Raw genomic sequence first — 112,705 nt, 5'->3', positions numbered from 1 at the left:
CCGAGCAGATGATCGCCGCCGCCCCGGACGCCTTCTTCGGGCACTTCCTCGACGCGTGGAACCGTTCCCCGGAGACCTTCCCGCCCGCCGTGCGCGCCGCCTACCTCGACGCGTGCCGCGCGGCCGTCCCCTCGATCGTGGCCGACTACCGCGCCTCGGCGACCGTCGACGCCGACCACGACCGCGCCGACCGGGCCGCGGGCCGGCGGCTCCGGATGCCGGTCGCGGTCCTCCAGCAGGACTGGGGCGCCGCCCTCGGCTACGACGCCCGCGCCCTCTGGCAGGCCTGGGCCCCCGACCTGACGCACACCACCGTCGGCTGCGGCCACTTCATGGCGGAGGAGGACCCGGGACTCGTCGCGTCGGCCCTGCGCGCACTCGTCGCCTCCTGAGCCCCCGGAAACGTTCGAGGCCCGGGGGCGGGAAGAACCTCGGAAGTGAGTTGCGTTACAGATATCAGTGGTAACGAATCTCGCGAACCCGTGAGGAGCACCAGATGATCGTCACCTCCGCCCCCGGGACCTGCTCGCCGCCGCACACGGCGACCGCCGAGCACTGGTTCGACTTCATCTGCCCCTACTGCTACGTGGCCCAGGACCGCACCCGGATCCTCCGCGAGCACGGCATCCGCGTGGTCGGGCACGCGCTGCGGATCCACCCCTGGACGGGGCCGGGCGGCAGCCCTCTCGGCCGGCGCGCGGACCCCGCGTACGCGCTCCTCGCCCACGAGGCCGAGGCGGCGGGCCTGCCCCTGCGCCGGACGGACCGCGTCACCCACTCGCGCCCCGCACTGGAGGCCCACGAATGGCTCGCCGCGAGCGACCCCGAGGCCGCCGGCCGCTTCGCCGCCGCGGTGTTCACGGCCAACTTCGCCGACGGCCTCGACATCGGGTCCCGGGAGCTGCTGGTCTCCCTCACCGAGGAGGCCGGGGGCGACGCGAAGGGGCTGCGCGAGGCTTGGGGTTCCGCGGCGATGACCGACGCACTGGCCGCCTCGGAGTTGCTCGCCTGGCGGTACGGCGTCCACGCCACACCCGCCTGGGTCTCCCGACGCCACGGGATCGCCGGGCTGCAGCCCCCGCAGCGGTTCCGCGACTGGGCCGCGGCGCTCACCGGCTGAGGAGCGGCCGACGACGCGGCCAAGGCCGTGTCGTCAGCTCCCCCAGCTCCGCTGGGAGGTGCCCCCAGGTGCGGTGCATCGCACGGCGGAGATTCGTCCTCGTAGTGGGCTACTCGGACGATTCGACAACTCCCCCGGGCCGAAGGCTGGGGGAGCGCCGTGCCTGGGGGCACCTGCCAGCGCCAGCTGGGGGAGCGCCGCGGGGTGGGGGCACCCCCGGCCGAAGGTTGGGGGCGGGCATGTGACGACGCGGCCTAGCCCAGCAGCGCCTGCATGTGGGCCGCGGCCTCACGGGCGGCCTCGTCGGGGGTACGGCCCTGCTCACGGGCGAACAGGTAGGCGGCGTACCAGTCCCACCAGTGGTGCTCCGGAGCGATCGCCTCGTACGCGCCGTGGCGCTCCTCGGTCTCGTGCAGGAGCCCGGCCAGGGTCGGGACGTCCATGGCGGCACCTCCTCCTCGGTCGTGCGGCCCGGAATCCCACCGTCCGCGAGGACCGTGGGATTCCGCAACCCGGGCGCGGTCGGCGCATCGGGCGGAAGCCCGCGCGGACCTCGTTCACGAACAGCTCCGGCTGCTCCCAGGCGGCGAAGTGACCGCCCTCGGGGAGCCGGTTGCGGTGGACGAGGTCTCGGCGTCTCCGCCGGGCGGCGGCCGCTCCGCACGGCGCTGTCCCCCGTGGGGACGGCGACCCGGCAACGGGCCTGAGGTGCGGGCGCGTCAGCCCCGGTCCACCGTACGGTCGGGCCTGCCGTCGGCCGGGGAGAGCCGGATCACGTGGACCTCGTCGCCCTCGCCGGCGTCCAGGGTCACGCGGACGCGGTCCGGCCCGTCCCACTCCACCGCGACCAGGTCACAGCTGTCGCCGTTGACGAAGCCGACGCGCCAGCGGCGTGCCGTGAGCCACGACCCCTCGTCGACGTAGACCCACCACAGCGGGTCGATCATGGCGGCCCCCTCCACGACCACGAGCTCCCGGTCGGGGTGGCCGGGCGCCGCCTTGCTCATCGTCTCCTCCCCGCCATGGCTGAACAGGGAGATCGCCGCACCGAGCGCCAGCGTGCCGAAGACGCCGGCCACCAGGATCAGGGAGCGCAGGACGGGGCCGCGCACCGCGAGGATCAGCGCCGCTGTCAGCACCACGCCCGTCGCGATGCCGAACACCAAGGGATGGTCCAGGAGCCGGACCGCGACCAGCAGGCCGCCCGAGCGGAGCCTCTCCCGACGCCCCGCCCAGGCGCCGAGGACGAGCACCACGGCGACCCCCGCCAACACCGCCGCCGCTCCACGTCTGCGACGCTCCGTCATCTCGACCACGACCAGCTCCCCACCCCGGCGTCCGGACGCGCACACACTAGCCTCGGTCGATCAAGGACCGGCCATGTGCCGGGGGGCACAGGCCGTTGACGACCAGGTCGGTGACGCGGTGGCCCCGGTCCCGGCCGCGGGTGTCGGCGCCGACGCGCCAGAGGAAGCCCATCAGCAGCAGCACGTCCTGCGGGGCGAGCCCGGGGCGAACGCTGCCGTCCGCCGCGCAGGCGCGCAGGCACGTGCCGACGGCCCTCACCACGGGGGCGTACGCCCTGTGGTCGGCGAGGGCCGATGAACCAGGTCCGGAGGGGTCCGCGCCGTCCGGGTGTCAGTCGCGGTCGGTCAGGCGGCGCAGCAGACGGCCCGCCTCGAGGACCTTGCGCACGTCCTCCGGCGGCAGGGTGCCCAGGCGCACGGCGAGGGCCTCGGCCTCGCCGCGGGCCATCCGCACGAGTTCCCGCCGGCCCGGCGCGGTCATGACCACCCGTGTGGCACGGCCGTCGGCCGGGTCGGGTTCGCGGCGGACCAGCCCGGCCGCCTCCAGTTGCGTCACCGCGGCGGTGATCGTGGGCTGGGTGCAGGCGGCCCGCTCGGCGAGGACGCCGACGCGCGAGGGACCGTACTGGTTCAGCAGGGCGAGGACGATGAGCGGGGTCGGCTGGAGCTTCGGCTCGGGGCGGGCGCGGCGCAGCAGCCGCACCAGGCGGTGCAGGGACACCACGAAGTCCAGGGCGTCTTCCTCACCGACTGCCGCCATCGTCCGCCCCCTCGCGTGGTCTCCGTCGGGTCAGGGGATCCCGATCGTGGGCGAGTACAGGTCCATCCACAGCGCCAGGTCGAGGGCGCGTTCCAGGCCGTGCCGGGCGGCGTGCGTGCTGACCGGGGTGTCGGTCCTGACCGCGTCCTCCAGCCAGGTCCGGCTGACCAGGTCGAACACCGGGTGCGTGGGCTTGGCCAGCAGGTCCTTGGCGTTCTCCTGGAGCGCGACGAAGTACTTGGGGTCCTGGGTGGAGGGGTACGGGCTCTTCACCCGGTTGTAGACCGAGCGGGGCAGCACGTCCGCGGTGGCCTCGCGCAGCAGGCTCTTCTCCCTGCCGTCGAAGGACTTCAGCGACCAGGGCGCGTTGTAGACGTACTGGACCAGGCGGTGGTCGCAGAACGGGACCCTGACCTCCAGCCCGTTGGCCATGCTCGCCCGGTCCTTGCGGTCGAGGAGGATGCGCACGAAGCGGGTGAGGTGGAGGTGGCTGATGACGCGCATCCGGTACTCGAAGTCGCTCTCGCCGTCGAGGCGTTCGACGCCGGCGACCGCGCGGCGGTAGCCGTCGTGGACGTAGCCCTCCAGGTCCAGTGACTTGGCCACCTGGTCGGTGAGGATGTTGCCGTCGTCGCCGAACTCCGTCGTGAACCGCACCAGCCAGGGGAAGGTGTCGGCCCTGCGGGCCTCCTCGTCGAAGAACTGGCGGTAGCCGCCGAAGACCTCGTCGGCCGACTCTCCGGAAAGCGCGACGGTCGAGTGCTGCCGGATGGCCTTGAACAGCAGGTAGAGGGAGGAGTCCATGTCGCCGAGCCCGGCCGGGATGTCACGGGCGCGGATCACCCTGGCCCGCACGTCCGGATCGGCGAGCTGGTCGGAGTCGAGGACGATGTCCTGGTGCTCGGTCCCGCAGAGTTCGGCGACGTCGTGGACGAACGGGGTGTCGGGCGTCCCGCGCAGGCTGTCGGGGACGAAGTGCTCGGTCTGGCCGACGAAGTCGACCGCGAAGCTGCGCACCTTCTCGCCCTGGTCGGCGAGTTGCCGCGCCGCGATCGCCGTCATCGCCGAGGAGTCCAGACCGCCGGAGAGCAGGGTGCAGCGCGGCACGTCTGAGACGAGCTGGCGCCGCACGATGTCCTCGAGCAGCTCGCGCACGCGCGCGATCGAGGTCTCCTTGTCGTCGGTGTGCGGCTCGGTCCGCAGCGCCCAGTAGACGTGGGTGCGGATGCCACCCCGTCCGACGGTGACGACGGTGCCGGGCTCGACCTCGCGCATGCCGTCCCAGATCGCGTGACCGGGCGTCTTGACGAAGGCGAAGAGCTCCCGCAGCCCGTCCAGGGTGACGCGGCGGGGGACGAGCGGGTTGGCCAGGATCGCCTTGGGCTCGGACCCGAAGAGCACGCCGTCGTCGGTCGGGTAGTAGTAGAACGGCTTGATCCCCATCCGGTCGCGGATCATGACGAGCTTCTGCTCGCGGCTGTCCCAGATGGCGAAGGCGTACATGCCGTTGAGCCGTTCCGCGACGCCCTCCCCCCACTCCAGGTAGCCGCGCAGCACCACTTCGGTGTCGGAGGTGGTGGTGAAGCGGTGGCCGCGCACGGTCAGTTCCTTGCGCAGTTCGGTGAAGTTGTAGGCCTCACCCGAGTACACCATCGCCACCGCGCCGCCCTCGGGTGCCTCGGCGCTCATCGGCTGCCGGCCGCCCGGCAGGTCGATGATCGCGAGCCTGCGGTGTCCGAGCGCGGCGGGTCCGTCGACCCACGTGCCGCGGTCGTCAGGCCCACGGCAGGCCATCGTCTCGGTCATCGCGTCGACTGTTTCCTGCTCGTTCCCCAGGTCCCTGCGGAACGAGATCCATCCGGCGATTCCGCACATGCGTATGCCTCCGGGCTATCGCTGTGCCCGTCCGTCGTTCGCGACGTCACGGATCGGGTTGGCCCTGGCCGGCTCCGCGGCGCGGTTGTCACTCTCGGTGATATGTATCGGGCACCTATCAATCGAGTGTCCGTCGGCTCCGGTCGACCGTCAAACGCCCGCGCCGACGCCGTGCTCCACGAGGGGCCCGACCGTCAGACCGGCGTCCCGGCACGTCGTGACCAGGGCGGGAAGCGCCGCGAGGGTGGCGCGCCAGGAACCCGGGGCGGAGGCGTGGTCGCTGTCGTGGAGCAGGACGGTGGCGCCCGCGCGCAGGTCGGGCCGGAGGGTCGCCAGTACGGACTCCCCGGTGGCGCCGGTGCTCCAGTCGCGGCCCCAGGCGCTCCACAGGACCGGGGTCAGGCCGGTGCACGCGGCCGCCGCCCAGCGTCCTCCGGTGAGGATGCCGTACGGAGGGCGGTACCAGACCGGCGCGGCGCCGCAGGCGTCGTGGACCGCCCGGACGGCGCGGGCCAGATCGGCCCGGTCGCGGGCGGGACCGGGCAGCCACGGGCGGTCGTGGGTCCAGCCGTGGACGGCGATCTCGTGGCCGCGCCGGACGGCCTCGCGCACGATCCGGGGGTGGCCGCCCACCCGCGCGCCCAGGACGAAGAAGGTGGCCCGGACCGAGAGTTCGTCGAGGGCGTCCAGGAAGCGCGGGGTGGAGACCGGATCGGGCCCGTCGTCGAAGGTGAGGGCCACGTGGTCGGGGCGTCCGAGGCCGGCCAGGGCGGGGAAGGCCCGGCGGCGCAGCCCGGGCAGCCAGGTGGCGGCCGGGACGATGTGGCCGGCCACCAGGACGCCCCCCGCCAGCGCCGCCCGCCGGACGTCGCCGCCGCGCCTCATCCCGGCCCCCCGTGGACGGTACGGTGACGGCCCTCCGGGGCGCCCGGACGCTTCCCGCGCGGCACGTCCCAGCCGCCGGCCACGGCGGGCGAGCGCGACAGGCCGACGGCTCCGGCGGCCATCAGGACGACGCCGGCCGCCTCGGGCACGACGTGCGCCCCGAGCGCGATCCGTTCCCCGAAGAGCACCCAGCCCAGCGCCACGCTCACCACCGCGTCCCCGATGGTGAGCGCCGGCTGGGACGCCGCGAGGCTGCCGGCCCGCAGGGTGACCTGGAGCAGCAGCAGGCTGAGCAGGCCGACCGCGCCCACCGCGTACAGCTGCCAGGAGGCGAACACCCGCGGCAGGCCCTCGGGGATGCGACCCGTGACGTCCTTGATCAGCGCTGCCGTGCAGGCGAAGCAGGCCGCCGTGGCGCACCCCAGGACGCAGGCCCGTGCACCGCCGCTCAGCGCCCGCCCGACGAGCCACAGGACGAGCACCAGCACCGCCAGCGGCACACCGGCGCGCGGCCAGGTGCCGGGCAGGGCCTGCGCCTGCCCGCCGGACGGCGTCGCGGCACCGAGGAACAGGGCCAGTCCGCCGGCCAGCGCCAGGAACCACACCCAGGTCCCGGCGTCGGGCCGCCGGGAGAACGCCAGGCTCCCCGCCATCAGGGTGAACAGCAGCTCGGTGGCCATGAGCGGCTGCACCACCGACAGTTGCCCCACCGCCAGGGCGCTGGCCTGCAGGACCCCGGAGACCACGAGCGCCGCCATCCCGGCCGCCCAGAACGGGCGCCGGACCAGTCGCAGCAGGTGCCGCAGCCGCCCGCGCAGACCGTGCCCCGCGCCCTCTTCCTCCTGCTGCTGCAGGGCGGCGCGCCGCTGCAGAGCGGAGGCCGCGCCGTTGGCGAGGGCCGCCAGCAGTGCCAGCACGACGGTCAGGGCGGGCACCGCGTCATCCGTACTTGCCCGCGAGACGCCGGTAGACCCAGGGCAGGACGCCGCGCACGGCGACCGGGATCCGCAGCCAGCGGGGGACGTACACCTCGTCCCGTCCCTTGCGGATCGCGTCGGTCACCACCCGGGCGACCCGCTCGGCAGGCATCGGTCGGGGCCGGGAACGGGTGTACGCCACCCCCCGCGTCGCGAAGAACGGGGTGTCGACGACGCCCGGGATAACATGGGTGATGCGCACCCCGCTGCCGGCCAGCTCGTAGCGGAGCGAGTCGGCGAAGGCGCCGAGCGCCGCCTTGGCCGCGGAGTACACGGCCTCGTCGCGGACACCGACGCTGCCCGCGAAGGAGCCGATCAGCACGATGTGGCCGCTGCGCCGGGCCAGCATGCCCGGGAGCACCCGGCGGACCAGCTCCATCGCCGCGACGACGTCCACCATGAAGATCCGCTCGATGACCCCCTGCGGCATCGAGGCGAAGGGACCGGCCCAGCCGATGCCCGCCCCGGCCACCAGCAGGTCGACCCGGCCGCCCGTCACGAGCGCGGCGTCGCGCACCAGCCGCCCGGTCCCCTGCGGGTCCTCCAGGTCGGCGGGGAGCGCGGTCCCGGAGGTCCGCTCCGCGACCGCCCGCAGACGCTGGTGGTCGCGGCCGCTGACCAGCAACCGCCATCCCTCGGCGGCGAGGCGGTCGGCGACCGCGGCGCCGATGCCCGAGGACGCCCCGGTCACCAGCGCGACCGGGGCCGGTCCGCCGCCCGGGTCCGCCGGACCGCGCACGGGCTTGCCGCGTACCGCCTTGCCGCCGGAGACCGCCTGGGGAGGGTGAGAGGTCATGGCATCGCTTTCTGTCCCTGCCGCTGCTTTCCGTCCCTGCCGCTGCAGCTACCGCCCGGGATGGCCGGTGCGGCTCCCCCCGGGGCACGTCCCCCTCCGGTCTCAGTAAACCGCCCGATCGCCGGACCGGCTCTGTGGGCGACCCGGCCGGGAGGCAGGGGGCGGGGGTCGCCCCGTGATGCGGGGCGGTTCGTTTCAAGACGGGGCAAATCGGTTAGACCCGAGTAGTCCGCAACTGGTGTACGAGGTGATCACGTGCCGGATGTGCCCGCAGCAGCGCCGCCCGTTCCCTCCCGGCGGGACGTGGTGCCGCGGTGACGCACACCGGGCGGACGGACCGTACGCCCCGGCGCTTCCTCGTGCTCAGCGCCGCCATGGGCGCGGGTCACGACGCCGTCGCCGACGAGCTCGTCGCACGGCTCACCGCGCGCGGCGGGCAGGCCCGCAGGGCCGACGTGCTGGAACTCCTTCCCGCGCACGCCGGCGCGGCGCTGCGCGCCTTCTACCGCGCCACGGTCCTGCACCTCCCGGTGCTCTACGCGGGCATCTACGCGACGTTCCTGCGCCCCGGCGGGTCACGCCGCACGCCCGGCCCGGCCGGGCTGGCCGGACTCGCCGAGCGCGGGCTCGCCGAACTCGTCCGGCGCGAGCGGCCCGGGCTGGTCGTCCCGGTGTTCCACCTGGCGGCGCAGCTCACCGGCGGGATGCGGGCCCGCGGAACGCTCGCGGTGCCCAGCGCGGTGGTGGTCACGGACTTCGACGTGCACAGCCAGTGGCTCCACCCCGGCAACGACCTGTACTGCTGCCTCACCGAAAGCGCCGCCCGCCGGGTGCGGGAGGCCACCGGCCGCCCGGCCGCCGCGACCGGTCCCCTGGTCGCGTCCCGCTTCCTGGCGCCCGCCCCGGACGCCGGGCCCTGGCACCGGGTGTTCCGTTCCCGGGCGCCGGACCGGCCGGTCGTCCTGCTCTCCGCGGGCGCCTGGGGCGCCGGCACGCACCTGGCGGACACGGCCGCCCTGCTCGCGCGGGCCGGTTTCCTGCCGGTGGCGCTGTGCGGCGAGAACCGGCGGCTGCGGGCCCGGCTCTCCCGCGTCCCCGGGACGCTCGCGCTGGGCTGGGAGCGGGACATGCCCGCGCTGATGAGCGCGGCGGACGCGCTGGTGGACAACGCCGCGGGGCAGACCGCGCTCGAAGCACTGGCCATGGGACTGCCCGTCGTCGGCTACCGCCCCATCCCGGGCCACGGCAAGGCCGGGGCGCACCAGATGGCGGCGCTCGGTCTGACCCGCTTCGCCACCGACCCCTGGACGCTGATCGACGTCCTGGACGGCCTCACCCGTCCGCGCCGCCTGCGCCGCACCCCCTCCCCGGCCGCCGCCGCGCTCTTCGCCCCGGACACCGCGGCGCACCTGATGGAGCGTTGCGAACCGGCCCCGGTCGCGGTCTGACCGCATGGACGCCGTCCTCCACGCCCTGTCCATCACGTTCGCCATGACCTGGGACATCACCTGGGCTCTGATCCTCGGTTTCGCGCTGTCCGCGGTCGTCCAGGCCGTGGCCCGCAAGCAGGGCGTCGTCGGCCTGCTCGGTGACGACCGGCCCCGGACGCTGGTGATCGCCGCGGGCCTGGGCGCGGCGTCCTCGTCCTGCTCCTACGCCGCCGTCGCCCTCGCCCGCTCGCTCTTCCGCAAGGGGGCGAGCTTCACGGCGGCGATGGCCTTCGAGATCGCCTCCACCAACCTCGTGGTCGAACTCGGCGTCCTGCTGGCCCTGCTCCTGGGCTGGCAGTTCACGGTGGCGGAGTTCGTCGGCGGGCCGGTCATGATCGTCGTCCTCGCGCTGTTCTTCCGGCGCCTGCTCCGGCCGGACCTGCTGCGGGAGGCCCGCGCCCAGGCCGACCGCGGGCTCGCCGGGTCCATGGAGGGGCACGCGGCGATGGACATGTCCGTGCGCCACGAGGGCCCGTTCCTGCGACGCCTGCTGTCCCCCGAGGGCTTCACCGCCACGTCGCACGTCTTCGTGATGGAGTGGGCGGCGATCCTGCGCGACCTCGTGCTCGGCCTGCTCATCGCCGGCGCCGTCGCCGCCTGGGTGCCGGACTCCTTCTGGCAGGCCTTCTTCTTCGAGGGGCATCCGCTCGCCGCGAAGCTGTGGGGCCCGCTGATCGGGCCGCTCGTCGCCATGGCCTCGTTCGTCTGCTCGGTCGGCAACGTGCCCCTCGCGGTGGTCCTGTGGACCGGGGGCATCAGTTTCGGCGGCGTGGTGTCGTTCATCTTCGCCGACCTGCTGATCCTGCCGATCCTGAACATCTACCGGAAGTACTACGGCCGCCGCACGGCCCTGCTGGTCCTGTGGACCTTCTACGTCGCCATGGCCGTCGCCGGCTACGTCGTCGAGGTGCTCTTCGGCGCGCTCGGTCTGATCCCCGACCGGTCGAGCGCCCACGTCCCCGGCGGCGGCGTCCACTGGGACTACACCACCTGGCTCAACATCGCCTTCCTCGCGCTCGCCGCCGTGCTGCTGGCCCGCTTCCTCGGCACGGGCGGCCGGCGGATGCTGCGGATGATGGGCGGCGCACCGGCGGGCGGGCACTGAGGCGTCCGCACGGGTCCCTGGACGACCCGCCCGCCGTCCCGGAGCGGCGGCTTATCACGGCCGCGTACAACGGGAACGACAACTGCTTCGCCTCGCACGGCATGGCGACGGTCACGGTGATCCCTGCCGAGGACTGCGCCTGGGGGACGGACCCGTGCCGGGACGGCCAAGGTCGTCCGCCCGGCTCCCCGCACTGCCCGACCCGTACCTCGGCCCTGGGGCTCGACCGGGCCGCCCGGCCGCCCGGCCGTCCGAGTCGCCCGAGTCACCCGAGTCGCCCGATCGGTGCCGGTCCTGGTGATCCGGTCTGACGGTGGGCGTTCCGCACACCCCCGGCGCCCCGGTCCGGGGCGCCGGGGGTGTGTGGTCTCATGGGCTCCGTGAGCCGCGCCGCAGAAGAGACCAACCGCCGGATGCTCCGGGCACGGGACGCGATGGACCGTGCGTACGCGCAGCCGCTGGACGTGCCGGCGCTGGCCCGGATCGCCCATGTGTCGCAGGCGCACTTCACCCGCACCTTCCGGGCCACCTTCGGGGAGACGCCGCACCGCTACCTGCAGCGCCGCCGCGTGGAGCGGGCGATGTTCCTGCTGCGGGAGAGCGACCGCAGCGTGACGGACATCTGCTTCGAGGTCGGCTTCGGCAGCCCGGGGACCTTCAGCCGCACCTTCCGCGACATCGTGGGCACGTCGCCGCGGGCGTACCGCAAGCAGGCGACCGCCATGGACGTGCCGACGTGCTTCGCGAAGGCGTGGATGCGGCCGCGTGCCTGATCGCGGGCGGAGCGGGCCGGGCAGGCCGAGCAGTTTTGGATAAGTTTTCGCCCGGCCCGGCCAGTAGCGTGATGCACATGTTCAACGCCATCACGCACTCGCAGATCTACGTCCTGGACCAGGACGAGGCCCTCGACTTCTACGTCGGCAAGCTCGGCCTGGAGGTGAACGCGGACGTCGACCTGGGCTTCATGCGCTGGCTCACGGTGAACGTCCCCGGCCACCCGGAGCGCCAGATCCTGCTGGAGAAGCCGGGCCCGCCGGCGATGTCCGAGGAGACCGCGCAGCAGGTCCGCGAGCTGGTCGCCAAGGGCGCCACGGGCGGCCACCTGATCTTCAGCACCGACGACTGCCGCAAGACGTACGAGACGCTCCGGGACCTGGGCGTGGAGTTCACCGAGGAGCCGACCGAGCGCCCGTACGGGATCGACTGCGGCCTGCGCGACCCCTTCGGCAACAGCATCCGCTTCACCCAGCCGAAGGCCTGAGCCGCGGCCGCCGGCAGGCGCTGGCGACCGGTCCCAACCGACTGCCCCTCCCGGACGTCTGTATCGCACGTCCTTCTGCCCGCAGGCGCGTGTCACCGGCACGCGGCCTGCGGGGCAGTGCGATCGACGTCCCGAGGAGCAGCATGCCGTCACGTCAGGTACCCCCTTCCGCGCACCTCCACCGGCCGCTCCTGGCGGCCGCCCTCGTCGCCGCGGCCGTGCTCGTCACGGCCCCGGAGGCGTCGGCCGCCGGCGCCGTCCAGCCGTCCACGACCGCCGTGGCCGTCCACGACCAGGCGGTCACCCGGGCCGAGCGGCAGGCGGTCCTCGGCTACTGGACGCCGGAGCGGATCGCGGCGCTGACCCAGCCCTCGTCGGGCAACCCGCCCAAGAGCGGTCCCGACGGCGCCCCGTGGACGGGGCCGAGCGCCCTCGGCCGTACGGTGGGCCGGCTGTTCTTCACCGACCACGGCGAGGACTCCAGTTGCACCGCCACCGTCGTCGACAGCGCCAACGGCAGCACCGTGGTCACCGCGGGGCACTGCGTGAACAACACCGACCTCATCGGTGAGGACAACCAGTGGACGCGGAACGTGCTGTTCGTGCCCGGCTACCGCGACGGACGGGCGCCCTACGGGAAGTTCACCGGCCGGCTGGGGGTCGTCGCCCCGACCTGGCTGGAGAACGACCAGCAGCACGGTGAGGTCTACGGCGCCTACGACCAGGCGTTCGTGGTCCTCAACACGGACGCGCGGGGCCGGACCGTCCAGGCCGCGGCCGGCGCGGCGCAGAGGATCGGCTTCGACCGGCCCGGCGACCGGCTGGTCCACCAGTTCGGTTACCCCCGCGCGGCCTCGGACCCGGAGCGCGAGGGCCTTCCCGAGTACACCGGCGAGCGGCTCGCCTACTGCACCGGACGGGCCGAGCAGGTCGTCGGCACCCCCGAGTACCCCGCGGCGAAGGGGCTGTGGGGGACCGAGTGCATCATGGGCGGCGGCTCCAGCGGGGGCCCGCGGATAGCCGGTCTCGACCCGGAGTCCGGTCTGGGCACCGTCGTCGGCGACAACTCCGAGGGCAGCCGGATCGACGTCGCGGGCAACGCCTGCGACCCCTGGGATCCGGCCCCGGGCTGCACACGGCACCTGGTGGGCCCGCAGTTCACCTCGGCCGTCACCGGGCCGCTCTACCAGCGCGCCCAGCACAGCGCCCGCTGAGCGACGCCGACCACGGCGCCTCCCGGCCGCGGCCGGGAGGCGCCGTCTCATCTGCCTCATCAACGGCGATCGGAGTCAGGTGTGTTGGGGCCGGAACCGGTGACGGCCGGGCCCTTAGCCCCGGGGCCGGGTGGGCGTAGTCTGTGCCAATCTCATTGCACGGGCCATCGAGAACGGGGGGCATGGTGCCGGGGTTCGTGTTCCTGCGTCTGCGCGCACACCGTCTGCTGCTCGCCGCCGCCCTGCTCTCCGTGCTCCTCACCACCTGCGCGGTCGCCGCGCTCGCCGCGTTCAGCTCGGCCGTGGGGGACGCCGGTCTGCGGCGCGCGCTGCAGGAGCAGTCGGCGGCACGGACACTGGTCGGGATCACCGCCGACGTCGACGGCAAGGACCCGGGCGCGGCCGACGGGGCCGTGCGTGCCACGGTCGTCGGCGCCTACGACGGCCTGCCGGTGTCCGTCACCGGGGTCACCCGTTCCGGCCCGTACGGACTGCCGATGACCCTGCGGCCGCGCGGAGCCCCGCGCACCGGGGACCCGGACCTGACGGTGCTGTCGACGCTGGACCGGGCGCGGGTGACCATGGCCGAGGGCACCTTCCCCGGTGCCCCGGCGGCCGGCGGACCGGTCCCGGTGGCGCTGCCCGAGGCGGCCGCGGAAGCGCTGAAGGTGCGCACCGGGCAGGTGCTCACCCTGACCGACCGGCTGCGCCACGGCACGCTGCGGGTCCGCGTGACGGGGACATACCGGCCGGTCGACCGATATGCCCTGTACTGGCGGCTCGACCCGCTGGGCGGCCGCGGCGTGCGGACGCTCTCCTTCACCACGTACGGGCCGATGGTCACCTCCCCGGGGGCCTTCGGCCCCGGCGGGGTCCCCGCCGTGGAGATGGCCTGGCAGGCGCAGGGGGACTTCGCCGCGATGACCACGGCCCGCGCCGACGGCGTCAGCGGGAGCGTCCAGCGGACGGTGCAGCGCCTGGGCACCCTGCAGGCCGCGAACTCCGTCGTGGCGAGCAGTGAACTCCCCGATCTGCTGGTGGAGTTGCGCGGAACCTTGCTGGTGAGCCGGTCGACCCTGCTGATCAGCGTTCTGCAGCTGATGTTGCTGGCCGCTCTCTCCCTGCTCCTGGTCGCCGGACTGCTCGCGGAGGAACGCTCCGCCGAGACCGCGCAGTTGCGGGCCCGCGGCGGCTCGCGCGCCCAGATGACCGGTTTCGCCACGGCCGAGGCCCTGCTGCTGACCGTACCGGCCGTGGTGCTGGCCCCGCTGCTCTCCGGCCGGCTGGTGCGGCTGCTCGCCGGTCACGGGGCGCTGGCGCGGGCGGGGGTACGGCTGGAGCCCTCGCCGCTGACGGCCTGGTGGGTGGCCGCGCTCACCGCGCTGGCCTGCGGTCTCGCCGTCGTCGGGCCCGTACTGCGGCGCACGGGGACGTACACGCAGGAGTACACGGCGCGGCGGCGCCGGCGGGCGTTGCCCGCCGGCGTGCAGGCGGGTGCGGACGCGGGCCTGGTCCTCGTGGCCGGCCTGGCGTTCTGGCAGTTGTCCCGCCGCGAGGCGGGCAGTGGGACGCTCAGCACGGACACCTCCGGACGGCTGGGTCTGGATCCGGTCCTGGTGGGGGCGCCCGCGCTGTGCCTGCTGGCGGGTGCGGTGCTGGCGCTGCGGCTGCTGCCGCTGGCGGCCCGGCTCGGCGAGCGCCGCGCGGCGAAGGCCCGCGGGCTGCCGGTGTCCCTGGTGGGCTGGCAGCTGGCACGCCGCCCGGGCCGCGGGGCGGGGCCCGCCCTGCTGCTGGTCTTCGCCGTGTCGATCAGCATGTTCGCGATCGGCGAGAACAGCACCTGGACCCGGTCCCAGGACGACCAGGCGGACTTCGCGGTCGGCGCCGACCTGCGCGTGTCCGGTTCCGCCACGCCCGCGTTCGGGCAGGGCGGCGTCTACGACGACGTACCCGGCATCGCGGCCGTCACCCCCGCCGGCCGCGCCACCGTGTCCCTGCCCCGCGACCGCGACGCCACCGTCCTGGCCGTGGACAGCACCTCGGCCGCCCGTGTCCTGCGATTGCGTGACGACCTGTCCGCCGAGCCCCTCGCGGACCTCGTGCGACCCCTGCGTGCGGACGGCGGCCCCGCCGCCCGCAGCGCCGGATTCGTCCTGCCCGTCGGCACGGACCGGCTCCGCCTGACGGTCCTTCTCCGGTCACTGGGGGCCGGGGACCGCACCGTCGCCGGCACGGTGACCGACCAGCTGTTCGTGACGCTGACCGACCGGTACGGCGTCCCGTACACGCTCTCCCTCGGCGAGGTCCGGGCCGACGGCGAACGGCACGTGCTGGAGGCCGACTTCGCGGCCGTCACGGGCCGGGTGCGTGGCGCGGGCCCGGCCGGGCCGCTGCGTCTGACCGGGTTCCGGGCCGAGTACCTGGTGCCCCGGCGGAACGAGCGGCACAGCCTGACGGTCACCGACGTCCACGCGGTGACCACCGGCGACGGCACACGCGAGGTGCCCTCCCCCACCACGACGGCCTGGTCCGCCCGCACGCAGATCGACAACCCCGACTTCCCCGAGGCCCCCGGCCTCGGCTACCGCCCCTCACGCACCGGCGAACCGCGCTCCGCCGCGGACACCCCGCTGACCGTCCGCTACGACACCGGCGAGGAACCCTTCCAGCGGGGCGTCCCCAACGGCGCCGACGGAGCCGCCCTCACCCTGCGGGCGGGGCCGCGGCCGCCCACGGTGCTGCCCGCGGTCGTCACCGACGCCTTCCTGAGCGCCGTCGACGCGAAGCCCGGCAGTACCGTCCCGGTCGAACTCGACGGCACACGGCTGTCCCTGCGCATCACGGGGTCGCTCCACGCACTGCCCACCACCGGGCGGGACGGCTCCACGGGCACCGGCGGCGGCGCCGTCCTGCTGGACCTGGCGAGCCTGAACCGCGCCCTGGTCTTCCAGGACCAGCGCGGGCTGGAACCCACCGAGTGGTGGCTCGCCGCCGGCCCGGCCGGAGCGCCCCGTGTGGCCTCGGCGCTGCGCGCCCGGGGGGACGCCGCCACGATCGTGGTCCGTGACGAGGCACGGGCGGAGTTGCGGCGCGACCCGCTGGGCGCGGGTCCGTTGTCGGCCCTGCCGGCGGCGGTGGTGGCCGCCGCGGTGCTGGCGGCGGTGGGTTTCGCGGTCGCGGCGGCGGGAGCGGTACGGGAACGCTCGGAGGAGTTCGCACTGCTGCGGGCGCTGGGCACGCCGCGGAAGTCGCTGGCCCGGGTGGTCGCGGCGGAGCAGGGGCTGCTGGTGCTGACGGCGGTGGGGGTCGGGGCGCTGCTGGGCGGGGCGCTGACCCGGTCGATCGTGCCGTTGATCGTGCTGACGGCACGCGCGGACAGCCCGGTGCCCGAGGTGCGGGTGGAGTTGCCCGCCGTGCCGTTGCTGGAACTGCTGGCCGCGGTGGCGGTGCTGCCGCTGCTGGCGGTGGCGGTGGCGGCGTTGCGTACGGCCGATCCGGTCCGCGCGCTGCGCCGGCAGGGAGGGGAGTGACGTGACCGATGTACGTACCGCCCGGCCGGCGTCGTGGACCGGTTCCCGCCTGCGCGCCGCCCCCGGTGGGGCGCTGGCGCTGGCCGCCCTGGTACTGGTGACCGCGTTCCTCGCGGCGGCGCTGCCCCGCACCGTCGAGGCGTACGAGGACGCCGCGCTGCGGGACACCCTCCGGCGGGCCTCCCTGACCGACCGCAGCGTCACGGCCACCTTGGACCTGTCGTTCTCCGGGGTGCGGGGCGGTGGCGGTTCGCCGTTCCAGGCGAGGGAACTCGCCAGGACCGAGGACATGTTCCGGAGTGTGGTGCGGCCGCCGCTGGCCCTGGACACCGCGCAGACGGTGTACGGGGTGCGCAACGCCGAGGCCGCGGCGGCGACCGATCCCGGCCTGCCCCGGCCGACCAGGGACCGCGATCCGCGGGCGACGCTCATCTCCCAGCCGGCCCTCGCCGCCCGCTCCCGGCTCGTCGCCGGGCGCATGCCGGCGTCCACCGCCGGGGAACGCGAGGTGGAGGCGGTGGTCACCGCGCGGACCGCGAAGGTGATGGGCCTGCGCGCGGGTTCCGCGGTCCACCTGATGGACACGACCGGGGCCGGGCTGACCGTGCGGATCACCGGGATCGTCGAGCCCCACTCGCCCGGCGAGGCCTTCTGGAACGCCGAACAGGACCTGCTCGCCCCGACCCTGGTGAGCGTCCCCGGCCCGCCGGGTGAGGACCCGGAGCACTACTGGCACTTCACCGCGCTCATCGGCCAGGACGCCGGAGGCGTGGTGCTCGACCTGCCGGAGGGCGCCCGCCTGTACTGGCACCACCCCGCCGACGTCGGCGCGTTGAGCGCCCACGACGTGCCCGCGCTGCGCGACCGGCTGGCGTCGCTGTCGGGCGGACCGGACTCCACCCAGCTGCGCATACTGACCGGAAGCCAGGCGGTCACCGTGGGTCAGGACGGACTCGCCGCGCTGCTGGGGCCGTTCGTACGGGAGCGGGAGGCCGCCGCGCCACTGGTGCTGATCGCGACGGTGGGCGTGGGCGCCGTGGCAGGAATCGTGCTGCTGATGGCGGGCGGCCTGTCGGCGACCCGTCGCCGGACCGAGCTGCGGCTGCTGCGGGCGCGCGGGAGCAGCCTGAGGGGTCTGTGCGCGCGGCTGCTGACGGAGAGCGCTGTCGTGGTCGTCCCGTGCACGGCGGCCGGGGTGCTGCTCGCGCTGCTGCTGGTGCCGGCCGAGCGCTCCGCCACCTCCCTGCTCGCCGGGGTGCTGGTGGCGGCGGTCGCCGTTCCGGCGCTGCCGCTGCGGGCGGTGGCGCTCGTCCGCCGGGTGGGCCCGGAGCGGCGCGACGACCTCGTGCACGCCCGGCCCTCACGCCGCCGGGCGGTGGCGGAGCTGACGGTGGCGGTCGTCGTGACCGGTGCGGTCGTGGCGCTGCGGCGCAGGGGCACGGCGGACGGCGGAGCGGACGTGCTGACCGCCGCGGCACCGGTGCTGGTCGCGGTGATCGGGGCGCTGGTCCTGCTCCGGCTGTACCCGCTTCCGTTGCGGCTGCTGTCCCGGCCCGCGGCCCGGATGCGGGGCACGGTGCTGTACCTGGGGCTGGCCCGGGCCGGCCGTACGCCCTCCGCCACGGCGCTGCCGCTGGTGGCCGTGCTGGTGGCGCTGGCCGTGACGTCGTTCGGCGGCTCGGTCCTCACCGGCGTCGAGAGCGGCCGCGACCGCGCCGCCACGCGCGCGGTCGGCGGCGACGCCCGGATCGAGTCCCTCACCACGCTCCCTGAGGGGCTGGACGCGCGGGTCCGGCGGGTGCCCGGCGTGCTCGGCACCTCGCCCGTGAGGATCGAGACGGGTCTGTCGACGGCGCCGGCCGGTACCTCCTACGACCTGGTCGTCGTCGATCCGGCACGCTACGCCGCCCTGGTGGCGGCCACGGGCGTCGGCACCCCCTTCCCCGCCGCGACACTGGAGGGCGACGGCAGCGGGCCTCTCCCCGCGATCGTCTCCCCCGCGCTGGCACGGGAGTTCGGCAGGACGACCGTGTCCGTGCAGGCCTTCGCCGGGGCGACCCCGGTGCGCACGGCCGCGGTGCGCGACGTGACGCCCGCCGTCCTGGGCGGCGAGTTCGTCGTCGTCTCCGCGGCCGGCCTGGCCCGTACGCACCCCGAGACCGCCCGCTCCCCCGTCCAGGCCGCGACCGCGCTCTACGTGACGGGGCCGCGGCTGGACGGACGGGCGCTGAACGCCGCCGCGCGCGCCGCCTCGGCCGACCTGACGGTGGCCCTCCGCTCCGAGGAACGTGCGTCGTTCACCTCCTCGGCACTCCAGACCGGCGCCCGGCGGGTCTACCTGGCGGCGGTGGCGGCGGGCGCGGGCTACAGCGCGCTGGCCCTGTTGCTCTCCCTGATGGTGCACACGCCGCAGCGCAAGGCGTTGCTGGCGCGGCTGCGGACGATGGGCATGACGGGCCCTCAGCGGCAGTGGCTGGCCGTGCTGGAGATGCTGCCGCAGGTCCTGCTGGGAGCCCTGGGCGGCATCCTGGTCAGCCTGGCCACGGTCCCATTGCTGCGTCAGGGGGTGGATCTGACCGCGCTCGCCTTCTCCGCGGCCGCGCCGGTGACCGGGGTGTCCGGGACGGTGCTGCGTACGGACCCGCTGTCGCTGCTGCTGCCGTCGGCCGCGCTGGTGGTGCTGGCTTGCGTGGTGCTGGCGGGGCAGGCGTGGCTGACCGGGCGACGGGGAGAGGGAACGGAACTGCGGATGGGGGAACGGGAATGAGCCAGGACACACCGGGGACGGCGGCACGGAGCGGTGCGACGCTGGCGGACCTGGAGCGACGCGTCGCCGAGAGCCGGGAGCGGCCCGTCTACGGGCATGACGCGCTGATCGTCTGCGACCGGCTGGTGCGGATCTTCACCGCCCAGGGCGTGGAGGTCCAGGCCCTGCAGGGACTGGACCTGCTGGTGCAGCAGGGCGAACTGATGGCCCTGGTCGGCGCCTCGGGCAGCGGCAAGTCCACCCTGCTGAACATCCTGGCCGGGCTGGACACCCCCACCGCGGGCGCCGCCTCGGTCGCCGGCTTCGACCTGCTCGCCCTCGACGCCGGCGACCGCCTGCGCTACCAGCGCGAGGTCGTCGGCTTTGTCTGGCAGCAGACCTCACGCAACCTCCTGCCCTACCTGACCGCCCTGCAAAACGTCGTCCTGCCCATGCGGCTGTCCGGCCGCGTCAAAGGCCGCAAAGCGCGCACCGACCGCGCCACCGAACTGCTGGACCTGATGGGCGTCGGCTACTGCGCCGACCGCCGGCCCCAGCAGATGTCCGGCGGCGAACAGCAGCGCACCGCGATCGCCGTCGCCCTGGCCAACCACCCCTCCCTGGTGCTCGCCGACGAACCCACCGGGCAACTGGACTCCGCCACCGGCGAACAGGTCTTCGGCGCGTTCCGCACGGCGAACAAGGAACTCGGCACGACCATCGTCGTCGTCACCCACGACCAGGCCGTGGCCACCGCCGTCGACCGCACCGTCGCCATCCGCGACGGCCGCACCGCCTCCGAAGTCGTCCGCCGCACCAGCGTCGACGACGAAGGCCGCACCACCGTCCACGCCAGCGAATACGCCACCGTCGACCGCTCCGGCCGCCTCCAACTCCCCCGCGACTACACCCACGCCCTCGACATCCGCAACCGCGTCATGCTCGAACTCGAACCCGACCACATCGCCATCCGCCCCGACCACCCCGAAGAGGAAACCGGCAACCCACCCGGTTCCTGACCGGACCTCACATCAGCAGGCGTGCGGGCAGTCCCGTCTCACGCACCGCTCCACCGCTCCCGGGCTCCAGGCGGTGCAGGGTCGGGCCCGGTCGTTCCGCGACGACCTCCGTGAGCTCGCCGTCGGTGAACAGGGCCGCGGTGTTGCCGCCGCAGGGTGGACGACGTCCTGGGAGAGGACGAAGGAACGCAGGTCCCGGTGGTCACGGCGGAAGAGCGGCAGGTGGGCTGGTTCGCAGTCGCGCGCGGCGAACGCCGCGTGGAAGTCCTCGACGTACGACTGCGCGTCACCACTGGCGGTGGGCACGAAGCAGACCTTCGGGCGGCGCCGCCCGGCGGTGCGCAGCACGTATGCGTCGAGCGGCGACCCGGGCGCCCAGGAGAAGCCGCCGCCCAGCAGCACGATCCTTCTCTTCGCAGTCATGCGGGCATCCTTGACGGCCACTCGGCGGGCGACACCTCCTGCCCCGGACCAGCGCCGGAACGGCCCCCGGCGTGGGCGGACCAACGACTCTGACGCGAAGCCCGACTCATGTCAATATGTATTCCTAATTTAGGAGAATCCCGGAACGCGGCGTGCCCAAAACCTTGACAGGCCCTTCCCGGCGGGTGCATGTTCGGCAACGTTGTCATCGCGATGGCAACGTTGTCATCGCCTCGATGATGCCAGGCCGCCTCCTCATTGAACATCCCTGAACGGAGCCGTTGTTCATGCCGGACCAGTCCTCCCTGCCCTCCCGACGCGCCGTACTCTCCACCGGCTCCACCCTCCTCGCGGGGTTCGGGCTCGGCATGGCCTTCCCCGCCGCCGCCACGGCACAGACGCGCTCCTCGAACCCGGCCGGTGCGCGGAGCGAACTCGCCGCGTACCGCCCGGTCACGGTGTCCTCCACCGACTACGCCCCCACACCGGCCGAGTTCGCCGTCGACGGCCTCGACCGGGTCGGCGTGCGGGGCTCCGGATGGCGGGCCGCCGCCGGCGACCCCCAGTGGATTGCCGTCGACCTCGAGGCCCTGTGCGAGGTCGGGTCGGTCCGCCTCACCTTCGAGGCGACGGTCGACGACCCGCCGTTCACGCCCGGGACCGGTGGCAACCCCCGCGACAACACCACCGGCCAGGAGGTCCTGTCGAGTTGCGCGGTCGCCTTCGTGATCGAGACCTCGCGCGACGGGAAGTCGTGGACCGTCGCGCACCGCACCGAGGACGGCAAGGGCGGGGTCGTCGAGATCGCCCTGCCCCAGCCCGTCACCGCCCGCTGGGTGCGGATGACGGTCACCAAGCGCTCCAACGCCAACCCGCTGGGCCTCAACGGCTTCCAGGTGTACGGCACCCCGCGCGGCCACCGCCCCGAGGCCACCGGCTGGACCGACTGGGGCACCCACCACCGCACGCCCCCGGCCCTGGAGGTCGCCGACGACGGCACCGTGCCGCTGGAGTCCGGCTGGGACCTGACCATGGACGACTGGGCGGGCGGCAGCGCCGCGGAACTGTCCGCGCCGTCCGTGGACACCAGCGCCTGGCTGCCGGCCACCGTGCCCGGGACCGTCCTGTCCTCGCTCGTGGCCGAGGGCCACCTGCCCGACCCGGTCGCCGGCTTCGCCAACCTGCACATCCCCGAGGCCCTCTCCCGCCACTCCTGGTGGTACCGGCGCGAGTTCCGCCTGCCCAAGGGCCTGCGCACCGGGGCCGGGCGCCGCGTCTGGCTGGAGTTCGACGGGGTCAACCACGAGGCGGACGTCTGGCTCAACGGCAAGCAGGCCGGCACCCTCACCTTCCCCTTCGCCCGGGCCGCCTACGACGTGACCGGGCTGCTGGCGGCGCAGGGCCCGCAGGCCCTCGCGGTCAAGATCAGCCCCATGCCGTTCCCGGGCAGCCCCGGCGACAAGGGCGCGGCCGGCCTCGCCTTCGTCGACGCCGGCGCGAACATGATGAACCGCAACTCGCCGACCTACCTGGCCTCCTCCGGCTGGGACTGGATGCCCGCGGTGCGCGACCGGGCCGCCGGCATCTGGAACCACGTACGGCTGCGCTCCACCGGCGACGCCGTCCTCGGCGACCCCCGCGTCGACACCGTCCTGCCGGACCTGCCCGACACCCGCACGGCCGAGGTGACCATCGTCGTACCGCTCCGCAACGCCGCAGCGGAGGCCAGGTCGGTCACCGTCACCGCCGCCTTCGACGGCGTGCGTGTGCAGCGGACGGTCACCGTGCCCGGGGGCGGCAGCACCGACGTCGTCTTCGACCCGGCCTCGGACCCGAAGCTGCGCCTGCGGAACCCGAAGCTGTGGTGGCCCAACGGCTACGGTGAGCCGGAGCTGCACCGGCTCACCCTCACCGCCTCCGTGGCCGGGCAGGAGAGCGACCGGCGCACCACGCGCTTCGGCCTGCGCCAGTTCGGCTACGAGTACGACACCCCGCTCACCTTCCAGTCCGGCTCCGACGCCTACGCGCAGACGGTGACGTTCACCCGGCGGACCGCCCGCTACGTGCGGATCCTGTGCCGCACCCGGGCCACCGGCTGGGGCTCGTCGATGTGGGCCCTGTCGGTCGCCGACAGCACCGTGCCCGACCTCGACCTCGCGCTGCACAAGGAGGCCACCTCCTCCTCCACCGACGACCCGTCCAACCGGCCCGGCAACGTCACGGACGGGGACCCGCACACCCGCTGGTCGTCGGCGTTCGAGGACGACCAGTGGGTCCAGGTCGACCTGGGCTCCGCGGTCCCCTTCGACCGCGTCGTCGTCACCTGGGAGCAGGCCTACGCCGAGACGTACACCGTCCAGGTCTCCGACGACGGCGACGACTGGACCGACGCCGCGTCCGTCGACAACGCCGCTGTCCCGCTGCCCTTCCAGACCTCGGGCGCGGCGAGCCTGCAGGACGTGGAGATCGCCGCGACCACGGCCCGCTACCTCCGGATCCTCTGCCACACGCGCGCCACCAGCTGGGGCTCGTCCATGTGGGGCCTGTCGGTGGTCGACAGCGGTACGCCCGGCACCGACCTGGCGCTGCGCAAGGAGGCCACCGCCTCGTCCTCCGAGGGCGACGGCAGCGGTCCGGGCAACGCGGTGGACGGCAAGCCCGGCACCCGCTGGTCCTCGGCGTACGAGGACGAGCAGTGGATCCAGGTCGACCTCGGCTCCGCGGTGCGGTTCGACCGCGTCGTCATCACCTGGGAGCAGGCGTACGCCAGGACCTACACCGTCCAGGTCTCGGACGACGGCGACGAGTGGACCGACGTGAAGTCCGTCGACAACTCCACCGTCCCGCTCAAGATCAGCGTCAACGGCGTCCGGGTCTTCGCCCGCGGCGGCAACTGGGGCTGGGACGAACTGCTGCGCCGCATGCCCGCGGACCGCATGGACGCGGCCGTGCGCATGCACCGCGACATGAACTTCACGATGATCCGCAACTGGGTGGGAAGCAGCAACCGCGAGGAGTTCTACGCCAGTTGCGACGAGCACGGCCTGCTGGTGTGGAACGACTTCCCCAACGCCTGGGCGATGGACCCGCCGAACCGCCAGGCCTTCCTCGACCTGGCGCAGGACACCGTGCGGCGCTACCGCATCCACCCCAGCGTCGTGGTGTGGTGCGGCGCCAACGAGGGCAACCCCCCGGGCCCGGTCGACGACGGGATGCGCTCCGCGGTGCGCGCGGAGGCGCCCGGGCTGCTCTACCAGAACAACTCGGCGGGCGGCATCGTCTCCGGCGGCGGGCCCTACGGCTGGGTCGAGCCCGAGCGGTACTACTCCGCGTCCACCTACGGCAGCGGCAGCTTCGGGTTCCACACCGAGATCGGCATGCCCGTCGTGTCGACCGCCGAGACCATGCGGCGCATGGCCGGCGACGAGCCCGAGTGGCCGGTCGGCGGCGTCTGGTACCACCACGACTGGAGCACCCGCGGCAACCAGGCCCCGCAGAACTACCGCGCGGCCATCGAGGGCCGGCTGGGCACGGCCGAGGACCTCGACGACTTCTGCCGCAAGGCGCAGTTCGTCAACTACGAGAACTTCCGCGCCATGTTCGAGGCCTGGAACGGCCGGCTGTGGGACGACGCCGGCGGCCTGATGCTGTGGATGTCGCACCCCGCCTGGTACAGCACGGTGTGGCAGACGTACGACTACGACTTCGACGTCAACGGCGCCTACTACGGGGTCCGCAAGGCCGCCGAGCCCGTCCACGTGCAGGCCGATCCCGTGACCGGGAAGGTCGTGGCGGTCAACCACACGCCCGCGGCCCTCAAGGGTGCGACGGTGTCCGCGCGGCTGCTCGACCTGTCGGGTCATCCGCTGTCCGCGGAACGTCGCGGCACGGTGGACGTGGCGGCGTCCGCGAAGGCGGAGGCGTTCACCGTGGCGTGGACGGACGGCCTGCCGGACTTCCACCTGCTGAAGCTGAGGCTGACGGACCGTCACGGCGACGTGCTGTCCGAGAACGTCTACTGGCGCTACCGCAAGCCCGAGCACATGCAGGCGCTCAACAAGGCCGCACGGACCCGGGTCCTGGCCGACGTCACGGACACGGACCTCTCGGGCGACCGCCACGGGCTGACCGCGCGGCTGAGCAACCGGGGATCCACGGTCGCCGCCCTGGTCCGGCTCTCCCTGCTGGACTCCCGTACCGGCGACCGGGTGCTGCCCACCCTGTACAGCGACAACTACCTGTGGCTGCTCCCCGGTGAGAGCCGCACGGTGACGCTGTCCTGGCCCGCCGGGGCGCTGCCGTCGAAGCGGCCGAAGCTGCGGGTCGACGGCTACAACGTGTCGCCGGTCACCGCGCAGCCGTAGGCCCTGCCGCCGCCGTGGCGGTCACCTGCCGGGTGACCGCCACGGCGATGCGGCGCGCCGGGAACCCGTCCCACATCGCGGACGTCTGACAGGAGGTGACGACTTCTCCAGCCCTGATGCGCCCGGCGCGGTTCGGCGACCTGGCGGCCATCGTGGACGTGCACACGCAGGCGCGTGCCGCGTACTACCAGGCGGGCGGCCTGCCCGGTTCCGAGATCGACAGCCCCGACGGGTGGGCGCGCCGCCGCGCGTCCTGGGCGCACGCCATCCAGTCGAGCGCGACGACGGTGCTGTGCGCCGTCGAGGACACCGAGGTGGTCGGCGTGGTGGCCATGGGGCCGCCCAAGGAGGGCGCGCAGGCCCCGCCGGCGTGCGGTGAGCTGCACTGGATCCACGTACGCCCCGACCGCTGGGGCCGCGGCGTCGGGGGACGGTTGCACGCCGAGTTCGTGCGCTTCCTGCGGGACTCCCACCTGGAGACGGGGCTGCTGGACGCCTGGGAGCGCAACAGCCGCGCCCTCGCCTTCTACACCCGTCACGGCTGGGTACCGCAGGGCGGTCGCCGCCCCGGCCCCGGCGGCGCCGACTTCGTGCGTCTCCGTCTCGACCTGCGTGCCGGCGTGTCCGCCGCCGCGTCCGCGGCCGGTACCGTGCCGCTGGCCTGACCGGCGGCGCCTGGCATCCTGTCCGGTGTGCTGATCAAGGGGTACGACCACGGGCCGCTGACGGCCGGTGAGCCGCTGACGGACCGGCCCGGCTTCTGGGCGAACCACCTCCTGGGGTGGTGCGAGGCCGGGCCGGACGGCGAGCGTCCCGAGCCGGAGTGGTTCGGGGACGACGGGGCCGACACCGATGCCCTGGCCGAGGTGCTGGACGACGAGCGGGCCTGGCCGGTCCTCAGGGTGCCCTTCGGGGACGGCCACTGCGTCGTCCTGGTCCACCGGAACCTCGACGGCGACGCCGGGCTGGACTACCTGCTCACCCACCCCGGCTGGGTCCGCGCGGAGACCCTGTTCTCGTACGCCGGCGACGCGTACGGACCCGGTCTGCGGTGGCGCCAACTGGTGCACGTCGCCGACGCGGTACCGGGTTCCGGCCCGGACGAGGGCCTGTCCGATCCCGCCGCCCGGCTGCTGCTCCTGCTGCCCGTGCTCACGGACGGCCGGCGGCACGCCGCGGAGGCCCTGGCGCGGATCGCCGCAGCGCTCACGGCGGTCGGCGCGCCGCAGGAGACGGCGGCGCTCGCGGCCCGGTGCCTCATCGGCGGGCCGGGGGACGGGATCTGGCACGACCCGGCGTGGGGTTCGCCGCTCAGCGGTGGCGGTTCCCGTACCGGGGAGGGCGAGGGGCGGCCGGGCCCGGAACCGTTGCCGGGCCTCGGCGTGACCGCCGCCCAGGGGGAACGGCTCGCCCGCGCCCTCGGGGTCAGTGGGCCATGGACTTGACCCATTCCTCCACGGTGACGACGTCGGCCTGCCGCGGGAACACCTTCTCCGTGAGCACGCGGTGCACCTCCGGGTCGGCGTCCAGGCATCCGTCGGACAGGACGGTGAGGCCGTAGTCGAGGTCGGCCGCCTGGCGCAGCGTGGACAGCACCACGCCTGAGGTGGCGATGCCGGTCAGGACGAGGCTGTCGATGCCGCGCGCCCTCAGGACGACGTCCAGGTCACTGCCCGCGAAGGCGCTGACGCGCTTCTTGGTGACGACGACGCCGCCGGGGGCGGGCGCGACGTCGGGGTGGATCTCGGCGCCCGGGTCGCCCGCGGCGAAGCCGCCCGCCTGCGCGAGCGCACCGAAGGTCTTGTTGCGGGGGCTGATCTCCGGGTGCCCGGCGCGGAAGCCGATGACGACGTGGATGACGGGGACGTCCGCGGCACGCGCGGCGTCGATCGCGTCACGCACCCGGGGCAGGTAGCCGGCGTCCCCGGTGAAGCGGTCGGTGATGGCTCGCTGGACGTCCATCACGAGGAGTGCGCTGTGCGCCATTCTTGCTGTCCTTTGTCCGTGCCGTTCATGCCGTTCGGGTCTTTCGGGTCGTTCGGGTCGTTCGCGTCGCCGCCGGGACGGCTCGCCGCGGGGGTGTCGCGGCGGCCGCGCAGCGCCGAGGCGAGCGCGGCGATCAGGGCCATGACGGTGGCCGCGCCGAAGACGGTGACGAGTCCGTGGTGGAAGGGACCGGAGACGAGCGTGGGGAAGAAGGCCGTGCCGGTCAGGACGTGCACCTGGTGCTCGGGCAGGGTGCCGAGGACCCCGCTGGGCCCGAGCAGGTGGCCGATCGGGTTGTCGCCGAGGAAGGTGGCGAACAGGGTGCTCACCGGCGGCAGTCCGGCGACCTGCTCGGCGGTGCCGGCGGGCACGCCGTTCGCCCGCAGTCCGTCCGCGAGCGTCTGCGGCAGCGAGCCGGCCAGTCCGGCGATCATCAGCGAGAAGCACAGGCCGATGGAGAGCGCCGTACCGGAGTTCTGGAAGGTGGAGCGCATGCCGGAGGCGACGCCGCGCTGATCCGGCGCGACGCTGCCCATGATGGCCGAGGTGTTGGGGGCCGAGAACATGCCCTGCCCGATGCCGCTCACCAGCAGCAGTGCCGCGAAGGCGGGGTAGGGGAAGTCGACCGGGAGCGCGAGCAGGCCGACGAACGCGGCCGCCACGAGGACCAGTCCTGTGGTGGAGAACAACCGGGCGCCGAAACGGTCCGACAGGTATCCGGACACCGGCCCCGCCACGAGGAAGCCGACGGTCAGCGGCAGCATGAACAGGCCCGCCCACAGGGGCGTCTGCTCGAAGTCGTAACCGCGCAGCGGCAGCCAGATGCCCTGCAGCCAGATGATGAGGGTGAACTGCAGGCCGCCGCGGGCGATCGCGGTCAGCAGCACCGCCACGTTGCCGGCGGCGAACGCCCTGATGCGGAACAGGCCGAGCTGGAACATCGGTTCCGCGACCCGGGTCTCCGCGACGCAGAACGCCACGAGCAGCAGCACGCCCGCCGCGAGGCCGCCGAGCACCCAGGGGTTGGTCCAGCCCGTGGGGTGGCCGCCGTAGGGCTGGATGCCGTACGTGATGGCGGCGAGCAGCCCCCCGGCGCCGGCGGTGAAGGTGAGGTTGCCGATCCAGTCGACGCGCCCCGGCTTCCGCGCGCCGGTCTCCCGCAGGCTGCGGTACGACCAGACGGTGCCGACGATGCCGATGGGCACGCTCACCCAGAACACCGCGCGCCAGTCGATGGTGGCCAGCAGCCCGCCGGCGATCAGCCCGAGGAACTGGCCCGCGAGCGCGGTGATCTGGTTGATGCCCAGCGCCATGCCGCGCTGCCGGGTGGGGAAGGCGTCGGTGAGGATGGCCGCAGAGTTCGCGGTCAGCATCGACCCGCCGACGGCCTGCACGATCCGGAAGCCGATCAGCCACAGGGCGCCGCCCCCGCCCCTGAGCGGGTCGAGGGACAGGGCGAGCGAGGCGCAGGCGAAGATCGCGAACCCCATGTTGTACATCCGGACCCGGCCGAACATGTCGCCGAGGCGGCCGAGCACGACCACGAGCACGGCGGAGACCAGCAGGTAGCCCAGGATCATCCAGAGCAGGTAGCCGATGTTGCCGGGGGCGAGCGGGTCGAGGCCGATCCCGCGGAAGATGGCCGGCAGGGAGATGATCACGATCGACGCGTCGATCGTCGCGATCAGCACGCCGAGCGTGGTGTTCGACAGCGCCACCCACTTGTAGCGGCCGCCGTCGACGTCCGCGCTGGTCACAGCTGCTCCGCCAGCCGGTCCAGCAGGGGCAGCGCGTCGACCAGCTGCCGCCGCTCCTGCGCGGTGAACTGCCCGCCCAGCACGGCGGCCAGGCGCAGCACCGACTCCGACCGGCGGTCCGCGAGCACCTTGAGCCCCGCCTCCGTCACCGTCATCACGACGCGCCGCTTGTCCTTCGCGTCCGGCCTGCGGCTCACCAGCCCGCGTTCCTCCAGCCCGGCCAGCGTCGTCGCCATCGCCTGCGGGCGCACCCGCTCCAACTCGGCCAGCGACCCCGGCGAATCCGGGCCGTCCCGGTCCAGCCGGGCGATCACCGACACCTCCGACAGCGTCACGTCCCCCACGGCGTGCGCCTGGCGCAACCGCCGCGCGATCCGGCCCACGCTCAGCCGCAACGCGGCCCCGACCTCGGTCGGATCACCGGCTTCGAGTGCCTTCGCATCCATGAGTAGTAACAATAGATTAATCAATCTGATGTAACTATCTGGTTCCGGTCAAGACCGGACCAAGAGGTGGCGGCCTCCAGGCGCCCGGGACCGGGCGGGGCGCCGGGGGACCCCCGCTTGCGGAGGGCACACAGGCAGCGCATAAGGTTAGGCTCGCCTAATACTTCAAAGGCGAACCACGTACAGGAGTCTCCACATGTCTCTTCGGCGCCGCGGCACAGCCGCCGTCGCTGTCGCCATCGCCGCCGCGCTCTCCCTCGCGGCCTGCGGTGGATCCAGCAGCAACGGGAAGGAGGGCAGCGCAGCCGCCTCCGCGACCGCCGGGTCCAAGGACTCCAAGTCCGTCGCGCAGGGCGGCGAGGACTTCGGGGACGCCGCGGAGAAGACCGCGGCCATGGGCACCACCGCCAAGCCGGGCGAGTGGCCGCGCACCATCACGCACGCCATGGGCAGCACCGTCGTCAAGGCGCAGCCGAAGCGCGTCGTCGTCCTGGACGTGGGCGAGCTCGATAACGTTGTCTCGCTCGGCATCAAGCCGGTCGGCCTCGCGCCCACCGAGGGCTCGCCTGAGCTCCCGTCCTACCTCAAGGGCGCCGCGGGCAAGCCCGCGAACATCGGCACCATCAACAGCCTCAACCTCGAGGCGATCGCCGCGCTCAAGCCGGACCTGATCCTGGGCAGCCAGCTGCGCGCCGCCGACTCCTACGACGAGCTGTCGCAGATCGCGCCGACCGTCTTCTCCATCCGCCCCGGCTTCACGTGGAAGGAGAACTACCTCCTCAACGCCGCCGCGCTGGACAAGACCGCGCAGGCCAAGGCGAACCTCGACGCGTACGCGAAGAAGGCGGAGGCACTCGGCACGAAGCTGGGCGCCGACAAGCCGACCGTGTCGATGGTGCGTTACATGCCCGAGGGCAAGATCCGCCTCTACGCGAACGACTCCTTCATCGGCACCATCCTCAAGGACGTCGGCATCCCGCGGCCGAAGAACCAGGACATCGAGGACCTGGCCGCCGAGATCAGCGCCGAGAACATCGACCAGGCCGACGCCGACTACATCTTCACCGGCGTCTACGGCGACCCCAAGGCCACCGAGAAGTCCAAGGCCCAGGGCAACCCGCTGTGGAAGAACCTGAACGCGGTCAAGGACGGCCACGCCTTCGACGTCCCGGACGAGACCTGGTACCTCGGGCTCGGGGTCACCGCGGCCAACGCGGTCCTCGACGACCTGGAGCAGCGCCTCACGGCGTGAGCCCGCGAGGCCACCGAGAGCCGTACGCCGGGCGCCCGTACGACCCGCAATCCGCAACGCGGAACCCGGAAAGAGAGAGTGAGCGCGGCGCATGGCGCGACCGACCCGTCGCCGTATCGCCTGGCTGGTGGGGTGCGCGGTGATGCTGCTGATCGCCGTCCTGCTGAGCCTGGCCGTCGGCAGCCGACAGATCGCCCCCGGCGAGGTCATCCAGGCCCTGCTGCACGGTGGCACCAGTGACGACGCCCAAGTGGTGCGGGCGTTGCGCGTGCCGCGCACCGTCATCGGGGTGCTGGCCGGCGCCGCCCTCGCCGTCGCCGGGACCGTGATGCAGGGCGTCACCCGCAACCCGATCGCCGAACCCGGCATCCTGGGCGTCAGCCAGGGCGCGTCCGTCGGGGTGGTGTGCGCGATCGCGTTCCTCGGCGTGCACACCCTCACCGGGTACGTCTGGTTCGCCTTCGTGGGCGCGGCGGTCGCGGCGGTCGGCGTGTACGCCGTCGCCGCGGGCGGTTACCGCGGCGCCTCCCCCGTGAAGCTCGCGCTGGCGGGCGCCGCGATGAACGCCTTCCTCGCCTCCGTGGTCGCCGGGATCGTCACCACCGACGCCCACGCACTGGACGAGTTCCGGTTCTGGCAGGTCGGCTCGATCAGCGGCCGCGGCAGCGACGTCATCGGCCAGATCTGGCCGTTCGTGGCGGCCGGACTGCTGCTGGTCGCGACGATGGCCCGGGGCCTGGACGCGCTCGCGCTCGGCGACGACGCCGCCAAGGGCCTCGGCCACAACGTGGCGCTGCTGCGCGTCCTGGGCGCGGTGGGGGCGACCGTGCTGACCGGCGCGGCCGTGGCCGCCGTGGGGCCGATCGCCTTCACCGGCCTGGCCGTTCCGCACATCGCCCGGGCCCTGGTCGGTGCGGCACACCGCTGGGTGCTGCCGGTGGCCGCCCTCCTCGGGCCGGTGATGATCCTCGCCTCCGACGTGCTCGGCCGTATCGTCTTCCCGCCCTCGGAGGTACCGGTGGCCGTCATGACCGCCCTGCTCGGCGTGCCGTTCCTCATCGCGCTGGTGCGGCGCCGGACGGTGGTGGCCGCATGAGCCGCGCGACCGCGCCCACGGCCTCGCCGACGCCCACGCCCACGCCCGCCCGGCTCTCCGTACGCCCGGCCGGGCACGCCCTGTTCCGTCCCGGACGGGGCAGTTTCCTGGTCCACCGCCGGGCGGTCCTCGCCGCCGTCGTGCTCGCCGTGCTGCTGCTCGCGGCCGTCGTGCTCTACCTCTGCGTCGGCGAGTCCTTCGTCTCCCCGGTGGAGGTCGTCAACGTCCTCCTCGGCCGTCCCAGCCCCGACCAGCTCGTCGTCGGCACGCTGCGACTGCCCCGCCTGGTCGTGGGCCTGCTCGCCGGGGTCGCCTTCGGCGTCGCCGGGGCGCTGGTCCAGGCCGTCGCGCGCAACCCGCTGGCCAGCCCCGACGTCATCGGCGTGACCCACGGCGCGGGCGCCGCGACGGTCGCCGCGATGAGCTTCGGGCTCGCCTCGCACACCGCGCTCCCGTACGTGTCGATCGCGGGCGGGCTGGCGGCCGCGCTGCTCGTCTACGTCTTCGCCTGGCGCCGCGGGCTCCACGCGTCGCGCTTCGTCCTCGTCGGGATCGGCGTCTCGGTCGCCCTGGGCTCGCTCACGCAACTCTTCCTCACCAAGGGCGACTTCCTCGTCGCGCAGCAGGCCAAGGTCTGGCTGACGGGCTCGCTCAACAGCCGCGGCTACGACCAGGCCGCTCCCCTGGCGACGGTGCTGCTCCTGGCGATCCCCGCGGCGCTCTGGGCGGCCAGGGCCCAGCGCGGCGCCTCCTTCGACGACGACACCGCCTTGGCCCTCGGCATCCGGCTGGACCGGGTACGGCTCGGCCTGACCGCGCTCGGCATCGTCCTGGCCTCGGTGGCGACGGGGGCCACGGGACCGGTCGACTTCGTCGCCCTCCTCGCCCCGCAGATCGCCCGGCGGCTGACCCGTACGGCGCAGATCCCGCTGCTTCCCTCGGCGCTGACCGGCGCGCTCGTGGTCGTCGTCGCCGACCTGCTGGCCCGGCGCCTGTTCTCCCCCGTCGAACTCCCCGTCGGCGTCCTCACCGCAGCGGTGGGCGCCCCCTACCTGATGTGGCTGATCGCCCGCACCCGCAGCCGTTCCGGAGGCACCACCTCATGAGCCGTACCAGCCGACTCACCGCCCGGGAGCTGACCCTGGCGTACGAGGACCGCACCGTCGTCGACGGCCTGGACCTGGAGGTCCCCGACGGGCGGGTCACCGTCATCGTCGGCCCCAACGCCTGCGGCAAGTCCACGCTGCTGCGCGCGCTGGGCCGGCTGCTCAAGCCGCGCTCCGGCACGGTCCTGCTGGACGGCACCGAACTCGCCCGCATCCCCGGGCGGCAGATCGCCCGGGCCATCGGCGTCCTGCCGCAGAGCCCCACGCCGCCGGACGGCATCACCGTCGCCGACCTCGTGGCGCGCGGACGCCAGCCGCACCAGAAGTGGTGGCAGCAGTGGTCCGAGGCCGACGAACGCGCCGTAGCGGAGGCGCTGGAGCACACCGGCACCGCCGACCTCGCGGACCGGCCGGTGGACGAGCTGTCGGGCGGGCAGCGCCAGCGGGTGTGGATCGCCATGGCCCTCGCCCAGGAGACCGACCTGCTCCTGCTGGACGAGCCGACCACGTACCTCGACATCGCCCACCAGGTGGAGGTGCTGGACCTGGTCCGCCGCCTCAACCACGGGCGCGGGCGCACGGTCGTCGCCGTGCTCCACGACCTCAACCAGGCCGCCCGCTACGCCGACCACCTCATCGCCATGAAGGCCGGCCGGATCGTCGCCCAGGGCCCGCCCCGCGACATCGTCACGGCGGACCTCGTCCACGAGGTCTTCGGCCTCACGTCGGTCATCGTCCCCGACCCGGTCACGGGAAGCCCCCTCGTCGTCCCCGGAGTCCCCTGGCAGCCCGCCGCGGCGGACTGACCCCTCCCCCCCCGTCGCACGCCACGGCGGAGGCCGACGGCCTCCGCCATACTGCCCGGATGACCGCACCGACCGGCCCCGTGATCCTCTTCGACGACGACTTCCACATGTACGTCCTCAGGGACGTCGCCCACGCGGATGCCTACTGGGAGATGCCGGACGAGTACGCCTGCGGATTCGACGCGCAGGCACGCCCTCTGAGCATGACGGGCGAACCCCATCGGGTCAGCCTCCGACTCACCGGCGCCGCACCGGCCGAGACGACGCTGCGCCGCCTGGTCGCCGACCACTACCGGCGCTTCCTCCCCCGCGAGGCCCCGCCACAGGCGGCGGACCTGGCGGAGTTCGTGGCGGCAATGCCCCGCGACGGCGGCTGAAGCGGCACCGGCCAGGCAGACGTCAGCGCGGCGGCTGCGCTGCGCCCGGGTCGGCCCGGTTCGGACAGCGCCGTCTGGGAGCATCGGATCATGAACGGAACCCACCTGAGCGTCAAGGACGTCGTCGTCGACTGTGCGGATCCGGAGCGGCTGGCCGCGTTCTGGGGCGAGTTGCTGGGGCGGGCGGTCGTGGCGCGGATCGGCCCGTACGTGTGGCTCGCGCGGGACGAGGGGCCGGGCCTGGGCTTCCAGCGGACCGAGGAGCCCAGGTCCGGGAAGAACCGGGTCCACTTCGACGTGGCCTCGCCCGATCCCGGGGCGGAGCGGGCGCGGATCGAGGCGCTGGGCGGGCGGGTGCTCGAGGAGTACGCCGAGGGCGGGTTCCTGGTCATGGCCGACCCCGAGGGGAACGAGTTCTGCGTCGTCCCCGAGGGGCCGTTCGAGCTCGACGACGAGGGACGCGCGGGCTACCTCCGCGACGGCGGCTGACCAGGGGCGAGGCCCCGCACCATGTGCCGCATGACCTCCGGGGGCAGCGCCGGATGCCCCGCGGCCACTTCCGGCGGCGGTGGACCGGGCCGCGCTCTCAGCACGAGCCGGGCGGCGCGGCGGCGAGGAGGTCCCGCAGCGGCCCGCGCTCCGTGGGGAGTCCCGCGGCCCGCAGCCAGGAGACGCGGTTGGCTATGGTGCCCCAGCAGGCGTCCTGGCCGACCAGGGCCTCCAGGAAGGCACGCTGGGCCTGCGTCAGCGGCCGGCCGGGAGCGTACGGGGTCGGGAAGGCGCAGGCGAGGAGCGGGCCCCACTCACTGTCGACGGTGTGCTGGTGGTACTTCGGCACCAGAGCGAGGGCGGCCGGGAGGACCTCGTCGAAGTGCCGGGCGCGGTCGAGCAGTCCGCGCAGCAGGGTGAAGCGGAACCAGCCGTCGAACTGGGGCAGCGGCTCGTCGAACCACGCGTCGGCGGCCGCGGGGTCCGCGAGCGCGTCGAGCAGCGCCGGCACGGCCGCGGAGTCGGAGGTGCCCAGGGCGGCGCAGGCGCGCACCGCCGGGTCGGGGTCCGTCAGGAAGCCGCCGGTGTCATGACCCCAGGCGCGCAGCGACAGGAGGGCACCCGCCCGCTCGCGGCGGTCTCCGTCGGCCCGGGCGATCCGCTCCAGGCGTTCGGCCGCTGCCGGTACGCGGTCGGCGAGTTCGGGCGCCCGCAGCAGATGCGTCACCGCGCCGAGGGCCGCCTCCCTGACGGTGGCGTCCGCGTCGTCCAGCCAGGGCACGACCGCGCCGAACAGTTGCGGCCGGACGGCACGGCACGCCTCGGTCGCCGCGATCTCCTCGGCCCAGTCCTCGTCGCCGTCCTCCTCCGCCTCCTCGTCGCCGTCCTCCTCGTCCTCCTCGTACGCCGCGGAGTCGGCGAGTTCGCCCAACCATTCCAGGAGCGCGGCACGCAGCGGCCGGACCCGGTCGTCCCAGGAGAAGTAGCTCTCGTGAACGGCGAGCGTGCGGGGGTCGCCCAGGATGCCCGCGACGAACAGCGCGGCGGGCGCGGTGGCGGAGTACAACGACCCCTGGTGCAGGACGGACATCTCCAGCCGGCCGAGCGACTCCGCCTGTACCTCCGGGTCGTCGTGCAGGAGCCCGAGCAGGTCGTCCGGGGTGCCGTCCGCGGGCCCGTAGGCGTGGGCGAGGGCCGCCCAGTCGGTCGCCGGCAACAGGGCGGCGGGTTCGGGCAGGGCGGTGGCGGCGTCTTCGTTCGCGGACATGGCGGCAGTCTGCCGCAGAGGTCCGACAACGGCCGCGCACATCAGGCGAATCCGGCCCTTTCACCCGTGTTCCCGCGTTAACTGTGGGGCGGCAGTGAGCGATGTGGGGAGGGGGGAGTACATTGCGGCTGCCATTGGCATCGGAATTCACCACAGCCTGGAGAACTTGTGACCGCATCCCCCCGCCGTGCCTGGTACCGCCCCGGCACCCTGATAGCAGCCGCCGCGACCGGTGTCATCGGTCTCGGCCTGTGCGCCACCCCGGCGTCCGCCCACACGCCCAACTGGAGGGCGGACTGCCACAAGGTGGAGGTCCACCTGAAGGCGTACAACGGCGGCGTCAAGAACACCGTGAAGATCACCGCGGACGGCAAGGACCTGCTGCCGACCACGGAGTTCGGTTCGTCGTTCGACCAGACCCTCGACGTGCCGCCGCACACCGCCGACGTGCACCTGCACCTCAGCGTGGTGGCCGGCGACGGCGAGCGGTTCTCGAAGGAGGACGACCTCACCGTTCCGGCGTGCCAGGACCAGAGCACGCCCACGCCCACCCCGACGGAGACGAAGACCACCGAGTCTCCCAAGCCCAGCGAGACGCCCAGCGAGTCGGCCAGCACGGCCCCCTCCGCTGCGCCCTCCACCCCGTCCACCGACGAGTCCCCGGCCGGCGACCTCGCCGAGACCGGTGCCTCCAGCTCCACCCCGCTGATCGCGGGCGGTGCGGCCGTCGCGCTGCTCGCCGGCGGCGGTCTGCTCTTCGCGAACCGCAAGCGTCGCGCCGCAGCCCGTCACTGACCTCCGGTCGCTGACGGCGGCGCGGTGACGCGCCGTGCATGACACAAGGGTGCCGGACCGTGCTCCGTACGGTCCGGCACCCGTCTTTTCGCGCCCCGTGGCGGGCGCCCCGCGTCAGGCCACGGGCCCCGGCGCGGCGGAGGCCTCGAACTCCCCCTTGCGCAGCCGGTACACCTGCAGCCGCAGGTCGTAGTACTTCTCGGTCTCCCCGACCCATTCCATGCCGACGCTGCGGGCCGTGGCGGCGCCGCGGTCGTTCCGCGGGCGGACCACGGCGAAGAGTTCGTCGACGCCCGACGCGAAGGCGTACCCCGCCAGGGCGCGCCCGGCCTCCGTGGCCAGGCCCCTGCCCCAGTAGGGGTGAGCGAGCTGCCAGCCGATCTCCAGGTCGACGCCGTAGGGCGGGAGCGGCAGGACGGCGGCTCCGCCGACGAGTTCGCCGCTCTCGCGCAGTTCGATCGCCCAGCGCCCGGCCGGCCGTTCGAGGGCGGCACCGCCCTCCTCCCAGGAGCGCAGCAGTTCCCGCATGGACGCGACGTCGGGCTGCCGGGTCATCGCCGGGGCCAGCCAGCGCGTCACGTCGTCCGACCCGTAGACGGCCAGCGCCGCTTCGGCGTCGTCGCCGCGCCATGGCCTCAGGACGAGCCGGGGGGTGACGATCCGGGTTTCCTCGTTGCCCTTCGCGCGCTGCGCCGTGGCCGTACCAGTCATCTGCGTCTTCCGTCCCTGTCGCGGGCTCCGCCGGCCGTACGTCCGGCGGGCGCCCGAAGTCCCCTGTGCCCTCACACAACACCGGGAGGCCGCCGTCACTTCCCACCCCGCCCTCACCTAACCCTCATCACTCGCTTGACAGGTTACCTCGATCCTGTTTCGATGTAACCATCGAAGTGAATCGAAGGGGTTAGACATGGTCACCGTGCACCACCGCTACGCCGAGGTCCAGGGGCACCGGCTCTTCTACCGGGAGGCGGGCCCCGCCGACGCCCCCGTCGTCGTGCTCCTCCACGGCTTCCCGACCAGCTCGTTCATGTTCCGCGAGCTGATCCCGCGGCTCGCCGGCCGCTACCGCGTCATCGCGCCCGACCACCTCGGCTTCGGATTCTCCGACGCCCCCGCCGCCGACGCGTTCGCGTACTCCTTCGACGCCCTCGCCGGACTCACCAAGGGCCTGCTCGACCGGCTGGGCGTCACGCGCTACGCGCTCTACGTCCAGGACTACGGAGCGCCGATCGGCTGGCGCCTCGCGCTGGGCGACCCCGGGGCAGTCACCGCGATCGTCACCCAGAACGGCAACGGTTACGAGGCGGGGTTCGTCGAGGAGTTCTGGAAGGACGTCCATGCCTACCAGCGCGAGCAGACCCCCGAGACCGAGGCGGGTGTCCGCGTGGCGCTGAGCCTCGAGGGCATCAAGTGGCAGTACGTCACAGGAGTGGCGGACGGGACCACCGTCAGTCCGGACGCCTGGCACCACGACTTCCAGCTGGTCTCCCGGCCCGGGAACGACCTCGTGCAGCTCACGCTCTTCCGTGACTACGCGTCGAACCTCCCGCTCTACCCGCGCCTGCACGAGTACCTGCGCACCCACCCCGTGCCCGTGCTCGCGGTCTGGGGCGAGAACGACCCCATCTTCGGGCCCGACGGCGCCCGGGCCTTCGCCAAGGACGCGCAGCGGGCGGAGGTGCACCTTCTCGACGGCGGCCACTTCCTCCTGGAGACCCACGTCGAGCCCGTCGCGGAGCTGATCCTCGGCTTCCTCGACAAGGCCGGGCTGCCCCGCTGAGTTCCCGCATCCCCCACCGCCGTACGACGATTGCGAGGGCCATGACCCGCCACACCGGCTTCCACGAGGGCGAACTCGCCGTCCAGCGACGTGCCGGCGTCGCCCACGAGGCCGCGCGCCTGCGCGGCATGCTCGACCCGCCGCACCTCGGCGGCGGCGTTGCCCACTTCCTCGCCGACCGGGACCTGGCCGTGCTCGGCGCGCACGACGAGGACGGACGCCTGTGGGTCTCCCCGCTGACGGGGACCCCGGGCTTCCTCTCCACCAGGGGCGACGCCGTACGGGTCGCAGCCCGTCCGCGTACGGGCGACCCCCTCGCCGTGCTCCCCGTCGGCGGGGCCGCGGCCCTGATCGTGATCGACTTCGCGATCCGCCGCCGACTCCGTCTCAACGGCACCCTCGCGGCGGCCGACGACGCCGGCTTTGAGCTCGCCGTCGACCAGGCGTACGGGAACTGCCCCCAGTACATCCAGCAGCGCCTGCTCGGCCCGGCGCCGGCGGACGCCCCCGACGGCGAGGACACGCCCACGGCCGGGGCGCGGCCCGCCGACCGGCTCGACGCGGCACAGGCGGCCCTGGTGGGCCGGGCCGACACCTTCTTCCTGGGCACCGCCCACCCCGACCACGGCGCCGACGTCTCCCACCGGGGCGGCCCGCCCGGATTCGTCCGGACGGCGCCCGACGGCAGCCTGTGGTGGCCGGACTACCCCGGCAACAACATGTTCAACAGCCTCGGCAACCTGGCCGGTGACCCCGCCGCGGCCCTGCTCTTCGTCGACTTCGCCGCCGGGACGACGTTGCAGCTGTCCGGCACCGCGGTCGTCGACTGGACCACGCCCGGGGCCGCCGGCGACGACGGGGGCACCGGCCGCCGGGTCCGCTTCACCCCGCGGCACGTCGCCACCGGGCGGGTCCCGGTCCGGGCGGACGCCGTCCTGCCCTACCGGCTCAACCCGCCGCTCACCGCCTGAGCGGGATCAGCCGCCCGTCACCGCGGCCAGCAGCCCGCGGAAGTCCTCCTCGCAGGACGGGCAGCCGCGCAGGTGCACCGCGACACCGGGGTAGTGCCGCTCCGGTGCCGCGTCCGCCAGGAACAGCTCCAGGTAGACGTCCATCAGGTCCAGCGCCGCGTCGCAGCCGGGGTCCAGGGGGTCGGTCCGCAGGAGGTCGTCAAGGCCCTGCCAGTCGTTCATGAGCGCCTCGCTGTCGTCAGGGGCAGATGTCCATTGGCTGCGAGCCGGGCACGGAGCTTACGCCGCGCGTCGAACATCGTCTTGTAGAGCGCGTTGCGGTTCGTCCCGAGTTCCGCGGCGAGCGTGTCGGCGTCCACGCCGTTGACCGCGAGCGCGGTGAACACCGTGCGCTGGCGCTCGGTGAGCTCCTCGTCGACGGCCTCACGCAGGGCCTCCACGAGTTCACGGGCCTCGCTCTGCCGGACGGGGTCGATGCCGAGCCGGTCGGGCAGCCGCTCCCACGCCTCGGGGTCGAGCTGCACGCCGGCCGTCCGCCAGAAATGACGGCCGAGCTTGCTGGACACCTCGTTCATGACGAACTTGTACGCCCACGTCGTGAAGCGGCTGTCACCGCGGAAATCGCCGATCTTCCGGGTGATCGACAGCAGCGCGTCGGCCGCGGCCTGGTGGGCGATGTCGTCCAGCTCCGGCCCGGTGATGCCGTGCCGCGACCCGCGCCGGTTCAGCTCGGCGTAGGCGATCCGCAGCAGCAGCGCGTGCAGCCGGCCGGTCGCCTCCTCGTACGCCTCGCCGTCCGCCGAGAGCGCCCGCACCCACTGCGCGGACTCCGCGTCGAGGGGCCGGCCGCCCCGCGCCCCGTCACCGGCCCGGCCGTCGTGTTCTGCGGAACCCATGCAGCGATCCTAGACGCGGCCGCCCGCCCCCACCCCCACGGCGGCGCCCCGGCGCCCCGCGGAAAACGGGTCGTTCCCGGCAGGTAAGACCCGGCCGTTCGCCGTCACCAATGGGCGTACGGAAAAGAGAGAGCCGCGAGCAAGGAGGGACCGTGACCGGCTACCGCAGGAACCCGGAGGCCGTCTCGCGACTGTCACCGGAGCAGTACCGCGTGACGCAGGAGAACGGCACCGAGCGCGCCTTCACGGGCGCCTACCTGGACAACAAGGAGCCCGGGATCTACGTGGACGTGGTCTCGGGGGAGCCGCTGTTCGCCTCGGTCGACAAGTACGACAGCGGCAGCGGGTGGCCGAGCTTCACCCGGCCGCTGGACCGGACCACCGTCGTGGAGCGGCCCGATCCGGCTTACGGGCGGCTGGCCACCGAGGTCCGCTCGGCGACGGGCGACAGCCACCTGGGGCACGTCTTCCCCGACGGCCCCCGGCAGGCGGGCGGCCTGCGGTACTGCATCAATTCCGCCTCGCTGCGCTTCATCCACGCCGATGACCTGGAGCGGGAAGGTTACGGGGCCTACCTCGGGTTGTTCGACAATGGTGACAGGACCGATTCGGAGGATTGACATGGCAGGACAGACACAGAGGGCCGTGCTCGCGGGCGGGTGCTTCTGGGGCATGCAGGACCTGATCCGCAAGCAGCCCGGCGTCGTCGCGACCCGCGTCGGCTACTCGGGCGGCGACGTGCCCAACGCGACCTACCGCAACCACGGCACGCACGCCGAGGCGATCGAGATCCTCTTCGACCCCGAGAGGACGGACTACCGGGCGCTGCTGGAGTTCTTCTTCCAGGTCCACGACCCGACCACGAAGAACCGCCAGGGCAACGACATCGGCATCAGCTACCGCTCGGCGATCTACTACGTGGACGACGAGCAGAAGCGTGTCGCGCAGGACACCATCGCCGACGTCGAGGCCTCGGGCCTGTGGCCCGGCAAGGTCGTCACCGAGGTCGAGCCCGTCGGGCCCTTCTGGGAGGCCGAGCCCGAGCACCAGGACTACCTGGAGCGCTACCCGGAGGGCTACACCTGCCACTTCCCGCGGCCGAACTGGCGGCTGCCCGCCCGTACGAAGGGCTGACGGACCCCGTCGCGCCGCCCTGGTGACGGGCTCGGGCGGCGTGGCGGCCCTCGGCGGCCCGGGGCCCTCAGCGGCCCCGGGCCGCCGTCGTACGTCGGCCGTACGTCAGTCCGCGGCCTCGGCGCGGGCACGACGGTGGTGGCGCCGGGCCTTCATCCGGTTGCCGCAGGCGGCCATGGAGCACCAGCGGGCGGTGTTGGCCTTGCTGCGGTCGAGCAGGAACAGCCGGCACTCCTCGTTGGCGCAGGGCCGCAGGCGTCCGGGCCTGCCCTCCTGGAGCGCGCCCCAGACCGTGACGGCCCGCACGGCCGGCAAGCGGTCCGCCGGGGCCTCCAGCTCCCAGTCGATGCCGTGCGCGGTCACCCGCGGCGCCCGGACGACCCCGGTGAGCAGCTTCCGGAGGTCGCCGGGCTCACCGTCCCCGCGCACGACGCGCTGCAGCGCCTCGCGCGCCGCCAGGAGGTGACGCAGTTCCTGCGCCGTGCCGGTTCCGCCGTGGGCGCGCAGCCAGCGGCGGCCGGCGTCCGGGCCGGCCAGCTCGTCCACCTGGGTGCCCTCGACGACCGGGGTCGTGTTGAGCAGCTCCAGCAGGAAGTCGTCGTCCGTGGTGTCGGCCGTCATGCTCGGCGCCCCCCAGTCCCGGGTAACCCTTCATTACGTGTTTGAAGGTTACACCTCCGGGCGTGGGCACGGCGGGCGCCGCCCGGCTCATGAGTGCGTTCCCGCTGGAGCGGCCGTGAACTGCGGCTGGATGCCCCGATCGAACGCGCGCCGCCCTACCTACCGTCCCGACGGGCCGGGAAGGTCGGCGGTCGAGTCCGGCGAGGCCGTCGCCGAGGACGCTCGCGCCCAGGAGCAGCAGCACGACCACCAGGATCACCGTGCTGTTGGCGACCATGAACCGCCGCAGGCCGTCCAGGACGCGGGCCGCGGGCTCCCCGCCGGCCAGGTGCAGGAGCACCGCGCCGAGCACGACGCAGGAACCGACGAGGACGAAGGCTCCCGGCATCCCAGATCCATGACGGCGTTCCGTTCCCCGCGTGTCAGAGGGTGATCTTCTGCGGCCGGGTGGTCACCACGATGACGGAGGTGACGCCGGACTCCAGGGCGGCCGTGAACTCCTTCTCCAGTTCCGCCGTGCTCGCCACCTCGACGGCCCGGCAGCCGAAGCCCCGCGCCACGGACACGATGTCCAGTCCCGGGAGGTCGAGTCCGGGCACGCCCGGGGTCCGCTCCAGGTCGGCGAAGGACTTCAGGATCGAGTACTCCCCGTTGCGCATCGCGACGTACACGACGGGCAGCCCCTGCTGCACGGCGGTCCACAGCCCCTGCACCGAGTACTGGAAGGAACCGTCCCCGATCAGGCCCACCACCGGACGCCTGACCCCGCGGTCCCGGTCGCCGAGGGCGATGCCGACGGCGGCCGGCAGGGCCCAGCCGATGCCGCCGCTCGCGGTGGCGAAGAAGGAACCGGGCTCCACGGTGGGCAGCCACTCGGCGTGCTCGGCCATGGTCGAGGTGGACTCGTTGACGAAGACGGCGTGCTCCGGGCGGACCCCGCCGAGGGCGGCGTAGACCTCGGCGGGCGTCGGCGGGCTGCTCGGGGTCCGCGGCAGCTTCCGTGGGCGCGGCATGGGCTCGGGCCGTTCGCGGTCGCCGCCGTCGGCGACCTCCTCGGTGAGGAGTTCGATCGACATCCGGGCGTCGCCCAGGAGGCTGTCGCCGACGCGGGCGGCCGCGGCGACGGCCGGGTCGCTCGTGATGTGCAGCAGTTCGGTCCCCGGCGGCAGGATCTCGCCGGGCACGTACGGGTAGTACCGGAAGACCTCGGCCCCGATGACGACCACCAGGTCGTGGCCGGTGAGCCGTTCCCCGATGGCCCGCACCGACATGCCGAGCGGGCCCCGGTAGAGGGGGTGGTCCTCGGGGAACGACGCGCGATCCGCGAGCGGCGGGCTGTAGACCGCCGCCTTCAGCCGCTCGGCGAGCGCCACGGCGGCCTGCCATCCACCGGCGCGGTCCACCTCGGGCCCGAAGACCAGGGCGGGACGCCGGCTCGCCGTGATGCGCGCGGCGAAGCGCCGCAGGCGCTCAGGGTCCGGCGCGTACGCCGTGCTGACCTCGCGCAGGACGGCGGGACCGGTCAGCGGCCGGTTCCAGTCGTCGAGCGGGATGGACAGGAACACCGGCCCCGCGGGCGGCTGCAGGGCCGTGGCGTAGGCGCGCATGAAGGCCTCGGGCACGTCCTGCGCGCGCGCCGGCTCGTACGACCACTTCACCCACGGCTTGGGCAGGGTCGTCGCCTCGCGGTTGCCCAGGTAGGGCTCGCCGATGACCAGTTCGCGGTGCTGCTGGCCCGCGGTGACGATCAGCGGGGTGTGCCCGTGGTACGCGGCGACCAGGTTGCCGACGCCGTTGCCGAGCCCGGCCGACGAGTGCACGTTCACCAGCGCCGGGCGGCGGGTGGTCTGGGCGTAGGCGTCCGCCATGGCGATGACGGAGGCCTCCTGCAGGGCCAGGACGTAACTGAAGTCGTCCGGGAAGTCCTGGAGGAACGTCTCCTCGGTGGATCCCGGGTTGCCGAAGACCGTGGTCAGCCGCAGTGACCGCAGCAGGTCGTAGGTCACCGAGTGGACGGTGGATCGCTCGCTCATGGTGCGCAGTGCTCCCGGGGGCCCGGTGGACGCCGAGACGGACGGCACCCGCCGGTCGCGGGGTGTCACCTCTCGCCACACACGGTGACGTTAGACGCTCGCACCGCACCCGCCCGGCACATCGGACGTGCCGCGCGGTGCGATCATCCCGACGGGCGCCGCGGGCGAACGGACCCCGGTGGCGGCCCGCCTCAGGGGTTCGGCAGCTCCTGCTCGGCCCAGATCGTCTTGCCCGTCTCCTCGTACCGCGTGCCCCAGTGCCGCGTGAGGGAGGCGACGATGAACAGACCGCGTCCGCCCTCGTCCTGCAGACGGGCGTGGCGCAGGTGCGGCGCGGTGTCGGCGTCGTCGTGCACCTCGACGGTGAGTCCCCGGTCGAGGATCAGCCGCAGCTGGATGGGGCCCTTCGCGTGCCGGATGACGTTGGTGGCGAGTTCGCTGACGACCAGGTCGGTGACCGGGGCGTGGTCCTCCAGCCCCCACTGCGCCAGCCGGCCGTGCGCGGCACGGCGGGCCTCGCGGACGGAGGGCGCCTCGGCGGGGAAGGTCCAGCTGGAGATGCGGTCGGGGGCGATGGTCCGGGTCCTGGCCAGCAGCAGGGCGGCGCCGTCCTGCGGGGTCGCACCGCGCAGCACCTTGTAGACGATCTCGTCGCACACCTCCTCGGGGGCAGCCCCCGGTTCGGCGACCACCTTGCGCAGCCGGGTGAGCCGCTCCTCGGCCTCGGCCGGGTGGCGGTGCGCGCTGCCGTCGGAGTAGAGCGTCAGCAGACTGCCGGCCCGCAGCTGCGTGGTCACCGTCTCGTAGGGCGTGCCGTGGCCGAGCGCCGCCCCGGCCGGTACCGCCAGCGTGCTCACCACCCCGTCGGGCCCGGTCAGCAGCGGGGAAGCGTGCCCGGCGGAGGCCGCCGCGCATGCCTGGGTGACCGGGTCGTAGGTCACGTACAGGCAGGAGGCGGTGAAGGGCGGCCGCGCGTGGTGCAGCGTCACCGGGTCCGCGTCCTGCTCGCGCGCCAGCCGCCGGCCCACGTCGTCGAGGTGGGCCAGCAGTTCGTCGGGCGGGAGGTCCATCGCGGCCAGCGTGGAGGCGGCGGTCCGCAGCCGCCCCATCGCCGTGGAGGCCTGCAGGTCCTCCCCGGCGACGTACCCGATGACGAGCCCCACCCGGCAGCTCGACAGCGGGAGGACGTCGAACCAGTGGGCGCCGTAGCGGCCGGGCATGTAGCAGTGCGAGGACCGCACCCCCGCCGCCTCGGGCGGCAGGCGCGGCAGCAGGCTGCGCTGCAGCGCGGTGGCGACCGTGTGCTCGCGGGTGAAACGGCGGGCGTTGTCGACGCAGATCGCCGTGCAGGTGGCCAGTTGGGTCGCCAGCGACAGGTCCTCCTCGTCGAAGGCCACCGGGCGCGGCCCGCCCCGGTAGAAGCTGGCCAGGCCCATGACCAGCCCGTGGACGGTCAGCGGCGTCACGATCAGCGAGTGCGCCCCGGAACGGGCGATGAACTCCGCGCGCGCCCGGTCGTGCACCAGCCATCCGCCGGACGACGGCACCGCGTCCACCAGCCGGGGCCGCAGGTCGCCCAGGGCCTGCGTGTACGGTGTGGGAAAGGCGAAGTGACTGGCGCTGCCCACGGGGTAGGCACCGTACTGCCCGTCGCGGGACTTGAACGCGGCGCGCCGCATCGGCAGCCGGACCGTCACCGGGCCGACGGGCGCGTCCCCGGTGAGCACGGACTCCATCAGGTCGACCGCGACGGCGTCCGCGAAGCACGGCACCGCCAAGTCGGCCAGTTCCTGCGCTGTGCGCAGCGGGTCCAGCGAGCTGCCGATGCCGGCCCGCGCCATGTTGAGGAGGTCCAGTTCCTTCTGTTTGCGCAGGTCGCGGGTCACGTCGTGGACCATCGCGGCGACGCCGACGGGCCGTCCGCCGTCCCGCAGGACGAAGCCGGTGACGGCGTAGTCGTGGCGGTGGCCCGGATCGGTGGCCGGGTACGCGCTGACGGGACGGTCGAGGACCGCGGAACCGCCCTCCAGGACCTCGTTCATGACGGGCGAGAGCGGGATCCGGTCGTCCAGGTCACCGAGGGCGGCGCCGATCACCACGTCCGCCGGCAGCCCGCGCACGGCCAGGGCCGCGGGGTTGGCGCGCAGGACGCGCAACCGCATGTCGTACACCTCGAGGCCCGCCCTGGCCTGCTCGAACAGGGCCTTCTCGAAGACGCACGCCCCGTCCGGGGCGCCGTTGCCGGTGCCGGTCACGGTCACGGTCCATGCCCGGGTCGCTGGTCACGAGGCACGGTCCACCTCCCATCGACTAGCCCAGTTAACCCACCGAGGGGCCGGCCGCGCCACCGGGAGCCGGGCGGCGGGAAGCGGCGTGTCCGGACCGGTCGACGAGCCGCAGTGCCGCCTCCGTGGCCGCCACGAGTGAGGCCTCACCCTGGACGCGCCGCCGGTTCAGGGCCTTCTCCAGCCATGCGCGGGCCTCCTCGGTGCGCCCTTGGTCCAGGCGCTGCTTGCCCAAGTGCTGGAAGCAGAAGGAGAGCAGGTCCGGGGCATGTGCCTCGGCCAGGCGCAGGGCCCGCTGGTAGTGGGGCTCGGCGGCGTCCAGGGCCCCGGCGTAGCGGTGGGCGTCTGCCAGGTTGAGGTGCACGGCGACGGCGAACCGCTCGCCGGCGAGCGCCAGTGAGCGCTCCAGGAGGGCGACGGCCTCCTCGTGGTGGCCCAGCACCAGGTGTCCCAGGCCCGCTCTGCGCAGCGGCTCGGGACGGTCGAGGGGGCCGTCGAGCAGTTCTGCCACCGCCCGTGCCAGGGCCGCACGGTCCGTGGCCACCATGCGGCCGGAGTCGTCCAGGGTGATCAGGTGCTCCACGCCGTCCCGCCTCAGTGCCGCCCGGATGAGGGTCAGGAGTCTGCCGTGGCGCCGTGCCCGAGGTACAGGGCTGCGCCGGCGTCCCGGTCCGAGGCGGTGAGGTAGGCCCAGCCCAGGGGGTTCCATCGCAGACGGCGCACCTCGACGCCGTCGATCACGGCGTTCCCCCGCGCCGCGCACTCGTAGGCGTCCGCGGCGCGGAGCATGGCGGTCCGCACGGCGTCCTCCGCGTCGGCGGCCTCGCCGACCACGTAGTAGTGGCTGCGCACGGCACCCCGGGCCGTGCTGAACCGCAATCCCACGAACCATCGGTCCTCGGGGGCGGTGACGGTGGCTAGCATCGGCACTGCTCTCCTCATCCGCGGTCTGCGTGGCGTCCGTCTCCGGACCACCACCCGTCGATCCGTTGGAACAGCGGGCGCGGCGCCCTCCATCGCAGGTCGGGGAGGCCCCGGTGAACCTGGGAACGGCGGTACCACCCCCAGGGCACAGCCGGCGCTCAGGCCCCGTCGGCGGGCCGGTGCCGGACCGCGCAGGTGAAGACACCGGAGCCGGACCGCCCGCACTCGACGTACGCAGCGGTCCCGGCCTGCGCGGCGGGCGGACGCCAGGGCATCACGGCCTCTCCCGCGAGCAGCGCGTCCAGGGTCTGCAACCGGGGGTCGCGCAGGGTGGGGTGGTGCTCGTAGCCGGCCGCACCGAGGGCCAGGGCGACGGCCATGCCGAGCAGGTTGACCTCGGTCGGCTGCTCGGGCGGTGCCGAGCCCTCCGTCGGGTGGAGGCGGATGCCCTCGTCGGGCACCTCGATCACGCGGGCGGCGTAGCGCTCGGTCATGGGTGGGGTGGTCTCCTTCCGGTGCGGTGGCGCGGGGTCATCCCCCGCTGGGACCGAACCGCTCGGTGCGGATCCGGTCGGGGGAGTGGCCCAGGGCCACCAGCAGGCCCGCGGCCGTCTCGACGAAACCGGTGGGACCGCACACGTAGCAGGTGGGCTCGAAGTCCGCGGGCCAGCCCCATTCGGCCAGGTCGCGCGCCTGGAGCCGGCCCGCGGGGCGGGTCCCGCCGTCCGGCGCCGAGCGGGTGAAGACGTACGTCGTGTCGAGGCCGGGCTCGCCCCGGTCCAGTTCGGCCGCGTAGAACCGGTCCCCGGGCGTGCGCACGGAGTACAGCAGCCGGAACGGGGCGCGGCTGCCCGCCGCGGCGCGGGCGCGGACCATCGCCATGAGCGGGACGAGCCCGGAGCCGCCCGCGACCAGCAGGACCGGTTCGGTCTGCTCGGGGCGCCAGACGAACCAGCCGCCGACGGGGCCGCGGATCTCGACGGCGTCGCCGACGGCGAGGTCGTCCGTCAGGTAGGGCGAGACCTCGCCGTCCTCGACGCGCTGGACGGTCAGTTCGATCCGGTCGCCGTCGCGCGCGGACGCCAGGGAGTAGCTGCGCTGGGTGCTGTAGCCGTCCTCCGCGGTGAGCCGGACGTCGAGGTGCTGTCCGGGCAGGTGGCCGGGCCAGCCGGGCACGTCGAACACGAGGGTCCACGCCGCCTCGGACTCGGCGCGCCGTTCCACCAGTTCGGCGGCCTGCCAGCGCAGGCGGTCGCCTAGTCGCCTTGGTACCGCTGTTCGCGCCATGGGTCTCCGTAGTCGTGGTAGCCGACGCTCTCCCAGAAGCCCGGCTCGTCGTCCAGGAGCAGCCGGATGCCGCGGACCCACTTCGCCGACTTCCACAGGTACAGGTGCGGGACCAGCAGCCGGGCGGGGCCGCCGTGCTCCGGGGCGAGCTCGTCACCGTCGTACTCGTGGGCGATCCACGCCTGTCCGTCGAGGAGGTCCTCCAGGGGCAGGTTGGTGGTGTAGCCGCCGTAGGAGTGAACGAGCGCGTACTCGGCGGCGGTCTCGACGTCGGCGAGCAGCACGTCCAGGGAGACGCCCCGCCAGTGGGTGCCGAACTTCGACCACTTGGTCACGCAGTGCAGGTCGACGGTCGGCGTCTCGGCCGGCAGCGCCATGAGTTCCGCCCAGTCCCACCGGTGGCGGGTGCCGTCCTCGGTGGTGACGGTGAACTCCCAGTCGTCCCGGGTGATCCGCGGGGTGGGGCCGGCGGACATGACGGGGAAGTCGAAGGTCTCGTACTGTCCCGGCGGGAGTTCGTTGCCCGACGTGGGGCGCCGACCGTGGAATCCGCGCGAGATGATGGGCATGCCGCGCCGTCCTTCCTCTCCTCGCCGCCCCGCAGTCGTGGTGCGGAACCCCAGCATCGCGGACCGGGGGAATCCGGTCCACCGGAGCACGTGCGGGCGCGGCCCCGGTCGGTCGTGACCGGGGCCGCGCCGTCACAGGGGGTCAGGCGACCGGCCGGGGCGGCTCGACCACCAGGGAGGAGTCGCCGCCGCGGACCCGCTCCAGCACGCCTGCGGTGGCCTCGTGGGGGACGCCGAGCGGTACGGTGCTGACCTCGCTGAGCCTCGTGTACTGCTCCGGGGTGAGCTGGACGTCGAGCGCGCCGAGGTAGTCATCGAGCTGGGCGGTGTTGCGCGGGCCGATGATCGGCACGAAGGACGTCGCGGCGCGGGCGGCCCGCTCGCGCAGCCAGGCCACGGACACCTGCGCCGGAGTCGCCGCGGTCTCCTCGGCGACGGCCAGGACGGTGTCGACGACCGCGGTCTTCTGGGCGGACGACTCGGTGTGGATCAGCGTCTTCAGGTCGCTGAGCCGGCCCTCGTCGCCGCCGCGGTACTTGCCGGTGAGCAGGCCGCCGCCGAGCGGGGACCACAGGGCGGCGCCCAGCCCGAGGCTCTCGGCCATCGGCAGCACCTCACGGTCCGCGGTGCGCTCCACGAGGCTGTACTCGACCTGGATGCCGGCGACGGGGGCCCAGTTCTTCAGCTCGGCGAGGGTGACGGCGCGGGAGACGCGCCACGCGGGGAAGTTCGACAGGGCGGCGTGCAGGATCTTGCCGGAGCTCACCAGGTCGTCCAGGCCGCGCAGGATCTCCTCCATCGGCGTCAGTTCGTCCGGGAAGTGGACCCAGTACAGGTCGATGTAGTCGGTGCCGAGGCGCTTCAGGCTCGCGTCCACCGAGTGGATCATGTTCTTGCGGCTGTTGCCGGTCTTGGAGATGTCCACCTGCGGTGTCGAGGCGACGCTGAACTTGCTGGCCACGACGAAGTGGTCGCGGTCGGCGGCGATGAAGCGGCCGAGCAGTTCCTCCGACTCGCCGAACTGGTAGTTGTCGGCGGTGTCGAGGAAGGTGCCGCCGGCCTCGGCGAACCTGTCGAACATCCGGCGGGACTCGTCCGGGTCGGCGCCGGCGCCCCAGCGGGTGCCGAAGTTGCCGGTGCCGAGGGCGTACTCCGAGACGCGCAGTCCGGTCCGGTGTCCGAAGGTCGTGTAACGCATCAGGTCTCTCCTTGTCGGGGTGGTGCTGCAGTGGGGCGGTGGTGTGCGGCGTGCCGCGGGGGTGGTCACTGGGGGGTCATTGGCGGGTGGTCACGGGCAGGGTGGTCGCGGGCGGGGTCAACTCCGTCGGCGCGTCACGCCTTTCGCTCCTGCGGTGACGACGGCCGTACGGTCCGGGGGCTGATCCCCAGCGCGGCGAGGGCGCTCAGCGCCACGACACCGGCCGAGATCCACCAGGCGAGGGAGAAGGCGTGCGCCGGGTCGCGGGGACCGGCGGCGGCCAGGACGACGACCAGGCCGCTGACGCCGAGCACGGTGCCGATCTGACCGGCCATGGTGACGACGGCGCTGCCGGTGGCCGCCTGGTCCTTGGGCAGGCCCGAGGTGGCCGACGAGATCATCGTGGGCAGGGCCAGTCCCACGCCGACCCCGGCGACCAGCCAGCCGGGCAGGATGTCGACGGCGTAGTCGAGGCTTCCTCCGGCACGGAGTGCGGTCCACGCGGTACCGAGGGCGACCAGCGCCGAGCCGAGCGCCGCGACGGTGCCGGCCGGGACACGCCGGCCGATCCTCCGCCCGAGGGCAGAGGCGGCGAACACCATGGCCGGGCCGGGCGCGACGCCGAGGCCGGTCTCGATGGCCGACCAGTGCCACACCTGCTGCAGCCACAGGGTCAGGCCGAGCAACTGGAGCCCGAAGGCGGCGTAGAACAGCAGGGCGGCGACGTTCGCCGAGGCGAACACGCGGTCGCGCAGCAGGCTCAGGTCGACGACGGGGACGGGGTGCCGCGCCGAGCGCAGGAGGCAGGCCGCGAGCGCCGCCGCGGCGGCGGCGAAGGCTCCGACGGTCGGCGCCGCCGCCCATCCCCATTCCGGGCCCTGGACCAGGCCCAGTGCGAGCGTGCCGATCGCCACCACCAGCAGGGCCCCGCCGACGAGGTCGGGCAGCCGGGCGCCGGTGTCCGGGCGGCCGCCCGGCAGCAGCCGTACGGCCAGGACGAACGCCGCGGCGCCGATCGGCAGGTTGAGCAGGAATATCCACTGCCAGGCCACCTGGACGAGCAGGCCTCCGACCACCGGTCCCGCCGCCGCGGCGAGCGAGCCGCTGGCCGCCCAGATCTGCACGGAGCGGGTGACCCTGGCGGGTGGCGCCGTGGTCAGCACGAGCCCGAGGCTGGCCGGGGTGAGGACGGCCGCCCCGGCCGCCTGCAGGAAGCGGAACGCGACCAGGACCCACAGGTCGCCGCTGAGGGCGGCGCCCAGGCTGGCGAGGGTGAACACGCCGAGCCCGAGCAGGAATCCGGCCTTGCGCCCGTAGCGGTCGCTCAGCCGCCCGGCCGGGACGAGCAGCGCGGCGTACACGATCGCGTAGCCGTTGAGGATCCAGCTGAGCCGGGAGAGCGAGGTCTCGCCCACGCCGTGCCCGATGGGGGTCAGGGCGACGTTGACGATGAAGGCGTCGAGGGCGGAGAGGAACACCGACGTGGCGAGGACGGCGAGCACGAGCCCGGGGTGCGGGGCGCGGCGCGCGGCCGCCGGGCCGCCGGGGGCGGGCGCCCGCACGACGGCGGTGCCGCCCGCGGGGTCCGAGGGGGAACGGGTCATGGGTCTGTCTCCGGGGAAGAGGCACGGTCGCGCCGTACGCGGGCCGGGCGGCCCGGTCGACGGGGACAACGGGGGGCGCCGCGGCACTGCGGCGGGAAGCGGAGGCGTGCGCGGGGACACGGCCCGCGTCCGCGGGACGGGGCGGCGGGAGGGTCCACCGAGGCCCTTAAGTAAACCGATCGGTCTCCTTACGCGCTCCAGCGTAACAGCCGTTTCCGGTGAAGTAAAACGATCGGTATCCTTAACGGCATGAGCGACGCACCCTCCCCCGTACGCCGGCGCAGTGGCCGAGGCGCCCGGGAGCGGATCCTCAAGGCGGCGACGGAGCTGTTCACCGCCCAGGGGGTCAACGCGACCGGGATGGACCAGCTGACCACCGTCGCCAACGTGTCGAAGCGCACCCTGTACACGCACTTCGCGAGCAAGGACGACCTCGTCCAGGCCTATCTGCGCGAACTCGAGGACGGCCTGCTCCCCGCCGAGGTGATCCCCGGCGAGCCCTGCCCGGACCCGCGGGGGCAACTCCTGGCGATCTTCGACTGGCCGCCGGGGCGGACGGACGGACCGCTGCGCGGCTGCCCCTTCCTGAACGCCGCCGTCGAGGTGCCCGACCCCGACCACCCGGTCCACCTGCTGGTGGCCGCCTACAAGAGGGAGTTCGCCCGCAGGCTGACGGCCCTGGCACGGGTGGCCGGGGCCCGCGACCCCGAGGCGCTCGGTGAACGGCTCGCCCTGCTCTACGACGGCGCCGTCGCCCGCAGCACCGCGCTGAACGCCACCGGGCCGGGCGCCCACGCCCGCGCCGTCGCCGTCGCCCTCGTGGACGCCGCGATCGACTGAGCTCCCCGTGCCCCGGCCGTCCCGGCGCCTCAGCGCAGCCGTGTCGCCGCGCGGCGCCGGTCGGACAGCACCTCGCGGGCGGCCCGCGTGCCCGAGGCCAGCGCGCCCTGGAGCGACCCGGTCGCCCGGTGGTCGCCGCACACGTGACGCCCCGGCGCGAAGCGGGTGGTGCGGGTCATCGGGTGCGGTGCCGGCATCGCGGGCAGCGCCTCGCGCACGGTGCAGCGGTGCAGCGGCTCCCAGCCGGAGGCGTCCGTGCCGTACGCGTCCGACAGCGCCGCGGTCAGGGCGGGCTCGTCGGCGGGGCCCGGTGCACCGAGCACGGAGGTCGCCACCAGGGCGCGGCCGTCCGGGGACAGTCCGGGCTGCACTTCGGTGAGGACCACGGTGTTGAGGAAGCGGCGGCGTTCGTCCACCATCAGCGTCGGTTCGGCGAGCGGCGACCGGTCGGCGGCGTGGTAGTACGTCGTCACGGTCCGCGTCGGCGGGATGGTGAGACCGGGCAGCAGCCGTGCGGCCGCCCCCGGTCCGGTGGCCACCACCACGACGGGCGCAGTGACGTCCGTGCCGTCCTCCAGCAGCACCCCGTCGCCGGTCAGTTCGCGCACCGGGGTCTCGGTGCGGACGGTGTCCTCGGGAAGTCGCCCGGCGAGCTGGACGGGCACGGCACCGATCCCCTCGGCGGGCAGGGCGAGGGTGCCCCGCAGCATGCTGCGCCACACGAAGTGGAAGAAGCGGCTGGAGGTCTCCAGTTCGTCCTCCAGGAAGACCCCCGACAGGAACGGCCGGAACAGGGTCTCCACCAGCTCGGCCGAGATGCCCGCGGCGGCCAGCGCGGTGAGCGTCGTGGTGTCCGCGCCCGCGCGCAGCCTTCCCGCGGGCAGCGCCATGTCACGGGCGCTCAGGACCGCCAGCGCCGCCAGGTCGCGCCCCGACGCGAGCCGTCCCGGCAGCAGGTCGGCGGTCGCGTACGGCGGGCGGGTCGGGTCGGCGAAGCGCAGCCGCCCGCCGGAGGTGTGCACCAGGACGCCGGGGGTGAACGGCCGCAGCCGCAGCGGCTCCAGCTCCAGGCGCCGCTTCACCTGGGGGTAGGAGGTGTTGAAGACCTGGAAGCCGCGGTCGAGGAGGAAGCCGCGGTGCCGGTCGGTGCGCATCCGGCCGCCGACTCCGTCCGAGGCCTCCAGGACCCGCACCGTCAGGCCCGCCACGGCGAGGTCCGCCGCGCACGCCAGCCCGGCGGCGCCCGCCCCGACCACGATCACGTCACAGCGGCCACCGCGCTCCTGCTGCATGGATCCGGTGCCTTTCCTCCGTGTACACCCCGATACGGGCCGGCTTTCCGTACGCTACGCGGACGCCCGGGTGCCGCCCCCCGCAACACACCGCCGAACGGGCCGCACGGCGGCGGACCGATGAGTCCGCGCCGTGGCGGGAGTCCTCTCCGTGACGGCACACGAGGGAAGGTGGAGCGATGGGGCAGCAGTTGCACGACATCCTGCAGGCGTTCGTGGACGACGGATCGGTACCGGGGGCCGTGGGTCTGGTGGCGCGCGGCGACCGGGTCGAGGTGGCGGCCGCCGGGACCCTCGCCGTCGGGGACCCCACCCCCATGACCAGGGACTCGCTCTTCCGCATCGCCTCGACCACCAAACCGGTCGTCGCGGCGGCGGTCATGATGCTCGTCGACGACGGACGGATCGCCCTGTCGGACCCCGTCGCCGCATGGCTGCCCGAACTGGCCGAACCGATGGTCGTCCGCACCCCGGCAAGCCCGCTCGACGACGTGGTGCCGGCCGCGGCGCCCATCACCGTCCGCGACCTGCTGGCCTCGCGCGCCGGGTACGGCTTCCCCGCGGACTTCTCCCTGCCCGCGCTCGCCCCGCTGTTCGGCGAGCTCAAACAGGGCCCGCCGCGGCCGCAGCAGGTCATGGCACCGGACGCCTGGATGGCGACGCTGGCCGGGATCCCCCTGCTGCACCAGCCGGGCGAGGCCTGGCTCTACAACACCTGCTCCGACATCCAGGGCGTCCTGGTCGCCCGGGTGTCGGGCCGTCCGCTGGACGAGTTCCTGGCCGAGCGGATCTTCGAGCCGCTCGGCATGACCGACACCGGTTTCGCCGTGCCGCGTGGCGGCCTCGGCCGCTTCACCGCCTTCTACCGCCCGGATCCGCGGGGAGGGCTGGAGTTGGTGGACGCCCCCGACGGGCAGTGGAGCACCCCTCCGGCGTTCCCTTCCGGCGCGAGCGGCCTGGTGTCGACCGCCGACGACTGGTACGCCTTCGGCCGGATGCTCCTCGCCGAAGGCACCGCGGGCGGCCGCCGGCTTCTGTCGGCGCAGTCCGTACGGCTGATGACCACCGACCACCTGCCACCGGCCGAACGCGACGCGAGCGCGGTCTTCCTGGAGGGGCAGGGCTGGGGCTTCGGCGGTTCGGTGGACGTCGCGGCCGTCGCCCCGTGGAACGTCCCGGGACGCTACGGCTGGATCGGCGGCACCGGCACGGCGGCGCACATCACGCCGTCCACGGACACCGTGACGGTGCTGCTCACGCAGGTCGAACTGACCGGGCCGGCCGCCCCGGCGACGATGCGCGCCTTCTGGGCCTACGCGGCCGGGGTCTGAGCCGCCGGGGCCGCCCGGTCACGCCTCCCGGGACTCCGTCGAGAGGAAGACCGGGGTGACCGAGAGCGGGACGCCGACGGTGCCGTCGGCGCGGCGCAGCGGGACGACGGCGCCGAGGGCGTCGACCGCGTGGGCGGCGGCGTGGGGCCAGGGGAGGTCGACGAGGGTCCCCTGGGCGTCCTCGCCGGTGAAGGGATCGCCGGAGCGCCAGAGGACCTGGAGCGCGCCGCGGCCCTCGCGGGACACCTCGAAGGCGTACAGGCCGGAGGGGTCCTCCGTGGCGAGGCGGCGGACGGCAGTGACGCCGTCGAGGTGCGCGGCCAGGAGGGCGAAGGCGTCGGCGGCGGGGCGGCGCCGGGTCAGGGCGGTGCCCTCGTAGTCCAGCAGGGCGAGCCTGCCGAAGAGGAAGCCCATGAGGTTGAGGCGGTCGCGGTAGCCGGGGATCTCCGGGGCCAGGTTCCAGCAGGCCGTGCGGGTGACACCGCAGGCGAGGGCCAGGACGGTGCGGGTGACGATCTGGCGGCGGTTGATGCGGTCGCGGCGCGCGGCGAGCTCCGGAGGGCAGTCCTCCATGAACATGCGCAGCTCCGGCGGGAGTTCGGGGGAGCGTTCGTAGAGCAGGCGCATGGTCGCGCGGTCCGGGGCCTCGCCCGGCTCCGCCGCCCCCGTGAAGGCGGCCGTCATCGCCCGCTCGAGTTCCGCCTGGGCCCGGGGGAACTCGAAGAGGGTGGGGCCGTTGTACTCCCCCGCCACCACCGGGCGTTCGTATCCGTGCCGCCGCATCATCGCGCGCACCTGCGCTACCTGGTCCGGGATCGCGTGCGGGTCCCCGTACAGGTGGACGTCGAAGAGGTCGAAGGCGTCGCGGCCGTGCTCGACGACGTGGTCGAAGAACCGCCGGGCCTCGCCGTCCGCGGGGCCGGACAGCACGTCGTAGCCGCAGCCGCCGAGGACGACCGAGGCGGCCGGGTCCGCGGCGCGTACGGCGCGGTGGAAGGCGGTGAGCTGTCCGACGTACTCCGCCGCGCTGCCCGCCCACAGGAGTCCGGTGTTGCTGGGCTCGTTGCCGCACTGCCAGTGGTCCACGCGGCCCCGGCACCTGGCGACCAGGTCGCCGACGAAGCGCTCGTACCCGGCGGGGTCGAGCGCGGGTGAGGACGGGAGGAAGCCGGTGGGCTGCCGGGTCGCCCACGGGGAGCTGGAACAGACGGTGACCCAGAGCTCGGCCGCCGGGTCGAGCTGCCCGAGGACGGCGTCGACGACCGACCAGTCGTACCGTCCGGGTTCCGGCTCGACCTGCCCCCAGTAGAGGAAGACGCGCGCCAGCCTCGCCCCGAGCTCCCGCGTCTCCGGCACGAAGCTGTCCGGCGCCCCGAACATCCCGTAGCTGATGCCCCTGACGACGCCGAGGCGGATCCCGGCCGGGGCGGTGGGCTGGCTCATGACTGCTCCCTCACTCTTACGTATACGTCATATACTTTAGCTGACGTTATAAACTCCCCCCGTGAAGGAGACGAAGGAGACCCCGGAAGGCGCCCCGGCCCCCCTGATCTGGACGCAGCCCGCGCCGCGGCGCCGCCAGAGCCCGCTGGAGCGGGACGACATCGTGCGCGCCGCGATCGCCGTCGCCGACGAGGGCGGCCCGCAGGCGCTCACGATGGCCGCGGTGGCCAAACGGCTCGGCCCGTACACGCCGATGGCCCTCTACCGTCACGTGATGAGCAAGGACGGGCTGGTCGACCTCATGCTCGACGCCGTCACCGCGGAGATCCCGCTACCGCCGGTGCGGGGCGCCGACTGGCGGGCCGATCTGCACGCGGTGGCCACCGGGAGCTGGGACGCGGTCAAGCGGCATCTGTGGTTCGCCCAGCTCGCGCCCACGCGCCCGCCGCTGGGGCCGCACATGATGCGCCGCACCGAATTCGTCCTCCAGGTGCTCGTACGCCAGGGCGCCACCCTGGGCGAGGCCATGACCTACGCGGCGCTCCTCGACCGGCACGTCCTCGGCAGCGCGCAGCAGGAGGCCGAGGAGCTCGCCATGCGCCGCCGCCACGGCATCCACACCCCGCAGCAGCTCGCCGCGGCCGTCACCGCCGCCCGCGAACTGGCGGCGGCGGGCGGGCGGCACCCGCTGCTCGCACGGTGGATGGAGGCGCCCTCCGGGCCGGACGCGGACGGGCAGTTCGAGCTCAGCCTGGCCTTCTTGATCGACGGCATCGCCGCACGCCTGCCGGAGGGCGGCGGCGCGGCCTGACACCGGGCATCCGCGACACCCGTGGGAACGGACCCCGATGAAAGGCCGTCAGCAGGGCACACGTACTCCAGACCGAACCCTCGGAAAGGAGCACGACGTGCCTCTTCGCTTCCGCAAGTCGTTCCGGATCCTGCCCGGCGTCCGCCTGAACATCAACAAGCGCTCGCTGTCCATCACCACGGGCAGCAAGGGCGTCCACCACACCGTCAACACCCGCGGTGAGCGCACCGAATCCGTCGACCTCCCGGGGCCGTTCTCCTGGCGCCGCACGCGCAAGGGGCACTGAGGCCCGTCGTCATTCGAGGATCCACCCCGCCATCCACCGCTCCCGCACGGCCGGCCACTCCGTGGCGACCAGGGAGTAGTACACGGTGTCGCGCCACGACCCGTCGACCCGGCGGCAGTGCCGGCGCAGCACGCCCTCGCGGATGCCGCCGATGCGGGAGACCGCGTCCTGGGTCGGCAGGTCGAGGTCGTCCAGGCGCCACTGGACGCGGCCGAAGCCCAGGTCCTCGAAGGCGTAGTACACCAGCATGAAGTGGGTCTCCAAGTGCACCGGGCCGCCCCACAGGGCCGGGTCCAGCCAGCTCCAGCCGATGTCCACGCGCTCGTCGACGACCGAGATGTCGACGTACGCGGCCCAGCCCGACGGGCGCTCCGTGGCGTGCGGGACGACCGCGAACACCACGGACTCCCCCGCCGCGGCCTGCGCCAGCCGCTGCTCCACCAGCGAGGCCATGTCGCCCGGCGAACCGGGCGGCGTCGTCGACAGCCAGCGCCACATCCCCTCGTCGGCGCGCGCCGCGGCGAACAGCGCCGGGACGTGCAGCGGCGAGAGCGGGACCAGCCGCGCGTACCGGCCGTCGATGGTGACCGAAGCGGGGAAGCGTAGTGCCATATCCGCACGCTAATCGGGCGGGCACGCTGCCGCACCAACTCGCGGATTCCCGCCCACCCGCCCCCTCCGCCCCATCACCCTCGGCTGACAGGATGGCGACGGACGGCGATCGCCGCGGCGGCGGCACGGGAGGACGGCACCATGCGGGACGACGAGGCGCGGATCCGGACGCTCATCGAGCGCTGGGCGGAGGCGGTACACCGGGGCGACCTGGACGCCGTGGTCGCCGACCACGGCGACGACATCGTGATGTTCGACGTGCCGCCTCCCCACGACGGCGTCCGCGGCCTCCCCGCGTACCGGCAGGTGTGGCCACCGTTCTTCGACTGGCAGGCCCGCGGCGCCTCCTTCGAGATCGTGTCCCTGGAGGTCACCGCCGGCGACGACGTGGCGTTCGCGTACGCCCTGCTCCGTTGCGGAACCCCGGAGGACCTCGCCCAGGACCCCGGGATCCGGCTCCGCCTCACCCTCGGGCTGCGCAAGCAGGACGGCCGGTGGGTGGTCGCGCACGAGCACCACTCCTTCCCGCACGCGGGCTGACCGGCCGCGCGCATCGCGCGCGGTCCGCGGCGGGCGGGAGTGGTCCGGCGGCGCGATAGCGTGCGCGGCATGACAGACGACTTCGACGTGCGGCGGGAGCTGGCCGCGGGCATGACGGACCCGGCCAGGGCCCTGCGCTTCGTGCGCGGCTTCGCCGGGCACTGGCTCGCGCCCCTGCAGGAGGGCGACGGGTACGGTGCGCCCGAACTGACCGCCGCCGAGGAGCGCCTGGGCTTCGCCCTCCCCGCCGTGCTCCGCGACGCCTACCGGCTCTTCGGGCGGCGCCCGGACCTCACCAGCAACCACGACACGCTGCTCGCACCCGAGCAGCTCCACGTGGACTCACGCGAGGAGGCGCTGGTCTTCCGGTACGAGAACCAGGGCGCCGCGTCATGGGGCATCCTCCTCGCCGACCTGCACAAGAGCGATCCGCCGGTCGTCATGAAGCCGGACCTCGCGGACAAGGAGGCCGAGCGGTGGTCGGCGTGGCTGGACCGCTTCTCGTGGGCCTGCGTCGAGATCGTCCTGTCGGAGTCGCTGCACGAGCCGTTCGAGCTCTGCGACTTCCGCACCGACCTCGACGAGGCCCACTTCGACGCCCTGGACGGGCGGTTCACCCCGCTGCCGTTCCCCGCGTACCCGCCCGGTGAGGACCTGGGCGCGCGCTGGTACGCCGGACCCGACGTCATACTCCGCGAGGACGACCGCACCTGCCTGTGGGCGCGGGCCCGCACCGAGGAGGCGCTCGACCGGGTGCGCGACGACCTCCCGGGCGACTGGCTCAACGACCCCCGCTGACCCCGGGCCCCGTCGCCGTACGGGTTCAGCCGAGGGGGACGTCCTCCTGGCGGAGTGCCTCCAGCGCGGGGCCGTACATGCGGGTCTTGATCGTGCCGAGCGTGGCGCCCGCCTTGCCGGCCAGGGGGCGGGCGAGGGCCACGGCCGCCTCGCGGACCTCGTCCTCGCCCGCCGTGCGGTCCACGATGCGCTCGGCCAGCGCGTCGAGGCCGCCGTAGCGGCGCGCGGTGGTCATCGCCTCGTGGGCCGTCTGCGGGTGCAGGCGGGCCTGGATGAGGGCCGACATGCCGGGGGTGAAGGGGATGTTGATGTCCGCCTCGGGCAGGCACCAGTAGCCGCGGTCGGCGCGCATCACACGGAAGTCGTGGGCCAGCGAGAGCATCGCGCCCGCGGCGAAGGTGTGGCCCTGCAGGGCGGCGACGGTGGCCACCGGCAGGGTCAGGAAACGGGCGAGCAGGGCCTGCACCCCCGTGACGTACGCGCCGGACTGGTCCGCGTGGGCGAACAGCCACTCCAGGTCGAGCCCGTTGGACCAGAACTTGCCGGTGGCCGCGGTGACCAGGGCCCGCGGCCCCTCGGCCTTCTCCACCTCGTCGAGCAGGGCGTCGACGGCCGCGAGCCAGTCGGGGTGGAAGCGGTTCTCGGTGTCCCCGAGGTCGAGGATGAAGACGTCGTCCTGGCGGTCGAGCGTGGGCATGGCTGCTCCTTGGGGCGAAGGGCGGACGGCCGGGTCGCTGCGGGAACGCGGAGCCGGGCGGGCGCTTCCGCCCTGGCTCCGCGAACGGCATACCTACCGGCCGGTAACCTCGGTGGTCCGCATCGTACAGGGAGCGGCGCGGCCTGTCCCCACCCAGGACGTCGCGTCAGGCGACGACCACCGGATGCCGCACCACGGCGTCGAAGAGGTAGCCCTGGGTGTTGAACACCGCCTCGTCCGGCTGGGTCCGCCCCGCGGTGTCGGTGGCGCGCGCCAGCAGCACGGCCGGGCCCGGTGTGCGCGGCCGCCACGGGACGGTCCAGCGCACCCACCCGTCCCGGCGCGGGACGTCGCGCAGTCCGGCCCGCCGCCAGGTGGCACCGCCGTCGGTGCTGACCTCCACCTTCCGCACTCCCCCGGCCCCGGACCACGAGCGGCCGTGCAGGATGCTGCGGACCCCCGCGGAGAATGCGGCGCCCGCCTCGAGTTCGAAGGCGCTCTTGAGGGTCTGCCGGGTGAGCGGCACGCTGCCGGCCTCGGGGAACCCGGGGCCGAACAGCCGGTAGAAGTCGGTGTTCCACGGCGAGTACAGCGGCTCGGCCGAGACCTCGATGTCGCCGACCCACTTGACCGAGGAGATGCCCACCCACGAGGGCACGAGCACCCGCACGGGACGGCCGTGGTCGTGCGGCAGCGGAGCACCGTTCATGGCGTAGGCCAGGATCACGTCGTCCAGCGCCTTCGCCACGGGCAGGGGCCTGCGCACGCGGCCCAGGCTGACGCCGCCCGTGACGTACTCGTCGTCGAGACCACGCGGCATGACGTCCACCGCGTGCCGGGTGACGCCCGCCCGCCGCAGCACGTCCGACAGGCGCGCGCCGCGCCACCGGGCCACACCGACGGCACCCAGGGTCCACGCGGTGCCGGAGACCGGCTGTCCCTGCTGGGAGGTGTAGAAGCTCCGGCCGTTGCCCGCGCACTCGACGAAGGCGGTGCGCTCCACCGGCGGCAGCGCACGCAGGTCGTCCAGGCCGAACTCCACGGCGGCGTCCGGGCCCGGGCCGCCCCGCAGCCCGCTCCCCCAGACCTTCAGCCGCCAGGTCGCGGCGTCGACGACGGGGGTGGACGTGTGGTTGCGCACGAAGAAGCGGTCGGCGGGGGTCAGGTAGCCGGTCCCGCGCAACGCCTCCCACTTCGTCTCGGCATTGGTCCCGCGGAGGGTGAACCACTCGTCCGGCAGCGGCTTGACGATTCCCTGGGAGGTCGCGGCCGCGGCCCTGGCCGGTCCGGGCAGGGCGAGGGCGGCGGTGCCCGCGGCGAGCAGGGTGAGCACCTCACGGCGGGACATCCCGTCGCCCCGGGCCCGTCCGGCGAGCCATTGGCGCAGCCGCAGGCGGTCGTAGGAGGCCTCGTCGACGGGAACGGTGGAGCGCGGGGCACGGGTCATGACGGTCCTGCTTCCAGTGGCGGGGAACGACCGAGGACGTGCGGAGGACCGCGCACGGCGGCGCGGTGACAAGGGGGGTGAACCGGAGCGGGGTGGCGACCCTGAGCGCTCAGCGACAACAGCGGCGCGACGCGGGAACGCGCGGCGTGCCGACGGTGCGTACGGCCGTGACGGCCGGGCTGGTCGAGTTCACGCGCCCATCGTAGGGGCGGTCCGACACGGCGTCAGCCCCGTCCCCCAAGTGCATCGCCATGTCGCCGGACGGGGCCCCGCCGCCCGGCGTGCTGACGGTAAGTCACCTCGGGCGTTCCGCTGGTGCGTTCCGCCTCCGTGTGGTTACCTTGCGTCATGACCCAGCTCGTGACCCGCCGCCACGTGGACTACGTGCGTGTCACCAGCATGGGCTGTCGCGCCGAGCGCTGACGCCGCGCCTCCGGCCTCCTGCCGCCGTCACCGGCCGCCGATCATCCCTTCCGCTTCCTTGCCTTCCCCTGCCCGGGACGCGTTCGCCTGCCGTCCCCGGCTGCTCTTGGGCGTGCCCGAGCCCGCCCCCGCACCCGCATGCGCACCGAGGGAGAACCATGAGCCAGCCCATCGACTCCGTCACCGCCGGCCACACCCCGGAGGAGGGCCCCGGCACCGGGCCCGACACCTCCGCCTGGTCGTTCGAGACCAAGCAGATCCACGCCGGCGCCGCGCCGGACCCGACGACCGGAGCCCGGGCGGTGCCGATCTACCAGACGACGTCGTTCGTCTTCCGCGACACGCAGCACGCGGCCGACCTGTTCTCCCTCGCCGAGCCCGGCAACATCTACACCCGGATCCACAACCCCACGCAGGACGTACTGGAGCAGCGGGTCGCCGCCCTGGAGGGCGGTGTCGCCGCGGTCGCGCTGGCCTCCGGGCAGGCCGCGGAGACGCTTGCCATCCTGAACGTCGCGTCCGCCGGGGACCACATCGTGTCCAGCACCTCGCTGTACGGCGGCACGTACAACCTGTTCCGCCACACGCTGCCCCGGTTCGGCATCGAGGTGTCCTTCGTCGACGACCCGGACGACCTCGACGCCTGGCGCGCCGCGATCCGCCCCGGTACCAAGGCGCTGTTCGCGGAGACGCTCGGCAATCCGCGCGGCAACGTCCTGGACGTGCGGGCGGTCGCGGACGTCGCGCACGAGGCGGGGGTGCCGCTCATCGTGGACAACACGGTGCCGACGCCCTACCTGCTGCGGCCGATCGAGCACGGCGCGGACGTCGTCGTCCACTCCGCGACGAAGTTCCTCGGAGGCCACGGCACCACCATCGGCGGGGTCGTGGTCGACGGCGGCAGCTTCGACTTCGGCGCCCACGCCGAGCGCTTCCCGGACTTCAGCGCCCCGGACCCGAGTTACCACGGGCTGCGCTACTGGCCGGCCCTGGGCCCGGGGGCGTACGCGGTCAAGCTGCGCGTCCAGTTGCTCCGGGACATCGGCCCGGCCATCGCCCCGCACTCCGCCTTCCTGCTCCTCCAGGGCGTGGAGACGCTCAGCCTGCGCATCGAGCGCCATTCGGCCAACGCCCAGGCCCTCGCCGAATGGCTGGAACAGCGTGACGAGGTGGCCGCCGTGCACTACCCCGGGCTGCCGTCCAACCGCTGGCACGCCGCGGCACGGCGCTACCTGCCGCGCGGAGCGGGCGCGGTGCTCGCCTTCGAACTGCGCGACGACGTCGAGGCGGGCAAGCGGTTCGTGGACGCGGTCGAACTCTTCAGCCACCTGGCCAACATCGGCGACGTCCGCAGCCTGATCATCCACCCGGCGTCGACCACGCACAGCCAGTTGGACGAGGAGCAGCTCGTGGCCACCGGCACCTCGCCCGGCCTGGTGCGCCTGTCGGCCGGCCTGGAGAACCTCGCCGACCTCAAGGCGGACCTGGAGGCCGGGTTCCGCGCCGCGAAGGGCGCGTCCTGAACGCCACGCCTGCCGCCGCACTCCCCCTCCCGCCGGCCTCCGGGGCCTGGCGGGAGGGGGACCCGCCGGGCCGCCGCCGGTGGCACGCGCTGGAGAAGCCGCTGCCGCTGGAATCGGGCGGCGAGCTCCCGGGGGTGCGGATCGCGTACGAGACGTGGGGCAGGCTCTCCCCGGACCGCTCCAACGCGGTGCTGGTCCTGCACGCCCTCACCGGCGACAGCCACGCCGCCGGGCCCGCCGGGCCGGGTCACCCCACGCCCGGCTGGTGGGACGGGGTGATCGGACCGGGCCGCGCACTCGACACCGACCGGTGGTTCGTGGTGGCGCCGAACGTCCTGGGAGGCTGCCAGGGCAGTACGGGGCCGTCCTCGTACCGGCCCGGCGGACGGCGCTGGGGCGGTGCGTTCCCGCACCTGACGCAGCGCGACCAGGTCGCGGCCGAGGCCGAAGTGGCGGACGCGCTGGGCATCGGCCGCTGGGCGCTGGTGGTCGGCGGGTCCATGGGCGGGATGCGCGCCCTGGAATGGGCCGTGTCGCGGCCGGAACGCACGGAGGCACTGCTGCTGCTCGCCTGCACCGCGGCGGCGAGCGCGGAGCAGATCGCCTGGGCCAACGTGCAGTTGCACGCCATCCGGGACGATCCGCGCTGGCGGGACGGCGACTACCACGACGCCGCGCCGGGGCACGGCCCGCACGCGGGGCTCGGCCTGGCCCGGCGGCTGGCCCATGTGACGTACCGCAGCGAAGCCGAGCTCGGCGCCCGTTTCGGGCGCGCGCCGCAGGAGGCGGAGGACCCGTGGCGCGGCGGCCGCTACCAGGTGGAGTCCTACCTGGACCATCACGCGGCCAAGCTGGTCCGGCGCTTCGACGCGGGGAGCTACGTCGCCCTGACCCGGGCCATGAACGGGCACGACGTCGGCCGCGGACGCGGCGGGGTGAGGGCCGCCCTGCGCCGGGTGACCGCCAGGACCGTGGTCGCCGGGGTCTCCTCCGACCGCCTCTACCCGCTCGCGCAGCAGGAGGAGCTGGCGGCCGGCATCCCCGGCGCGGGGCCCGTCCGGGTCGTGGCCTCCCCGTACGGGCACGACGGCTTCCTCATCGAGACCGGGCAGGTCGGCGAGCTCGTCGGAGAGCTGCTGGGCCGGGCGGGGCCATAGAGGGCGGGCGTTCGCCGCGGCGCCATGACGCGGTCACCTCCGGGACGTCTCGGCCTGTGACGGTCGGAGAAGTTGGCTATACAACTTTGCCCCGAGGAGTGACCGTGTCCGCCCTGTCCAGCTTTCCCGTCGGCGACCTGCCGACGATGTGGCTCCGCGACAACTGCCCCTGCGCCGAGTGCCGCGACCCGCGGTCCGGGCAGAAGCTGTTCCAGATCGGTTCCCTGCCCGCCGGGCTGCGGGTGGGCCGGGCGGCCGACGCCGCCGGGGACGGCCGGCCCGCCGTCGAGGTGGTCTGGGAGCCCGACGGGCACCGCTCGTCGTACCCGCTGACCTGGCTGGAGGCCGCCCGTCCCGGCCGGACCGGGCACGGTGACCTGCGCACCGAGGCCGGGAAGGAACTGTGGACCGCGCGCAAGGTCGCCGGGCGGCTGCCCGAGGCGGACTGGGAGGAGTACCTGGGCGAGCCGGGTGTGCGGGCCCGGATGCTGGAGTCCGTGCTGCGGCTCGGCTTCATGGTGCTGCGCGGTGTGCCCGGGCGTGAGGGCCAGGTGCTGGAGGTGGCCGAGACCTTCGGGTTCGTCCGCGAGACCAACTACGGGAAGCTCTTCGACGTGCGCGTCGAGCCGGACCCGAACAACCTCGCCTTCACCTCGGCCGCCATCACGCCGCACACCGACAACCCGTACCGGGATCCCGTTCCGACGCTCCAGTTGCTGCACTGCCTGGTCAACGACGCGGACGGCGGCGACTCCGGTCTCGTCGACGGCTTCGCGGCCGCCGCGCTGCTGCGCCGCGAGGACCCGGAGGCGTACGACGTGCTCACCCGCACGCCCGTGCCGTTCGTCTTCCGTGACGCGGGGACCGAACTGCGGGCTGACCGCCCGCTGATCGGCACCGACCCGCTGGGCCGCGTGCGGGAGGTGCGGTTCAACAACCGCTCGATCGGCACGCTGCGGATGGCCGCGGACGAGCTGGAGGCGTTCTACGCGGCCTACCGCACCTTCGCCGAGCTGCTGCTCCGCCCCGAACTGCAGCTGGACCTGCGGCTCGCGCCCGGCGACTGCCTGGTCTTCGACAACACCCGGCTGCTGCACGCCCGCACCGCCTTCGCCCAGGACGGGGCGCGCCACCTGCAGGGCTGCTACGCCGACCTGGACGGGCTGGCGAGCTCCCTGGCCGTGCTGCGCCGCGCGGACACCCTGGAGCCGCTGGCCGAACTGTTCGCGGGCGCGGTGTCCGCGGAGTACCTGGGCGAACCCGTCACCATGGCCCAGCACATGCTGCAGGCGGGAGCCCTGGCCGAGGCCGCCGGTGCCCCGCCGCACCTGGTGGCCGCCGCGCTGCTGCACGACATCGGGCACGTGGAGGGCGAGGTCGTCACCGGCCGGGACCTGATGACCGGCCACGACAACCGGCACAGCCACACCGGCGCCGACCTGCTGGGCCGCTGGTTCGGGCCCGAGGTCACCGAGCCGGTGCGGTTGCACGTGGCCGCCAAGCGCTACCTGTGCGCGGTCGAACCGGGGTACCACGACCGGCTGTCGGAGGCGTCGAAGTACACCCTGGAGGTCCAGGGCGGTGTGATGACCCCCCGCCAGGCGGCCGAGTTCGCCGGGCTGCCGGGCGCGGCCGACGCGGTCGCCGTCCGCCGCTGGGACGAGGAGGCGAAGGACCCCGACGCCCTCACCCCGCCGTTCGCGCACTTCCTCCCGCTGCTGGCCGCGCTGATGCGCGGGTAGACGGCAATCCCCGGGGTGGCGGTCTGGGGCCGGTCGGCGCTGCGCGGGGGTGGTGGATGGCCGGGGTTCGGGCGCCGGAGCGGGCCGCCTCTCCGGTGGCATGGGTCTCGTTGCCGTCCGCGTCTGCGGGTGATTCCCCGGGATCGGGCTCTCCTTCGCCGTCCGTTACGGCGGGAGCGAGCCCGATCCCGCCCAGCCCGGTCGGCAGCAGCCGCACCCAGGCACCACCCGCGCTGCCGAGGCGCTGTCGAAGGGATGCCGTCGGCCGGCACGGCGTCAGGTCGCGCCCGGACCCCGGTGCCGGATCGAGCGCTCCCGCTCGGTCGCCAGCCGGCGGATGCGCTTCGTACGGCCTGCGGCCGCGAGCCGGTTCAGCACCGCGGGCTCGTCCGAGGACGCGCCGAGGCACAGTTGGAGCCAGTCCGACCAGGACTCCGGAACGGACGCGTCGCCGAGCAGGGCGGTCACCGACGCGCTCTGCAGGACGCCGAGTTCGCGGGCGCGCCGGGCCGCGTACGCACGGCCGCGCTCGGTGCCGAGCCGGTCGGTCCAGGCCGGGCGGTCGGAGGGCGGGAGGCGACCGAGGGCGTGCAGGACGATGCCGAGGGCCACGCACGGGTCGGGTTCGACGGCCACGGCGTCGTACAGGTCGGGCAGGCAGGCCGGGTCGTCCAGGGCCCGCCGGTACAGGGCCCAGCGCTCGTGCTCGTCGGAGAGGTCGTCACAGAGATCGGCGCAGGGGTCGCCGGGGGTGGCGCCGAGGCGGTGGGCGAGGGCGGCGGTGACCTGGTCCAGGCCCCGGGACACTCAGTCCTTCCCGGGACGGGGGCTGTGGCGGCGGCCGAGGGTGGAGGCCGCCACGGAGTTGTGCACCGTGAAGGCGATGGTGCCGGGCAGGTAGCGGTCCTCGGACCACTCCACGGGCGCGCCCTCCGGATCGGTGGTGCGGCGCCGCTCGCGCAGCAGGACCTGCCCGGGCGGGCAGTCCAGGAGGCGGGTGTCGTCGGCGTCGGCCCAGGCCAGGTCGATGGTGTGGTCGGCGTCGGTGAACAGGACGCCGTGCGCGACGAGGGCCTCGGTGTGCGAGACGGTGTCGGGCGGCAGTTCGGCCACCAGGGCGCCGATCCGGGCCGGGTAGAGGGAGCGTTCGACCATCACCGGCTCCCCGGACAGGGTCCGCACCCGCAGCACCAGGTAGACCTCGGCGCCGTCCTCCAGGCCGAGCTGATCGGCCTCGGAGGGCTCGGCGGGCCGCCGCACCACGCTGTCCACGCGGCCGCCCGGGGTCTCCCCGATGGAGCGGGCCCAGTTGGTGAAGCTCAGCAGCTCCGAGAAGCTCTGTGCCCGCGGGCCCCCGAGCACCGTGCGCCGGGTGCCGCGGCGCGAGGTGACCAGGCCGTCCGAGCGCAGCACGGCCAGCGCGTGCCGGACCGTGCCTCGGGAGACGCCGTAGCGCTCGGCGAGGGTGCCCTCGGGGGGCAGTTTGGTGCCGGCGGCGTACTCGCCCGCGATGATCGCCTCGCGGAGTCCGGCCGCGACCTTGCGGTAGCGCAGCTCGTCGTCCGGGGTGCCCTGCTCCTGCCGCACCGTGGTCTCCTGCGCTGCTCGTGCCGTGCGGGCCGCCCCTGCGGGCGGTTCCCCCGACCCTACCCGCAGGGGACGGGGGACGGGCGCCGGCCGGTCCCCCGACCCCCGTCCCCTCCGGCGTGCCTCACACGGAGTGGACGGTTCCCGCGTACCGCTGGACGAAGCGGGTGCCGGTGCCCGCGGTGACGGTCACGTCGTAGCGGCCGCCGTCGGTGCGCCAGGTCACCCGGGTGCGGTCGCCCGCCTTGACCCACACGGTCTGCTCCTTGCCGGCGAAGTCGTTCGGCGTGAGCGTGAAGGCCACCTCGGTGCCGCCGTCGTTGCGCAGGTAGAACTCGGCGGCCGCGTTCTCCGGGCGCCCGTCGTGCCGCAGGGTCGCCGTGACCCCCGGCACGGCGACGTCGTCCTGGCCGTCGGGGACGACCGTCCCGGAGAAGCGGCGGACGAAGCCGTCGGCGCCGTGCACGGAGAAGTCGTAGCGGCCGTCGGTGGCCGCCGCGTCCCACACGTACGTGCGCGACGAGCGCGGCGGGACCGTGAACGGCGCGCCGGTGAAGGGCAGCGCCGTGTTGGGCAGCACGGTGAAGTGGTAGCCGACGGTGCCGTCGTTGGTCAGCCTGCAGGTGACCTTGCCCTTGTCGCGGTCGACGGTCACGTCGGCCCACGGCCGGTACGGCAGCGGGCGGTGCGGCCGCCGTCCCTCCTCCTGCTGCGGCATGGCCGAACGGTCGGGCACCTTCACCGCGGGCAGCGCGTTGTTGGCGTCCGCCTTGGCCATCAGCGCGACGGTGTCCGGCAGCGCGGGGATGCTGTAGTCGGGCTTGGTGAAGTCGAAGCAGCTGGTGAGGTCGCCGCAGACGGTGCGCCGCCAGTCCGAGATGTTGGGCTCCTTCACCCCGGTGACGCGTTCGAGGAAGCGCAGCACCGAGGTGTGGTCGAACACCTGGGAGTTGGCCCAGCCGCCGCGCGACCACGGCGACACGACCCACAGCGGCACCCGGCTGCCCAGGCCGATGGCCTTGCCGTTCGCGAACTCGTCCTTGGTGCCCGGCTCGGGGAACGGCGGGATGACGTGGTCGAAGTAGCCGTCGTTCTCGTCGTACATGAGCAGGAAGACGGTGTGCTTCCACACGTCGGGGTTGGAGAACAGCGACTGCAGCGCGGTGTTGACCCAGTGGGCGCCGTAGTCGGGGCTGGCCGCGGGGTGCTCGCAGAACAGGTACGGCGCCACCAGCCAGGAGACGGTGGGCAGCGTGCCGTCCTTGCAGTGCTTGTCGAACGCCGTCAGGTCGAACTTCGTCATGGCGTTGACGTAGCGCGGGTCGTCCTTGGGGAACTCGTGGAACTGCTTGAAGTACGACAGGGCGTTGTCGTCGTAGTCGCCGTTGCGGTCGTCCGAGCCGTCCGGGTTGTGGTAGATGCGCCAGGTGATGCCCGCGTCCTCCAGCCGCTCGGCGTACGTCGTCCAGTCCGCCACCGGGTTGTCGGTGACCGGGGTGTTGTCGGTCCACGGGCCGGTGGTGCCGTCGACGCCGGGGCCGGCGGTGCCGGTCCACAGGTAGAGGCGGTTGGGGTCGGTGGGGCCGTTCAGCGAGCAGAAGTAGCCGTCGCAGAGGGTGAAGGCGTCGGCGAGCGCGTACTGATAGGGGATGTCCTCGCGGGTGAAGTAGCCCATGGTGCGCTCGCCCTTGGCGGACACCCACTTGTCCATGGCGCCGTTGTTGACGGCCGAGTGGCCGCTGTCCCAGTCGTGCGGCAGGCCGCCGGCGTTCTGGGCGTTGTACTTGGTGGTGTCCATGCGGAACGGCAGGAGGTGGCCCTCCTCGCGTCCGCGGGCGGGCTGGCGGAACACCGGGTCGCCGTTGGACAGGACGGCCGCCTGGCGGTCGCCGAAGCCCCGTACGCCGCTGAGGGTGCCGAAGTAGTGGTCGAAGCTGCGGTTCTCCTGCATCAGGATCACCACGTGCTTGACGTCGTCGATGCTGCCGTGCCGCGGGCCGTGCCCGGCGGCCTCGGCCGTGCCGGAGAGCCCGACGGCCGCGGCGGCTCCCGCGGCGGTGCCGATGAATGCGCGGCGGCTGAACTCGGTCATGGGGAAGGTTCCTTAGGTCGTTCGGGGTCAGCCGCGGGCGGACAGGGAGAAGGTGACGACGGCGGCGGCGTGGTCGGAGGGCCAGCCGTTGCCTGCGGTGTCCGGGACGGGCCGGGGCCAGCCGGTGACCAGGGTGTGCGCCTCGACGACCTTGAGCGGGCCCGCGTACTGGACCTGGTCGATGCGGTCCTGGGGCTCCGCGCCGCCGTCCTCGTGCCGCGGCCTGACGGGTGACCAGGTGGTGCCGGGGTCCTTCACGGGGCTGGAGTGATCGGCGCGGAAGGCGTCGGTGAGGCCGGCGTCCTCCAGGGCCTCGGTGACGGGCCAGCGGAGCCGGCCGGCTCCCCCGTGCGCGGACGAGGTCCGGCTCGTCCAGTCGCGGTGCGACGGCGAGGCGAGGCCGGCGGCGAGCACGACGGGACCACGGGAGGCGATGTCGCGGCGCATCGCGGCCACCAGCGCCTGCGTCTGCCGGTAGCGTGCGGTGCCCTTCTCCGCCGCCTCGACCTGCGCGGCCGTGCGGCCCGCGAGCACCGCGTAGGGCCCGTAGCCCGCCTCGTCCAGCTGTGCCGTCCACAGCCGTACGGTGCGGTCGCCGGGCAGGCGCAGCGTCGCGGCGGCGGCCGGCAGCGAGGCGGTGGGGGCGACGGTGTCGGTGAGCGGATGGCGGCTCACGATGCCGAGGCCGCCTGCCTGGTGCACGTGCCAGCCGAGCGCGGCGGCGAGCCGCTGGGCGCCGTCGTCGCCGCACTCCTGGAGCGCGACGGCGTCGAGGCCCTGGGTCAGCACCAGCCGCAGCTGCTTCTCCAGCGCGCCGTCGACGTGGCTGCCGGCGTCCCACAGGTTGAGCGTGGCGACCTTCAGCGTCAGCCGGTCCCTGCTCGCGCGCACCGGCACCTGGACGGTGACGGTGTCGCCGCCGACGGCGCTGTCGGTGACGGCGACGACCAGCCGGCCGGGGGTGCGCGGCGCGAGGGCCGGGGCCTTGCCGCTGACGGTGCCGTCCGCGGCGACGCTCAGCCACGGGTCGCCGCCGGCGCGCTTGAAGGTCGCGCTGCCCTCGGCGTTGCCCTCGGGCCGGATCCACAGGCCGCCGAGCGCGACGGAGAAGGAAGTGCCCGCCGTCTGCTCGGCGGTGGTGACGGCGTCCACGACCGCGTGCGGGCGCGGGATGACCGGACGCGGCACGAAGCTGAAGGGCGCGGTGCGGGCCAGGATGCCGTAGCCGTCCTTGGCCAGCAGGTAGGCCGTGTACGGCCCGCCGCTCAGCCCGGAGGTGTCGATGGTGATGTCGCCGGACGCGGCGGGGGTGTACTCCCAGGCGAGGGAGGCGCCGTTGCCGGGGACCCGGTCGCCGTCGTAGACGCCGATCCAGTTCTTCGGGTGGGGCGCGTCGGTCGTCCAGTGGAAGGAGACCTTGTCGCCCTCGAACGGCTTGGGGGTCCGCAGCTCGACGAGGTCGCCGGTGGGCGGGCCGGCGAAGCTGAACGGCTCGGTCTTGGCGAGGATGCCGTAGCCGTCCTTGGCCAGCAGGTAGACGGTGTACGGGCCGCCGCTCAGCCCGGACGTGTCGAGGGTCGTCCTCCCCGAGGTTCCGGTGACGTACGTCCACACCAGCGAGCCGCTGCCGCTGCCCGGCTGGCGGTCCCCGTCGTAGACGCCGATCCAGTTCTTGGGGTCGGGCGCGTCCGTCGACCAGGTGAAGGTGAGTTTGTCGCCGCGTTGCGGAGGCGTCGTGGAGTCGAGCGCGACGCTGCTCCCGGATGCGGCGACCTGTGAGAGGGATGGCACGGTGTTGGGTCCTCTCCGCCCCGGCGCCGCCGCGGCGGCGTTCGGGTGGGCAAAGTTGTCTAGATAACTTCGCTCCCAGCAAGCCGTCCCACGGCGACGAACCCGTGAACGACGGGTTGCCGCCGTCCGGGAATCAGGCGGAAATCTGAGGTCGGCGCGCGCGGCGGGACAGGCCTCCGTCCGCCCCCGCGACCGCCGTGAGCAGCGACGTCATGGGGATCGGCATGCTCCGCGACGGGTTCCGCACCCGAATCGGCGGCCTCCCCCCGAGCCGCCGCTCAGGGGGAGGCGGCGTCATGCACCGTTCAACGGTGCACGTTCCGCTGCGCGCAGGCGACCCCTTCAGCAGGTGAGGTTGCCGCCCGGGGTGACGCCCAGGATCTGGGTGAAGCGCTGGTAGTTGTTGACGCGGCTCTGCACCTGCGCCGGGTTGCGGCCGTCGCATTCCAGGGACCCGTTGATGGAGCGGATCGTCTGGCCGAAGCCGGCCTGGTTCACCATGGCGTTGTGCGGGGTCATGGTGCCGGGGCCGCTCTGGGTGTTCCAGTACCAGAGGCCGGTCTTCCAGGCCACGGCGGCGTCCTGCTCGACGAGCCAGGGGTTGTGGAGCAGGTCGATGCCGAGGGCGTCGCCGGCCGCCTTGTAGTTGAAGTTCCAGCTGAGCTGGATCGGGCCGCGGCCGTAGTAGGCGGACTGGCCGGCGGGGCAGCCGTAGGGCTGGCTCGTGTCGCAGTAGTGGGGGTAGTTCGCGGTGTTCTGCTCGACGATGTAGACCAGTCCGCCGGTCTCGTGGGCGATGTTGGCGAGGAAGGCGGCGGCCTCCTGCTTCTTCACGGTGTCGCTGCCGGTCTTGGCGAAGCCGGGGTACGCGGAGAGGGCGGCGACCAGGCCGCTGTAGCTGTAGAAGGAGTTCCGGCCCGGGAACATCTGGTTGAACTGGGCCTCGCTGACCACGAACCCGGAGGGGTTGCCGGGGTTGCCCGGGTCGGTCGTGCCGCCGCCGCAGGTGCCCTGGTCGGCCCAGACGCCCCATTCGCCGGTGGTGCCGGGGGTCTCGCCCTGCGTCCACCACTTGGCCTGCCAGTTGTGGCCGCTGTAGGAGGCGGTCATGCCGCCGGTGTAGACGGCGCCGGCGCTCCACGGCGTGGCGCAGGTCGCGGCGGAAGCCGTGCCTGCGGGGAGCGCCACCGCCAGTCCGGCGGCGGCCGTGAGGGTGGTCAGGGCGGCGAGGGTACGTCGCATCACCGTAACTGCTCCTTGTGTGGGGGGAGTTGCGTATCGCACTGAGCAATGAACCGGATTGGCCTATACCTGTCAAGGTCTAGACCAACATCCCCCGCACGCCCCGGCCACGGCCACGGGTTGAGGCTCCGCCCCGTCGGCGTAGCGTGGAAGCAGGCCGGTGCCGGTGGCGGGCGGGCCCGCGGGGGAAGGTGCGCGCCGGGCCGCACCGCCGGCCCCAGGCGGGCCCCGCCCCCGGGCGGGCTTGCGTCGTCAGCGCACGAGGAGCGTCGGCCATGGGCAAGCCCTCAATCGACCATCTGCGGGAGCGCGTGCGCGGGGCGGTGATCACCGCGGACGAGGACGCCTACGACAGGTTCCGGCATGTCCACAACGCGATGATCGACCGGCGGCCGGCCGTCATCGTGCGCTGCGCCAACGCCGGCGACGTCATCGCCGCGGTGGACTTCGCCCGGGAGAACGGGCTCGACCTGGCCGTGCGCGGCGGCGGCCACTCCGTACCGGGCTTCGGCACCTGCGACGACGGAGTCGTGGCGGACCTCTCCGCGATGCGCTCCGTACGCGTCGACCCCGGATCACGCGCCGCCCGGGCGGAGGGCGGCGCCACCTGGGGCGACGTCAACGCCGCGACGTACGCCTTCGGGCTGGCCACCACCGGCGGCATCATCTCCACCACCGGCGTCGGCGGCCTCACCCTCGGCGGCGGCATCGGCTATCTGAGCCGGGGCCTCGGACTCAGCTGCGACAACCTGATCTCGGCGGACGTCGTCACCGCGGACGGGCGCTTCCTCGTCGCCAGCGAGAAGGAGTACGACGACCTGTTCTGGGCGCTGCGCGGCGGTGGCGGCAACTTCGGCGTGGTCACCTCGTTCCAGTTCCGGCTCAGCCCGGTCAAGGACATCTACGGCGGCCCCGTCTTCTACGACCTCCAGGACGCCGGCAGCGTGCTGCACGCCTACCGCGAGGTCATCGCCGACGCACCCGAACAGCTGGGCAGCTTCCCGGCGTTCCAGATCGCCCCGCCCCTGCCCTTCATCCCGCCGGAGCGGCACGGCAGGGTCCACGTCGCCACCGTGAACTGCTGGGCCGGACCGCTCGACGAGGGCGAGCGGGCGCTGCGGCCGTTCCACGACATGGCGCCGGTCGTCGCCGAGCACATCGGCCCGATGCCGTACCCGGCGCTCAACACCGCCTTCGACGGCCTCGTCCCGCCCGGTCTCCAGCACTACTGGAAGGCCAACTTCGTCACGGAGCTGACCGACGAGGCCATCGCCGCGCACCTCGAGCACGCGCCCGGCCTGCCCGCCGTGAACTCGACCGTGCACATCTACCCGATCGACGGCGCCTGCCACCGCGTCCCCGCGGACGCGACCGCTTTCGCCTACCGCGACGCGTCCTTCGCCACCGTGATCGCCGGCATGTGGCCGGATCCCGCGGCCAACGAGGCCAACGTGGCCTGGGTGCGCGACTACTACCGCGCCCTGGCGCCGCTCTCGGAGGAGGGCGGGTACGTCAACTTCATGGCCGGGGACGACCAGGGGCGGATCCGGGCCAACTACAAGGGCAACTACGACCGGCTCGCCGAGGTCAAGCGGACGTACGACCCCGGGAACCTGTTCCACCTCAACCAGAACATCACGCCGTAACGGCGGCCGGGGCCGTTGCCACGCCGGCCCCGGCCCCGGCACGGTGGCGGCTCAGGAGAAGCCCACGACGCCGTGCGGCCGGTAGGGGCTCTCCAGTTCCTTCAGCTCCTCCTCGGTGAGACGCACGTCCAGCGCGGCGACGGCGTCCCGCAGGTGCGCCTCCTTGCCGACGCCCACGATCGGCGCAGTGACCCCGGGCTTGCCCAGCAGCCACGCCAGGGCGATCTGGGCCCGCGACAGTCCGCGCCGTGCCGCGATGGCCGCGACGGCCTCGACGATCACGCGGTCCTCCTCGAGGTAGAGGGTGCCGCCGAACTCATCGGTCTCCTGCCGGGCGCTGACGGCGTCCCAGTCACGGGTCAGCCGCCCCCGGGCGAGCGGGCTCCAGGGGGTGACGCCGACGCCCTGGTCCGCGCAGAGCGGCAGCATCTCGCGCTCCTCCTCGCGGTGGAGGAGGTTGTAGTGGTTCTGCATGCTGACGAACTTCGTCCAGCCGTGGCGCTCCGCCGTGTACTGGGCCTTGGAGAACTGCCAGGCGTACATGGAGGACGCGCCGATGTACCGCGCCTTGCCCGACTTCACCACGTCGTGCAGGGCCTCCATCGTCTCCTCGACGGGGGTGTGCGGGTCCCAGCGGTGGATGATGTAGAGGTCCACGTAGTCCGTCCCGAGACGGCGCAGGCTCGCGTCGATCTCGGTGAGCACGGCCTTGCGCGACAGGCCCGCCCCGTTCGGGCCGGGGCGCATGCGGCCGTTCACCTTGGTGGCCAGCACGATCTCCTCGCGGGACGCGTACTCGGCGAGGGCCCTGCCGACGATCTCCTCACTGGTGCCGTCGGAGTAGACGTTGGCGGTGTCGAAGAACGTGATGCCGGCCTCGACGGCGCCGCGTATCAGGGGTCGGGCGGCGTCCTCGTCCAGCGTCCACGGGTGGCTGCCGCGCTCGGGTGTGCCGTAGCTCATGCAGCCCAGGCAGATCCGGGATACGTCCAGACCGGTGCTGCCGAGTTTCGTGTACTCCACGTCCATGCCTCCGCGGGGTGGTGTGGTGGCTTCGGTTGCCGAAGGCCGCTCCCGAGTATGCAAGCCGGTGGATCTTCGCGTCGACGGGCCCCGGCACCACGCGCGGTGGGAAGCGGTGGGAACCGTCCACAATGTCCGACAGGGCAAGGAAAGCCACCTGTGCACCACTGCGGGACTTCCGTCCCATGAGCGACGTGGGCGATGTCACATGCCCCGATTTGCGCGGTTCATCATGGCTATGACCTGCGGCTTTCCGGAATCGCTCACTCCGCTTCCGGCGACTGTGCAGGTCAGGCCCTTGCGCCCGCGGGAATGCTCCCGCAGAGTCCTGACGTATCCGGCCCCGGCCGCGCAGCGCGGCAGCCGGCATTCCGGGCGGGGGCTAGCTGAAAGGGTCCTCGTCTCACATGCGCAACCAGGCCAAGCACCGCCGCGGGCGTTCCCTGCGGCTCAAGCTGTCCGCCGCGGCTGTCGCCTCCGCCGCGGCTTTCGGCGGCACCGCGTGGGCACTCCAGCAGTCCGGCTCGGGGGACGGCGCCGGGGCGGACCGCTCGTCCGGCTCGTCCAAGGTCCACGTGACCTCGATCCTGCCGAGCGCGTCCGAGCAGCCGGAGCACGGCCTGGTCGACGCCGACAGCGGCCGGCGTGACGCGGCACCGGAGGCGAAGGGGACGAAGGGCGCCGGCACGACGCCCTCGAAGGGGTCGGCCCCGGCCAAGGCGGAGGTGAAGGCCAAGGCCAAGAAGCCCAAGCCGAAGCCGGTGAAGACCACGCCGAAGCCCGCCCACACCAAGCCGGCCCAGCCGAAGCCCCCCGCGAGCACGCCGACCCCGAAGCCCAGCCACACCGCCACCCCGCCGGCGACGCCCACCCCTCCGCCCACACCGCCCCCGACCACGCCGCCCCCGACGCAGACGCCGGACCCCACGCCGCCGGCGTCCACCCCGTCCCCGACCGCGGCACCCACGACGGACACCCCGTACGCCCCCGCGTCCCCGGCCGCCGAAACGGCCGAGCCCCCGGCGGCGGCCGCCCCCCGGACCGCCCCGCAGCGCGCGGACGCCGAACTGCCGCCCCCCTTCGCCACCGTTCCGCACCCGCACGCCCACGGCCGCGGTCACGCCCGCGGCCCCTGGCTCCCGTTCCCGGCGACCGCCCCCGGTCACGCCGCCGGCGCCCCGGGCGGCACCGGCCCGCTCGGCTGAGCCTCCCCCGGGGCCCGCCCGGGGACCCGTACCGTGGGCGTCCTACGGAAGCGAGGGCACCGGGGCATGGGTGACAAGAAGCGCCAGGACCGCCTGCCGCGCGGCATGTACGAGCGGGAACTGCTGCGGCTGCAGGTCGAGTTGGTCAAGCTGCAGGAGTGGGTGCGGGCCGGCGGGCACCGGCTCGTCATCGTCTTCGAGGGACGCGACGCGGCCGGCAAGGGCAGCACGATCAAGCGGGTGACGGAACATCTCAACCCCCGCATCGCGCGCATCGCGGCGCTCCCCGCGCCGACCGAACGCGAGCGCACCCAGTGGTACTTCCAGCGCTACGTCGACCATCTGCCGGCCGGCGGGGAGATCGTGCTGTTCGACCGGAGCTGGTACAACCGCGCCGGTGTGGAGCACGTGATGGGCTTCTGCACCCCCGAGGAGCACGTGCGCTTCCTGCACCAGTGCCCGATCTTCGAACGGCTGCTGATCGAGGACGGCATCATCCTGCGCAAGTACTGGTTCTCGGTCAGCGACGCCGTGCAGGAGCAACGTTTCCGGACCCGCCTGGAGGACCCGACCCGGCGCTGGAAGCTGTCGGGGATGGACCTGGAGTCCATCACCCGCTGGGAGGCGTACTCCCGCGCCAAGGACGAGATGTTCGTGCACACCGACATCCCCGAGGCCCCCTGGTACGTCGTGGGCAGCGACGACAAGCGCGCGGCCCGCATCAACATGATCGCCCACCTGCTCGCCGGCATCCCGTACGAGGAGGTCCCCCTCCCCGCCATCGAACTCCCGCCCCGCCCCGAGTCGACCGGCTACCAGCGCCCGCCCCGCGACCTGCAGACCTACGTCCCGGACCACGCGGCGACCTTGGGGTAGTCACGCCACTCGGGCCCTCGTGCCCACGGCCCGGGAAGTCCGTCGGGAAACCGTCCCCGGCCTGCCCGGGAAAGGGGCCGGGGCGGGCGCCGGAGGGGTTGCGGGCGGACCCGCGGAGGGGGTGCGGACAGGGCGGGCCGGGGGTGGTGCCGGGGTGGGGGAGGCGGGCGTACGGGCGGTCGGGGCACCCGGGCTGAGCTGGGCTTCCGGGGCTGCGGGCCCTAGGCCGTGTCGTCAAAGTCCCGCCTGCCCAGCGGCGCCTGGCACGGCACCTCGCTGCGTTGTCGAATCGTCCGAGTAGCCCACTACGAGGACGACTCTCCGCCTTACGATGCACCGCACCAGACGCCGCTGGGCCCGCCCTCCGGGCGGCCGGCGCTCCTTTGACGACACGGCCTAGCGTCTCCCCATCGGGAAAGGGGATCTGATGGACCGTGGTATCCGTGACGTCGAGGACGTGCTGAGGCTCCTGGACGACCTGTTCGCGGCGGGGGCCGACCGCTGGACGGAAGGGGCGGCCGACTGGTGGGACGCGTTCTACGCGGACCGGTCCCGGCCGGTGCCGTTCTTCGTGGACAAGCCGGACGAGAACCTCGTGGAGTGGCTCGACCGGGGCGTGATCGCGCCGGGCGGCCGGGTCCTCGACCTCGGGTGCGGTCCGGGGCGCAACGCGCGGTACCTGGCCGCACGGGGGTTCACGGTGGACGCTGTCGACCTCTCCCCCGCCGCGATCGCCTGGGCGCAGGAGCGGGCCCGCGAGGCCGGCGCGGCCGTGCGCTTCCACCGCGGTGACGCCTTCGCCCTGGCCGGGACGGTTCTGCGCGGCCCGTACGACCTGGTCCACGACTCGGGTTGCTTCCACCATCTGCCGCCGCACCGGCGCATCAGCTACCTCGCGCTGCTGGACGGGGTCCTGGCGCCCGGCGGGCATCTGGCGCTGACGTGCTTCGCCGCCGGCGCCATGGGGTCCGAGCTCGACGACGCGGACTTCTACCGCGAGTCCCGGCTGCACGGCGGCCTGGCCTACACCCCGGAGGCGCTGCGCCGGATCTTCTCCGCACTGGCGGAGGTCGATCTGCGCCGCATGCGCGGCGAGCCGGCGGAGTCCGCGTGCTTCGGTGAGGACTTCCTCTGGGCGGCGCTCTTCCGCCGCCCCGCAGAGGTCGTGCCCGGCGGCTGACCCTCCCGGGTGATGGCGTACGCGGGCGGGAGCGGGCACTCTGTGCGCATACCGGAGGGGAGGACCCACATGGACGCTGCCCGGCCCGCCGCCTCACGCCCAGCGCGGGCGCTCGCCGCCGCGCTCGTGTCCCTCGCCCTGCTGTCCGCCTGCGGCGGCTCCGGCCGGGATGCCTCCGGGGCTCCCTCCCGGACCGCCGCATCCGGCGGACCCGGCACCGCGCCGGCCACGCCGGGCGGCAGGTCGCCGGACCCGACCGGGTCGGCGTCGTCGTCCGGGTCGGCTTCAGCATCCACCACGGCGGCGCCCCGCCGGGTCCACGCGGCCGTCTACTTCCTGCACGAGGGCAAGCTGTCGGCTGCGCCGCGCACGGTCACCGGCCCGGCGACCGCCGCCGCGGCCCTGCGGGCCCTGCTCGCCGGCCCGAACGGCTTCGAGCGCGGTCACGGCCGGACGACGGCGATCCCGTCGGGGACGGCGCTGCGGTCGCTGGCCGTACGCGACCGCGTCGCCACCGTCGACCTCTCGGGCCGCTACGACGACGCCCCCGGCGCACCCGTGCAAGCCCGGCTCGCCCAGGTGGTGTTCACCGCGACGGCGTTCCCCGGCGTGGAGAAGGTGCGCTTGCGCGTGGACGGCGGGCCACCGGCCGGACTCGGCACGGTCGCCACCGGCCCGCCCGTCGGCCGCGCCGACTTCGAGGAGTTCTCGCCCGCCGTCCTCGTGGAGTCACCGCTCCTCGGCGACACCGTCACCGCCCCGTTGCGCGTCCACGGCACGGCCGACACCTTCGAGGCGGAGTTCCGGCTGCGGATCTCCGACGGCGCCGGCCGCACGGTCGCCGACGTACGGGTGGCGGCCACCTCGGGCAGCGGCACCCGGGGCACCTTCGACGTGACCGTGCCCTACCGCGCGGCCGGTGGGCCGGGCACCCTCACGGCGTACGTGCTGTCCGCCGAGGACGGCCGCCGGGTCGTCCTCGACACCGTGCCGCTCACCCTCGCGGGGTGAGCGGGTCCCGGCCGGACCGTGCGCACGCCGCCGCACCGGCCGAGACTGGAACCAGGGGACGCGTCCCGGGTTCAGGAGGCCGCCATGAACGCCGTCCGGCAGCCGATGACGGTGGGCGACGTGATGACGTGCAGGGTCGTCGCGGTCACCCGCCGCGCGTCGTTCAAGGAGATCGTGCGGGCCCTGGAGCAGTGGCACGTCAGCGCGGTACCGGTGGTGGAGGACGGGACGCGCGTGGTGGGCGTCGTCTCCGAGGCCGACCTGCTGCGCAAGGAGGAGCACCGCGTGGACGAGCCGCCCCCGGTGGGCGGGGCCGGCGGGTCCCGCGGGTCCGGCAAGGCGGCCGCGCTCACCGCCGAGCAGTTGATGACCGCGCCCGCGGTCACCGTGCGCGGCGACGCCTCGCTCGCCCAGGCGGCCCGCGCCATGGCACGGCACCAGGTCAAGCGGCTGCCGGTCGTCGACGCCCGGGGCATGCTCAAGGGCGTGGTCAGCCGGGGCGACCTGCTGAAGGTCTTCCTGCGGTCCGACGAGGACATCGCCCGCGACGTCCGGGAGAACGTGGTCGCACGGCTGTTCCCCGGCGCGTGGCGGTCCGTCGAGGTCGACGTCGAGGAAGGGGTCGTCACCCTGAGCGGGCTGCTCGGGGACCGCTCCCTGGTACCGGTGGCGGACCGCCTGGTGCGGTCCGTCGAGGGCGTCGTCGACGTGCGCTTCGATCTGACGCCGAACCGGGTGTGACGGGCGGTCCCGGCGCCGGATGCGAGGGCCGCCCGCCGCGCCCACGCTGGTAGGGGGACACACCTCAGCCCGAAGGAGCGGAACGCCATGAAGGCATGGGTCTTCCAGGGTCCGGGACGGGCCGCCTGGCAGGAGGTGGCCGACCCGGTCCTCCAGGACGCGAGGGACGCCATCGTCCGCGTCGACACCGCCGCGATCTGCGGCACCGACCTGCACATCCTCAAGGGCGACGTGCCGGACGTCGCTCCCGGTACGGTGCTCGGCCACGAGGCCGTGGGCGAGGTCGTCGAGACCGGCGCGGAGGTGGACGCCCTCCAGCCCGGCGACCGGGTACTGGTCAGTTGCGTCTCCGGGTGCGGACGCTGCCGGTTCTGCCGCGAGCAGGCCTACGGGCAGTGCCTGGACGGCGGCGGCTGGGTGCTCGGGCACCTGATCGACGGCACGCAGGCGGAGTACGTGCGCGTGCCGTACGCCGACACCTCCCTCCACCCGCTGCCGCACAACGTGGGCGGGCACGACGCCGTCCTGCTCTCCGACATCTTCCCCACCGCCTACGAGGTGGGCGTCCTCAACGGCGGGGTCCGGCCCGGGGACACGGTCGTCGTGGTCGGCTGCGGTCCGATCGGCCTGGCCGCCGTCGCGACGGCCCAGCTGTGCTCCCCGCACACGGTGATCGCCGTCGACCTGGCCGCGGCCCGCCTGCAGGCGGCGAAGAACCTGGGCGCGGACGCCGTGGTGACGGCGGGCGAGCAGCCCGAGCAGCTGGTCGACGACCTCACCGGAGGGCTCGGCGCGGACGTGGTGATCGAGGCCGTGGGGCTGCCGGAGACCTTCGAGATGTGCACGCGGATGGTCCGGCCCGGCGGCCGGGTGGCGAATGCGGGGGTGCACGGCCGACCGGTCACGCTCCACCTGGAGCAGCTGTGGAACCGCAACGTCACCATCACCACGGGCCTGGTCGACACGTACTCCACGCCCACCCTGCTGCGCCTGCTGGAGGCGCGGAAGCTGCCCACCGGTGCGTTCGTCACGCACACCTTCGAACTGCACGAGACGGCGGAGGCCTACGACGTCTTCGCGTCGGCGGCCGACACCGGAGCGCTCAAGGTCGTCCTGGGCGGACCGCACCATGACGTCCTCGTGCCCATGTTCTGACCGGGCCGGCGGGCGTAAAGGGCGCGTCAGGGACGTAACCCCCACTCTTGACGGAATCTTAACGGCGCGAAGCGGCCGTACGGGGAATCGGGCGCCGACCGATGCGTACGCTGACCAGGCCATCTCGTGGTGGCGGGAACCAGTGGCAGCACGTCAGGAGCATCGATGACCTCCCCCGTCCCTACGAGTCGGCTTCGCGCGTGGATGCTCGAGGGCCTGTCGGACATGGCCCGGCACCAGCAGGGCGGGCAGGCGGCCCCGGAACGGCATGACCACGGCCAGCGCTGGTGGCGGGTGATGTGCCTGACGGGTGTCGACTACTTCTCCACCCTCGGCTACCAGCCCGGCATCGCGGCGCTGGCGGCGGGCCTGCTGTCGCCGGTGGCCACCATCGTGCTGGTGATCGTCACGCTGGCCGGCGCCCTGCCCGTGTACCGCCGGGTGGCCGAGGAGAGCCCCCGCGGCGAGGGCTCGATCGCCATGCTGGAGCGGCTGCTGTCGTTCTGGAAGGGCAAGCTCTTCGTCCTGACGCTGCTGGGCTTCGCGGCGACGGACTTCCTGATCACCATCACCCTGTCCGCGGCCGACGCCTCCACCCACCTGGTGGAGAACCCGCACCTGACGGAGGCGCTGCACGGGAAGCAGATGCTCATCACGCTGCTGCTGGTCGCGCTGCTCGGCGCGGTCTTCATGAAGGGCTTCCTGGAGGCGATCGGCGTCGCGGTCGCCCTCGTGGGCCTCTACCTGGCGCTCAACGTGGTCGTCGTGGTCGTCGGCCTGTGGCACGTGGCCACCGCCGGGCACGTGGTCACCGACTGGTCGAACGCCCTGACCACGCAGCACGGCAACGTCCTGGTGATGGTCGGGGTGGCGCTGCTGGTCTTCCCCAAGCTGGCGCTGGGCCTGTCCGGCTTCGAGACCGGTGTGGCGGTGATGCCGCACGTCAAGGGCGACGCCTCCGACACCGAGGAGCGTCCCGCCGGGCGGATCCGGGACACGAAGAAGCTGCTGACCACGGCCGCCGTGATCATGAGCTGCTTCCTGATCACCACCAGCTTCATCACCACGCTGCTGATCCCCACCGACGAGTTCGAGGCCGGCGGCCAGGCCAACGGCCGCGCGCTGGCCTACCTCGCGCACGAGTACCTGGGCAACGCCTTCGGCACCGTCTACGACGTGTCGACCATCTGCATCCTGTGGTTCGCCGGAGCCTCGGCGATGGCCGGCCTCCTCAACCTCATGCCGCGCTACCTGCCGCGCTACGGCATGGCGCCGCACTGGGCGCGCGCGGTGCGGCCGATGGTCCTGGTCTTCACCCTGGTCGCGTTCCTGGTCACCTGGATCTTCGACGCCAACGTCGACGCCCAGGGCGGCGCGTACGCGACCGGTGTCCTGGTGCTCATCTCCTCCGCGGCGATCGCGGTGACCATCGCCGCCCGCAAGGCGGGGCAGCGCAACTGGACGATCGCCTTCGGGGTGATCTCGGCCGTCTTCCTCTACACCACGGTCGTCAACGTCTTCGAGCGCCCGGACGGCGTCAAGATCGGTGCCTGCTTCATCGTCGGCATCATGCTGATCTCCCTGCTGTCGCGGCTCGCCCGCGCCTTCGAGCTGCGCATCACCGGCATCAGCACCGACGACATGGCCGAGCGCTTCGTACGGGACATCTCCCACCGCACGATCCGCTTCATCGCCAACGAGCCCGACCGGCGGGACGCCGCCGAGTACCGGGACAAGATCAAGCAGATCCGGTCCGACAACGACCTGCCGGCCGAGGAGGACTTCGTCTTCGTCGAGGTGACCGTCGCCGACCCGTCCGAGTTCGAGGCGGGCCTGGTGGTCCGCGGCGAGGTCCTCCACGACCGCTACCGCGTCCTGACCCTGGAGAGCTCCTCCATCCCCAACGCACTGGCGGCCTTCCTGCTGCACGTCCGCGACACCACCGGGCAGCGTCCGCACATCTACTTCGAGTGGACCGAGGGCACCCCCTTCGCCAACTTCCTGCGCTTCTTCCTCTTCGGCCAGGGCGAGGTCGCCCCGGTCACCCGCGAGGTGCTGCGCGAGGCCGAGCCCGACCGCAGCCGCAGGCCCCGCGTCCACGTCGGCTGAGCCCGTCCGTCAGGGGCGCGCAAAGACCGGACCGGCGCTCGTCAAGGGGCCGTCAGGGCCGCGCCCGGCGGGCCGCCGCCTTGCCTACGGTCGGCCCCATGGAACGGCGAACGGCTTCCCGGCCCGGGCAGCAGGGCACCGTCGGTGACCGCCATTGGCGCGCCGACCTGCGGCGCGCGCTGGGGTGCGCGGTCGCCTTCCTGTGCCTGGCGGTGCCGCTCGACGCGGTAGCGGGAACGCTCACCCCGCGGCGCGCGGCACTGTGGCTGGCACTGGCCGTGATCGTGCTCGCGCTGCTCCACCCGGCCCGGGTGACCGCGGGCGACGGCTGGCTGGCGGTGCGCGGCACGCTGCGGGAGCGGCGGGTGCGGACCGACGCGCTGACCGTGGTCCGCCAGTCCGCCGGTGTGTCACGGCATCTGGTCCTGTGGGACGCCCACGGACGGTGGCTGGAGCTGGATCCCCGCGTCCTGGAGGCCAATCCGCTGCTGTGGCACCGGCTGGAGGCGGGCGCACGGCGCTCCCGTACCGCCGGCACGCTCCGCGAGGGGGCCGAGGTGCTCGGGCGGCTCGGCGAGCGGATCGACGGCAGCACGGCACGAGCGGTGCTCGATGCGTCCGGGATGGGCTGACTGGTCGCTTCGGTGCAGCCGGTCGCGTGGTCGTTCGTCGTACGTCGAGAAATGAGGCAGTCCGTGATCGAGTCGCCGTACGGGGGCACAGCGGGCGGGGGCCGGCGGGTGGTCGTCGGCCTGAGCGGTTCCCCCGGCAGTCTGGCCGCGCTGCACCGGGCGGTCGCGGAGGCCCGGTCCCGGTCCGCAGGACTGCTGGCGGTCCTGGCGTGGGAGCCGCCCCCCGAGGAGTTCACGTACCGCCGGGTGCCGCTTCCGCCGCGGCCCTTCGACTGGGAGCAGGAAGCGCGGCAGCGCCTGAACGTCGCGCTGGAGGAGGCCTTCGGCGCCGGCGACCTGCCCGGGATGCCGGACTTCCGCGCCGTGACCGCGCGCGGGCCCGCCAGGTACGTGCTGGTGAAGGCGGCCGCGCGCAGCGAGGACCTGCTGGTCGTCGGCACGGGGTCGCGCGGCCTGCTGCCGCGTGCGCTGCGCGGTTCGGTCGCCCGCTACTGCGTCGCGCACGCGGCCTGCCCGGTGCTGGCCGTACCGCCGTCCCGGCTGCACGCCGGGGTCTGAGCTCAGCCCCGCAGGTGCCCGAGGACGGTGCGCATCGCACGCTCGACGGCGCCGCGCGCCTCCGCCCCGTGGTCGGTCGTCTCGAAGCCGTGGCCGCCGTCGGGGACGTCGACGACCTCCACGTCCGCCCCGGCGTCCTTGGCCGCGGAGAGGAACTCCTCGACGGTCACCGCGATCTCCGGCCGCTCCCGTCCCACCCGGGTCAGGACGACCGGCGGCGAGCCCGCGCCGTGCAGCGCCGCCGCGGGCCGGAAACGGGAGGCGGCCAGGCCCCAGTTGGGCAGCGGCGCGAGGACGGGGTAGGTGGCCGCGACGCAGCGCAGCCACGGCGGGGGCGCCGCCAGCCAGTCCGCGGACAGCAGCCCGCCGGCGGAGAAGAACCACAGCGCGACCCGGCCGGCGTCGACCCGCGGATCGGCGCGGACGAGTTCCACCGCCTCGGCGAGGTCGGCGGCGGCGCGCGGGAAGTCGCCGAGTTCGTGCAGCCGGTGGTCGACGGTCACGCCGACCGCTCCGAAAGCCGCCGCGAGGCGGCCGTACCCGACGAAGGCAGGCCAGTCGCGCGGGGTGGGCCGCGCGCCGGCCGGCACCGGGCCGCCGTGCACGAAGACCACGGCCGGGCGGGGTCCGCCACCGCCGTCCGGGAAGTACAGGTCGGTCCGTCCGTGGCGCTCACGGGCCCGTTCGGGCACGTCGAGGAGGAACGGCCGCAGGTGCGCCGGTGGTTCATCCGCCGCGGCGATCCGGTGGCCCTCCCCGGCGGCTGCCTTCAGCAGGACGCCGGCGAGTTCGCCGGGTGCGGAGAGCATCGGCCAGTGGCCGGTGGCGAGTTCGAAGAAGCCGACGCGGGGGTCCGTGAGCGCCTGGAATTCGGGGTGCCCCAGGCCCACCAGCCCCTCCACCATGGCGATGCTCGAACCGTTGCCGGTGCACAGGACACCGGTCGTCGGCAGGGCGGCGGCCGCCCCCGACAGGCGCAGCGGCCGGGTGAGCGTCCCGGCGGGCTGGGGTGCGGCTTCGGCGGCGAGCCGGGCCAGCGCCGCGGCGGGCACGCCGGCCGTGCTGCCCCAGCGCTCCCACGCCCCGGGCGCGGGCGGGGCGACGCGCCACTCGCCGTCGCCCGGGGCGGCCGGGGCCGGGAGGCGGGCGCGCAGTTCCTGGTCGGGCACGAGCGCCAGCGGCGGGTCGCCGTCCCGGGGCATGCCCGCGTCCAGGTGGACGACGCGGCCGATGCGGCCGGACCGCCGGTCTGCGGCGGCGACCACCGGGTGGATGCCGTAGCCGTGGCCGACGAGCACCACGTCCGTCGCGTCCAGGGAGTCGACGACCCGCAGGACGTCCTCGACGTGGGTCTCCAGTACGGTGCCCGGCCCGGCCGGGCGGCCGGAGCCGGCCATGCCGGTGAGGGTCACCGGGTGGGCTCCCGCGCCCGCCCCGCGCAGCCGGCCGGCGACGTCCTCCCACACCCAGCCGCCCGTGTGGGCCTCGGGAACGAGTACGAACACGGTCATGTGTGCCTCCCCGCACGCGGTGGTCCGCGGAGCGGCCGTCCCGGCCGTCCGCGCTCGCCGGTACGGTAGGAGCTCCCCCTGAGGGAGGTTCAAGCGGTGGAAGCCGACAGCACGTTGAGCATCGGGGAGCTCGCCGAGCGGGCCGGCGTCTCGGTCAAGACCGTCCGTTTCTACTCGGACCGCGGACTGCTGCCCGAGTCCGGCCGCAGCGCGGGCGGCCACCGCCGCTACGCCCCCGAGGCGCTCACCCGGCTGCGCCTGATCCGCTCCCTGCGCGCCCTGGACCTGCCGGTGCCGGACGTGGGGCGGGCCCTGGAGCGGGAGGACGCCCTGGAGGACGTCGTCGCGGGCCACTTGCGGACCCTCGGTTCCCAACTGGCCGCGCTGCGCTGGCGGGAGGCCGCCCTGCGACTGCTGCGGGACTGCACCGCCGAGGAACGCGCCGAGCGGCTGGAGCTGGTCGGAGCCGTCCCCGTACCGCCGAACACGGACCCGATGGCCCGCTTCTGGCGCCGCTGGCTGCAGCCCGCACGGCTGCCCGCCCCGGTGCTGGCCCGGGTCGTCGAACTCGCCGTGCCGCAACCGCCCGACGAGCCGAGCCCGGCGCAGGTGCTGGCCTTCGCCCGGCTGCACGCCTTCACCTCGGCCTCCTGCCCGCCCGGCGCCGTGCGCCGGCTCGCGGCGCACCGGCCCGACGCGGGCCCCCGTCCGGCCGTCCTGTACGAGGGGCTCTACGAGGCCTACGAACTGGCCGCGCCGGACGTCCTGGCCGGACGCGCTCCGGGCGCGGGCGAGGCGCTCGACTGCTTCGTCACCGCCCACGCGCGGTCGTTCGGCGCGCGGGACACCCCCCACTTCCGCCGCCGGCTGAGCGGCATGCTGGCCGTGGAGCCCCGCATCGACCGCTACTGGCAGCTCGTGGCCGAGCTGCGGGGCCCCGGACAGCCGACCCCGGGCGCCTCCCACACCTGGCTGCGCTCCGCGCTGGAGGACCAGGTCACGGCGCGGTGAGGATGCGCGGGCCCTCCTCCGTGACGGCGACGGTGTGCTCGAAGTGGGCGGCCCGGCTGCCGTCCTCGGTGTGCAGCGTCCAGCCGTCGGAGGCCGTGCGGTAGCCGCCGCGCCCCCCAGCCATCAGCATCGGCTCGATGGCGAGGGCCAGCCCGTGCTTCAGCGGGTAACCACGGCCGGGGCGGCCCTGGTTGGGCACATGGGGGTCCTCGTGCATCCGGCGGCCGATGCCGTGGCCGCCGAAGTCCGCGGGCATGCCGCACCGGGCCTCGCGGGCGACGGTGCCGATGGCGTGCGAGATGTCGCCGATGCGGTTGCCGACGGTGGCCGCGGCGATCCCCGCGTCGAGCGCCCGCCGGGTGGCCTCGATGAGCCGCAGGTCCGCGGGGCGGGGCGTACCCACGGTGAAGCTGATCGCGGCGTCGCCGGTCCAGCCGTCCAGTTCGGCGCCGCAGTCGACGCTCACCAGGTCGCCGTCCCGCAGCCGGTAGTCGGTGGGGATGCCGTGCACGAGCGCGTCGTTGACGGAGGTGCAGAGCACCGCGGGGAAGGGCGTGGGCGCGAACGACGGCCGGTAGCCGAGGAACGGCGACCGCGCGCCCGCCGCGTCCAGGACGGCCCGGGCCGCCTCGTCCAGTTCCCGCAGCGACACGCCGACGCGCGCCGCCTCACGGGCGGCGGCGAGCGCGTGCGCCACGACGCGGCCTGCCTCCCGCATGGCCGCCAGCGCGGCATCCGACTTGATCTCCACCATGTCCGTGGCTCCTCGTTCCGTTCCCTGGGTGCACCCAATTCTTATACCGGTATTAGTATCACGGGCATGGTGCGAACTCCTTTGACCCCCTGGGAACGGCAGCGCGGCGAGCGCTTCGGCACGCTGCTGCGCCGGGCCCGCGGCGACCGCAGCATGGTCGAGGTCGCGGCGGCGGCGGGCGTCTCCGCCGAGACCCTGCGCAAGATCGAGACCGGCCGCGCCCCGACCCCCGCCTTCTTCACCGTGGCCGCCCTCGCCGCGGCCCTGGACATCTCCCTGGACGAGCTCGCCTCGGCCTGCGTCCTCGAGGCCGACGCGGCGGGCGGCGCCGCCGCCCTGTCCGCGTAGGCTGCGCCGGGCTGCCCGTGTCGCCGCGTGCGGTTCGTTGTCGTGTGCGGGTTGTTTGCGCCTGCGGCGGGCATCCCCCGCCCGCCGCAGGCGCAGCGCACCCGCACACGACGACCGGACTCAGCTGCTCCCGAACCCCCCGCCGTCACCAAAGCCCCCACCGTCACCAAAACCCCCACCGAAGTCCCCGGGGTCGAAGTCCGCGCCCGAGTAGTCGCCGCCCTGCTGGTCCGGCGCGGCACCGCCGTAGCCCCCGTAGTCGCCGTAGGCGTACGGGCCCGGGCCGCCGAGCGAACTGCCGAGCAGCGTCCCGACGAGGATCCCCGGCAGCATCCCGCCGCCGAAGTAGCCCTGGGCCCAGGGGGCGTAGGCCGGGCCCGCCTCCCAGTACGGGCGGGGGCCGCGAGGCGTGCCGACCTGGCGGGCCATGGGATCCAGGCCGTCCGCGAGCCGGGCGGCGTCGGCCGCGCACACCGGAACGGTCCGCTCGGCCCCGCCGCCCTCGGGGGTCCACGGCACGTCCTGGACCGAGGGGCCGTGCCGGGGGTCGAAGAAGCACGGCGGGCGGCGCTCGGGCAGCGGCCTGCCCTCGATGCGCGCATCCAGGGTGGCGAGCGCGAAGCGCCCCTCCTCCAGGGCGCTGCTGACCGGCTGCACGTCCTCCGCGGAACGCGCCCGGTCCATCGCGGTCTTCGCGGTGTCGTAGGCGTCCAGGGCGCGCGTGTAGTCCTCGCGCATGGCGTCGTCGGCCGTCGCGCCGCCCGGGTCGAAGCCGATCCGGCTCAGCTCCTCGCCGAAGGCGGTGATGTCCTCGTCCACCACCGGGCGCAGCTCGTCGAGCCCGGCCCTGTCCTGCTCCTCGCGGCGCCGCTTGGCGCGTCGCGACAGCAGGACGGCACCGCCGCCCCCGGCGACGACCAGGACGCCGAGCGCGACGAGGAGCCCGGCGCCGCCGCTGCCCGCGCCGACGCCGACGGAGTCGTCGCTCCAGGACGCCGGGGCGTGGCCGCGCGCCTGCGGCAGTGCCTGGTCCACGAAGCCGGTGACCATCGCCGCGGGATCGCCGGGGTCGGAGCGCCGTACGGCCCCGGCCAGGTTCTCGACGGCGTTGCGCGGCATCACGGCGGGGTCCGCCCCGGCGTCGAAGCGGTCGCCGAGGGCGACGGCGTACACACCGGTGATGCCGACCTTGGTCCGCAGGTCCTTCAGCACCGTGGCGGCGGGGAACTCCGCGGTGTCGGGGAGGACGGCGACGAAGACCGGCCGGTCGGCCTTCTCGATGCGCCCTGCGAGGGTGTCCGCCTCGCCGGGCGACAGCACGTCCCGCGCCCGGGGATCGACGTACACGGGACCGCCGTCGCGCAGGGCCGCCGCGGCCGTGTCGAGCCCGCCCGCGGCGCGCGCCCCGGAGCCCGTCGCGGCGACGAGGCAGAGCACGCCGAGGATCACGGCGAGTACCGGCACGAGGCGGAGGATCCGCCGGACGGTCCCCATGGTTACGACGCTAACCCAGATCGGGCGGGCGCGGCGCTGCGGGAGCCGGCTCCCCGGGGCGGTGCCCCGCTTCTCCGTTAGGCTGTTTTGTCAGGATTGCCCGACAATAAGCGACATTGGCCGGTTTACCCCACAAGGTGATGACCGGCGGTGCTCGACCGGATGAGAACGCCTCGTTCCCGGGGATGGGTCGTCGCGGTGGACATACAGCAGTCGGCGAAGGATGTCGGTCAGCCCCAGACGGCGGTGGGGCAGGCAGGGGTGTTCCGTGACCTGCTCCCCCTCGCGATGTGGCGGATCGACTCCGAGGGGCGCATCTCCCAGTGGTCGCTGGCCGCGCAGGAACTCTTCGGGCACACCGCGCAGGAGGTGCTCGGCCGCAGCGCCACACCCCTGCTGGTCCCCGTGGCGAACTGGGACCTGGCCGACGAGCTGACGCGCAGGGTGCTGTCGGGCGAGGCGGTCGTGGGCACGCTCCCCGTACGCCACCGCGACGGCCACCTGGTGACGATGGAGATGTGGATCTGCCCCACCGCCGACCCGCAGGGGCGCACCGGGCTGATGGGCATCGCCGCCGAGACCTCCGCGGTGCTGCGCATGCGGGACTCGCTGGCGGCGCTGGAGGGCCTGTTCACGCAGTCCCCCATCGGGCTGGCCATGCTCGGGCCGGACCTGCGCTACGTACGGGTCAACGAGGCGCTGGCCCGTATGAACGGGGTCCCCGCCGCCCAGCACATCGGCAGGCGGGTGAGCGAGGTCGTCCCCGGGCTCAACACCATGGCGCTGGAGACCGTGATGCGCCAGGTGCTCGCCCGCGGCGAGCCGGTGGTGGACTTCCGGGGCGTCGGACGCACGGGCGGCGACCCCCTCAACGAGCGGGTGTGGTCGTGCTCCTTCTCCCCGCTCCTCGGCGGCGGCGGCCGCCGCCTGGGCGTGATCGCCACCCTGATCGACATCAGCCGCGAGGAGCGGGCCCAGCTCCAGGCCACCCGCGGACGGCAGCGGCTCGCCCTGCTCGCCGAGGCCGGCACCCGCATCGGCACCACGCTCGACCTGCGGCAGACCGCGGAGGAGGTGGTGCAGGTGCTCGTGCCCCGGGTGGCGGACTCCGCCGACGTGCACCTGCTGGAGGAGGTCCTCGACCCGGACGAGGCCGCCGCCTCCGCCCACGGCATGGTGCGCCGGCTGGCGGTCTCCTTCGCCGATCCGGCGGCGCCCGCCGAGGACCTGGCCGTCGGCATGACGCACCAGGTCCCCCGCGCGTCCGCGTACGAGCAGGTCATGGTGGAGGGACGGCCGATGCGGCTCACCAGGGCCGACATACCCCGGCTGGTGCCCGGCCCGGAGTACGAGCGGCTGCGGGGCTACCTGCGCACCCTCGGCTCCGCCCGCATGGTCCCGCTGGTGGCCCGCGGCACGGTGCTGGGCATCATGATGGTCACCCGCTCCCGCAGGCGCGAGCCCTTCGACGACCAGGACGACCTGCTCATCGACGAACTCGCCGCCCGCGCGGCCCTCGGCATCGACAACGCGCGGATGTACTCCGCCCAGCGCCGCGCCGCCCTCACCCTGCAGCGCAGCCTCGCCAACACCGCGCTGCCCACGGTGCCCGGGCTGGAACTGGCCGGCCGGTACCTGCCCGCGAGCGACCACGAGGTGGGCGGCGACTGGTTCGACGTCATCGCGCTGCCCGGCGACAGGACCGCCCTGGTCATCGGGGACGTCATGGGCCACGGGGTGCACGCGGCGGCCGTCATGGGGCAACTGCGGACGACGGTGCGCACCCTGGCCCGCCACGACATCCCCCCGGCCGAGCTGCTCCGCTCACTGGACGCGGCCGTCGCCGACGTCGGCGAGAACGAGATGGCGACCTGCGTCTACGCCGTCCACGACCCGGCCGACGGCAGCTGTCTGGTCGCCCGCGCCGGGCACCCGCCCCCTGCGGTGGCCGGGATCGGGAACGAGGTCGCCTTCCTGGACGGCCCGAGCGGAACACCCCTCGGCGTGGGCCGCCGGGACTTCCAGACCGAACGGGTGCTCCTGCCGCCGGGCGGTGTGCTGGTCCTCTACACCGACGGCCTGATCGAGGCCCGCGACCGCAACCTCGACCAGGGCATGCGCCAACTCGCCCGCGCCCTGCGCGATCTCGGCGAGCCGCTCTCCCGGGTCTGCGACCGCGTCCTCGCCCGTCTCCTGCCCCACGGCGCGCAGGACGACGTGGCGATCCTGCTGGCCCGGCCGCTCCACCCCGCCACCGGCCATGAGCCTGCGCACTGAGCGGGCGCCGGCGCCCTGCGGGCCACGCGGGACCGGCCGTGCGGGCCGATACTGGAACCACGCCCCCATGGGCGTCCCTCCCGCCCCGGCGGAGAACCACCCCAGGTGACGCAGCTCGCCCGCTTCTCCCGCACGTGCGACGGTGATAGCGATGGACAACCCGGCCAAGACGTTCAGCGAGTCACCGGAGGACCCGTTCTCGGTGCACGCCGCGGCCTCGGTGGTGCTGGACGACCACGCGTCCGTGGTGGGGTGGAGCACCCGCGCCGAGACGCTGCTCGGCCACCGGGCCCAGGACGTCCTGGGCCGGTCGGCTCCCGAACTCCTGCTCCACCCCGGCGACCTGGAGCTGGTCCTGACCGCCACCGCGGCCTGCGTCCGGGCGGGCGGCTGGTTCGGGGTCGTACCCCTGCTGCACCGGGACGGACGGCGGGTGGAGGTCGGCTGCCGGGTCCGCGCCATCGCGCGGGAGGACCGGCGCCGCGAGTGGTACGTGGTCGCGGCGCCCGCCGCCGAGGTCGTCCGGTGGGAGACGGACCGGTGGGTGCTGGAGGGGTTGTTCCGCCGCTCCCCCATCGGGCTCGCGGTCTACGCCCCCGACCTGACCTTCCTGCGGGTGAACCGGGCGATCACCAAGTTCAGCGGGGTCCCCACGGAGAAGCACCAGGGCCTGCGCACGGGGGACTTCCTCTTCGGGCCGGACGCCGACGCCGTGGACCACCAGTTGCGGCGGGTGCTCGAGACGGGCCGGTCCTCGATCTTCTCCGAGCAGCCCTGCCGGCTGCGCCGCGACCCGCAGCGCGAACTGTACGTGTCCGTCTCGGCGTTCCGGATGCAGGACGACAACGGGCACGTCCTCGGGGTGACCCAGACCGTCGAGGACGTCACGGAGCGCTACCGGGCCCGCCGCAGGCTGGCCCTGCTCAGCGAGGCCGGGGCGCGGATCGGCACCACGCTGGACGTCGGCCGCACCGCCCGCGAACTGGCCGAGGTGGCCGTGCCCGGGCTGGCCGACAGCGCCTCCGTCGACCTGCTGGAGGCCGTGCCCCAGGGTGACGAGCCCGCCCAGGACTCGTTCCGTACGGTCTGCCGCGCGGCGGTCCAGTCGGTCTTCCCGGACACCCAGAAGATCATGTACCCGGTGGGACACACCATCCGCATCCCCCCGGGGTCGACGCAGGCGCGGTCGCTGGCCGAGGGCCGCCCGGTCTTCGAGTCGGACATGCGCCGGGCCCTCGCCTGGCTCGACGAGGACCCCGTGCGGGCCAGGGCCGCCCGCGAGGTCGGCGCGCACTCCCTGATGGTGGTGCCGCTGCTCGCCCGCGGGCTCGTGCTCGGACTGATCAGCCTCTGGCGGACCCGCGGCCGCGAGCCCTTCGAGGCCGACGACCTCACCCTCGCCGAGGAGTTCGCCGCCCGCGCGGCCCTGAGCATCGACAACGCCCGCCGCTACACCCAGCAGCACCAGGCGGCCCTCACCCTCCAGCACAGCCTGCTCCCCGGTGACGTGCCCCGGCACCCCGCCGCCGAGGTGGCCCACCGCTACCTGCCCGCCAACACCGCCACCGGGGTCGGGGGCGACTGGTTCGACGTCATCCCGCTCTCCGGGCTCCGCATCGCCCTGGTGGTGGGCGACGTCGTCGGCCGCGGTCTGCACGCGGCGGCCACCATGGGCCGGCTGCGCACCGCCGTGCACACCCTGGCCCACCTGGACCCCACCCCGGACGAGGTGCTGTCGCACCTCGACGACCTCGTGGACCGGCTCGCCTCGGAACAGCGCGAGAGCCACGAGAACGCCCCACCGGTCGTCGGCGCGACCTGCCTCTACGCCGTCTACGACCCGGTCTCCCGGCGCTGCTCGCTCGCCCGGGCCGGCCATCCGCCCCCCGTGGTCGTCACCCCGGAGGGACGGGCGAGCCTGGTCAACATCCCCCCGGGCCCGCCGCTGGGCCTCGGCGGCCTCCCCTTCGAGACCGCCGAGATCGAACTGGCCGAGGGCAGCATCCTGGCGCTCTACACCGACGGCCTGCTGTGCACCCGCTGCCGCGACCTCGACGACAGCCTCGCGATGCTGTGCGGGGCGCTCACGGCGCCGTCCGGCTCCCTGGAGGAGACCTGCAGCGCCGTCGAGGACACCCTCCTCAAGGCACGCCGCTCCACCGAGGCCGCCGACGACGTGGCCCTCCTCGTCGCCCGGACCCGCGTCCTCGCGCCGGAACAGGTCGCCACCTGGGACCTCCCGCCGGACGCCACGGCCGCCGGACGGGCCCGCACGCTGGTGGAGTCCCAGCTCGCCACGTGGGAGCTGGAGGAGGCGGCCTTCGTGACCGAACTGATCGTCAGCGAGCTGGTCACCAACGCGTACCGCTACGCGGGCGGGCCCATCACGCTGCGGCTGATCCGCGACAGCCACCTCATCTGCGAGGTCTCCGACACCAGCAGCACCTCCCCGCACCTGCGCAGGGCGCGGACGACGGACGAGGGCGGGCGCGGGCTCTTCCTGGTCGCGCAGCTCAGCGAACGCTGGGGCGCCCGCTACACGCGCGAGGGCAAGACGATCTGGGCCGAGCAGCCCCTGCAGGCCGCCTTCTGAGCGGGTACGGCAGGCGGGCACCGCACCTGCCCGGCGTCCCCACCGGCGCTGGTCCCGCACGGCGTCTCGGTGGCCGACGACCCGAAGGCGGTGCAGGCCCGGCCGTCGGTCTCCGCCCGTACGACGACGCGCCCAGCGGGGCCGGCTGTGTCCGGCAGCAGACCTCACGCTACCTGCTGCCCCGCTCGGCGGCCGGGTCATGGGCCGCACGGCAGGTGCCGACCGGCGGCGAACAGCAGCGGACGACCGCCCCCGCCGGGCCGCCCCGCGCAGGGCTCAGCGGGGCGGCAGTGCGGTGCCGCAGCGGGAGCAGTACAGGGCGTCGCTCTCGCCGGCCAGGCGGCCGCAGTCCGCGCAGACGCGGTGCAGCAGGCAGGCCGCTTCGCCCGCGTCACGAGCGGGGGCGAGGCCGGCGATGGTGAGGCCGGGGCGGCGGGCGTGCACCGTGAGGTAGGTCAGCCCCACGGCGCCTGCGGACAGCGCGCGGCAGGAGCCGCGGGGCAGCCAGGCGAGGGCGCCGGGCGCCAGGGTCGTCTGGCGTCCGCCGTCGTCGCCCGACAGGTACCCGCCGCCGTCGACGACGTACAGCAGGACGTCCAGCTCGGCCTCGACGTGCGGCCGGACCTCGGTGCCCGCCGGAAGGCGGATGACGTTGGCGTCGAGCTGGCGGCGGTCCGCGCCGAGCCGCCACAGCGCTCCGCGCTGCCCGACGGGCGTACGGCCGATCAGATCCGCCACCTGGGTGAGGACACCCGGCTCGGGCTTGGTCTCCACGTTCGTCCTCCCTGCAGCTGTGGAACAGCGGAACGGTACTCCGCCCAGGGTGCCGCCGCACGGCGGCGGGGCGGCGGGACGGCGGTGTCCCGACGCGACGCGCGCTCCGGGGAGGCGGACCATGGGGGCATGACACCGGAGCGGACGCCGCCGGGGAGGCCGTGATGCCAGTGGGCCGGATCGGGATGGTCGTGCACGGTGCGCGCGAGGACGCGAGCGAGGCCGCCGCGGCGGTCGACCGCTGGTGCGCGCGGCACGGGGTCCCCGCGGTGGAGATCGACGTGTGGCGCAAGGACCGGCCCCGGCACAGCGGTCAGGAGGAGGCGGCCACGGCCGGCTACCCGGACCTGATCGTGACCCTCGGCGGCGACGGGACCTTCCTGCGCGGCGCGCGGGTGGCCGCCGCGTGCGGGGCGGCCGTGCTGGGCGTGGACCTGGGGCGGGTCGGCTTCCTCACCGAGGTGTGCACCGAGGACGTGGAGCGGGCGCTCGACTGCGTGCACGAGGGCCGGGCGACCGTCGAGGACCGCATGACGCTCACCCTGCGGGCGTCCCGGCCGCTGGAGATCCCCGAGGGCATCGAGTCCCTGCTGCGGTACGGGCGCGGCCCCGCGCTGCCGCCGCCGCGGGTGCGGCCCGGCGACCCCGAGGACGTGGGCTGGGGCGTGCCGATGGCCGTCAACGCCGTCAACGACGTGGTCTTCGAGAAGCTCGCCCGGGACCGGCAGGCCAGTCTCGCGGTGTACCTGGCGGGCCGTCTGTTCGCGTCCTACTCCGCGGACGCGGTCGTCGTGGCCACCCCGACGGGTTCCACCGCGTACAGCTTCGCCGCGGGGGGCCCGGTGGTCTCCCCGCACATGGACGCGATCGTGTTCACCCCCGTCGCGCCGCACATGGCCTTCGACCGGACCCTGGTGGCGGCCCCGGACGAGGTCCTGGGGGTCCGCGTGCTGACCCGCTCCGGCCGGGTCGCGGTCAGCATCGACGGCCAGCTGAGGGGCGTCCTCGATCCGGGTGACTGGGTCGGGGTGTACAAGGCCCGGCACCGGCTGCGGCTGATCCGGCTGGGCCCGACCGACTTCTACGGGCGGGTGCGCGACCGCTTCCGGCTCAGTGACGCCCCGGCCGCGGCCGCCGACGGGGAGGTCCCGCCGCTGTACCGGCCGAAGTCCCCCGTCCCGCCCGACCTGCGGAACCTGCGCTTCCCACCCCTTGACGGGCACTGACCGCGCCCTGCCGGGCGATCCCCGCCAGCTCACGCGCCGGCCCGGTCAGGTCGCACCCGCGGGCGCGCACCACGCGCAGCGTCCGCGTCAGGTCGAGTCCGGCCACGGGGACGGCGACGACGCTGCCGCTCGCGAGTTCCGCGGTGAGGGCGAGGGAGCTGAGGACGGCCGGGGCGAGGCCGTCGGCGACGGCGGTCTTGATGGCGGTGGTGGAGGGGAGTTCGAGGAGCGGATCGGTGAGCGCGAGACCCGTCCCCTCGGCCAGGGCGTGCTCGAGGTAGCGGCGCGTGCCGGAGCCTCGTTCACGGCTGACCAGGGGTGTCGCGGCGAGTTCGGCGGCGCCGATGCCGGACCGGCGGCGCGCCCAGCGGTGGGAGGGGGCGACGACGACGGTCAGCTCGTCGTGCGCGACCGGCTGGGCGACCAGCCCGCGCGGGACGTCCGGGCCCTCGACGAATCCGAGGTGCACCTCGCCGGCCAGGACGGCCGCGGCCACGTCCTCGGAGTTGCCCGCGGTCAGCGCGACCGTGGTGCGCGGGGCGCCCGCCCGCAGGATGAGCAGCCACTGCGGCAGGAGGTACTCGGCCACCGTCATGCTCGCCGCCACCCGCAGACGGCTCTCCGCGGTGCCGCGCAGCGAGGTGACCCCGGCGTCCAGCGAGGCGGCGGCGTCGACGGCGGTGCGCGCCCAGTCAGCGACGAGCGCGCCGTGCTCGGTGAGCCGCGAACCGCGCGGTGACCGTTCCAGCAGCTGCAGACCGAGCCGGCGTTCGAGGTGCCGGAGGCGGGAGCTCGCGGCCGGCTGGCTGACGCCGTGGGCCCGCGCGGCGGCACCGACGCTGCCGAGGCTAGCGACCGACAGCAGCAGGTCGTACGCCGCCAGGTCGCTCACGCGCTCGGGCAGGGGCATAAGCCCAGTCTATGAGCCCATCCGGAAGTGCTCCCTACCGGTCGTGCCCGGCCGGGGCGACGCTACGGACATGCCTTCGACGCTCGCTCTTCCCTCCCGGCCCGGCGCCCACCCGCGCACCGGGCTGCTGCGGGAGCTGGACCACCCCTCCCAGCTCTTCCGCGACCTCGGCCCCAACTGGTTCGCCTCGGTGATGGGCACCGGTATCGTCGCCACGGCGGCGGCCGGGCTCCCGGCGCACGTACCGGGGCTGCGGACGGCCGCCACGGTCGTGTGGGCGCTGGCGGCCGCCTGGCTGGTGGCGCTCTCCGCGGGCTGGGCGGTGCACTGGACCCGGTACCGCGACCGCGCGCGGGCGCACGCCGGCCACCCGGTGATGGCGCACTTCTGGGGTGCTCCGGCGATGGCGCTGCTGACCGTGGGCGCGGGCACGCTGGCGCTGGGCTCGGACTGGATCGGGCCGCACGCGGCCCTGGCGGTGGACACGGTGCTCTGGTCGGCGGGCACCCTGCTGGGCCTGGTGACCTGGGTGTGGATCCCGTACCGCGCGATGACCGAGCACCGCGTGGGCGACGACTCGGCGTTCGGCGGCTGGCTGATGCCCGTCGTCCCGCCGATGGTGTCCGCCGCCACCGGGGCCGCCCTCGTCCCGCACCTCCCCGCCGGGCAGGCACGGCTGACGCTGCTGCTGGCGTGCTACGCGATGTTCGGGATGAGCCTGATCGCGAGCCTGGTGATCATCCCGCAGATCTGGGGCCGGCTGGTGCGCCACAAGACGGGCCCGGCGGCCATGGTGCCGACCCTGTGGATCGTGCTCGGCCCGCTGGGGCAGTCCGTCACGGCGGCCAATCTCCTGGGGCACGCGGCGCCCACGGCCCTGCCCCGCCCCTACGCCACCGGGGCCGAGGTCTTCGGCTACCTCTACGGCGTGCCCACCTGGGGGTTCGCCATGATGTGGCTGGCCCTGGCGGCGGCGCTCACCGTGCGCACCGCGCGGCGCGGACTGCCGTTCACCCTGACCTGGTGGAGCTTCACCTTCCCGCTGGGCACGTGCGTGACCGGGACGAGCGCGCTGGCGCTGCGGCTGCACTCGACGGCCTTCCAGGGGGCGGCGCTGGTCCTGTACGCGGGCCTGGTGGCGGCGTGGGCGCTCGTCGCGGTGCGGACCGTCCGCGCCGGTGCGCGCGGCACGCTGTTCCTGCCGCCCGCCCCGGCGCCCCGCGCCTGAACGAAGGGGATCACAGACCCTGCCAGGACGGCTTCGCCGCGTAGGTGGCCCGGAAGTAGCCGGCCAGCTTCAGCTTGGACGCGGCCGCCTCGTCGACGACGACGGTGGCGTGCGCGTGCAACTGGAGCGCGGAGGCGGGGACGACCGCCGCCAGCGGGCCCTCGACGGCGAGGGCGACCGCCTCGGCCTTCGCTTCGCCGGTGGCCAGCAGCACGAGGTGCCGGGCTTCCAGGATGGTGCCGATGCCCTGGGTGATGACGTGGTGCGGCACGTCCTCGGGGCGGTCGAAGAAGCGCGCGTTGTCCTTGCGGGTCTGCTCGGTCAGCGTCTTGATCCGGGTCCGGGAGGCCAGCGAGGAGCACGGCTCGTTGAAGCCGATGTGGCCGTCGGTGCCGATGCCGAGCAGCTGCAGGTCCACCCCGCCGGCCGCCGCCAGCGTGCGCTCGTACGCCGCGCACGCCTCGACGATGTCCTCGGCGGTGCCGTCGGGTCCCATGAACGACTCCTGGGCGAGGCCGAGGGGCTCGACGACCTCGCGCAGCACCACGGAGCGGTAGGACTCCGGGTGCCCGGCGGGCAGTCCGACGTACTCGTCCAGCTGGCAGATCCGGGCGCGCGAGACGTCGGCGCGGCCCTCGCCGGCCAGGCCGGCGAGCGCCCGGTAGACCGGGAGCGGGGTCGAACCGGTGGCGACGCCGAGCAGCGCGTCGGGCTTGCGGCGCAGCAGGTCCGCGATGGCACCCGCGATGAGTTCGCCGCCTGCGGTGGCGTCCGGAACGATGACGACTTCCACTTCGGGACCGCCGATCTGGTGAGGGAGACCGCTAACTGGTTTAGACCAATTTAGCAGTCAGGCACCCCGGAGATCCACCGCCGGCCCGGGGGGTGCCTTCGGGCGAATGCGGCGCGCGCCGCGTTGGCCGGGACCCCGCCGGTGGTAGCAAGCAGGGACAGGCGCGCAGGACGCGGGCGCACGGCGGGCTCGACGGGGAGGTGCGGACGGTGTCCCGAGGACGGCGGATCCGGATCCGCGTGGGGCGCCGGGAGGTGCGCGGGCCCGCCAGGCGGCCCGGCGTCCGGGTGTTCCCCGCGCTGAACACGGCCGCCGCCTACTCCTGGCGGCTGCTCGTCGTGGGGGCGGTCGTCTACGCCGTGTTCGCCACCCTGGGACGGTTCCACGAGATCGCGGTGGCCGTCTTCCTCGGGCTGGTCGGCACCGCGATGCTGCGACCGCTGGCCGATCTGCTCGCCCGCGTGATCCCGCGTTCGCTGGCCGTCGCCGTCTCGCTGATCGGCAGCATCCTGGTCGTGTTCGGCATCCTGGCCATGGTCGGCGAGGTGGTCGCCGGCGAGACGGCCGGGCTGCAGCGCGAGTTCGGCGCGGGGCTGGCGCGGATCGAGCGCTGGCTGCAAGCCCCGCCGTTCCGGCTCGACCCCAAGGCGCTCGACGACCTCCAGTCGAAGATCGGGCAGTGGCTGTCCACCCACCGGTCGGCCCTGATCAGCACCGCACTGAGCGGCGCCGGGCGCCTGGTGGAGGTGCTGACGGTCTTCGCGCTGGCGCTGTTCTGCTCGGTGTTCTTCCTGCACTCGGGCGACCGGCAGTGGTCCTGGTTCTGCGGGCAGCTGCCGCGGACGGTGCGCGGCCGGGTGTCCGTGGCCGGCCGTGCGGCATGGCGCACGTTCACCGGCTACACGCACGGGATCGTGCTGGTGGCGGCGACCAACGCGATCCTGGTGGGGGTCGCCCTGTTCCTGCTGGGGGTGCCGCTCGCGCTGCCGCTGGCGCTGCTGGAGTTCTTCGCCGCCTTCGTGCCGCTGATCGGCTCCCCCATCGCCCTGGCGGTCGCCGCCGTGGTGGCGCTGGCCGCGAACGGACCCGTCGTGGCGGCGGTCGTCGTCTGCCTGATCGTCGTCATCGGCCAGATCGAGGGCCATGTGCTGCATCCGATCGTGATGAGCTGGGCGGTGCGCCTGCATCCGGTGGTCGTCGCGCTCACCGTCATCGGCGGCGCCATCGCCGCCGGGGTCATCGGCGCGGTGGTGGCGGTCCCGCTCGTCTCCGTCCTCTGGTCGATGTACCAGGCACTGCGCACCACGGAGTAGGACGCGCAAGTTTTTGCGGTGCTTCCGCAACGCCGTGTCGGCTGCACGACACTCCAGCGCAAGCCCATGCCAGGTGAGATGAAAGCCCGGTCGAGGGCATAGACGCCCGGAAACACCTCTGCAACTATCGGCTCGGGCCGCGCAATTACCAAAGCAATCAATGCAATTTTCTCCGCGTGGCAGCCGCACCGCATGTGACATGTCATGGCACCAACAACTCTGACGAGAGGCACAGGGACGACATGCCAAGGAAACGGTTCATCCAGCGGCTGCTGGCGGGGGTGATCGCGGCGGGCCTGGTGCTGCTCGGCCAGTCGGCGCTGCCCGCCGCGGCCGCCGGCGGCCCCAACCTCGCCGCGGGGGCGCCGGCCACCGCGAGCAGTTCCCACGCCGAGTACGGGGTCGCCAACGTCACCGACGGCAACCAGAACACCTACTGGCAGAGCGCGGGCAGTTCCTTCCCGCAGTGGGTCCAGGTCGACCTGGGCAGCAGCACCAGCATCGACCAGGTCGTCGTCAAACTCCCCGCCGCCTGGGAGGCCAGGACCGAGACCTTCGCGGTCCAGGGCAGCCCCGACGGCTCCACCTTCTCCACACTGTCCGGCTCGGCCGGGCGGAACTTCGGCCCCGGTTCCGGCAACACGGTGACCATCGACTTCTCGGCCACCACCACCCGGTTCGTACGGCTGAACATCACCGCCAACACCGGCTGGCCCGCCGCCCAGGTCTCCGAGCTCGAGGTGCACGGCTCCGCCGTCTCCACCGACAACCTCGCCCAGGGCCGCACCCTGACCGCGAGCAGCGGCAACGCGCCCTACGTCGCCGCCAACGCCAACGACGGCAACCAGACCACCTACTGGGAGAGCTCCAACAACGCCTTCCCGCAGTGGCTCCAGGCCGACCTCGGGTCCTCCGTCGCGGTCACCAAGGTGGTGCTGAAGCTGCCGCCCTCGTGGGAGGCACGGACGCAGACGCTGTCCCTGCGCGGCAGCACCAACGGCTCGTCCTTCAGCGACCTGGTGGCGTCCCGCGACTACACCTTCAACCCGGGCGACAACAACACCGTCACGATCAGCCTGAGCAGCACGACCACCCGCTACCTGCGCGTCAACGTCACGGGCAACACCGGCTGGGCCGCCGCGCAGCTGTCGGAGCTGGAGGTCTACGGCCCCGCCACCGGTGACACCACCGCGCCGAGCGCGCCCACCGGCCTGGCCTACACCGAGCCCGGCTCCGGCCAGATCCGGCTGACCTGGAACGCCGCCGGTGACAACGTCGGCGTCACCGGCTACGACGTCTACGCCAACGGCGAGCTGCGCACCAGCGTCTCCGGCAGCACGCTCACCTTCACCGACAACCAGCCCGACAGCGCCACCGTCAGCTACTTCGTGCGCGCCAAGGACGCGGCCGGCAACGTCTCCGGCAACAGCAACACCGTCACCCGGACGGGCTCCGGCGGCGACACGCAGGCGCCCAGCCAGCCCGGCAACCTCACCCTCACCCAGCCCGGCTCCGGCCAGATCAAGCTGACCTGGACCGCCTCCAGCGACAACGTCGGCGTCACCGGCTACGAGGTGTACGCCAACGAGGTCCTGCGCACCACGGTGTCGGGCACCACGCTCACGTACACCGACAGCCAGCCCGACACCGCGACCGTCTCCTACTACGTGAAGGCCAAGGACGCGGCGGGCAACCGCAGCGTCGCCAGCGCCACCGTCACCCGCAACGGCTCGGGCGGCACCGGCTCCAACATGGCCGTGGGCAAGCCGATCACGGCATCGTCCAGCACCCAGAACTTCGTCGCGGCCAACGCCAACGACAACAGCGTCACCACCTACTGGGAGGGCGCCGGCGGCAGCTACCCGAACACGCTGACCGTCTCCCTCGGGGCGAACGCCGACGTCACCTCGCTGGTGCTCAAGCTCAACCCCGACGGCGCCTGGGGCACCCGCACCCAGACCGTCCAGGTGCTCGGCCGGGAGCAGGGCGCGAGCGGCTTCACCAGCCTCAAGGCGGCCGCCGACTACACCTTCAACCCGTCCTCCGGGAACACGGTGACCATCCCGGTCAGCGCCCGGGTCGCCGACGTACGGCTGCAGTTCACCGCCAACAGCGGTGCGGCCGCGGGCCAGGTGGCGGAGTTCCAGGTGATCGGCACCCCGGCGCCGAACCCGGACCTGACCGTCACCGGCATGTCCGTCTCCCCCGGCGCACCGGTCGAGACCGACTCGGTGAGCCTGTCCGCGACCGTGCGCAACATCGGCGAGCTCGCCTCGAGCGCCACGAACGTCACCTTCTACCTGGGCACCACCAAGGTCGGCACCGCCGCGGTCGGCGCGCTGGCCGCGGGCGCCTCGACCACGGTGACGGCGAACATCGGCGTACGGGACGCGGGCAGCTACCCGCTGAGCGCCAAGGTCGACGAGTCCGGGGACGTCATCGAGCAGAACGACACCAACAACACCTACAACAGCCCGACCCCGCTGGTCGTCAGGCCGGTCGACAGCTCCGACCTGATCGCCTCCCCCACCGGCTGGTCCCCCGGCAACCCGGCCAAGGGCAACACCGTCACCTTCTCGGTGGCGATCAAGAACCAGGGCACGGTCGCCTCGGCGGGCGGCTCCCACGGCATCACCCTCACGGTCACCGACACCACCTCCGGCTCCGTCGTCAAGACGCTGACCGGCTCCTACAGCGGCGCCATCGCGGCGGGCGCCACCACGAGCCCCGTCCCGCTGGGCACCTGGACCGCCGCCAACGGCAAGTACACCGTCAAGACCGTCATCGCGCCCGACGCGAACGAACTGACGGTCAAGCAGCAGAACAACACCAGCACCCAGTCGCTCTTCGTCGGTCGCGGCGCCAACATGCCGTACGACATGTACGAGGCGGAGGACGGGGTCCTCGGCGGGAGCGCCGCCGTGGTCGGCCCCAACCGCACCGTCGGCGACCTGGCCGGTGAGGCGTCCGGCCGCAAGGCCGTCACGCTGAACAGCACCGGCAGCTCGGTGGAGTTCACCACCAGGGCCAGCACCAACACCCTGGTCGTCCGCTACTCCATCCCCGACGCCGCGGGCGGCGGCGGGATCAACTCGACCCTGAACGTCTACGTCAACGGCAGCTTCCTCAAGGCCATCGACCTCACCTCCAAGTACGCGTGGCTGTACGGCAGCGAGACCGCCCCCGGCAACAACCCCGGTGACGGCAATCCCCGCCACATCTACGACGAGGCCAACCTGATGCTCGGCACGACCGTGCAGGCCGGGGCGAAGATCAAGCTGCAGAAGGACGCCGCCAACGGCAGCCAGTACGCGATCGACTTCGTCAACACCGAGCAGGTCGCGCCGATCGCCAACCCCGACCCCGCGGCCTACACCGCGCCGACCGGGTTCACCCACCAGGACGTGCAGAACGCCCTGGACAAGGCCCGGATGGACACCACGGGCACCCTGAAGGGCGTCTACCTGCCGCCGGGCGACTACGAGACGGGCAGCAAGTTCCAGGTCTACGGCAAGACCGTCAAGATCATCGGTGCGGGCCCCTGGTACACCCGCTTCCACACGCCGACGAGCCAGTCCAACACCGACGCGGGCTTCCGCGCCGACTCCACCGCCAACGGCTCGTCCTTCTCGGGCTTCTCCTTCTTCGGCAACTACACCTCGCGCATCGACGGCCCCGGCAAGGTCTTCGACTTCGCAGGCGTCGCCAACATGACCATCGACAACGTCTGGAACGAGCACACGGTCTGCCTCTACTGGGGCGCCAACACCGACAACATCACCATCACGAACTCCCGGATCCGCGACACCTTCGCCGACGGCGTCAACATGACCAACGGCAGCACGGACAACCACCTCGACAACATCGAGGCCCGTGCCACGGGTGACGACAGCTTCGCCCTCTTCTCGGCGATCGACGCCGGCGGGGCGGACGAGAAGAACAACCTCTACGAGAACCTGACGTCCCTGCTGACCTGGCGCGCCGCGGGCATCGCCGTCTACGGCGGCTACGCCAACACCTTCCGCAACATCCTCGTCGCGGACACGCTGGTCTACTCGGGCGTCACGATCAGCTCCCTGGACTTCGGCTACCCGATGAACGGCTTCGGGACCGACCCGACCAACCTCCAGAACATCTCCATCGTCCGCTGCGGCGGGCACTTCTGGGGCAGCCAGACCTTCCCGGGCATCTGGCTCTTCTCCGCCTCGAAGGTCTTCCAGGGCATCCGCGTCAGCGACGTGGACATCGTGGACCCGACCTACAGCGGGATCATGTTCCAGACGAACTACGTGGGCGGTCAGCCACAGAACCCGATCAAGGACACGGTCCTCACCAACGTGTCCATCACCGGCGCCCACCGCAGTGGTGACGCCTACGACGCCAAGTCGGGCTTCGGCCTGTGGGCGAACGAGATGCCAGAGGCGGGACAGGGTCCCGCGGTCGGCTCCGTCACCTTCAACAACCTCACGATGAGCGACAACTACCAGAACATCAAGAACACGACGTCCACGTTCACCATCAACACCAATCCGTAGCGGAGGAGCGCGCGAGCGCCGTGGTCCCGGCCGGTTCTCCGGCCGGGACCACGGCGCTCCGTCGTCGCCGCCGCCCTCGCGCAACACGGCGGCGTGCCGCGGCGGGATTCCGCCGCGGCACGCCGTGAAGGGGTGACGGGGTGGGCCGTGCCGGCCACGGGGATGCGGCGGCACGGCCCGGATCGGGTGCCGGTCAGCGGCGGCCGCCCCAGGACTTGACGTCCACGACCTGGCGGTGGTCGTTGCGCAGGGTGGCGACGTCGCGGCGGTCCCAGACGGAGTTGCGGCGGTCCTGGAAGACGTCGCGCCGGCCGTCGCGGCCGAAGCCGGTGTGGACGCGCACCTTCGAGTGCCCGGCGAGCCACACGTTGTTGAAGCGGTAGCGGTTGCCGTCCCGGTCCGACAGGCTCCAGCCGCGCAGGTTGACCGAGCCGCGGCCCGTGTTCACCACTTCGATCCATTCGTCACCGCCGCGGCCGCCGCGGCCGTGGCCGTGGCCGTCACGGGTGTTGACGTCACCGATCACCACCCGGGACCGGCCGTGGTCGCGGCTCTCCGCAGCGCCGGCCGGCAGGGCGGCGGCGGCCACGACCGCTCCGGAGGCGAGGACGGTGGCGATGACGCGACGGGTGATACGAGCAGACATGATGCCCCCTCAACAAAGGTGCGGTCCCGGTCCTTTCGGGCCGTTCCCGCGGTGCGGATGCTTCGGCGGTTGCCGATGACCCAACTCTGGCCCAGCGGCGACGCGCACAACCGGAACAATCGCTTCGCGTTACAGAATGCGGACATATCCGTAACTGTTAGCTGTAAGCGACATCTGTCAATCTCGACTGAAATATCGACTACCTGCGCGATGCATCCATCCGGCGGGCACCGCTGCCCGGGCCTTTCCGTGTCACCCACACGAGTGCCCTGATCGCCGGGCGGCCCCCGGCAGCCGGAGGAAGGCCTCCGTAACGGAGAATCGCGCCATGACGACACGCGACACGGCCCACGGGGGCGGCCCGGGACACGGCCACGGCTACCTGCTGGACAACCGCCGGGCCGAGGCGGGGACACGCTTCGACGCCTTCGCCGAGCTCTTCGACCCGGTGACGTTCCGGCACGTCGACGCCCTCGGCATCGGGGCGGGGATGCGCTGCTGGGAGGTGGGTGCCGGCGGCGCGTCGGTGCCCCTCGGACTGGCCGCGCGGGTCGGCCCCGGCGGCGCCGTGGTCGCCACCGACATCGACGTGTCGTGGACCCGGGACGCCGCGGGCGGCGTGGTCGAGGTGCTCCGGCACGACGTCGCCGCCGACCCCGCGCCGCCGGGCGGGTTCGACCTCGTCCACGCCCGGCTGGTGCTGGTGCACGTCACCGACCGGGCGGAGGCGCTGCGGCGCATGGTCGGCGCGCTCCGCCCGGGCGGCCTGCTGCTGGTGGAGGACGCCGATCCCGGGCTGCAGCCGCTGCTCTGCCCGGACGAGTCCGGACCCGAGCAGCGGCTCGCCAACCGCCTGCGCTCCGGCTTCCGCACGCTGATGGCCGGGCGCGGCGCGGACCTGGCCTACGGGCGGACGCTGCCGCGGCTGCTGCGGGAAGCCGGGCTGGAGGAGGTCGGGGCCGACGCGTACTTCCCGATCACGTCACCGGCGTGTGCGGTCCTGGAGGCGGCGACGGTGCGGCACATCAGGGACGGGCTCGTGGCGGCCGGACTGGCCACCGACGAGGAGGTCGACCGGCATCTGGCGAACGTCGCCACCGGCACGCTCGACCTGGCGACGGCGCCCATGGTCTCCGCCTGGGGTCGCCGACCGCTCAGCGCGGCGGGCTCCAGTCCGGATCGCGGCCGGTGAGTCCGACCAGCCGGTCCAGCGCCGGCGCGGAGTCCGGGACGGGTACCGGCCGGCCGAAGGGCCCCGAGCGGTCGCCGGAGGCCGTCCGGAAGCCGGTGAGCAGGGCGATCGCGGCCTGCACGGCGGACTCGTCGGGGCGGTGGTCGAGCCCCGTCGCGCGGGCCAGGTCCCAGCCGTGGACCAGCAGCTCGTTCAGGGCGAAACGGCCCGCGGCGTCCGCGGGCAGGGTGATTCCACCGGCCCTCGTCTCGCCCTCCCAGGCCCCGGGGTCCCGCCAGGCCGCGGACACCTCCGTCAGCAGGACGGGCAGCAGGTCGCGCCAGGCCGGCGGGAGCTCGGGGACCGCCGCGCCGGGGTCGCCGTCCGTGGTGGGGCCGAAGTCCTTGCGGGCGGCGTCGCGGAATGCGGCACAGAGCCCGGCGATGTGCCCGATGAGGTGCGCCACCGTGTAGTCGGGACACGGCGTGGGCGCGTCGAGGTGCTCGTCGTCGATCCGCTCCAGCAGCGCGCTCACGTCCCGGGCGGCCGGGCGGAGGTCGGGATGATGCGTCATGGGGTTCCCCCGGGGGTCGGTTGTCGTCACCGCTGAGGACCGGTGCGGCGCCGGAAACTCATCGCGGGACGCGAGGACAGCCCTCCTCCGGTCGAGTCCCGGCAGGTCACGGAGGTGAGGCACGCACCGCGTGCCTCAGATCTTGACGGCGGTCAGTATTGGTCTGTGGGAATCCTTGGGTGTGCCAGGGCCGGGTGGGCGTGACGGGTGGACATGCGCGGCACGCTGTTCGCCGACGCCCCTGACGGTTTCCCCCGGTCCAGAGGCGCCGCCTTCGCCGTCGTCGACGCACGGGGCACCGTGACGAACTGGACCCCCGGCGCGGAGCGGCTGCTCGGCTGGACGACCGCCGAGGCCTGCGGGCCGGTGTCCCGGCTGCTGTGGTCACGCCCCGACGGCGCCCGCGTCGCGGGCATCATGGGCGCGGAGCACTCGGTCTTCCTGGGCCCCCTGCTGCTGCGGCACCGGGAGGGCGAGCCGGTCGCGGTGGTGCTGTGGGGACATCCCCTCGCGCCGGACCGCTGGCTGCTGCAGGCGGAGAACGCCGAGGCGGTGCGGCAGGACGACCTGCTCGGCGCGCTGCTGCGCGGCCTGTTCACCGAGTCGCCGTTCATCATCGACGTCTTCGACACGGACCTGCGCTTCCTGGCCCGCAACGACTCCCAGATCCGCGCGACGGGCTTCCCCGAGGACTTCGTCGGGTGCACCATGCGCGAGGTGGCGCCGCCCGGGCTGCTGGACCCGGACGCCTTCGAGGCACGCCAGCGGCTGGTGCTCAGCTCGGGCCGGGCGATGATCGGCAGCGAGGTGCGCGGCCGCGACCCCCGCGACCCGGACCGGGACACGGTCTGGTCGGAGACGATCCTGCCCCTGCGCGGCGCCGACGGTGACGTGGTGGCCCTGGCGCACATGGTCTTCGACCTCACCACGGAGGCCCGGGCGCGGGAACGGCTCGACCTGGTCAACGAGGCCAGCGCGCGGATCGGCAGCACCCTGGACGTGCTGCACACGGCGCAGGAGCTGACGGACGTGGCCGTGCCGCGGTTCGCCGACTTCTCCTACGTCAACCTGGTGGACTCGGTGCTCGGTGGTGAGGAGCCGCTGCCCGGGCCGGTCGCCGACACGGTGCCCCTGCGCCGCGCCGCGGCGACGATGGTCCCCGGCGGCCCGGCGCGCACCGTGGTGGCGCCGGGCGACGTGGACACCTTTGCGTCCCTGCCCGGCACCCCGGCCGCACGGGCCCTGGCCACCGGCAAGCCCGTCCTGCTCACGGGCGAGGAACTGCTGGTCGAGCTGGAGGCCGCCGATCCCGCCCGGGCGGAGCTGATCCAGGGTTTCGCCGTCCGGTCCTGGCTCCTGGTGCCGATGTTCGCGCGCGGGGCGGCGCTGGGCGTGGTGCTCTTCATCCGCTTCACCCGGGCACACTCGTTCGAGGCGGACGACGTCATGCTCGCGCAGGAGTTCGTCGCGCGCGCCGCGGTCTGCATCGACAACGCGAGCCGCTACACCCGCGAACGGGCCACGGCGCTGGCGCTGCAGCGGAACCTCCTGCCGCAGCGGCTGCCGGCGCTGGCGACCGTGGACGCCGCCTCGCGCCACCTGGCACGGGGCGGCCACGCCGGGCCCGGCGGCATCTGGTTCGACGTCATCCCGCTCTCCGGCGCGCGTACCGCCCTGGTCATCGGCGAGGCGGGCGGGCACGGGCTGCACTCGGCGGTGTCCATGGGCCGCCTGCGGACGGCCGTGCGGACGCTGGCGGACCTGGACATGGCCCCGGAGGAACTGCTCACGCACCTGAGCGACCAGGTCAAGCGGTTCCACGAGGAACAGGGCGGGCCCACCCCCGGGATCTCCGCCCCGACGTGCCTCTACACGATCTTCGACCCGATCACCATGCGCTCCGCCGTGGCGAGCGCCGGGCACGCGATGCCGGCACGGGTGAGCCCCGACGGCGAGGTCTCGGTGGCCGGGACCCCGGCGACGCCCGCGCTGGGCACCGGCGGCGTGCCCTTCGAATGCTCGGAGGTGGCCCATGCCGACGGTGACCTCCTCGCCCTGTACACCGAGGGGCTGCTCGCCCCGGCGTCCGGGGACGGGGCGGTGCTCCGGCTCGGCGAGGCGCTGGCCGGGGCCGGTCGCGGGTGCGGGCCCGGCGAGATCGCCGACGAGGCGCTGCGCCGGCTCGTGCCGGGCGGGCATCCCGGGGAGGACGTGGCACTCCTGGTGGCACGGCTGCACCGTCTGCCGCCGGACCGCCACGCCACCTGGGACCTGGCGGGCGCGCCGGAGTCGGTCGGGCGGGCGCGCGGTCTGGTGACCCGGAAGCTGGCCGAGTGGGACCTCGCGGAACTGGAGTTCACCACCGAACTGCTGGTCAGCGAACTCGTCACCAACGCGATCCGCTACGGCTCACCGCCGGTGCGGCTGCGGCTGATCCGCGACCGCCGGCTGATCTGCGAGGTCGGCGACGGCAGCAGCACCTCCCCGCACGTCCGGCGCGCCCTGGAGACGGACGAGGGCGGACGCGGGCTCTACCTGGTCTCGCAGCTCGCCTCCCTGTGGGGCACGCGCTACCACGCCCGCGGCAAGACCATCTGGGCCGAGCAGCCGCTGCCCGCACCGGGCGGGGACGACGGCGGCTGACCGGGACCCGGTCCAGGCAGGGCCCGACACGGCAAATTTCCCGATTCTGCAACATCGGGCCGGTTCGCCGTCGATGGCGTTGACACCGTCACGACCGAACTCCCACCCTGGTGAATACGTGAGCGACATTTCTACCGAAAAGGGACGAACCATGGCGATAGGCAGGGAGAACCGCAGCCGAATCCGGCACCTCGTCGGAGCGTCGTGCGCCGCAGCGCTGCTCGCCGGAACGGTGGGCGTGGCGAGCGCCCAGGCGGCGCCTCAGACGACGAAAGCCACGACGGAGGCCTCACGCCTGGCGCCCGGCGAGGACTGCACGAGCTACCACAACGACAGCGACGGCAACCCCGTATGGGAGCCGCCGGGCTGCACCCCGCCATGAGGTGAGCCGGCCCGCCCGCACGTCCGCTAGAACGTGATCACCGACACCGAACCGGAGGTCGCGTCGGCCACGTAGACGCGGCGCTCGTCCGGCGACACCGCCACCCCCTCAGGGCTGGAGCCCACCGCGATCGCGCCGCCCACCGTACGGTTCTCCTCGGTGTCGATCACCGACACCGAACCGGAACCCCCGTCGGCCACGTAGACGTGCCGCCCGTCCAGGGACATCGCCATCCCCGCGGGGCTGGAGCCGACGGGGACGGGATCGCCGACCGTACGCTTCTTCGCCGCGTCGATCACCGACACCGAACCCGATCCCCCGTTGGCCACGTACACCCGGCTCCCGTCCGGCGACACCACCACCCCCTCAGGGCGACGGCCGACGAGTACGGGATCACCCACCGTACGGTTCTCGGCGGTGTCGATCACGGACACCGAGGCCGAGGTCCTGTTGCGGCCGAAGCTGGTCACGTAGACCCTGCGCCCGTCGGGAGACACCGCCACCCCCCGCGGGAAGCGGCTGACGGGGATGGGATCGCCGACCGTGCGGTTCTTCGCGGTGTCGATCACCGACACCGAACCGGACGTCCCGTTGGCCACGTAGACCCGGCTCCCGTCCGGCGACACCGCCAGCCCCTCCGGGCTGGAGCCCACGGAGATCGCATCGCCCACCGTGCGGTTGCTCGCTGTGTCGATGACCGAGACCGAGCCCGCGTAGTTGTTGGTCACGTAGACCTTGCGCCCGTCCGGTGAGACCGCCACCCCCTTCGGGAAGCGGCCCACGGGGATGGGGTCGCCCACGGTGCGGTTCAACTCGGTGTCGATCATCGACACCGACCCCGAGCTGTAGTTGGCCACGTAGCCCCGGCCCCCGTCCGGGGACATCGCCACCCCGTGCGGGGAGTCGCCGACCTTGATCGACTGCACGGATGTCGGTGTGGTGTGCCCAGGGCCCGGGGAGGGGGACTGCGCCAGGTAGATGCCGCCGCCCACCAAGGCCAGCGCCACCAGCACCACCGCGGCGACGAGCCCGGCCCGCCGGCGCCGTGGCCGGGGCGGACCGGAGCGCGGCGGGCCCCCGCCGTCCTTCGGCGGCAGCGGGCCCGGGGGCGGGCCGGGCCGATCGCGTTCCTCCTGCCCGGCCGGCGGCGGGAGTTCGGCCGGCGGCGGGAGTTCGGTCGT

The 112,705-nt window shown here is 73.8% G+C and carries 100 protein-coding genes (2 of these 100 only partly in view); 54 read left to right on the top strand and 46 right to left on the bottom strand.

What is annotated here, in order from left to right; genetic code table 11:
- Positions 1 to 392 carry the end of an alpha/beta fold hydrolase gene (locus tag AC1VWI_RS39050; RefSeq protein WP_499515770.1) on the top strand. It extends 487 nt beyond the left edge of the window, so the window shows 392 of its 879 coding nt (coding positions 488-879); the start codon falls outside the window, past its left edge; its stop codon occupies positions 390 to 392.
- A gap of 104 nt (positions 393 to 496) precedes the next feature.
- On the top strand, positions 497 to 1,120 hold the full coding sequence (locus tag AC1VWI_RS39045; RefSeq protein ID WP_499515769.1) for a DsbA family oxidoreductase: 624 nt from the start codon (positions 497 to 499) through the stop codon (positions 1,118 to 1,120).
- 254 nt (positions 1,121 to 1,374) lie between these two features.
- On the opposite strand, the gene AC1VWI_RS39040 is transcribed toward AC1VWI_RS39045, so the two are convergent.
- From AC1VWI_RS39040 to AC1VWI_RS39005, 8 genes are all read right to left on the bottom strand, one after another.
- A complete protein-coding gene (locus AC1VWI_RS39040) occupies positions 1,375 to 1,563 on the bottom strand; it encodes a bleomycin resistance protein (RefSeq protein ID WP_499515768.1) in 189 nt (62 codons plus the stop codon).
- A 276-nt stretch (positions 1,564 to 1,839) separates the two neighbouring features.
- On the bottom strand, positions 1,840 to 2,436 hold the full coding sequence (locus tag AC1VWI_RS39035) for a hypothetical protein (RefSeq protein ID WP_499515767.1): 597 nt from the start codon (positions 2,434 to 2,436) through the stop codon (positions 1,840 to 1,842).
- 37 nt (positions 2,437 to 2,473) lie between these two features.
- Positions 2,474 to 2,686 (bottom strand): hypothetical protein, encoded by a 213-nt coding sequence (locus AC1VWI_RS39030; RefSeq protein WP_499515766.1) that lies wholly within the window; start codon positions 2,684 to 2,686, stop codon positions 2,474 to 2,476.
- A 72-nt stretch (positions 2,687 to 2,758) separates the two neighbouring features.
- Positions 2,759 to 3,187 (bottom strand): MarR family winged helix-turn-helix transcriptional regulator, encoded by a 429-nt coding sequence (locus AC1VWI_RS39025; protein WP_499515765.1) that lies wholly within the window; start codon positions 3,185 to 3,187, stop codon positions 2,759 to 2,761.
- Positions 3,188 to 3,217: 30 nt separating this feature from the next.
- Complete coding sequence (gene asnB / locus AC1VWI_RS39020) at positions 3,218 to 5,062, bottom strand: asparagine synthase (glutamine-hydrolyzing) (RefSeq protein WP_499515764.1); 1,845 nt, start codon at positions 5,060 to 5,062, stop codon at positions 3,218 to 3,220.
- Between the two features lie 150 nt (positions 5,063 to 5,212).
- Positions 5,213 to 5,947: a polysaccharide deacetylase family protein gene (locus AC1VWI_RS39015; protein ID WP_499515763.1), complete on the bottom strand. Its 735-nt coding sequence runs from the start codon at positions 5,945 to 5,947 to the stop codon at positions 5,213 to 5,215.
- Positions 5,944 to 6,882 carry a DMT family transporter gene (locus AC1VWI_RS39010; protein WP_499515762.1) on the bottom strand — a complete coding sequence of 313 codons (939 nt, stop codon included), beginning with the start codon at positions 6,880 to 6,882 and terminating at the stop codon, positions 5,944 to 5,946. Before AC1VWI_RS39010 ends, AC1VWI_RS39015 begins: the two co-directional genes overlap by 4 nt.
- A 4-nt stretch (positions 6,883 to 6,886) precedes the next feature.
- Entirely contained in the window at positions 6,887 to 7,720 is an 834-nt protein-coding gene (locus tag AC1VWI_RS39005; RefSeq protein WP_499515761.1) for an SDR family NAD(P)-dependent oxidoreductase, read from the bottom strand.
- Between the two features lie 374 nt (positions 7,721 to 8,094).
- Between AC1VWI_RS39005 and AC1VWI_RS39000 the strand changes: the two genes are divergently transcribed.
- From AC1VWI_RS39000 to AC1VWI_RS38965, 8 genes are all read left to right on the top strand, one after another.
- On the top strand, positions 8,095 to 9,168 hold the full coding sequence (locus AC1VWI_RS39000; RefSeq protein ID WP_499517019.1) for an MGDG synthase family glycosyltransferase: 1,074 nt from the start codon (positions 8,095 to 8,097) through the stop codon (positions 9,166 to 9,168).
- A gap of 4 nt (positions 9,169 to 9,172) precedes the next feature.
- Positions 9,173 to 10,315: a permease gene (locus AC1VWI_RS38995; protein WP_499515760.1), complete on the top strand. Its 1,143-nt coding sequence runs from the start codon at positions 9,173 to 9,175 to the stop codon at positions 10,313 to 10,315.
- Between the two features lie 371 nt (positions 10,316 to 10,686).
- A complete protein-coding gene (locus AC1VWI_RS38990) occupies positions 10,687 to 11,088 on the top strand; it encodes a helix-turn-helix domain-containing protein (protein ID WP_499515759.1) in 402 nt (133 codons plus the stop codon).
- 77 nt (positions 11,089 to 11,165) lie between these two features.
- Entirely contained in the window at positions 11,166 to 11,576 is a 411-nt protein-coding gene (locus tag AC1VWI_RS38985; protein WP_499515758.1) for a VOC family protein, read from the top strand.
- 143 nt (positions 11,577 to 11,719) lie between these two features.
- A complete protein-coding gene (locus AC1VWI_RS38980) occupies positions 11,720 to 12,790 on the top strand; it encodes a trypsin-like serine peptidase (RefSeq protein ID WP_499515757.1) in 1,071 nt (356 codons plus the stop codon).
- 182 nt (positions 12,791 to 12,972) lie between these two features.
- Entirely contained in the window at positions 12,973 to 16,320 is a 3,348-nt protein-coding gene (locus tag AC1VWI_RS38975; protein WP_499515756.1) for an ABC transporter permease, read from the top strand.
- Position 16,321: 1 nt separating this feature from the next.
- On the top strand, positions 16,322 to 19,087 hold the full coding sequence (locus AC1VWI_RS38970; protein ID WP_499515755.1) for a hypothetical protein: 2,766 nt from the start codon (positions 16,322 to 16,324) through the stop codon (positions 19,085 to 19,087).
- Positions 19,084 to 20,085, top strand: a complete 1,002-nt coding sequence (locus tag AC1VWI_RS38965) for an ABC transporter ATP-binding protein (RefSeq protein ID WP_499515754.1) — start codon at positions 19,084 to 19,086, stop codon at positions 20,083 to 20,085. The genes AC1VWI_RS38970 and AC1VWI_RS38965 overlap by 4 nt, the downstream gene beginning before the upstream one ends.
- A gap of 12 nt (positions 20,086 to 20,097) precedes the next feature.
- Here AC1VWI_RS38965 and AC1VWI_RS38960 read toward each other — a convergent pair whose 3' ends face one another.
- On the bottom strand, positions 20,098 to 20,508 hold the full coding sequence (locus tag AC1VWI_RS38960) for a Type 1 glutamine amidotransferase-like domain-containing protein (protein ID WP_499515753.1): 411 nt from the start codon (positions 20,506 to 20,508) through the stop codon (positions 20,098 to 20,100).
- Between the two features lie 287 nt (positions 20,509 to 20,795).
- Here AC1VWI_RS38960 and AC1VWI_RS38955 point away from each other — a divergent pair, with 287 nt between their 5' ends.
- From AC1VWI_RS38955 to AC1VWI_RS38945, 3 genes are all read left to right on the top strand, one after another.
- The gene (locus AC1VWI_RS38955; RefSeq protein WP_499515752.1) at positions 20,796 to 24,872 is read left to right on the top strand and encodes a discoidin domain-containing protein; all 4,077 of its coding nucleotides are present in this window, start codon (positions 20,796 to 20,798) and stop codon (positions 24,870 to 24,872) included.
- Positions 24,873 to 24,967: 95 nt separating this feature from the next.
- Complete coding sequence (locus tag AC1VWI_RS38950; protein ID WP_499515751.1) at positions 24,968 to 25,537, top strand: GNAT family N-acetyltransferase; 570 nt, start codon at positions 24,968 to 24,970, stop codon at positions 25,535 to 25,537.
- A 27-nt stretch (positions 25,538 to 25,564) separates the two neighbouring features.
- Complete coding sequence (locus AC1VWI_RS38945) at positions 25,565 to 26,317, top strand: hypothetical protein (protein ID WP_499515750.1); 753 nt, start codon at positions 25,565 to 25,567, stop codon at positions 26,315 to 26,317.
- On the opposite strand, the gene AC1VWI_RS38940 is transcribed toward AC1VWI_RS38945, so the two are convergent.
- From AC1VWI_RS38940 to AC1VWI_RS38930, 3 genes are read right to left on the bottom strand one after another with little or no spacing between them, the layout of a single operon-like run.
- On the bottom strand, positions 26,298 to 26,858 hold the full coding sequence (locus AC1VWI_RS38940; RefSeq protein WP_499515749.1) for a cysteine hydrolase family protein: 561 nt from the start codon (positions 26,856 to 26,858) through the stop codon (positions 26,298 to 26,300). The genes AC1VWI_RS38945 and AC1VWI_RS38940 overlap by 20 nt on opposite strands.
- Positions 26,834 to 28,615: an MFS transporter gene (locus tag AC1VWI_RS38935; protein WP_499515748.1), complete on the bottom strand. Its 1,782-nt coding sequence runs from the start codon at positions 28,613 to 28,615 to the stop codon at positions 26,834 to 26,836. Before AC1VWI_RS38935 ends, AC1VWI_RS38940 begins: the two co-directional genes overlap by 25 nt.
- On the bottom strand, positions 28,612 to 29,061 hold the full coding sequence (locus tag AC1VWI_RS38930) for a MarR family winged helix-turn-helix transcriptional regulator (protein WP_499515747.1): 450 nt from the start codon (positions 29,059 to 29,061) through the stop codon (positions 28,612 to 28,614). Before AC1VWI_RS38930 ends, AC1VWI_RS38935 begins: the two co-directional genes overlap by 4 nt.
- Before the next feature lie 196 nt (positions 29,062 to 29,257).
- Between AC1VWI_RS38930 and AC1VWI_RS38925 the strand changes: the two genes are divergently transcribed.
- The 6 genes from AC1VWI_RS38925 to AC1VWI_RS38900 all read left to right on the top strand — a co-directional run bounded on the left by AC1VWI_RS38925 (position 29,258) and on the right by AC1VWI_RS38900 (position 34,187).
- Positions 29,258 to 30,313 carry an ABC transporter substrate-binding protein gene (locus tag AC1VWI_RS38925; RefSeq protein ID WP_499515746.1) on the top strand — a complete coding sequence of 352 codons (1,056 nt, stop codon included), beginning with the start codon at positions 29,258 to 29,260 and terminating at the stop codon, positions 30,311 to 30,313.
- Positions 30,314 to 30,404: 91 nt separating this feature from the next.
- A complete protein-coding gene (locus AC1VWI_RS38920; RefSeq protein ID WP_499515745.1) occupies positions 30,405 to 31,409 on the top strand; it encodes a FecCD family ABC transporter permease in 1,005 nt (334 codons plus the stop codon).
- Positions 31,406 to 32,515, top strand: a complete 1,110-nt coding sequence (locus tag AC1VWI_RS38915) for a FecCD family ABC transporter permease (protein ID WP_499515744.1) — start codon at positions 31,406 to 31,408, stop codon at positions 32,513 to 32,515. The genes AC1VWI_RS38920 and AC1VWI_RS38915 overlap by 4 nt, the downstream gene beginning before the upstream one ends.
- Positions 32,512 to 33,321, top strand: a complete 810-nt coding sequence (locus AC1VWI_RS38910; protein ID WP_499515743.1) for an ABC transporter ATP-binding protein — start codon at positions 32,512 to 32,514, stop codon at positions 33,319 to 33,321. The genes AC1VWI_RS38915 and AC1VWI_RS38910 overlap by 4 nt, the downstream gene beginning before the upstream one ends.
- A 59-nt stretch (positions 33,322 to 33,380) precedes the next feature.
- A complete protein-coding gene (locus tag AC1VWI_RS38905) occupies positions 33,381 to 33,698 on the top strand; it encodes a hypothetical protein (protein WP_499515742.1) in 318 nt (105 codons plus the stop codon).
- A 90-nt stretch (positions 33,699 to 33,788) separates the two neighbouring features.
- Positions 33,789 to 34,187 carry a VOC family protein gene (locus tag AC1VWI_RS38900; protein ID WP_499515741.1) on the top strand — a complete coding sequence of 133 codons (399 nt, stop codon included), beginning with the start codon at positions 33,789 to 33,791 and terminating at the stop codon, positions 34,185 to 34,187.
- Between the two features lie 97 nt (positions 34,188 to 34,284).
- Here AC1VWI_RS38900 and AC1VWI_RS38895 read toward each other — a convergent pair whose 3' ends face one another.
- Entirely contained in the window at positions 34,285 to 35,454 is a 1,170-nt protein-coding gene (locus tag AC1VWI_RS38895; protein WP_499515740.1) for a HEAT repeat domain-containing protein, read from the bottom strand.
- 168 nt (positions 35,455 to 35,622) lie between these two features.
- Between AC1VWI_RS38895 and AC1VWI_RS38890 the strand changes: the two genes are divergently transcribed.
- A complete protein-coding gene (locus tag AC1VWI_RS38890) occupies positions 35,623 to 36,249 on the top strand; it encodes an LAETG motif-containing sortase-dependent surface protein (protein ID WP_499515739.1) in 627 nt (208 codons plus the stop codon).
- Positions 36,250 to 36,363: 114 nt separating this feature from the next.
- Here AC1VWI_RS38890 and AC1VWI_RS38885 read toward each other — a convergent pair whose 3' ends face one another.
- Positions 36,364 to 36,960: a GNAT family N-acetyltransferase gene (locus AC1VWI_RS38885; protein WP_499515738.1), complete on the bottom strand. Its 597-nt coding sequence runs from the start codon at positions 36,958 to 36,960 to the stop codon at positions 36,364 to 36,366.
- Positions 36,961 to 37,156: 196 nt separating this feature from the next.
- On the opposite strand from AC1VWI_RS38885, the gene AC1VWI_RS38880 reads away from it, so the two are divergent.
- Both AC1VWI_RS38880 and AC1VWI_RS38875 read left to right on the top strand, forming a co-directional pair.
- Positions 37,157 to 38,029 (top strand): alpha/beta fold hydrolase, encoded by an 873-nt coding sequence (locus AC1VWI_RS38880; protein ID WP_499515737.1) that lies wholly within the window; start codon positions 37,157 to 37,159, stop codon positions 38,027 to 38,029.
- Between the two features lie 41 nt (positions 38,030 to 38,070).
- A complete protein-coding gene (locus tag AC1VWI_RS38875; protein WP_499515736.1) occupies positions 38,071 to 39,000 on the top strand; it encodes a pyridoxamine 5'-phosphate oxidase family protein in 930 nt (309 codons plus the stop codon).
- Positions 39,001 to 39,006: 6 nt separating this feature from the next.
- Here the strand turns inward: AC1VWI_RS38875 and AC1VWI_RS38870 are convergent, their stop codons facing one another.
- Both AC1VWI_RS38870 and AC1VWI_RS38865 read right to left on the bottom strand, forming a co-directional pair.
- Complete coding sequence (locus AC1VWI_RS38870; protein ID WP_499515735.1) at positions 39,007 to 39,222, bottom strand: hypothetical protein; 216 nt, start codon at positions 39,220 to 39,222, stop codon at positions 39,007 to 39,009.
- Complete coding sequence (locus AC1VWI_RS38865; RefSeq protein ID WP_499515734.1) at positions 39,219 to 39,896, bottom strand: RNA polymerase sigma factor; 678 nt, start codon at positions 39,894 to 39,896, stop codon at positions 39,219 to 39,221. Before AC1VWI_RS38865 ends, AC1VWI_RS38870 begins: the two co-directional genes overlap by 4 nt.
- 152 nt (positions 39,897 to 40,048) lie before the next feature.
- On the opposite strand from AC1VWI_RS38865, the gene msrB reads away from it, so the two are divergent.
- Positions 40,049 to 40,516 (top strand): peptide-methionine (R)-S-oxide reductase MsrB, encoded by a 468-nt coding sequence (msrB, locus tag AC1VWI_RS38860; RefSeq protein WP_499515733.1) that lies wholly within the window; start codon positions 40,049 to 40,051, stop codon positions 40,514 to 40,516.
- A 1-nt stretch (position 40,517) separates the two neighbouring features.
- Positions 40,518 to 41,030 carry a peptide-methionine (S)-S-oxide reductase MsrA gene (msrA, locus tag AC1VWI_RS38855; protein WP_499515732.1) on the top strand — a complete coding sequence of 171 codons (513 nt, stop codon included), beginning with the start codon at positions 40,518 to 40,520 and terminating at the stop codon, positions 41,028 to 41,030.
- 105 nt (positions 41,031 to 41,135) lie between these two features.
- On the opposite strand, the gene AC1VWI_RS38850 is transcribed toward msrA, so the two are convergent.
- The 10 genes from AC1VWI_RS38850 to AC1VWI_RS38805 form a co-directional block, all read right to left on the bottom strand.
- Positions 41,136 to 41,651, bottom strand: a complete 516-nt coding sequence (locus AC1VWI_RS38850; protein WP_499515731.1) for a CGNR zinc finger domain-containing protein — start codon at positions 41,649 to 41,651, stop codon at positions 41,136 to 41,138.
- A gap of 422 nt (positions 41,652 to 42,073) precedes the next feature.
- On the bottom strand, positions 42,074 to 43,684 hold the full coding sequence (mdlC, locus tag AC1VWI_RS38845; RefSeq protein ID WP_499515730.1) for a benzoylformate decarboxylase: 1,611 nt from the start codon (positions 43,682 to 43,684) through the stop codon (positions 42,074 to 42,076).
- Between the two features lie 191 nt (positions 43,685 to 43,875).
- On the bottom strand, positions 43,876 to 45,939 hold the full coding sequence (locus tag AC1VWI_RS38840; protein ID WP_499515729.1) for an ATP-binding SpoIIE family protein phosphatase: 2,064 nt from the start codon (positions 45,937 to 45,939) through the stop codon (positions 43,876 to 43,878).
- A 64-nt stretch (positions 45,940 to 46,003) separates the two neighbouring features.
- Positions 46,004 to 46,552, bottom strand: a complete 549-nt coding sequence (locus AC1VWI_RS38835) for a tetratricopeptide repeat protein (protein ID WP_499515728.1) — start codon at positions 46,550 to 46,552, stop codon at positions 46,004 to 46,006.
- 32 nt (positions 46,553 to 46,584) lie between these two features.
- Positions 46,585 to 46,893 carry a hypothetical protein gene (locus AC1VWI_RS38830; RefSeq protein ID WP_499515727.1) on the bottom strand — a complete coding sequence of 103 codons (309 nt, stop codon included), beginning with the start codon at positions 46,891 to 46,893 and terminating at the stop codon, positions 46,585 to 46,587.
- 158 nt (positions 46,894 to 47,051) lie between these two features.
- Entirely contained in the window at positions 47,052 to 47,387 is a 336-nt protein-coding gene (locus AC1VWI_RS38825; protein WP_499515726.1) for a hypothetical protein, read from the bottom strand.
- A gap of 37 nt (positions 47,388 to 47,424) precedes the next feature.
- Positions 47,425 to 48,180 (bottom strand): ferredoxin reductase, encoded by a 756-nt coding sequence (locus AC1VWI_RS38820; protein WP_499515725.1) that lies wholly within the window; start codon positions 48,178 to 48,180, stop codon positions 47,425 to 47,427.
- Entirely contained in the window at positions 48,150 to 48,749 is a 600-nt protein-coding gene (locus tag AC1VWI_RS38815; protein ID WP_499515724.1) for a sulfite oxidase-like oxidoreductase, read from the bottom strand. The genes AC1VWI_RS38820 and AC1VWI_RS38815 overlap by 31 nt, the downstream gene beginning before the upstream one ends.
- A 142-nt stretch (positions 48,750 to 48,891) precedes the next feature.
- Complete coding sequence (locus AC1VWI_RS38810) at positions 48,892 to 49,947, bottom strand: aldo/keto reductase (RefSeq protein WP_499515723.1); 1,056 nt, start codon at positions 49,945 to 49,947, stop codon at positions 48,892 to 48,894.
- A gap of 134 nt (positions 49,948 to 50,081) precedes the next feature.
- Entirely contained in the window at positions 50,082 to 51,551 is a 1,470-nt protein-coding gene (locus AC1VWI_RS38805; protein ID WP_499515722.1) for an MFS transporter, read from the bottom strand.
- A 249-nt stretch (positions 51,552 to 51,800) separates the two neighbouring features.
- On the opposite strand from AC1VWI_RS38805, the gene AC1VWI_RS38800 reads away from it, so the two are divergent.
- Positions 51,801 to 52,391 (top strand): TetR/AcrR family transcriptional regulator, encoded by a 591-nt coding sequence (locus AC1VWI_RS38800; RefSeq protein ID WP_499515721.1) that lies wholly within the window; start codon positions 51,801 to 51,803, stop codon positions 52,389 to 52,391.
- Positions 52,392 to 52,420: 29 nt separating this feature from the next.
- Here the strand turns inward: AC1VWI_RS38800 and AC1VWI_RS38795 are convergent, their stop codons facing one another.
- Positions 52,421 to 53,683 carry an NAD(P)/FAD-dependent oxidoreductase gene (locus tag AC1VWI_RS38795; protein WP_499515720.1) on the bottom strand — a complete coding sequence of 421 codons (1,263 nt, stop codon included), beginning with the start codon at positions 53,681 to 53,683 and terminating at the stop codon, positions 52,421 to 52,423.
- Positions 53,684 to 53,862: 179 nt separating this feature from the next.
- On the opposite strand from AC1VWI_RS38795, the gene AC1VWI_RS38790 reads away from it, so the two are divergent.
- Positions 53,863 to 55,014, top strand: a complete 1,152-nt coding sequence (locus AC1VWI_RS38790) for a serine hydrolase domain-containing protein (RefSeq protein WP_499515719.1) — start codon at positions 53,863 to 53,865, stop codon at positions 55,012 to 55,014.
- An 18-nt stretch (positions 55,015 to 55,032) separates the two neighbouring features.
- On the opposite strand, the gene AC1VWI_RS38785 is transcribed toward AC1VWI_RS38790, so the two are convergent.
- Positions 55,033 to 56,457 (bottom strand): hypothetical protein, encoded by a 1,425-nt coding sequence (locus AC1VWI_RS38785; protein ID WP_499515718.1) that lies wholly within the window; start codon positions 56,455 to 56,457, stop codon positions 55,033 to 55,035.
- Between the two features lie 61 nt (positions 56,458 to 56,518).
- Between AC1VWI_RS38785 and AC1VWI_RS38780 the strand changes: the two genes are divergently transcribed.
- Together AC1VWI_RS38780 and AC1VWI_RS38775 are read left to right on the top strand one after the other, a co-directional pair.
- Positions 56,519 to 57,268 (top strand): TetR/AcrR family transcriptional regulator, encoded by a 750-nt coding sequence (locus AC1VWI_RS38780; RefSeq protein ID WP_499515717.1) that lies wholly within the window; start codon positions 56,519 to 56,521, stop codon positions 57,266 to 57,268.
- 97 nt (positions 57,269 to 57,365) lie between these two features.
- A complete protein-coding gene (locus tag AC1VWI_RS38775) occupies positions 57,366 to 57,554 on the top strand; it encodes a DUF4236 domain-containing protein (RefSeq protein WP_326570932.1) in 189 nt (62 codons plus the stop codon).
- 9 nt (positions 57,555 to 57,563) lie between these two features.
- Here AC1VWI_RS38775 and AC1VWI_RS38770 read toward each other — a convergent pair whose 3' ends face one another.
- Positions 57,564 to 58,166 carry a GNAT family N-acetyltransferase gene (locus AC1VWI_RS38770; protein ID WP_499515716.1) on the bottom strand — a complete coding sequence of 201 codons (603 nt, stop codon included), beginning with the start codon at positions 58,164 to 58,166 and terminating at the stop codon, positions 57,564 to 57,566.
- A 141-nt stretch (positions 58,167 to 58,307) separates the two neighbouring features.
- Here AC1VWI_RS38770 and AC1VWI_RS38765 point away from each other — a divergent pair, with 141 nt between their 5' ends.
- Together AC1VWI_RS38765 and AC1VWI_RS38760 are read left to right on the top strand one after the other, a co-directional pair.
- Positions 58,308 to 58,706, top strand: a complete 399-nt coding sequence (locus AC1VWI_RS38765; RefSeq protein WP_499515715.1) for a nuclear transport factor 2 family protein — start codon at positions 58,308 to 58,310, stop codon at positions 58,704 to 58,706.
- A gap of 69 nt (positions 58,707 to 58,775) precedes the next feature.
- Complete coding sequence (locus AC1VWI_RS38760; RefSeq protein ID WP_499515714.1) at positions 58,776 to 59,504, top strand: SMI1/KNR4 family protein; 729 nt, start codon at positions 58,776 to 58,778, stop codon at positions 59,502 to 59,504.
- A 25-nt stretch (positions 59,505 to 59,529) separates the two neighbouring features.
- Here AC1VWI_RS38760 and AC1VWI_RS38755 read toward each other — a convergent pair whose 3' ends face one another.
- Together AC1VWI_RS38755 and AC1VWI_RS38750 are read right to left on the bottom strand one after the other, a co-directional pair.
- The gene (locus tag AC1VWI_RS38755) at positions 59,530 to 60,201 is read right to left on the bottom strand and encodes an enoyl-CoA hydratase-related protein (RefSeq protein WP_499515713.1); all 672 of its coding nucleotides are present in this window, start codon (positions 60,199 to 60,201) and stop codon (positions 59,530 to 59,532) included.
- 166 nt (positions 60,202 to 60,367) lie between these two features.
- On the bottom strand, positions 60,368 to 61,648 hold the full coding sequence (locus AC1VWI_RS38750; protein WP_499515712.1) for a sulfite oxidase: 1,281 nt from the start codon (positions 61,646 to 61,648) through the stop codon (positions 60,368 to 60,370).
- A gap of 581 nt (positions 61,649 to 62,229) precedes the next feature.
- Between AC1VWI_RS38750 and AC1VWI_RS38745 the strand changes: the two genes are divergently transcribed.
- The 3 genes from AC1VWI_RS38745 (at position 62,230) to tmpA (ending at position 66,493) form a co-directional block, all read left to right on the top strand.
- Complete coding sequence (locus tag AC1VWI_RS38745; protein ID WP_499515711.1) at positions 62,230 to 63,594, top strand: bifunctional o-acetylhomoserine/o-acetylserine sulfhydrylase; 1,365 nt, start codon at positions 62,230 to 62,232, stop codon at positions 63,592 to 63,594.
- A complete protein-coding gene (gene metX, locus AC1VWI_RS38740) occupies positions 63,591 to 64,751 on the top strand; it encodes a homoserine O-acetyltransferase MetX (protein ID WP_499517018.1) in 1,161 nt (386 codons plus the stop codon). Before AC1VWI_RS38745 ends, metX begins: the two co-directional genes overlap by 4 nt.
- A 104-nt stretch (positions 64,752 to 64,855) precedes the next feature.
- Positions 64,856 to 66,493, top strand: a complete 1,638-nt coding sequence (tmpA, locus tag AC1VWI_RS38735) for a 2-trimethylaminoethylphosphonate dioxygenase (RefSeq protein WP_499515710.1) — start codon at positions 64,856 to 64,858, stop codon at positions 66,491 to 66,493.
- A 276-nt stretch (positions 66,494 to 66,769) separates the two neighbouring features.
- Here tmpA and AC1VWI_RS38730 read toward each other — a convergent pair whose 3' ends face one another.
- The 5 genes from AC1VWI_RS38730 to AC1VWI_RS38710 form a co-directional block, all read right to left on the bottom strand.
- Entirely contained in the window at positions 66,770 to 67,300 is a 531-nt protein-coding gene (locus tag AC1VWI_RS38730) for a hypothetical protein (RefSeq protein ID WP_499515709.1), read from the bottom strand.
- On the bottom strand, positions 67,301 to 68,080 hold the full coding sequence (locus AC1VWI_RS38725; RefSeq protein WP_499515708.1) for a GntR family transcriptional regulator: 780 nt from the start codon (positions 68,078 to 68,080) through the stop codon (positions 67,301 to 67,303).
- Between the two features lie 124 nt (positions 68,081 to 68,204).
- Positions 68,205 to 70,172 carry a phosphocholine-specific phospholipase C gene (locus tag AC1VWI_RS38720; protein WP_499515707.1) on the bottom strand — a complete coding sequence of 656 codons (1,968 nt, stop codon included), beginning with the start codon at positions 70,170 to 70,172 and terminating at the stop codon, positions 68,205 to 68,207.
- Positions 70,173 to 70,199: 27 nt separating this feature from the next.
- Positions 70,200 to 71,963 (bottom strand): endonuclease/exonuclease/phosphatase family protein, encoded by a 1,764-nt coding sequence (locus AC1VWI_RS38715; protein WP_499515706.1) that lies wholly within the window; start codon positions 71,961 to 71,963, stop codon positions 70,200 to 70,202.
- A gap of 342 nt (positions 71,964 to 72,305) precedes the next feature.
- Positions 72,306 to 73,205: a glycoside hydrolase family 19 protein gene (locus AC1VWI_RS38710; RefSeq protein ID WP_499517017.1), complete on the bottom strand. Its 900-nt coding sequence runs from the start codon at positions 73,203 to 73,205 to the stop codon at positions 72,306 to 72,308.
- Between the two features lie 275 nt (positions 73,206 to 73,480).
- Between AC1VWI_RS38710 and AC1VWI_RS38705 the strand changes: the two genes are divergently transcribed.
- On the top strand, positions 73,481 to 74,851 hold the full coding sequence (locus tag AC1VWI_RS38705; RefSeq protein ID WP_499515705.1) for an FAD-binding oxidoreductase: 1,371 nt from the start codon (positions 73,481 to 73,483) through the stop codon (positions 74,849 to 74,851).
- Positions 74,852 to 74,902: 51 nt separating this feature from the next.
- Here the strand turns inward: AC1VWI_RS38705 and AC1VWI_RS38700 are convergent, their stop codons facing one another.
- Positions 74,903 to 75,874 (bottom strand): aldo/keto reductase, encoded by a 972-nt coding sequence (locus AC1VWI_RS38700; RefSeq protein WP_499515704.1) that lies wholly within the window; start codon positions 75,872 to 75,874, stop codon positions 74,903 to 74,905.
- Positions 75,875 to 76,281: 407 nt separating this feature from the next.
- Between AC1VWI_RS38700 and AC1VWI_RS38695 the strand changes: the two genes are divergently transcribed.
- The 9 genes from AC1VWI_RS38695 to AC1VWI_RS38655 all read left to right on the top strand — a co-directional run bounded on the left by AC1VWI_RS38695 (position 76,282) and on the right by AC1VWI_RS38655 (position 85,341).
- A complete protein-coding gene (locus tag AC1VWI_RS38695) occupies positions 76,282 to 77,079 on the top strand; it encodes a hypothetical protein (RefSeq protein WP_499515703.1) in 798 nt (265 codons plus the stop codon).
- Positions 77,080 to 77,145: 66 nt separating this feature from the next.
- Positions 77,146 to 77,955: a polyphosphate kinase 2 gene (gene ppk2 / locus AC1VWI_RS38690; protein ID WP_499515702.1), complete on the top strand. Its 810-nt coding sequence runs from the start codon at positions 77,146 to 77,148 to the stop codon at positions 77,953 to 77,955.
- A gap of 427 nt (positions 77,956 to 78,382) precedes the next feature.
- Positions 78,383 to 79,135 (top strand): class I SAM-dependent methyltransferase, encoded by a 753-nt coding sequence (locus AC1VWI_RS38685; protein ID WP_499515701.1) that lies wholly within the window; start codon positions 78,383 to 78,385, stop codon positions 79,133 to 79,135.
- A gap of 69 nt (positions 79,136 to 79,204) precedes the next feature.
- A complete protein-coding gene (locus tag AC1VWI_RS38680; RefSeq protein ID WP_499515700.1) occupies positions 79,205 to 80,146 on the top strand; it encodes a GerMN domain-containing protein in 942 nt (313 codons plus the stop codon).
- 84 nt (positions 80,147 to 80,230) lie between these two features.
- Positions 80,231 to 80,887: a CBS domain-containing protein gene (locus AC1VWI_RS38675; protein WP_499515699.1), complete on the top strand. Its 657-nt coding sequence runs from the start codon at positions 80,231 to 80,233 to the stop codon at positions 80,885 to 80,887.
- 87 nt (positions 80,888 to 80,974) lie between these two features.
- On the top strand, positions 80,975 to 82,042 hold the full coding sequence (locus tag AC1VWI_RS38670; protein WP_499515698.1) for a zinc-dependent alcohol dehydrogenase family protein: 1,068 nt from the start codon (positions 80,975 to 80,977) through the stop codon (positions 82,040 to 82,042).
- 165 nt (positions 82,043 to 82,207) lie between these two features.
- Positions 82,208 to 84,151, top strand: a complete 1,944-nt coding sequence (locus AC1VWI_RS38665) for an APC family permease (RefSeq protein WP_499515697.1) — start codon at positions 82,208 to 82,210, stop codon at positions 84,149 to 84,151.
- Between the two features lie 98 nt (positions 84,152 to 84,249).
- Positions 84,250 to 84,783, top strand: a complete 534-nt coding sequence (locus tag AC1VWI_RS38660; protein WP_499515696.1) for a hypothetical protein — start codon at positions 84,250 to 84,252, stop codon at positions 84,781 to 84,783.
- A gap of 63 nt (positions 84,784 to 84,846) precedes the next feature.
- Positions 84,847 to 85,341 carry a universal stress protein gene (locus AC1VWI_RS38655; RefSeq protein WP_499515695.1) on the top strand — a complete coding sequence of 165 codons (495 nt, stop codon included), beginning with the start codon at positions 84,847 to 84,849 and terminating at the stop codon, positions 85,339 to 85,341.
- Between the two features lie 2 nt (positions 85,342 to 85,343).
- Here the strand turns inward: AC1VWI_RS38655 and AC1VWI_RS38650 are convergent, their stop codons facing one another.
- The gene (locus tag AC1VWI_RS38650) at positions 85,344 to 86,852 is read right to left on the bottom strand and encodes a dienelactone hydrolase family protein (RefSeq protein ID WP_499515694.1); all 1,509 of its coding nucleotides are present in this window, start codon (positions 86,850 to 86,852) and stop codon (positions 85,344 to 85,346) included.
- A gap of 96 nt (positions 86,853 to 86,948) precedes the next feature.
- Between AC1VWI_RS38650 and AC1VWI_RS38645 the strand changes: the two genes are divergently transcribed.
- A complete protein-coding gene (locus tag AC1VWI_RS38645) occupies positions 86,949 to 87,863 on the top strand; it encodes a helix-turn-helix domain-containing protein (protein ID WP_499515693.1) in 915 nt (304 codons plus the stop codon).
- Here the strand turns inward: AC1VWI_RS38645 and map are convergent.
- Entirely contained in the window at positions 87,850 to 88,617 is a 768-nt protein-coding gene (map, locus tag AC1VWI_RS38640) for a type I methionyl aminopeptidase (RefSeq protein ID WP_499515692.1), read from the bottom strand. The two genes, AC1VWI_RS38645 and map, sit on opposite strands and share 14 nt — an antisense overlap.
- Positions 88,618 to 88,683: 66 nt before the next feature.
- On the opposite strand from map, the gene AC1VWI_RS38635 reads away from it, so the two are divergent.
- Positions 88,684 to 88,965 (top strand): helix-turn-helix domain-containing protein, encoded by a 282-nt coding sequence (locus AC1VWI_RS38635; protein WP_499515691.1) that lies wholly within the window; start codon positions 88,684 to 88,686, stop codon positions 88,963 to 88,965.
- Positions 88,966 to 89,085: 120 nt separating this feature from the next.
- Here the strand turns inward: AC1VWI_RS38635 and AC1VWI_RS38630 are convergent, their stop codons facing one another.
- Positions 89,086 to 90,459 (bottom strand): hypothetical protein, encoded by a 1,374-nt coding sequence (locus tag AC1VWI_RS38630; RefSeq protein WP_499515690.1) that lies wholly within the window; start codon positions 90,457 to 90,459, stop codon positions 89,086 to 89,088.
- A 198-nt stretch (positions 90,460 to 90,657) separates the two neighbouring features.
- On the opposite strand from AC1VWI_RS38630, the gene AC1VWI_RS38625 reads away from it, so the two are divergent.
- Positions 90,658 to 92,736: a SpoIIE family protein phosphatase gene (locus AC1VWI_RS38625; RefSeq protein ID WP_499515689.1), complete on the top strand. Its 2,079-nt coding sequence runs from the start codon at positions 90,658 to 90,660 to the stop codon at positions 92,734 to 92,736.
- 151 nt (positions 92,737 to 92,887) lie between these two features.
- On the top strand, positions 92,888 to 95,329 hold the full coding sequence (locus AC1VWI_RS38620) for a SpoIIE family protein phosphatase (protein ID WP_499515688.1): 2,442 nt from the start codon (positions 92,888 to 92,890) through the stop codon (positions 95,327 to 95,329).
- A 276-nt stretch (positions 95,330 to 95,605) separates the two neighbouring features.
- Here the strand turns inward: AC1VWI_RS38620 and AC1VWI_RS38615 are convergent, their stop codons facing one another.
- The gene (locus tag AC1VWI_RS38615; protein ID WP_499515687.1) at positions 95,606 to 96,103 is read right to left on the bottom strand and encodes a hypothetical protein; all 498 of its coding nucleotides are present in this window, start codon (positions 96,101 to 96,103) and stop codon (positions 95,606 to 95,608) included.
- Between the two features lie 164 nt (positions 96,104 to 96,267).
- Here AC1VWI_RS38615 and AC1VWI_RS38610 point away from each other — a divergent pair, with 164 nt between their 5' ends.
- Complete coding sequence (locus AC1VWI_RS38610; RefSeq protein WP_499515686.1) at positions 96,268 to 97,329, top strand: NAD(+)/NADH kinase; 1,062 nt, start codon at positions 96,268 to 96,270, stop codon at positions 97,327 to 97,329.
- Here AC1VWI_RS38610 and AC1VWI_RS38605 read toward each other — a convergent pair.
- The gene (locus AC1VWI_RS38605) at positions 97,214 to 98,239 is read right to left on the bottom strand and encodes a LysR family transcriptional regulator (RefSeq protein WP_499515685.1); all 1,026 of its coding nucleotides are present in this window, start codon (positions 98,237 to 98,239) and stop codon (positions 97,214 to 97,216) included. The genes AC1VWI_RS38610 and AC1VWI_RS38605 overlap by 116 nt on opposite strands.
- 70 nt (positions 98,240 to 98,309) lie before the next feature.
- Here AC1VWI_RS38605 and AC1VWI_RS38600 point away from each other — a divergent pair, with 70 nt between their 5' ends.
- Positions 98,310 to 99,467, top strand: a complete 1,158-nt coding sequence (locus AC1VWI_RS38600; protein WP_499515684.1) for a TDT family transporter — start codon at positions 98,310 to 98,312, stop codon at positions 99,465 to 99,467.
- A 10-nt stretch (positions 99,468 to 99,477) separates the two neighbouring features.
- Here AC1VWI_RS38600 and AC1VWI_RS38595 read toward each other — a convergent pair whose 3' ends face one another.
- Positions 99,478 to 100,260, bottom strand: coding sequence for a glucosamine-6-phosphate deaminase (locus AC1VWI_RS38595; RefSeq protein ID WP_499515683.1), 783 nt, complete (start codon positions 100,258 to 100,260; stop codon positions 99,478 to 99,480).
- Between the two features lie 254 nt (positions 100,261 to 100,514).
- On the opposite strand from AC1VWI_RS38595, the gene AC1VWI_RS38590 reads away from it, so the two are divergent.
- Positions 100,515 to 101,573: an AI-2E family transporter gene (locus AC1VWI_RS38590; protein ID WP_499517016.1), complete on the top strand. Its 1,059-nt coding sequence runs from the start codon at positions 100,515 to 100,517 to the stop codon at positions 101,571 to 101,573.
- 242 nt (positions 101,574 to 101,815) lie between these two features.
- Complete coding sequence (locus AC1VWI_RS38585; RefSeq protein ID WP_499515682.1) at positions 101,816 to 106,108, top strand: discoidin domain-containing protein; 4,293 nt, start codon at positions 101,816 to 101,818, stop codon at positions 106,106 to 106,108.
- A 193-nt stretch (positions 106,109 to 106,301) separates the two neighbouring features.
- Here the strand turns inward: AC1VWI_RS38585 and AC1VWI_RS38580 are convergent, their stop codons facing one another.
- The gene (locus AC1VWI_RS38580; RefSeq protein WP_499515681.1) at positions 106,302 to 106,754 is read right to left on the bottom strand and encodes a lamin tail domain-containing protein; all 453 of its coding nucleotides are present in this window, start codon (positions 106,752 to 106,754) and stop codon (positions 106,302 to 106,304) included.
- Positions 106,755 to 107,082: 328 nt separating this feature from the next.
- Between AC1VWI_RS38580 and AC1VWI_RS38575 the strand changes: the two genes are divergently transcribed.
- Positions 107,083 to 107,946 carry a class I SAM-dependent methyltransferase gene (locus AC1VWI_RS38575; protein ID WP_499515680.1) on the top strand — a complete coding sequence of 288 codons (864 nt, stop codon included), beginning with the start codon at positions 107,083 to 107,085 and terminating at the stop codon, positions 107,944 to 107,946.
- Here the strand turns inward: AC1VWI_RS38575 and AC1VWI_RS38570 are convergent.
- Positions 107,909 to 108,499, bottom strand: a complete 591-nt coding sequence (locus AC1VWI_RS38570) for a TIGR03086 family metal-binding protein (RefSeq protein WP_499515679.1) — start codon at positions 108,497 to 108,499, stop codon at positions 107,909 to 107,911. The two genes, AC1VWI_RS38575 and AC1VWI_RS38570, sit on opposite strands and share 38 nt — an antisense overlap.
- Positions 108,500 to 108,712: 213 nt before the next feature.
- On the opposite strand from AC1VWI_RS38570, the gene AC1VWI_RS38565 reads away from it, so the two are divergent.
- The gene (locus AC1VWI_RS38565; protein ID WP_499515678.1) at positions 108,713 to 111,142 is read left to right on the top strand and encodes a SpoIIE family protein phosphatase; all 2,430 of its coding nucleotides are present in this window, start codon (positions 108,713 to 108,715) and stop codon (positions 111,140 to 111,142) included.
- A 151-nt stretch (positions 111,143 to 111,293) separates the two neighbouring features.
- Entirely contained in the window at positions 111,294 to 111,524 is a 231-nt protein-coding gene (locus AC1VWI_RS38560; RefSeq protein WP_499515677.1) for a hypothetical protein, read from the top strand.
- Positions 111,525 to 111,550: 26 nt separating this feature from the next.
- On the opposite strand, the gene AC1VWI_RS38555 is transcribed toward AC1VWI_RS38560, so the two are convergent.
- On the bottom strand, positions 111,551 to 112,705 hold the 3' portion of the coding sequence (locus AC1VWI_RS38555) for a protein kinase domain-containing protein (RefSeq protein WP_499515676.1). Its footprint extends 987 nt past the window's final position; 1,155 of the gene's 2,142 nt are visible here — the last part of the coding sequence; its start codon lies beyond the right edge, outside the window; its stop codon occupies positions 111,551 to 111,553.

The organism is Streptomyces sp. TOM-9, from assembly GCF_056858595.1.
The sequence above is the reverse complement of the archived record's forward strand: the minus strand, read 5'-3'. Positions and strand labels throughout refer to the sequence as shown.

What these genes read in the sequence shown, in the direction of transcription:
- AC1VWI_RS39045 (WP_499515769.1), top strand. Translation starts at nt 497, where the DNA reads ATGATCGTCACCTCCGCCCCCGGGACCTGCTCGCCGCCGCACACGGCG.
- AC1VWI_RS39040 (WP_499515768.1), bottom strand. Translation starts at nt 1,563, where the DNA reads ATGGACGTCCCGACCCTGGCCGGGCTCCTGCACGAGACCGAGGAGCGC.
- AC1VWI_RS39025 (WP_499515765.1), bottom strand. Translation starts at nt 3,187, where the DNA reads ATGGCGGCAGTCGGTGAGGAAGACGCCCTGGACTTCGTGGTGTCCCTG.
- asnB (WP_499515764.1), bottom strand. Translation starts at nt 5,062, where the DNA reads ATGTGCGGAATCGCCGGATGGATCTCGTTCCGCAGGGACCTGGGGAAC.
- AC1VWI_RS39015 (WP_499515763.1), bottom strand. Translation starts at nt 5,947, where the DNA reads ATGAGGCGCGGCGGCGACGTCCGGCGGGCGGCGCTGGCGGGGGGCGTC.
- AC1VWI_RS39005 (WP_499515761.1), bottom strand. Translation starts at nt 7,720, where the DNA reads ATGACCTCTCACCCTCCCCAGGCGGTCTCCGGCGGCAAGGCGGTACGC.
- AC1VWI_RS39000 (WP_499517019.1), top strand. Translation starts at nt 8,095, where the DNA reads ATGGGCGCGGGTCACGACGCCGTCGCCGACGAGCTCGTCGCACGGCTC.
- AC1VWI_RS38995 (WP_499515760.1), top strand. Translation starts at nt 9,173, where the DNA reads ATGGACGCCGTCCTCCACGCCCTGTCCATCACGTTCGCCATGACCTGG.
- AC1VWI_RS38990 (WP_499515759.1), top strand. Translation starts at nt 10,687, where the DNA reads ATGGGCTCCGTGAGCCGCGCCGCAGAAGAGACCAACCGCCGGATGCTC.
- AC1VWI_RS38985 (WP_499515758.1), top strand. Translation starts at nt 11,166, where the DNA reads ATGTTCAACGCCATCACGCACTCGCAGATCTACGTCCTGGACCAGGAC.
- AC1VWI_RS38980 (WP_499515757.1), top strand. Translation starts at nt 11,720, where the DNA reads ATGCCGTCACGTCAGGTACCCCCTTCCGCGCACCTCCACCGGCCGCTC.
- AC1VWI_RS38975 (WP_499515756.1), top strand. Translation starts at nt 12,973, where the DNA reads ATGGTGCCGGGGTTCGTGTTCCTGCGTCTGCGCGCACACCGTCTGCTG.
- AC1VWI_RS38965 (WP_499515754.1), top strand. Translation starts at nt 19,084, where the DNA reads ATGAGCCAGGACACACCGGGGACGGCGGCACGGAGCGGTGCGACGCTG.
- AC1VWI_RS38960 (WP_499515753.1), bottom strand. Translation starts at nt 20,508, where the DNA reads ATGACTGCGAAGAGAAGGATCGTGCTGCTGGGCGGCGGCTTCTCCTGG.
- AC1VWI_RS38955 (WP_499515752.1), top strand. Translation starts at nt 20,796, where the DNA reads ATGCCGGACCAGTCCTCCCTGCCCTCCCGACGCGCCGTACTCTCCACC.
- AC1VWI_RS38940 (WP_499515749.1), bottom strand. Translation starts at nt 26,858, where the DNA reads ATGGCGCACAGCGCACTCCTCGTGATGGACGTCCAGCGAGCCATCACC.
- AC1VWI_RS38930 (WP_499515747.1), bottom strand. Translation starts at nt 29,061, where the DNA reads ATGGATGCGAAGGCACTCGAAGCCGGTGATCCGACCGAGGTCGGGGCC.
- AC1VWI_RS38925 (WP_499515746.1), top strand. Translation starts at nt 29,258, where the DNA reads ATGTCTCTTCGGCGCCGCGGCACAGCCGCCGTCGCTGTCGCCATCGCC.
- AC1VWI_RS38920 (WP_499515745.1), top strand. Translation starts at nt 30,405, where the DNA reads ATGGCGCGACCGACCCGTCGCCGTATCGCCTGGCTGGTGGGGTGCGCG.
- AC1VWI_RS38915 (WP_499515744.1), top strand. Translation starts at nt 31,406, where the DNA reads ATGAGCCGCGCGACCGCGCCCACGGCCTCGCCGACGCCCACGCCCACG.
- AC1VWI_RS38910 (WP_499515743.1), top strand. Translation starts at nt 32,512, where the DNA reads ATGAGCCGTACCAGCCGACTCACCGCCCGGGAGCTGACCCTGGCGTAC.
- AC1VWI_RS38905 (WP_499515742.1), top strand. Translation starts at nt 33,381, where the DNA reads ATGACCGCACCGACCGGCCCCGTGATCCTCTTCGACGACGACTTCCAC.
- AC1VWI_RS38900 (WP_499515741.1), top strand. Translation starts at nt 33,789, where the DNA reads ATGAACGGAACCCACCTGAGCGTCAAGGACGTCGTCGTCGACTGTGCG.
- AC1VWI_RS38895 (WP_499515740.1), bottom strand. Translation starts at nt 35,454, where the DNA reads ATGTCCGCGAACGAAGACGCCGCCACCGCCCTGCCCGAACCCGCCGCC.
- AC1VWI_RS38885 (WP_499515738.1), bottom strand. Translation starts at nt 36,960, where the DNA reads ATGACTGGTACGGCCACGGCGCAGCGCGCGAAGGGCAACGAGGAAACC.
- AC1VWI_RS38880 (WP_499515737.1), top strand. Translation starts at nt 37,157, where the DNA reads ATGGTCACCGTGCACCACCGCTACGCCGAGGTCCAGGGGCACCGGCTC.
- AC1VWI_RS38875 (WP_499515736.1), top strand. Translation starts at nt 38,071, where the DNA reads ATGACCCGCCACACCGGCTTCCACGAGGGCGAACTCGCCGTCCAGCGA.
- AC1VWI_RS38870 (WP_499515735.1), bottom strand. Translation starts at nt 39,222, where the DNA reads ATGAACGACTGGCAGGGCCTTGACGACCTCCTGCGGACCGACCCCCTG.
- AC1VWI_RS38865 (WP_499515734.1), bottom strand. Translation starts at nt 39,896, where the DNA reads ATGGGTTCCGCAGAACACGACGGCCGGGCCGGTGACGGGGCGCGGGGC.
- msrA (WP_499515732.1), top strand. Translation starts at nt 40,518, where the DNA reads ATGGCAGGACAGACACAGAGGGCCGTGCTCGCGGGCGGGTGCTTCTGG.
- AC1VWI_RS38850 (WP_499515731.1), bottom strand. Translation starts at nt 41,651, where the DNA reads ATGACGGCCGACACCACGGACGACGACTTCCTGCTGGAGCTGCTCAAC.
- mdlC (WP_499515730.1), bottom strand. Translation starts at nt 43,684, where the DNA reads ATGAGCGAGCGATCCACCGTCCACTCGGTGACCTACGACCTGCTGCGG.
- AC1VWI_RS38830 (WP_499515727.1), bottom strand. Translation starts at nt 46,893, where the DNA reads ATGCTAGCCACCGTCACCGCCCCCGAGGACCGATGGTTCGTGGGATTG.
- AC1VWI_RS38825 (WP_499515726.1), bottom strand. Translation starts at nt 47,387, where the DNA reads ATGACCGAGCGCTACGCCGCCCGCGTGATCGAGGTGCCCGACGAGGGC.
- AC1VWI_RS38820 (WP_499515725.1), bottom strand. Translation starts at nt 48,180, where the DNA reads ATGGCGCGAACAGCGGTACCAAGGCGACTAGGCGACCGCCTGCGCTGG.
- AC1VWI_RS38815 (WP_499515724.1), bottom strand. Translation starts at nt 48,749, where the DNA reads ATGCCCATCATCTCGCGCGGATTCCACGGTCGGCGCCCCACGTCGGGC.
- AC1VWI_RS38810 (WP_499515723.1), bottom strand. Translation starts at nt 49,947, where the DNA reads ATGCGTTACACGACCTTCGGACACCGGACCGGACTGCGCGTCTCGGAG.
- AC1VWI_RS38805 (WP_499515722.1), bottom strand. Translation starts at nt 51,551, where the DNA reads ATGACCCGTTCCCCCTCGGACCCCGCGGGCGGCACCGCCGTCGTGCGG.
- AC1VWI_RS38800 (WP_499515721.1), top strand. Translation starts at nt 51,801, where the DNA reads ATGAGCGACGCACCCTCCCCCGTACGCCGGCGCAGTGGCCGAGGCGCC.
- AC1VWI_RS38795 (WP_499515720.1), bottom strand. Translation starts at nt 53,683, where the DNA reads ATGCAGCAGGAGCGCGGTGGCCGCTGTGACGTGATCGTGGTCGGGGCG.
- AC1VWI_RS38790 (WP_499515719.1), top strand. Translation starts at nt 53,863, where the DNA reads ATGGGGCAGCAGTTGCACGACATCCTGCAGGCGTTCGTGGACGACGGA.
- AC1VWI_RS38785 (WP_499515718.1), bottom strand. Translation starts at nt 56,457, where the DNA reads ATGAGCCAGCCCACCGCCCCGGCCGGGATCCGCCTCGGCGTCGTCAGG.
- AC1VWI_RS38770 (WP_499515716.1), bottom strand. Translation starts at nt 58,166, where the DNA reads ATGGCACTACGCTTCCCCGCTTCGGTCACCATCGACGGCCGGTACGCG.
- AC1VWI_RS38765 (WP_499515715.1), top strand. Translation starts at nt 58,308, where the DNA reads ATGCGGGACGACGAGGCGCGGATCCGGACGCTCATCGAGCGCTGGGCG.
- AC1VWI_RS38760 (WP_499515714.1), top strand. Translation starts at nt 58,776, where the DNA reads ATGACAGACGACTTCGACGTGCGGCGGGAGCTGGCCGCGGGCATGACG.
- AC1VWI_RS38755 (WP_499515713.1), bottom strand. Translation starts at nt 60,201, where the DNA reads ATGCCCACGCTCGACCGCCAGGACGACGTCTTCATCCTCGACCTCGGG.
- AC1VWI_RS38750 (WP_499515712.1), bottom strand. Translation starts at nt 61,648, where the DNA reads ATGACCCGTGCCCCGCGCTCCACCGTTCCCGTCGACGAGGCCTCCTAC.
- AC1VWI_RS38745 (WP_499515711.1), top strand. Translation starts at nt 62,230, where the DNA reads ATGAGCCAGCCCATCGACTCCGTCACCGCCGGCCACACCCCGGAGGAG.
- AC1VWI_RS38720 (WP_499515707.1), bottom strand. Translation starts at nt 70,172, where the DNA reads ATGACCGAGTTCAGCCGCCGCGCATTCATCGGCACCGCCGCGGGAGCC.
- AC1VWI_RS38710 (WP_499517017.1), bottom strand. Translation starts at nt 73,205, where the DNA reads ATGCGACGTACCCTCGCCGCCCTGACCACCCTCACGGCCGCCGCCGGA.
- AC1VWI_RS38705 (WP_499515705.1), top strand. Translation starts at nt 73,481, where the DNA reads ATGGGCAAGCCCTCAATCGACCATCTGCGGGAGCGCGTGCGCGGGGCG.
- AC1VWI_RS38695 (WP_499515703.1), top strand. Translation starts at nt 76,282, where the DNA reads ATGCGCAACCAGGCCAAGCACCGCCGCGGGCGTTCCCTGCGGCTCAAG.
- ppk2 (WP_499515702.1), top strand. Translation starts at nt 77,146, where the DNA reads ATGGGTGACAAGAAGCGCCAGGACCGCCTGCCGCGCGGCATGTACGAG.
- AC1VWI_RS38685 (WP_499515701.1), top strand. Translation starts at nt 78,383, where the DNA reads ATGGACCGTGGTATCCGTGACGTCGAGGACGTGCTGAGGCTCCTGGAC.
- AC1VWI_RS38680 (WP_499515700.1), top strand. Translation starts at nt 79,205, where the DNA reads ATGGACGCTGCCCGGCCCGCCGCCTCACGCCCAGCGCGGGCGCTCGCC.
- AC1VWI_RS38675 (WP_499515699.1), top strand. Translation starts at nt 80,231, where the DNA reads ATGAACGCCGTCCGGCAGCCGATGACGGTGGGCGACGTGATGACGTGC.
- AC1VWI_RS38670 (WP_499515698.1), top strand. Translation starts at nt 80,975, where the DNA reads ATGAAGGCATGGGTCTTCCAGGGTCCGGGACGGGCCGCCTGGCAGGAG.
- AC1VWI_RS38665 (WP_499515697.1), top strand. Translation starts at nt 82,208, where the DNA reads ATGACCTCCCCCGTCCCTACGAGTCGGCTTCGCGCGTGGATGCTCGAG.
- AC1VWI_RS38660 (WP_499515696.1), top strand. Translation starts at nt 84,250, where the DNA reads ATGGAACGGCGAACGGCTTCCCGGCCCGGGCAGCAGGGCACCGTCGGT.
- AC1VWI_RS38650 (WP_499515694.1), bottom strand. Translation starts at nt 86,852, where the DNA reads ATGACCGTGTTCGTACTCGTTCCCGAGGCCCACACGGGCGGCTGGGTG.
- map (WP_499515692.1), bottom strand. Translation starts at nt 88,617, where the DNA reads ATGGTGGAGATCAAGTCGGATGCCGCGCTGGCGGCCATGCGGGAGGCA.
- AC1VWI_RS38635 (WP_499515691.1), top strand. Translation starts at nt 88,684, where the DNA reads ATGGTGCGAACTCCTTTGACCCCCTGGGAACGGCAGCGCGGCGAGCGC.
- AC1VWI_RS38630 (WP_499515690.1), bottom strand. Translation starts at nt 90,459, where the DNA reads ATGGGGACCGTCCGGCGGATCCTCCGCCTCGTGCCGGTACTCGCCGTG.
- AC1VWI_RS38620 (WP_499515688.1), top strand. Translation starts at nt 92,888, where the DNA reads ATGGACAACCCGGCCAAGACGTTCAGCGAGTCACCGGAGGACCCGTTC.
- AC1VWI_RS38610 (WP_499515686.1), top strand. Translation starts at nt 96,268, where the DNA reads ATGCCAGTGGGCCGGATCGGGATGGTCGTGCACGGTGCGCGCGAGGAC.
- AC1VWI_RS38605 (WP_499515685.1), bottom strand. Translation starts at nt 98,239, where the DNA reads ATGCCCCTGCCCGAGCGCGTGAGCGACCTGGCGGCGTACGACCTGCTG.
- AC1VWI_RS38600 (WP_499515684.1), top strand. Translation starts at nt 98,310, where the DNA reads ATGCCTTCGACGCTCGCTCTTCCCTCCCGGCCCGGCGCCCACCCGCGC.
- AC1VWI_RS38585 (WP_499515682.1), top strand. Translation starts at nt 101,816, where the DNA reads ATGCCAAGGAAACGGTTCATCCAGCGGCTGCTGGCGGGGGTGATCGCG.
- AC1VWI_RS38580 (WP_499515681.1), bottom strand. Translation starts at nt 106,754, where the DNA reads ATGTCTGCTCGTATCACCCGTCGCGTCATCGCCACCGTCCTCGCCTCC.
- AC1VWI_RS38575 (WP_499515680.1), top strand. Translation starts at nt 107,083, where the DNA reads ATGACGACACGCGACACGGCCCACGGGGGCGGCCCGGGACACGGCCAC.
- AC1VWI_RS38570 (WP_499515679.1), bottom strand. Translation starts at nt 108,499, where the DNA reads ATGACGCATCATCCCGACCTCCGCCCGGCCGCCCGGGACGTGAGCGCG.
- AC1VWI_RS38565 (WP_499515678.1), top strand. Translation starts at nt 108,713, where the DNA reads ATGCGCGGCACGCTGTTCGCCGACGCCCCTGACGGTTTCCCCCGGTCC.
- AC1VWI_RS38560 (WP_499515677.1), top strand. Translation starts at nt 111,294, where the DNA reads ATGGCGATAGGCAGGGAGAACCGCAGCCGAATCCGGCACCTCGTCGGA.